The following is a 115,343-nucleotide window of genomic DNA, read 5'->3' as shown; positions in this document are numbered from 1 at the left end:
TGATAATGGCGACGGAACAGGAACACCAACTGGTTCAGGTTCCTATACCTATAGCATGAACGATGGAACGCCACAATTTGATGGAACCAACTTCCAGACGAGCAATACTTTTGAGGTGATTGACAATGGAACCAATCAGTCGATAATCTTAACGGCCCGCGATCAAAATGGTTGTGAGCAAACAGCAACGGTAAACATCAATACCCCTACCGATATAACGTTTAGCTACAATGTCAATCAAATTACATGTGATGCATCCGGCAGTGGAGTGACCCCAGGTTCAATTGACATCATCATCAATGAAGGTCCAGGGAATTACGAAGTGGAGATTCTGCCCTTGGGTTCAGAGCCTGCTCGTAGCTCCGGCGGAAGCGACAGGGTAACATGGGATATTGCAACCCCAGGGGATTACATTTTTGCGGTGACCGATATTGGCAGCGGCGGTTGTACCTACTTAACGACCACCATCAATATGCCGGAATACAACACAATTGATGCCGTGATTGCCGAGTTGGAACCCGTCACCTGCTTCAACGGTAACGATGGTGTCATCAGTTTGGACATTTCCAACTACTCTGGTGTTTACAATTATGAAGTCTTTTCAAGGGATAACGCTGGCGTTGAAACATCTACCGGTGTAACAGGGACCTTCGATACCAATGCACCTATCAATTCCCCAGAGCGTATTGAAAATGTTCCTGCGGGTAATTTGGTGGTCCGAATCGAAGCTATGGATTCGCCGTTTTGCGATGCAGTGAGCAATGTAACTACCGTACGTTCACCCGATCGTCCTCTGACCGTGGACGCGGTGCAAACTTCTCCCGTGACCTGTAACGTTCCCGGGTTTGGTGAAATTACTGCTTCGGGCGATGGAGGATGGGGCACTTACGAGTACCAGTTGGTAGCTTCGGACGGCACCATTCTGGTAGATTATCCGAATACCAACTCCGTATTTGAGAATCTTTCCACGGATACCTATACGGTAAACGTTCGGGATTTGAGAGGCTGCGAGGCTACCATGGATATTGATTTGCCTTTGCCTACGCCAATTTCCGCAGATATTCAAGTGGTAAGCCCACTTGCATGTAACAATGATAATGATGCGGTAATCGAAGCCTATAATGAAGCAGGCGGACAAGGCCCTGGCAATTACCTGTACCAGTTGAACAGAATTACGGATGGCACCAACAGTGGTTTGCAGACCACCCCAAGGTTTGCCAATTTATCTGCAGGAGAATACACCATCACCATTTTTGATGGCTGGAACTGTAGCTTTACCACTATTCCAATAGAAGTGCAAGATCCAGAGATTGTGATAGCAGAACTTGTGGAGCTGCAACCTCCAGGTTGTGGGGATTTGGGCCGTATGGAACTTACGGTGACCAACCCGGAACCAGGTGTGGATTATTTCTACCGAAGAGCGGGTACTACCGATCCTTTTATCCCCTTTGGCACAGGAATGACCAGTGTAGAGATTGCAGCCGATATTACTGTAGATCCAGGACCCTTCCAATACGATGTACAAAACTCCAATGGCTGTCCGTTTGAGAAATCCAACCAGATTTCGCTAGATCCCGCTGCACCTTTGGTGATTGCTTTGGATTTGACCAACGCCACCATTAACTGTGCTGGTGAGGCGACGGGAATCATTCGTTCCGAAGCTTTTGGAGGCATAGGCAACTATGTCTATACGCTTGTCAACTCGAATACCGTGCCGCCAACAGCAGCAACAATCGTACGTCCGGCCCAAAGCTCAGGGATTTTTAGGGAGTTGAACCCCGGTACCTATTACGTTTATGCACAAAGTGGCGGATGTGAGGCCATATCGGACCCTATTGTGATAGAGCCCAAAGACCCATTGGTATTGGATTATTTGGAAGCGGTTCCCGTGCAATGTGCCGGTGATATGAACGGACAGATTATCATTGAAGCCAGTGGTGGAACAGGGCAGATTAGATATTCGATTTCCGATACCTTAAGCGAGTTTTTTGAAGGCGACGACCCGAACAATCCGAACAGAAAAACATTTAATGATTTGGCCCCAAGAACGTATGATATTATCATTCAGGATGATTTGGGCTGTACCATTACCAGAACAGTGGAAATTACCCAACCGATGGAATTGGTAGCAGGCGTAGTGGACACCACCCCCGAAACCTGTTTGGGAGATGGGGATGGAAGCATGACCTTGGAAGTAACCGGCGGAACAGCACCCTACTATGAGTGTTAATTCTGCCGATGACGCTGATTTTGTGCAGAACGACAGCCTATTCTTCGATAATCTCCAAGGAGGTGAAACCTACGTAGTATTTGTGCGTGATGCCAATGGATGCCAAACCAATGTGGTTGCAGAAATCGGGGTTGGTGTGGATATAGTCGCTGAACCCTTCGTAGAGTACGGTTGTGAAGGGATTTTCCCAAATAGTACGGTTACGGTAAACATTGCAGATGGTTCCCAATTACCAAATCTCTTGTTTGCATTGGATGTAGAAGATATTCAACAAGCAACGGCCCAAAGAACTTTTGGGGATTTGCCAGCAGGAATGCATACGGTCTATATTTACCACGCCAACGGATGCGTCACCTTTGTCGAATTTGAAATAGAGGCCTACGAACCCTTGACTTTGGAAGCGACCAAGACGGGTCCGGATGAGATTACAGCTATAGCAACAGGAGGGTTTGGAGATTACGAATACTTCTTCCAAGGGGAATCTTTTGGAGAAGTGAATACCTTCAATGTAACCCAGGACTCTAATATCAGTATTCGGGTTCGCGACCGAAATGGATGTGAGGCCACCTTGGTTATGCCGTTCAATTTTGAAGGCATGCCCGAAATGCCAAATTTCTTCACACCCGATGGGGATAACTTGAACGACTTCTGGTATCCCGAGAACAGGGAGTACTTCCCCTTTATCGACGTAATCATTTATGATCGCTATGGTAGGGTAGTGGCCCGACTTGATCAGGTGAAGAAATGGGACGGAAACTACGATGGTAAACCATTGCCTACGGGAGATTATTGGTACGTGGTAAATGCCAACGATAGTGAGAACCAGCAATTTGTGGGACACTTTACCTTGTACCGGGAATAGGATGAAAAAGATTTTCAGTCACAAGGCCTAAATATCACCAAAATTTTTATTTTTGCAGTCCCTTTTCGGGATGTGGCCCATCGGCTACGCTCAGGATAAACTCCGTCTGGTACCCAGACTGCTTTGCAGTTGGGCGGAATTTAAAATTGGGTTTTATTTTTTGAAATTTTATCAGCATTAAGCTGATTTCGGGATGTGGCGCAGTCTGGTAGCGTACACGCATGGGGTGCGTGTGGTCGCTGGTTCGAATCCAGTCATCCCGACCAACCACCGTTTAGGTTAAAATAAAGCACTGTTAATTGTATGATTATCAGTGCTTTTTGTTTTTTATGTATCCATTTGATATCATCTGAATCCAAATTTTAGGTGTGCAATAAGGTGAGCACACCAATGCACAGATTGTTGTAGTTTTAAGTATGGGCAATTGAGGATTAAGGGCAGTCCGACCACTAACATTTGTTCAACTTAAACTATTACAACATGCGGACAGACAGTACTTTAGGAATTAATTTCTTTGTCAGGAAAAAGCGCAATGACCCGAACATGTATGATGTCTACCTGCGCATTACGGTAAAAAAATCGCGTGCAGAGGTCAGTTTAAAAAGGTGCATAAAGGTGTGCAATTGGGACAAAAAGCGCGGAAAAGCCTTTCCTAGGAACAAAACCATGGAAGATTTGAACGCCTACCTTGACACCGTATATGGTGAAATCCTCAATGTTCATAGGGACTTGCACATGGAAAGGAAATTGATAACCGCTAAATCTATCAAGGCTAGGTACGTCGGGGAGGATGAATTGAACCATACGATTCTTGAGCTTTTTGAATACCACAATAAAAACATGGTCCATGCCCTCAAGCCGGGTACCATGAAAAATTACTATTCCACCGAGAAATACTTAAAGAGCTACATTACCACAAAACTCAAAACCAACGATGTATCGTTAGGAGAATTGAAGCACAAGTTCATTTTGGACTTTGAGAACTACATCAGGACCTTTAAACCCAAGAAAAATCGAAAGACCTGCTCTAATAACGGTACAATGAAACATCTGGAGCGTTTGATGAAAGTTACTAAACTGGGTGTCCGGTTGGAATGGATGGACAAGGACCCCTTTCGAAACTTCAAGTTACGTTTCGATAAATTTGACAGAAAGTATCTTACCCAAAGGGAAATCGATTTGATTGAGGATACAACTTTTACAAGTTTGGGTAAGGAACGGGTAAAGGATGTATTTCTTTTCAGTTGTTACACCGGGCTAACCTTCATGGATATCAAATTACTGACCAGGGACAATGTAAGTAGGGGGATTGATAGTAATTATTGGATTTACACCAAAAGGATAAAGACCGATGAGCCCTTGAAGATCCCTATGTTGCCCAGAGCTGTGGAAATCATGAGGAAATATGAAGAAAGTCCAAAGAACGATATTAATTTGTTACCTGTTTATAGCAACCAAAAGACCAATGCATATTTAAAGGAAATTATCAAGGCTTGTGGCATACACAAGAATATTTCCTTCCATACGGCCAGACACACTTTTGCCACTACCGTGACCTTGTCCAACGGTGTTCCCATTGAAACCGTATCTAAAATGCTTGGGCATACCAAACTTTCTACCACGCAAATCTATGCCCGGGTTTTAGAAAACAAGATTGGGAAGGACATGCAAAATCTAATGGATAAAATGGAGCAGGTAAAAAGCAAACATGCATTTGGAGATTGAAAGGTTATTCATTTAAAGTCAATTTTAAACTGTAATGAAAATTTACCTTGAGGATAAAGAGTTGGAAAGACAAACTTATGGCATGGATTGCTTTAGCCTATTGCGTTAAATGGTGATTGGTAGACACGTGAGACTTAGGATTTGATGCAGCAATGTTGTGGGGGTTCGAGTCCCTTCGCCCGTAAGAATAGCCGAAGTTATCGCTTCGGCTTTTTTATTTCAAAAACTTGTCAAAAAAATGGACGGTTACAACATAGGTACAACATTTCCTCAATCAACATTAATAGATATTTCTTGATACAAATTAATATTCTTTGATGCTAAAACTTATTTGGATTTTATACTGAGACACTCTCTGTGTTTAGGTTATTTTCCTTAAATAAAGCTAGGTCAAGTTTTAACTGGTCTAGACCATAGCCTCGCAAACTGTAAACTTTTTTACGGCAACATTTCTTGTATTTTGAACCACCACATAGTGGACATTGCTTATTCGGTTGATGCTTGATTCCTGAAACAGTTGTTTCAAGCAAAGCAATAATATCCCCATAGTTGTTAAGGCCATATTCTTCCTGATAAAATTGGGCAATACCTTTAAAGTGATGTTCGTACTCGCCATTAGCGTACTTGTCAGTTGCCACTTTGTAGTGATAATTGGCGAAAAAGGGATATATGACTTCTCTGTAAAACTCTACAAGGACAATTCCCCGCTTTTTCATTTTTAGAAGCTTGTGGGGTATATCCAAACAGCACTCACCTTTTTTTGAAATATGGAAGTCCCAATCCCTTTCAATTATTTCTGTCTTTTCAATGACGATTGGTATGGTGTACGGGTAGTTTTTCTCATTGACTAAAATGAGTATTTCAAACTGCCCCCAGAGTTTATCATTTCTGTCAAGTACACTTATTTTACCCTCAAGAGCTAAATACCCAGTTTTAGGACTTTCAACTTCCTCAAATGCAAAGTATTTGCTTAGAAAACTTTTGATATCCTTGTCAAGTTCATTTTTGCCCATAGTTAAAATAAGGTTTGCTCTTTGAAGCTATTGGGTATAAATCCCTGCTATTTCTATTGGGGTCAGGTGTAATGTTAATGGTAAGCACTAAAACACCCATATCGTTTTGAACGGCTAGGTTATTGTCAACTAGATATCTTTCCCAATCGAAATTGTACTGATAGTATTTTCTTCCATCTTCATAATCGTGTATTTCTTTACTTCGCTGCTCAAAATACTTGTCTTTTCTCAGCTGTGTGGTTATGTTGTGTCCAACTACGATCCCACTATTTTTAGCATTACTCTGCATTTTCGGCGCAAGGCTGGTATGTAAGCTGCACGTGGTAACTTCACCTGATTCGCCAATTCCGGAATAGAACCAATCCACCTGTTTTGAATGACCTAAATCCAGCCCAGCTCTTGTGTGAATATCCTGAATACCATTTTCCTCAAAAAAGTCTTTTAGGTCATTTTTGACGAAGTAGGATATCATAGAGAAGGATTTTAGTGCATCTTCAACTGCTTTCAGTTTTTCGATATTCTTTCCGCCAAAATATACCATCAAACCATCACCTTGAATACGATGGACATAACCGCCGCAGAGATTAACCGCAAACATTGAGGCTCTGATGATACTTTCTGTAATCAATCTCACCGTTGCTTTAGTGAAATTGTTGAATAGCTTGGTACTTTTCTTTACATCTATAAAACCAGAAACAATCCAATGCTCTTCAACTAAATCGGTACCTTTTAAGTATGCAAAATCTGGATGACTTCCTAAGGGTTGGTAATCGAAAGTTTCTGGCACACCCATTCCTTTGGCAAATAATTTCATCTGGGGCGATAGTTCCCTGCCTGGAAGTTCGTTCCTTAATGATTTAAGGTATTCACGATTGCTTGCTAACGCAGACTCACTAAGCCCAAGAATTCTGTTTGATTTTGTAGGGTCGTTCTTTACTGCTTTTTTAATTACATTTTTGTAGTCTTCAAATAAGTTCATTTTATGAGGTAACTTTAATTAATATGTAGGTTAATGGTACCAATAGCAAGAATTGTATTATCAACAGGTCACAAGCCCATTTTAGTTTCTTAAATTTTGCTTTCAGGCCTTTTGAAAGCAAATAGACTTGGTTTCTCAAATCTTTTTTGTCCTCTTTTTTATCTTGCTCTTTTGATAATTCAAAAAACTCTTGAGCACTTTTTTCCGCAATGCTTTCGAAATAGTACAATGATTCTATTTCTGACTTTGATGATAAATAAGGCATACTAGCTAATGCCAAGAGTATAAGACTTCCCACGCCAAAGGCGATTATGCCAGCCAAAAAAATCAATAGCCAAATTTCCTTATCTAAAAGTTCTTGGATTTGGGTTAGCAACGTAATCGTACCACCAGTAATAAAGGTGTTGATGGCGATGTAAACTGCCGTTTTATTATTGACACTATCGTAATAGTGGTCCAATCTGGTTATAGTATATTCCAATCTTTCCTTTTCCATATAAGTTTGATTTATTAACTAGGCTGATTCCGAAGAGCCAGCCTAGTTGATTACCTGATAGCTTTTGCAATGGCCGAAACAGCCGCAACAAACGTTACCACAGTAAGAATTGTGGAAATAACTCTTGCGTTACCCCCTTTTAAATGAAGACAAGTGTCTTTTTTACAAAGGCTCAACCTGTCGTTTTGATACGAATAATTCATAATTAAAAAAATTAACTTAGCCCAAGTTCACAGCATTTGGGTTTCGCTGAAGTGCTACTTACTTTTATCAGTAACGCCTTTGAATTTTCCGCCGCTGGTTTTTACGTCCATAAATCTTCCCGAGTTGGAATCTCGTTTAACGTAAAGCCCAGTTTTCGGGTTTAGTACTTGAGAACGGTTTTTAACTGCCCCTTTTCTTGCATTGTCGCCATACGGCTTGTTCTTTGCCATAACAAATTGATTTAAAAAATTATACAAATAGTGCGTGCCACCAGTTGGTGGCTGAATATTACTTGCTCTAAAATGAAAGGAAAGTTTGTTTGCAGAAGACTTTAAAATACCGAAAAAAACGGTATATTTGTGTCGCTTAAAACAAAGTCTTTACAGATAAAATTCCAATCTTATCTTAAAGTAAATAATAGAGCTGGTATCAAATTGATATCAGCTTTTTTTATAGTGCTTTTATAAATTCCATATACTTTTTTTCTTTTACAATAGTGCTCAATATTTCATTGACCGATAGGGCATTTATCCCATTATTCTCAGCGCACTCTTTTATAATATCATTTCTTTCTACGAGAACACCATTTGTGGTTTTACAATAATAAATAGCGGCGAAATCCATAATTTGTAATCCGCCGAACTTTATACTTTCCTTGCAGCAAAACTTAAAAAATTCGCCTTCGAGCGAAAATGTATTTATTTTGCGTTCTTCAACCAACCGTTTTAAATGATTGCGTTGCAAGTAATCGTAACAAGTTGATTCCAGAGCCATTTCAGTAACATAAAATGAATCTGTTGAACTGTCTAGTATTCTTAGACTGTCCAACAGAAGCAATAATTCTATGTCGCTGAATATATACATCTAGTTTCTCATAAAATTCTTACCTCCAAATCTGGCATTAATATCTTTTATAGTCATATTCGACAATTCTGCCGCTTTCGTTGGCGACAAAAGTGACTTGCCTTCTTGATTATCCATATTCAGTCCTTTTGCCAACAGGCTAAAAAACCGTTTTGGCTTTTCAACACCATTATACTCGCCAAATGAAGTATCATCATTTTCCCGCCATTGATCATATTTTTCTTTCCAGGAGTGATAGGTGTTCCAATCAATTATTTTGAGGGTAAGCGCACGAATTATGATAGCCAAAATGGATATTCCGTATGCAGCTTTGATACTTTTTAATTCCTCAAGGGTAATTCCATTTCTTTCGTTATTAAAGTGGTCATAAAGCACGTCTTCAAAAAGAAGCATCGCACCTGCAAAATGGTCACAAAAGCGTTCGATTTTTTTATGGTCATCAATATCAAAATCAAGAATTAAATGAGCTAGTTCGTGTAATGTCGTAAAGCGCCTTCTAGCTACATCTGGATTTATTGCGTTAAGTACAATGATAGGGACTTCACCTGCCCAACCCGAGAAAGCAACAAAACTATTTGGTTTTTCAACCTCAAAGATTTTAACACCCTTATTTTCCAATAGATGAATTACATCGTAAATTGGGTTTTTTCCAAGTTTCCATTTTTTACGAATTACTTTAACTGCATCTTCAACATCGGTGGCTTTGCTTATCACAATATTCTCTACTGGATTTTTGAACTTGATTTTATCGTCCATTATATTTTCCAGTTCTATAATGTTGAAGAAATCACTTGAAATACTTTCTATGATTTCATTTTCAAAGACCTTATGCGACTCTTGTTTTTCACGATACTCAATATTGGTCATTGAAAAGGCAGACTTATCGCCTGGGCGATATTCCAAATTGGTACTTTCGGTATTTATAATATCGAAAGGCTTTAATTTTAAAACCTTAGAAAAACGTATTAAATGGTTTGTTTTCATCTCTCGTTTTCCTTCTTCAAATTTTTGGATATATGAAACTGAAAACCCCGTATAATCGGCAAATTCCTGCTGGGATAGACCTGCATTTTGCCTTAACTGTTTTATTCTTTTTCCAAGTTCCATTTTTTAGCGTGTTGGTTCAACTTTTACAAAGATACGAAATTTATTTACACACACAAAAACATAATATTTTTTATTATTGTGTGTGTTATTTGTTTATGTTATGATTTTATGAGGTTAAATGTCCCAAAAAAAGCATATATTTGGGACAAAATGAATTAAATGAAGTCGATAAAGGAGAAAATAAAGGACGAAATTAAAGCAGGGAACAGGGGTAAGATAGTGTTGCCATTAGACTTTGGAATAAAGTATGGTGTAGAAAATACCAAGAAGTCTTTATTGCGGCTTACCAATGAGGGTTTTTTGGAACGCCTTGCACGAGGTATTTATTTATATCCTGAACGAGATGAGCTTTTAGGGGTGCTTTATCCCGATATTGAAACTATAGCAGAGGAGATTGCATTGCGTGACAATGCTCGTATTATTCCAACCGGAATCCAAGCCTTAAATCTACTCGGACTCTCAACACAAGTTCCGTTGAATGCCGTTTTTCTAACTGATGGTTCGCCACGTACAATTAACATTGGTAAACGTAAAATAAAGTTTAAAAAAGCCAGCCCAAAAAATCTGGCGGCCAAGGGAAGGCTGAGTGGTCTTGCTATACAGGCATTAAAGGAAATTGGAAAAGAAAAAGTGTCGCAAGACGAAATAATTAAGATTAAGGAACAACTAAAAAAAGAAGAACCAGAAAACCTATACCACGATATGAAACTTGCGCCATCGTGGATAGCCGATATTTTTGGGGATTTACTTCAATACTACTATGAGTGATTTTATAGACCTTACCGATGAACAGAAAACAAGAATATTTACCCAGACTGGTGTAAGGGCAAATCTTCCAGCATTTGCAATAGAAAAAGATTGGTGGGTAACCGAAATGCTTGGAATAGTTTTTTCCTTGCCGTATGCAGAAGCCTTGGTGTTCAAAGGTGGCACTTCATTAAGCAAAGGCTATGATTTGATAAATCGATTTTCAGAAGACATAGACTTGGCCATAGACCGTGCTTTTTTTGATATGGATGGGGAATTGTCCCGTTCGCAAATAAAGAAACTAAGAAAGAAAAGTGCCAAGTTTATAAGCACAGAGCTACTGGCCGATATATCAAAAGCGATTGAGAAAAGTGAGTTGCCCATTTCTTCGATAGGTATTGAACCTTTTGAGGATTCTGATACAGACCCATTGCGGATTTATGTGACTTATGACCCATTGACAAAACAAAGTGATTATCTAAGACCAAGGGTACTTTTAGAAATCAGTTGTAGGTCGCTTCGTGAACCCTGTGAGAATGTCCCTATACGTTCCATAATTGATAGAGAATTTGAATCGGCGGATTTTGCAAATCCAACTTTCGATGTGCGAACTGTTGAACCGCAAAGAACATTTTTAGAAAAAATCTTCCTACTGCACGAAGAATGGCAAAAAAACAATATCAGAGTAGATAGATTAAGCAGGCATCTTTACGATTTAGAACGTTTAATGGATACTGAACACGCAATAAAGGCCTTTAAAGACAAAGAATTATTTTATCACATCGTACAGCACAGAAGCACTTTCTCACCATTAAAAGGTATAGATTACGCCAATCACAAACCAAGCTTGATTCAAATAGTCCCGCCTGATAAAGTAATTGCAGATTATGAAAATGATTATTATGTGATGCAAGAGAATATGTTTGTTGGCGAATCGAAAGCTTGGGATGTTATGCTAAAACGGCTAACACAGTTACAAAAAAGAATAAGGGGATTGGATTGGTGATTGAAGCTGATAAAGAGTTTATTCTATATATGAAGCATCGAGTTAAGCTATAAACTCTTAGACTCAAAAATTTGAGTAATAATTTGCAGGGTTTTCTTAATTAAGAATTACTTTTAAGGGAAGTCTGCCCCTCACAACATTAAAAGGCATTAATCCTATAATTTCTAATCTACTCGCAAACGATTATAAAAATAAAACCGATGATTATAAACTAATATTGGCTACGGAGCTGAATAAGTTCATTAATGCTTTGGAAAAGACTTTGGTGAAAAATGAAAATTTTGTTATCATTGAATGGAATCAGGGCTGTGTTATCGAGATTCTCAATAAACCCCAATCTGTTATTCAATAGTTTTCCTGTCTTTAGAAAAATATTCTTAATTTCTCTAATTGTTGGTAGACTTTTGTCTTCTTTTAGACTCTTTATCTTTTAAAAAATTAATGATTTCCCTTTTCTGTTTACTTAGTACTCTTTCAAAGAAATTAGTGATAGAAATATCAAAATAATCACATAGAAGAAAAAGTTTAGTCACCCCAAAGCTGGGCTTTGATTCCATACGCCCCATATTTAAGGTAACCTTGTATTTATTTGCAAATTCAATATTGACGTCTGACTGAGATAATCCCGTTGGTTTTCCTTGAGAAACACCCTTCTCCATATGAAGTTCCTTTAAAACCATTTCTATTGATGTGGTAAAATGTAAAATGTCTTTTTCCTCAATCATTACTCCAAAAGACGTTAATATTTAAATTTCCATCAACGACATTTGTGTCGTTAAAATGTTTTGAATATATTTGAGTCTCCTTTTTTGTTAAAGGACTATTTTTGCGATTCTTCGTATAGATAATATTTGAAGCTTTCGCTTAGATTCTCTCGCTAGAAAACTGGTAATTTTTGCAGAAGAGATGATAAGCAGATTGGCTCACGACCCGGGCGTGGCCTCTCTTATCTCTGCAAGGTATACCAGTACCGCTAGCGGGTAAGTTGAGTTCCACGCCCAACTTTTTCTTAGCGTTTGGTTTATTTACTCTTTTTCGATGCGTCGCTAACCTTTTTAGGTTATGGGAAACATTTGGCAACTTTTTTCTGTAGGATTCACACCTTGTTTCTGTTCCATTTTTGGAGCCTGTCACTCGGTGTTCGACATCCTCTTCAAGAAAAAGCCCAAGAATCCCGTATAACCATGGACTATCGTTATGGGTAATACGCTACTTAATTTTCGGATTACGTTACTACTTCAGACCCATAACTGACGCATACGTTTTTCGGGCAACCGGCCCAATCACGAAATCATAGTCTTGTTCCATTAGGAATCCCATTTCCAAGAGCACTTGTTTCTTGGACAGGATGGCCTATGCCCGAACCTAAATGCCCTAAGGTAAGTTACGACATTGTCGGGACTTCTGGGGCAGTGCAAACAAAAAACCTCCGGACAGGGTAGCAATTGTCCAGAGGCACGATTCAATTAACACTAACGGTTAAAATCAAACGACTCAAAATTATGAAGATAAAATGGATAAATGCGAACAGATTTTCCCTGTTCCTGATCATTAACATGCTGCTGGTCCTTTGGCCATCAAAAACCTTGGATGCCGCAATGGCCCCACCTCCCCAAGCGACCATTACTGGTACCGTCACCGACACTGACGGAATACCTCTCGTCGGGGTAAGCATCCAAGTGGAGGGCACCCAAAGGGGCACTATCACCGATTTAGATGGATCCTTTACGATTCAAGCCAATACCAACGATACCTTGTACTTTTCAATCATTGGTTTTGAGCCCAAGTTTGTTGGGATTAAGGGGAGGTATGAGGTCAACGTCCAAATGGAGGAGGATGTCACCCAATTGGGGGAAGTCGTGCTCAATGCAGGCTACTACACCGTATCCGAAAAGGAACGTACGGGAAACATAGCCACCATCAAGGCCGAGACCATGGAGAAACAGCCCGTAGGCAATCCTTTGGCTGCAATGCAGGGTCAGCTTTCCGGGGTCAACATCGTCCAAAACACCGGGGTTCCCGGTGGGGGATTCGAGGTCGAGGTACGAGGTAGAAACTTCATTAACGGTGTCAGCGACCCACTCTACATTATCGATGGGGTACCCTTTGGCTCCCAGTCCTTGGGTTCCGGTAGCGTTTCGGGTGGGATTCTGGGCGGCAATATCAGCCCGCTCAATGCCATCGACCCTACGACCATTGAGAGTATAGAGGTATTGAAGGATGCCGATGCCACGGCCATCTACGGTTCTAGGGGTGCCAATGGGGTAGTACTGATCACCACGAAGCGTGGAAAAGAGGGCAGGACAACCTTCAGTGCCAACCTCAGTACCACCTTGGGCCAGGTTTCCAATTTCTTGGAACTGATGAACACCCAACAATATTTGGAAATCCGAAGGGAAGGGATTGTCAATGACGGTTTCGGGGACTTTTTGAACGACCCCAATTTTGATCTGTTCTTTCCCGATCTCAAAAGTTGGGACAATTCCCGCTATACGGATTGGCAAAAGGTGCTCATTGGCGGTACGTCCTATCGCAACAATGCCCAGCTTTCGGTATCAGGGGGCAATGAACGGACCAATTTTTTGATCAGTGGTAGCTACCTAAAGGAAACCACGGTATTCCCCGGGGACAGCAACTATAAAAAGGCGACGGTACAGAGCAAGGTAAACCACCGCTCTGAGAACGATCGTTTCCAGATCGATCTGTCCACCATCTATTCCAATGAACGAAACCAATTGCCACAGCGAGATTTCACCGGGCTTGCCTATACCTTGGAGCCCAATGCCCCCGAAATCTATGACGAGGAAGGACGGTTGAACTGGGAAAACAACACCTGGAACAACCCCTTTGCCGCTCTGGAAGAGAACTATGTCTCCAAGGTAAACACCCTTATCGCCAATGCCTTGGTCTCCTATGAGCTATTGCCCAACTTAGAAGTAAGGACCAGTCTGGGCTACAATACCTATCGCTTGGATTCCTACCGGACCCTGCCCAGCAGTGCACGTAACCCGAGCTTGGGACTGACCCCCGAAAACTATTCCTCCATCACCACCAACGTTTCCCAACGGGACTCCTGGATCGTGGAGCCCCAATTACAGTGGAAACAAAAGTGGGGCAGGACAGCCTTGGATGTATTGGTGGGCACCACCTTCCAACAGCAGACCACCGAGGGTTTTGTGCAACGGGGCAGAGGTTTTCCCAATGAGGATCTGATCTTTAACCTATCCGCTGCCGAGACCTTGGAAGTGCTGACGGATACGGAAAGCGAGTACAACTACAATGCGGTATTCGGTCGGGTGAACCTCAATGTGAAGGACCGTTATATTCTCAATCTGACCGGTCGTAGGGACGGTTCCTCCCGTTTTGGTCCCGGCCGGCAGTTTGGGAACTTTGGGGCCGTGGGCCTGGCCTGGCTCTTTAGTGAAGAATCCCTTTTTGGGGACAATTCGATATTGAGCTTTGGAAAATTAAGGGGCAGTTATGGAACCACGGGCAGTGACAATATCGGTGATTACCGATTCTTGGATACCTATAGCGTTACGGGATTTGACTATGATGGAATTTCCATATTGGAGCCCACGGGCATCTTTAATCTACTTTTTGGATGGGAATCCAACCGTAAGCTAGAAGCAGCTTTGGAGCTGGGTTTTTTCAATGACCGCATATTGCTAAACACCTCATGGTACCGAAATCGCAGTTCCGATCAATTGGTCGGTATCCCCTTGGCGGCCACCACCGGCTTTTCCGAATTGACCGGCAACTTTGATGCCACCGTGGAGAATTCCGGGGTAGAGGTGGACCTTCGTACCATTAATCTTAGAAATGGCAAATTAAAGTGGTCCACGAGGGTTAATCTTACGGTGCCAAAGAACAAACTGTTGCGCTTTGACGGTCTGGAATCCTCTCCCTTTGCCAATCGCTATGAAATCGGCAAGCCACTGACCATTGTCAAGCTCTACAACGCCCTTGGTGTGGACCCAGAGACGGGTCTCTATACCTTTGAGGACTATAATGGGGATGGGAACATCAGTAGTCTGGAGGACCGACAGTTTATCGAGGACAGGGCCCCGCGCTTCTATGGCGGGTTGGGCAATACCCTTACCTATGGCAAACTATCATTGGACGTATTCTTCCAGTTCAAAAAGCAGAAAGCTTTTGACCAATTGGCCTTTGGGGCCACCCCGGGCTTTCGGGGGAACGCCCCGGTCGAACTCTTGGACCGTTGGCAAGAAGAAGGGGATTTGGCGCCCATTCAAAGAGCCTCTGGGGGACTCGCCCCAGATGTGGACCGTGGGACCTTCCAGCAATTGAGCAATACCGCCTTTTCCGATGCCTCCTTTGTCCGATTACGGAACATTTCCTTGAACTATGGGCTGGGCCGGTTGGATAATGGCATGCAGGTAAATGTATACCTACAGGGACAGAACCTATGGACCTGGACCAAGTATCGGGGACCTGACCCTGAACAACCTTCCAATAGTAGATTGCCACAATTGCGACAGATCACCCTTGGACTACAAGTAGACTTTTAACCATAAAAAAATTAGATATGATACAAGCACTAAACAAAACCAGGAGCGTAGGGGACCATGGTCTTCCAGCGCTCCTAAAACATCTCAACCTTCAAATCCTGCCATTGCTCATGTTTTTGGTCATGGTAGGCTGTACGGACTTTGTGGAAGTGGAGCCGCCCAAGGACACCCTGGTCGCGGAGACGGTATTCGATGAAGCCTCCACGGTACGCTCCGCCATGGCAAACTTATTTTTCGGGATGCGGGAACAAGGTATGGTATCGGGCAGCTTTGGCCTGACCACGGCTTTGGGCATCTATGCGGACGAACTGGATTATTATGGATTCGAAGTGCAGAACACCGAATTCTACCAACACAACCTCTTGGCCGGTAATGAATTGGTACGGCAATGGTGGGCCAACGGCTATGAACTTATTTACGGAGCCAATGATATCATTCGAGGTGTGGAAGAATCAGAGGCCCTGAGCGAAGATGAAAAGGCCCTGTTTACCGGCCAGGCCTTGTTTGTCCGTTCCTATATACACAGTCTCTTGGCGCAGTTGTTCGGTGATGTCCCGTATATCACCACGGTGGACTATCAGGTGAACAATACCGTATCACGCACCCCGGAGGCCGCAGTTTTTCAAGCCATCATTACCGATTTGGAACGGTCCGTGGCCCTATTGGAAGGTATGGAAAATCCATCACCAGAACGCACCTTGCCCGACCAGTATGCAGCCAAGGCCTTATTGGCCCGGATGTACCTGTATGTAGAGGATTGGGCGAATGCTGAAGCCATGGCCTCCGAACTGATAGGCGCCTTTGATTTGGAAGATAATGTGGACCAAGTGTTTCTAAAGGATTCTGGCGAGACCATCTGGCAATTGAAACCGGGCGAGGCCCCAAGGAATACCCAAGAGGCAAACCGATTGATCATACAGGCGGTTCCCGGCCAGACCTATGCACTAACCGAATCATTCTTGGACAGTTTTGAGGAGGGCGATCTACGGGAAGCTTCTTGGACAGAAAGCATATCCAATGCCGACAATACACAGACCCTGTTCTACGCCCATAAATACAAGGCCGATTTTTCCCAGACGGAGTCCGTGGAATATTCAATCGTACTCCGTTTGGCGGAACAGTACCTGATCCGGGCCGAAGCGAGAGCACAATTGGGCAATCTCTCCGATGCAGCAAGCGATCTGAATGAGCTCCGTAATCGGGCAGGTTTGCCCAATATCCCCATAGGAACACAAGGGGAACTATTGGAATCGGTATTGCAGGAACGGCGGATGGAACTGTTCACAGAGCGGGGGCATCGTTGGTTCGACCTGAAACGCTTTGGAGAGGCCAGTGCCGTATTGGAAGGTATCAAGCCAGGATGGCAGGATACCGACCTGTTGTTGCCCGTTCCGGAGACCGAAATCGAGATCAACCCCAATCTATTGCCGCAGAACGCTGGCTACTGATAATTATGAACAATATGGGATGTCTGGGCATTTAATTGGAAGCCTTGGTATCCTTAATAAAAATGAAATCAATGAAAAAAATCGTATCGATACTATGGCTTTTTATGGCCGTTGGGGTATTTTCCCAAACACTGAAAACCAACCCCATATACGAGGATGAAGCGGCAGCTTCCTCAATGGGGTCAACGTTTCTGACCTCCTTCATGCAGGAGGGGGAGCTCTATCTCAATATTCCGCGGGAGGTGCTGGAGCGTCCTATGCTCTTTATCCGCTATGACTACAGAAAAGTATATAAATATATGCAGGTGCTTTGGTCACTGGAGGGGGACAAGGTGCTATTAAAACACCCTAGGGTAAGGTCCACGGCAGGAATAATTTTACCTGTAAGGCACCACAAGGCCTTAAAGGATAATGTCTTGGCCATGTTTCCCTTGGAAAAAGATATGGGCGAACAAGGGGAACTGTGCATCAATGTCACTTCCTTGGTAATGGACAATGTCATCGAATGGACCAAGGGCTTTACGGAAACCTTGGTGCCACAGTTGAGCCTCTTACAGGGCTCGAAGGATTTTCACAACGAGGTGGTCATCAAGACCCGACGTGGCTTGATGTTCGAGGGCTCGAAAGTTTCTTTTCCGGTGTTCTTTGGATTGGCGGCCCTTCCCGAGAAACTGATGAAAGGTAGGGACTATGATTACCGCATGGGATTCGTTAACGAGGACCGATATGGAATCGATCACGGTGAACCGAAGAACAGTATAGCTAATATTGCCCGCTGGCGATTGGAGAAAAAGGACAAGGACCGAAAACTGAGCGTGCCCGTTAAACCGATCACTTTTGTTATACCTCCAGATGTTCCCGAACAGTGGAGACCTTATGTGAAGGCAGGTATCGAAGAGTGGCTGCCTGCCTTTGAGGCTGCAGGGTTCAAGAATGCCATAGTGGTAAAGGAAACGGATAGCCTGTCGGAATGGGAGGCCCATAGCATCCATACCTCTTACGTGGACTGGGGCGATTCCAAATACTTGCGCGGCTTTGAAGAGTCTGGAGGGACCGCTCCAGAAATAATCGATGAAAGGACCGGTGAAATCCTCAAATGCGACATTTATCTGGGAGCTTCGGTCGAAAATGTTACGGACCGTTATTTTATCCGTTGCGCACCCTTGGACAAACGGGCCCAGTCGTTGCCTTTTCCCCAAGAACTCACGGGAAGGCTTTTTCAACGGATTGCCGCCCATGAAGCGGGACATGCCTTTGGGCTGATGGACAGTAATTATGGGGAGTTCGCCTATCCCGTCGAAAAGATGTCCGATATCCAATGGCTGAAGACCATGGGCCACACCCCAAGTATGATGAGCTATTCCCGGGAAAATAATATTGCCCAGCCAGAGGACAGTGTGCCCCCTGAATTGTTAATGCAAAAAGTGGGCCCGATGGACCGTCACCAGATTGAGTGGGGCTACACCGAATTTCCGGAGGAAATGTCAGAGCAGCAGGAGGAGGAAGCCCTAGAGCGTATTATAGGGGTGCAGGATTCAATTCCCTGGTTTAGGTTCAACCAAAGCCAAGTGGAGGTTTTCGGGCCCGCAACGGCAGATGAAGTGGTGGATACCAATGATCCGGTCGAAAGCACCAAGTTGGCACTGAAGAACTTGGAACGTGTCATCCAACTGATGCCGGCCGCCGTTAAGGACCAAAAGGATACTAGAAGATTGGAAAATCTATATGGAAGATTACTGGAACAGTGGAAAGACCATATGCTCCATGTGACCTCTTTGCTAGGTGGGTACGATATTCGGTACAAGCCGATAAACACCCCTGGCAAGATGTTCACGCCAATCCCTTTGGCCATGCAGGAGGAGGCCATGGACTTTTTGCATGCCAATGCCCTAAATCCACCAGGGTGGTTGGTTGCCCCCGAGTTCCTTCCCAAACTGGGGTATTCCACCTTTCCGGACAAAATGGTCGAATTCCAACAGCGATCGGTGGACGAACTATTACGCCCCCGACGCTTGAAGCGCTTTGAATATATGGAAACGCTGGAAGGCTTTGAAGGTACATTTGAATGGTATCTATCGGAATTGCAAGAGGGATTGTTCGGGGAACTGTACGAAGGTTCCCCCAAAGTAGGACGGATACGGCAAGAAATCCAATCCTATTATATCGACAGGGCCATTATGGCGGTACAACAAAAAGCCCAATATACCTATGCAGAAATGAAAGCTTATGATTATACCGCTTACTCCAAAGGGTTGTTGATGGAGCAGTTGGTGAAATTACGGGAGGATATCAAGAGCAAGTTGAAAAAGGAAAAGGACAGTGATGCCAAGGGGCATTGGGAGCACTGTTTGGCCCGATTGGATTTGTTGTAACTATATCATTGGACAAGTAAGCAAAGGAAATAATACAAGCGATAACCACAAAAAGGGGATGGTTGTTTTCACCATCTAAAAAGTAATTTTTTGTTTTCATTTATTTTTTGAATTAGTCAAAAAGGTGCCCTGTGAGGGGCACCTTTTCTACTACGAGTGACAAGGAACTATGGGTTCCTGCCCAATGGTGTGGACAGGGAAGGTTCGGCATATAATTGATTGCCGAAGTAGGTACAATTGATATCACCGTTAGGTTCACAGTCGTCCCCGATGGTCACTTCCATGACCCCGCTTGACGTTTGATAGTACGCCACCTGACTGACCGTATTGCTCTCCGTGGCAAAGGCCAGACCGACCGCTAACAGAATGGCAAAGGCCGGTAAAACGAGTTTTAAAAATCTAGTTTTCATAGTATTAAGAATTAGATATTAATGCCTACTCTTTTTCTAAGGTTTTCGGCTTCCCCTTTCACTGCACAGTATTTTTAGAGGCTGATATTTTTGAGGTTTTCCAATAGTACGATTCCAATCAATGCCAGGACGATCCAAAAGGCATTGAACACGAGGTGGGTTTCCCAGCCCATGGAGGATATGACGCCTCCGCAGGAGCAGGGGATATGGTCACTGAACCGAAGCATCCAATCGATATAGCTCGTAAAAAGGGTCATTAGGACAAGGGACCCGTAGAGGGCAACCAGCCGATATACTTTGGTCAGTAGCAGAATGGCGAGAACAATCTCAAGGAGTGGAACCATCCAGGCAATCCACTCCGTGAAGGGACCCAAGACTTCTGAACGACTCATTTGGAACTTAAAGTCAGATAGTCCCATGAGTTTACTGCTTGCTGTATACAGGAAAAGTATGCTATAGAGATAACAAATGGTTTCCACTATGGCCCAACGTTTAATTATGAGTATGCCCGTTTTCATTGTAAGGGTTTGATTTACAATGATAAAACTAAGGGACTCTAGCGATCTCTAAGGGATTATTTAGGCTCTGGGAAGGATTTTTTGGAGCGTTTCCGCAGTTGGGAGGGCGTATAACCATACCTTTTTTTGAATTCCCGGGTAAAGTGGTTCCCCTTTTTGAAACCTACGGTCCTGGCTATGGCAAGGATGGTCTTGTTAGAGTGCTCTATCAGGATATGGGCCTTTCGGAGCCGTTCATGTTTTTGATATTGAAAGGCCGTCATGCCGAAAAGCTCCTTGAATCCCTTTTTGAATTTGTACTCGTTGGTATTGCAAATATGGGCCAGCTCTCTGATTGATGGTAGTGGCATATCCAGATTGTCCATGATATAACGTTTGGCCTTCCTCAGGTTCTCCATATCCATGGCGTGAAGGATATGGGTCTCCGTTTTTTCTGGTCGGGGCAATAGCCCATGGGTCTGTAATTGTTTCTTCAGTTTCTTCTGAAGGAACCCTTGATCCGTTCCATCGTATTTGACCAGTTCAAAACAGGTCACCATAAAAGTTCCTTTTTTCTCCCGGTGTTCCGGGAAATAAATCACATGACAATGGGCAGGGAGGAGGAGTCCTGATTGTTCGGAAAATGACAACTCTAAGGTCAGCTCCCATATTTTGTTTTTGGGGGCTGCTTTCAACAATTTTTTCCAGCCCCTTTGGGATCTCTTCTCCAATAATTGTGCAAATTGGCGACCGTTCAAGGTCCCTTCTTTGAAGTTCAACAGCGTCTCTACCTTTGGGTTGGTCCTCAGTATCTGGCCTTTGTAATCCAGTTCAAAGTACAATTGAACGACCATTTCATAGGAATTGGGCAGTTTGATAAAGCCTTGGTGCAGAAAGGCGTCCCTGAGTTCCTCGGTAGTGGAGTTGACCAAAAAGGTCAGGGCCTCCAGTGCATCGTTTTGATCTGTTCGTTCGATTTGGTAAGAGAAGTTCCCGTTGGCGATATGCACCAATTGGTTGTAGATATGCTCCAAACGCTTCTTGTTTTCCAGATTGTCCATAATTGTCCCCGTGTTTTAGATTTATAACCCATTGGAAACGGGATACAACACCTATCTTGGGCGCGATAGGTACAAGCGGGCCGTTTCCATGTTGGGGAACATTTTGATGGGCGCCGAACGCATTCGGTTCGAAATGTACTTGGAGAATACCCGCTCCAAGGGCGTGGCAGCAACCAGTACCAGTTCCTCGACCAGTTCGGCACCTTCTCCAGATAAAAAGTGCCAGGCTTCCTTCTCGATATGCCTGACCCCATTGATGTTGCAAAGGATGCGATAGGGTTTTCCCTGTTGCAGGACCATGCGACGTGCCACCGTCTTTTTGGCTCCCGAAAGGTCAATGGAAATTCCCTCTTTCCAAATAAAAAAGAGGATTTCATCTTCCAACCACATGGTGGCCAATTCGGTTTCCACAATTCTTTTCATCCTTCGCGATTTCAAAAAGGGCGGTTAAAATAAAAAATTTTTGAAAATATTTTTAACAAGAAAAATCTGCTTTTTTAACAAAAAGGGCTCTAAAACGTAAAAAAACTTATCTGTAAGGGATTTTTTTGGCTCCAGCATGTCCTTGATGCACAAAACATTATGGATTTTATTTAGTTTGAAACCGTGCGATTTGATACCAATTCGTTCAGCAATTCAAATTTGTACAATTGATTTGGTACAAAAAGGACGGATTCAAAGGAGATCAGCAGAGAAGTTCCCTGAATACGAATTTGATGTAAAGTGCCTCCCCTTGCTGATATGTTAGAGGAAGGGTACAGAATACGTTTTTGGAGACTACTAAAGATTACCTATAATGAAATATCAAAAACTGCTATCGGAATTTGAGGGCCAGTTGGAGGCCTTGGAAAGTGGGAACGGCGATATCCTCTACAAAGCGGAGAGGGGCATAGCATTGGTGGAGAGGTGCATCCGCAAACTGCAAAAACAGATCGTCGGACAGGATTTTGAGACGCAGGCTGACGAAATCTATTTTTTCAAACATGTCAAGCCCCAAATCTTTAGCAAGCTCATTTATTACATCAGGCTCTTCAGTATTGAGAGCAAACGCCCACGGGGAAAGGATGTGGCCCAGGTCAAATATCTACAACAACAGATCGATAAGCTGCAGACCTTCTTTAATGAAAATCTTGAGTTCTATAACTATTACCGGCGTGGGGCCATGTCGATGGACGAGCAGTATTTTGTCAGGGGTAACCGGGACCTACGTATGCCCTTGGAATCCTTTCACTTTTTGATCGATGACCAGTTCTCCACCTGTCAGGACGGCACGGTGGCCACCATCATGGCCTATGACATGCTCATCGTGTACCTGAGAAAGGAAGTGGACGACCTCAATAACAATATGGAACCTACAAAGAACACAGCAATGGAAAAACCATCAAAACTTTTTTGGACGGGGAGCAAGACCGATCTCATCGAGCTCCTTTATGCCCTGCATACCAGTAAATCTATCAACGGCGGTACCGTGGACATCAAGGAAATGGCCTCCCATTTTGAGTATTTCTACAATGTCGACCTAGGGAATTACTACCACACTTTTATCGATATCCGTTCCCGAAAGAGCAGCAGGACCCGGTTCTTGGACCGGCTCATTGAGATGCTCAACAAGCGGATGGAATCCCTGGAAGAATAGCGCCTGAATTTTTCCCAAGTTGGTACCAACTTGGGAATTTTGGTTTTCGAGGGTTTTGGCACCCCTTTTTTGCGATTTTCAAGCTTTTTTGGACCTCCCAAAAATCCAAATGGCCCTAAATCGATATAAATTTTTAGGATAAAAAATCTTTCCCAAGTTGGTACCAACTTGGGAATTTCTTTCAAAAACCTTTTTCAGTTTTGTGGTCGAACCCGGATAGGGAACCCCGGAGGTAACAGCTCCGATACCTATCCAAAAACCACAAGCATATGGCGGCAACGATTATTACCACGGAAGACCTCATGGAGTTCAAAGAGGAACTCTTGGAGGAGTTCAAGAAATTGATGGTGGAACACACCCATCCACAACCCAAAAACTGGCTACGATCAAGCGATATCCGAAAGCGATTCGAGATAAGTCCCAGTACCCTGCACAGTCTGCGCAACAGGAACATTATTCCCAGCTACAAAGTAGGGGGACTTGTTTTTTACGACGCAGAGGAAATCGACCAGATCATCCTGGACAACAAGGTGGAACCCTTGGACGGTACGGTATGAACTATATCAAGCACCTTAATGCGGCCTTGGTGGAAATTTACGGGGATGAGCGTTTGTGTCCTGGCCATATCAGTTTGTACCTGGCCCTGTTCTTTTATTGGAATTTATACCGGTTTCCAGGGGAATTTCCGGTCAATCGCAAGGAATTGATGAAGATGGCCAAGATCGGTTCCAAGTCCACTTATCATCGCCTTTTGAAACAGTTGGATACGATGGGCTATATCGACTATTCCCCTTCAAATAGTCCTGCACGTTCGAGTAAGGTGGCACTGTCCCAAAATTGGGACAGGAGCGGTACGGTCATGGAACGGGGCCGTTCCATTTTTAGGACCTACTGTCCCACCAGTGTACCGGACCCCTTATTTAAGAAAACAAAACAAAACAATAAACGCTCTTTGGGAGCACAGCCCAGAAGCCAATTGGAAGTCCTCAATTTTTTTAGGGAGAGCGGATATGACAAAGAAGAGGCCCAACGGTTCTTCAACCATTACCAGGCCATTGGATGGAAGATAGGAGGCAAGATCCCTATTGTGGATTGGAAGGCAGCGGCGCAAAATTGGATACTCAAGGCCGATGAAATAAAAAAAGCAAATCACTCATCAATGGTACAGTCAAGAAACCGGGACCATTTGATGGTCGAAACACAAAAGGACTATGGGCAACCCCTCTAAGATAACGGAAAGCGGCGTGGTCTATTCCCTGGGAGAATTCGACGGGAAGCAGGTCGAATATGATTTTTCCAAGATGCTGACCTATATGGATGCCAAAGGAAAAATGCTGTTCGGAAGAAATTTTAGGCTCTATCCCGAGGACCATGAAGTCCTGTTGAAGCTGTGCAATTATATGGTCCGTGATCATACCAGTTGTCAAGAACTGGGCATTGATCCCGATAAGGGGATTTTGCTCTCCGGGCCTGTAGGCTGTGGCAAGACCACATTGATGAAACTGATTAGGCATATCACACCTCACTATCGTCCCTATGAGATCATACCGGCAAGGAACATTGTCTTTGGGTTCAACCATGTCGGCCATCGCATTATCGAAGACTATGGCAATGGCCGGTATTTCTGTTTTGATGACATCGGGGTGGAACAAATGGGGCGACATTTCGGGAAGGATTGCAATGTCATCGGGGAAATCTTGCTGTCCCGTCATGAACTGTTTTTGGCATCTGGCCTCCGTACCCACGCCACCACGAATCTCAATGCCGAGGAGCTGGAGGAACGCTATGGCAAGCGTGTCCGGAGCCGTATGAGGGAACTGTTCAACTTGGTGGCCTTTGACCAAAATGCCCAGGACAAACGGGGAACAAAAAATACTGACAAAAAATAAAATCAAAAATCGACAATCATGAGAATAGCAACGATGAACATCCAGAACCTTTTTCACAGAGATCTCTCCTTTTTACGGCAAAATGCTTCCAAGAACCTTCAGGATTGGATGGAGGAATTTCAGACCCTGTTGAAAAACCCCAACAAACGGCACCAGGAATTGGGACGCATGCGGGAACTGGCCTTTTTGATGGGCTTCAGTCCACAAGCCACCGAACCCTTTTTGACCCTGCGAAGGAAAGGGGGACACCTATATGTAAAGCCATTGGGCGGGGAGCGTCAGACCAAGGCCACGGAACGGGTCGGTTGGAACGGTTGGGTGGAGCTCAGAAGTTATCCCTTGGATGAAAAACACCGAAGTGCCAAAGTGGAGTGCATCTCGAAAGCTAATCCGGATATTTTGATATTGCAGGAGGTGGAGGACAGACCGTCCTTGTCGGATTTCAACAAGGATTATCTGGGGCCAAAATTGGGCGGTGCCTTTGAGCAATGGCTGTTCACGGAAGGGAATGATAATAGGGGACTGGGCCATGCCATCCTGACCAGGAATGGATATCGTATCGTTGGGTTCCAGCCCCATGCCCATGAACGGGACCAAGAGGGCAATGACCTTTTTGAAATGGACTGCCCGGAATATACCGTTATGACCCCGACCGGGGACGAGCTGACCATCATCAGTACACGATGCTCGGAGGATAGCAAAGGTGTGGATTACAGTGCGAAGCGGAAAGAACAGGCCAAGCGCCTTGATTCTTACTACAATCGTTTATTCGCTCAGGGCAATGATAGGATCGTGATATGCGGAACCTTAGGTGAGGTTTCGTATGGAAATAGCTTAAGGCCGTTATTGTCAGACAGGAAGGTTAGGGACATTATCGAGCATTCAGCCTTTGAAGTAACCGGTAATAAGGACTCAAATAGAATTTCCAACAATGAACCACACTCGCGCTGGTTGGCCAAGCATGACTATCTACTGAGCTCTTCATTGTTGTATGACAGCATAAGCAGATGCGGGGTTCACTTTCCAAGGGTAGAACAGAAAGCCCGTATTTCAAAGTTGGCCCCTTTCAAGATCAATGTAATGGATAAACCCATATTAGCACCTCCTCTGTTATGGGGTGACTATGAAGTGTAATGAACTAAATAGAAATATTTGAAGAGTCAACTTTCTTGTTTTGTTTACCATCTTCCTTTAGAATTTAAGCTGGCCACCTAGATATTATAATTTATACATGTGTACATGTTATCCCTGAATTGTGAAAGGGTCATATGGCACTATTTTCCATACAAAGGCGAACAATTGATAAATTTGAACGAGGTTTATATGTCCAGTTTTTTAACTAAAAAACTGGACAAAGACTATCGAAACTTATGTTGCTTTAGATAGTTATAATAGGCACCATGTTTTTAATTTCCTGGTATAGGGAATCAAAAAGGTCTATTATCTATCTCCAGAAAATAATATCCACAAATACCCTAACACGTAAAAGGAGATCATAATGATCAAAATGATTAGCATAAGGTGGACATCCTTTTGCATTTTAGATTGACTTGTGGACTGTTATTGTTGAAGATATAGGCTTTCCTTTGCCAATTGTACCATTGTTGAATCCTTATGCTGTTCATCGAAAAATCTCCTTCTTTTGCCGTTCTCTGCGAAATTTTCTGTTTTGCTCATTTAACCTCCAGTATTTTCACTCGATTTTGAAATGTAATCATATCCTGCTGTAACGTTTGGATATTTTCAGAGTAAGATTAAGGGTGTTTTGTAAAGATTTCGATTAGTTCAAGGACATATTTAAGATCTGACAATGTCGATTGGATTTATTTCTATTGGCCTTTAGATTCCTTTTTCTCCAAGGGCTGAAGCTTTAATTCTTTTAATTGAGCTATAAGCCCCTCGACTTTTTTGGTTTTGGCCGATACTATGTCTTTGTAAATCGAATATGGCTCTATTCCCAAAGTTCCCAGCACATCAGTAAAATTTTCTGCGTTTGTTATTTTTTCGACACCGTCGAATGATTTAACGTCATTGTCAATACGGGCAATTAGACGCTTATATTTTCCCGATCTATCCGAATTATAACTATCTGAGCCAATACCTTTGTTTAAATCCCTGTATAGTTTTAACCCTCTTTTGTCAGTCATATCGGCACATAGCTGGTTGATAAGAACATCGGAACTTTCCTTTACACTGTAATAGCAATCCTTTGCAGCGTCCCCTTTTTTAACGAACATTATTTCTGAAACCGTTTTCACATGGCTCAAGTAAGCTACTAGGCCTAATTTTTTCGATTCTGGTAATGTTAGATTTGGCTTCCAATCTTGTCCCATTGAAATACTGGTAGCCAACAAAAGCATGAGTAAAATTAAATTTTTCATTTTGGATGTTTTTGGTTGGACAAAGGGGGAGTTTTTAAATATACCCAATACCGCTTTAATTCCTTTGCACCAAAACCTTAAAAAATCTGGGGTTTTCCTCCAAATGTTGATAATTCCGTTAAGAACCCCCGTCCAGTTGGTCAAATGGGAGCCATATTACGATATACCTTATTGGCTTTAAATGGTTTATAGTTATGGAAGAATTGGATAGGGCAAAGTTGAAGGATAGGATTATAGGTTTTCTTATAGAAAATTATACCAGTGCATGGGGTATTGATTCTCTTTTCATAAATCTTAAAAAACCTACGAATAGCAAAGCACATTTAATAGAGATTATCGGTGAAATGATTGACCAAGCAGGTAAGTATTTTAACTTTAGGGGAAATCCTACTTTTGGCTATACCCTAAGCGTGAATGATTTTACAAAGGAATTCCTTGAACAAGGTGGTTTTGTAGCCGAATATAAAAAACAACTTGAGGCAGCCCAAAAGCTTAATGAGGCCGCTAAACGTGAAGAATCCTTGAAAGAACTACAGGAGATTGAATTGAAGCAAAAGATTAGTTACAATACACCTTCCATATTGATCTCATCTTTCAGTTTTACCGTTGCCTTGATTTCATTGATTGTCACGTGCCGTGATTCCAAACAAGAATTAAACGAGGAACGGTTAAAGGTGATAGAGGGCCGTTTGGATTCCTTGGAGACGTCGACCGCTAAAAAGGTTGATTCTGTAACAATCAAGAAGGACATGGTAAAATGAAACAGAACATTTATATAAAGGCCATGGAGATTGGTTTTTCTAAGATTGGGGGAATCAGTTACTTAGATTTAAAAAGGCAGATAGAAATTGAAATGGGAAGTTCCATGGGCAGAAACACAGAGGCAGCCTTTGTTAAATGGATCGCGGAAGCTTTTGAACCTGTTGTGGGTTTTCCAAGAGGGCTACCCAATTTTATATTAGGCGTTGCAAATTATGTAATGCATGGTAAATCGGATTCCGCTTCAAGGACTCATTATGATAGATTTTAAAATACAATCTGGGTTATAAAGGGGGCAACAGTAAAACAGTACCTAGATTATCAGGAGCTTGTTGAATCTCGCGAAGCTGCAACAAAGGCCAAAAAGCAGTCCAACGTTTCAATCGGTATAGCCATATTCGCACTGATTGTTAGCTCTATATTGGGATTGGCTTCATTATATAGTACACAAGATGTCAATGTAATCGAGGACAAAACCAAAGTGGAACGGTTGGAAAAGGAGAACCAGCGTTTAAACGAAGATCTTTACAAGGCCGAAATGATGCTGGATGCTTATAAATCGGACACAACAATAAATAAAAACAATTTCAATGAAAACAAAGGCACAAATTAATTTTGAAGAAAAACGAAAGGATTACACTGATCGGGAACTTATGATGGAACTCCTATATTCCAATTGGAAGGTTCAAAACGCTACTGAAAGAACGAGAGGTAATACATCTACATTGGTTTGGTTCGTAGTCATTGGAATCATACTATCCTTTATTTCAGGCTTGGTAGGTGCTGCCGCCGTCCTTTAGGATTTGATCAATTCCCACCCATCCCTGGGCAACATTTCGAACTGTTCGACCTTCATCAGCTTTAGAATGTACCCTGAAGGGTAGCGGTGGCATAAAAATATACAGTCATCGTTGGCCTCAAGGTAGAATCCTTCCATGCTAATGGGGCGCTGTTCCACCTTCATTTGTTCCAAGGCGATTTCATACCGGTTCGCCCCGATTTCTCGCATCAAAATTTTGATGGCCTTTTTGTCCGAATTCCTGTACTTGATATGCTTCATTGGATATAATCCCAAAATTGGGATTTATTCCAATACATAATCAATTGTGTTGATAAGTTAAAACAGACTCCCCTGTTGGTTGAGTTCCGGATAATCCTTCTTTTCAATGGCCAGCTTATTGTTGGTGTCGATCCCTCTTTTGTACAAATCGCGTGAGACCGTATAGGCTTCGATTTCTTTGGTGGTAAATGCGGATTTCATAAGTTCCTTGATACCTGGTTCATGCAGATCGGGGAGGAGCCAATCCTCTTCCCAGTGTTGGTCCAAGATCAACGGCTGCCTTTTCTTTTGGTTGTGTATCTGCTCAAACTGTTCATTGGCCGGCATGGTAATAATGGTACAGCTATAGAGATCGTCATCCAGCTCGGAGTAGAGACCGGCAAAGGCGAAAAGCGAATCATCCTTGTAGTGGCAGAAGTAGGGATAGGACACTTTGTTTACATGATGCGGTTCATAGAAACCATCGGCTACGATGAGACATCGCTTGTCATGGATGGAGTGCTTGTAGGTATTGCTGGAAAAAACCGTTTCACTTTTGGCGTTGAGGGTATTGTACCTTTTATGGAATGCGTCTGGGTCATCCATCCCAAAGGGAGGAATATAGCCCCACATGGCTGGAAGCAGTTCATCGGGATATTCCATGGGAACTATATATAAGTTACCATGGGTAAAGCCGTTCATATGATAGTAAGGGGTATACTCCAGTTCGATTTGCAGTCTCGCCCTGAACCTTTCTTCGACTTCTTCCTTGGTCTTCCGCAATGTGGTGGAGTAGCAGATGACATAAAGATAAATTATTTGGCCACATGTAGTTTTTAAGGGCGGCGAAATTTAAACTGAAAAGAGATCTTACTAAAAATCGGCTCATCCCAAAGCATTTAGTATCCTTTGGATTTTATGCTTTGTTCCGAAATTGGTTCACTTCATTTATAATGAAGTTTATCCATGCGGACAAAAGCTGTCTCAATATTTTGGTCATGGCCAATAACAGTTCAGTCATCATAGAAGGATTTAATAAGTGATTGTAATAGAGCAAGGGCAATAGCGGACTGACTTTCCGTTCTTTTTGTATAATTAGCTTCCACATTATTTGAGATAAATCCGGTTTCCAAGAGGAGGGAGGGGCAGTGCCCATGGGTGTCCCGTAGCACTTGGAAGTTGGCATATTTGATACCCCTGTCATAAATTCCCAATCGTTGCTGTAACTGGTCGGCCAAATTGGCGGCCATAACTGTGGTTTTCGGATTGCCCTGCCCATGGAACAAAAAGATTTCAAAGCCTTGGGCTTTCTCATTCGGGGCTTGGTTGCAATGGAGGGACACAAAGGCATCCGCTCCAAGCGCCTTGGCCAGCCGTGCCCGAGTACCCAAGGAGACCAAGGTGTCGGTATAACGGGTAAGGTAGATTTCCAAACTATCTTGGAATAGAGTTCGATTCAATTGTAGGCACTTCTTGGCGATTGCCAAGATCACATCCTTTTCCAGAATCCCATTAGTGCCAATGGCCCCAGAGTCTGGACCTCCATGACCCGGGTCGATAATTACGACTGGCTTTTGAGCCATCAGATTTAAACAGCAAACCAACATTGTTAGGGTGCACAGGTACATTTTCATTTTGGAAAACTTTTGTTGAACAATTTCCAGCGATACGATGATTTTGGTGCCAATACTTCAATAATTAACAGCTTCAAGTGTTAAAAAATGTGATTTTTAAAGCCTTTTCTTCATATCACTGGAAATTCCACATCGTAAATCCTTTTGGGCGCTTAAACAAGTTCCAAGGTAATTTCAATCAATCATAATGAACAGGTCTCGTTTCCAACATATTGGATTGGACCTATCAAAAAACGAACGGTCATGAAAAACTTTAAAAAATCAGTAGCACTTGTTATTGGACTCCTAGTCTCCCAGGCCAGCTATCCCCAAATCGGGGGAATCGAGGATTCCGTTGCGGACATCTCGGATACCATTCGGGCCATTTTCCCCATCATCCTAGGTGTCATCTTCCTAATCGGCTTTCTTTTCAATGCAGGCCATTTTTTTGGGGAGAACGCCGACCTCAAAAAAGGAATCACCCGCGTTCTGGTCTTTGTGCTTATTGCCGGGGCGGTCGTTGGGATCTTTACCTATCTCATTGGTATTGTCGTCTAAGGCGCACGCAACATTTTTAGTGAACAACAAGATGATATGAAACAGTATAGTGTTTATCGAAACATCCGTGTCCGTGCCTTGATCTTTGGATTGCCCGTGGCTTTTTTTGCCCTCCAGATGATGGCCGTTGTGGGCTCCCTCATAGCGGTCATCTTCTCCTTTAATTTAATCCTCCTTATTGCAGTGGGCCTTGGCAATACAGTGCTCTATGGCATATTGCTCAAATTGGTCCAAGAACCAAGACTGCTCCAAATAGGGGTACGGTTCCCACATAGTATCACCAACAAAAAAATAACCTCCTATGAACACTGAAGTGAACTTTCATGAAAGCTATCCGATTGTGGATGTCGATCAGAACAGGATATTGGCCAACAACGGGAACATCGCCTATGCCTACAGGGTGGAACTGTCCGAGATTTACTCCCTCTCGGAGGCGGATTTCGAGGAGTTGCATGGCCATTGGTTCCAGGCATTGAAATCCCTCCCCATTGGCACCTTGGTCCACAAGCAGGATATCTATCGAAAAACATCCTTTGATGCCAGCCAATTGCCCAAGGTTTCCTTTTTGGCTAAGGCCACAAGGGACCATTTTAAAGGCAGGGAGCACCTTTCCCATGAATCCCTGATCTTTTTTATCTGGCCCAAAAACAGGGCCATCAATAGCTCCGCGCTGATCAATCCCTTTGCCAAAGTATCCAAAAAGTTACCGCAGACCCTTGGGGACCAAGCGGAAGAGTTTGGCAAAACGGTCAGGGATACCGTTGGATATCTCAATAATTCATCAAAACTCAAACTGTTGGCGTTCAACCAGGCCGCTATGATCCAATATACGGATACCTATTTCAATGGATTCAATGAAGGATACGATACGGACATGGTATTGGAAAAGGACAAGGTCAAGGTCGGCGAGCATCGGTTTGGGGCCATGGCCGTGAACAATGAGGGCTGCTTTGGTGATAGCGTTCAGACCAGCCGGCCCAACGAACAATATACCGCAGATGGATTCTTGTTCCACCAAGGTTTTATCGATGGGTTCGGTCTTACCTTTCCCGGGAATCATATCGTCAACCAATTCATCCATTTGGATGATCGGCACAAATGGCGCAAATTGCTTGAAAAGCGATTGGAGGAACTCTCCAAGAGCAGCAATTTCGGCTCCCGGAACAAACTGCTGTTCGATAGGGTATCGGATACCCTTTCCAGGCTCAACCAAGATGATTCGTCATTGATCATCAGGGGCCAATTAAACGTGCTTTGCTGGGCAAAGAGTGAAAAGAATTTGGATCAATCGTTATCGGAACTCACCGCCCGTTTCAAGGAACTGGATATTAAACCCTACTGTCCGGTGGGCAAGTCACGTATCCATTATGTGCTCAACAGCTATCCCTTGTTTTCCAGTAATTTTGGCGATACCGACCTTTATGTCACCGACCTAAAACATGCACTCTGCCTATGGATCAATTCCACGAATTATCGTTCGGATAAAAAGGGAATCATTTTCAATGACCGTCTGGAAAACATACCAGTGGTCAAGGATGTATGGGACGAGAGAAAACATCGTATCAAGGCCCGGAACTTTGCCATATTCGCTCCAACGGGAGAGGGCAAGTCCTTTTTGGCCAACAACATCCTACGGCAGTATTTTGAGCAGGACGTACGCCTAGTGATCATCGACCTAGGGGGTAGTTACGCCAAGTTTGCTCAATTATATCCGGAAGAACACATCATCCTGAAATACGAACCCGGTAAAAACCTTGGTATCAACCCCTTCTATAAAACCCCAGGCGACGGTGTCGCCGCAGAGTGGTTAGAGGACCTGACCAACTTCTTGATAGAACTATATGCTACAGACGATACTATAGGCAAGGCACACCAGGTCGCCCTGAAGAAAATCCTTCGTTCCTATTATGAAACAATCAAGGAAGGGCATTCGCTCGAAGGACTGTATGCCTTCATCCAAGAACACCAAAATACGTTATTGGAAACCTTGGGTATTGACCCCGGCTATTTCAACCTGACCAATTTTTTGCACATCCTCTCCGAGTATGTGGGCGATGGTATTTACAGTTTTCTTTTTAAGGTCAGGGAGGACCAATCCCATCGGTTGGAGGACAAGCGACTGATCATATTCGAGCTGGACGAGGTCAGGGACAACCGTGAGGTCCTGTCCGTGATGCTCAAACTCATCAAGTCTGCCATCCAACGGACCATATGGAAAAACCGAAGCGAGCGGGGTATCATCCTCTTCGATGAATTTGCCAAACAGCTCAAGTTCCCCAATGTTCTGGAGAGCGTGGAGTTTTACTATCAGGCCATCAGAAAGCAGAACGGGGCCATTGGCATTGTACTGCAGTCCATCAACCAATTGCCAGAGAACCATACCTCGGCCACCATCTTGGAGAACACCCAGGTCATCTATAGCCTGCGGAACGAAAAGGGATATGATGCGCTAGGGAAACGCCTCAATCTAAGCATCCATGACCTGAACCAGCTCCGGTCAATCAAGAGCGATTTGAAGGGCGAACGCAAGTACACTGAAATCTTTATCAAGATAGGATCCGAAAGTAATATCTACCGTCTGGAAGTGCCCCCAGAGGCCTATGCAGCCTATCTTACCGACGGTACTGAAAATCAGGCCATCATGGAGCTTTACGAAAAGACCCAAGATATGGAATTGGCCATCCAAACATTCGTCCATCAGAAAACACTGCAACATGAAAATAACTAAAAGCCAATCAATCCGGAATAGGTGCCGCTCTTTGGTATTAGGGCTTGCCTTTATCTTATTTCTGCCTGCAGGCGCTGCCTGCCAGGGGATGCCGGTGTACGATAATACCAACTTTATATCCTTGGCCAAACAGCTGGTCGAATCCGCAAAGCAGACCGCGGAATTATTAAAGATGGTAGAGCAGCTCAATGCGGTGCGGGAAAAGATAGAAAAGGTAAACAATGCGGTGAGGCAGTACCAAGCGGTCCGGGACATCACCCGCAACAACGAACGACTTTTTGAGATGGTCCGGGACGATTTGAGAGAAGTCTTGAATTCACCCTATATCCATGGCGATGAAATCGAGACCATATCCAATGCCTTCAACGGAATCATGGAACATTCCCTGGACCAATTGGATTTTATGGGGCAGGTGCTCAGCAATGATTTTTTGAATATGACAGACGCAGAAAGGCTGGCGATATTGGAGGCCCAACGGGAGGAATCCCAAAAAATATTGGCCGATATCAAGCACCGGAAAAAGCGGTACGACATGGTCATCTCCTTTCGGAAGATGCAAGCAATAATCAAGGATAGAAAGCCCAACTTTTAAAACTAGAACGATATGGGACTTGAATATGTGGATGCGGTCTTTCAGACCATCAAGGACAGCAGTTTTGCCACCTATACGATTGGTGGGATGAAGGCCTTGGCCATACTATTCTTTTTGGTCAATATCATCAAAAAGTATTATGAGGGCGGCGCAACACAAACAGGACTCACTTGGGGACTTACGCCCAGTGATCTGATACGGAATTTTGCGGTGGTATTGGTCGTATTGTTCTCAACAGAGGTGCTGGGCGCCTTTGACACCATTTTGGTGGCCATTGAGAGCCAATATAGGGATACGGCACCCGAACTATTGCCACTAGGACTTCAGGAAGTAGAAGTTGAGGAAGAAGCAGGTCTGTTGGATGCAGCCACCAAGGCCATGGGCCTATTGTACGAATGGCTGGCCACCCCGTTTATGGGGCTAAGGACCTTGGCCTGGGCGGGGAGTCTGGTGCTTTGGGTACTGGATTTGTTCATCTATCCGCTTTTTTTGGCCGAACGCTATTTTATCCTTGGGGTAATGCAGGGATTTTTCCCTTTGGTCATTAGCATGGCGGTCTTCGAAAGGTTCAGGGAAATAGGCTATCGCTTCTTCCGCTTGTATGCAGCGGTATATATGATCGTCCCGGCCTTCTTTTTGGTCAATGTCTTTGTCAATGCCCTCTATCAAGAAATCACGGATAATTTTTGGCCCAATCTCTTTGGAACGGACTTTGGCAGCGAGCTGTTCGCCCCCTTGATCGAGCTTGCGGGGATAGGGTTTATCGTACTGCTGAAGTTCAAGCTCTATAAGCGGGCGACGACTTTTACGTTTCGGCTTTTTGCAGGGGGGGCTTAAACCATATTCACTTTGAAAACAAACCGTTATGAAAAAAGTATATAAAAACATCACTGATGTCCTTCGTTTGAACCGTTTTATTGTTCTGGCGGTGGTCGTTCTCTGTCTATTAACAAGCGGCCTTTCGATGGGACTGCTGTACCACTATCAGGAGAAATTATTGAACGCTGCCTTTGCCATAGGTGCCGATGGCACGATAGTGCCATTGGAACTGGTAGGCCAAGAAAAGAAACGGGAGGTGGAGGCTTTGGCCCATATTGATCTGTTCCACCGGCTTTTTTATGGTATTGATGATAGCAATTACCACGACCATTTGGATAAGGCCTTGTGGCTAGGGGATGCTTCGGTGGATGCCATTTACCGTCAAAAAAAATCGGATGGGGTCTACAACCGACTGTTACAGTTTTCGTTGCGGCAACAGGTTGTACAGGTGGACATTGAACTGGACTTGGACAAGGAGCCTTATCGTTTTAGGGCGAGGACCATATTTGAGGTCCATCGGGGAGCGGTCATGGACCGCTACCAATTGGTTACCTCAGGCGAACTCATTGTAGTGGAACGTAATTTTCCAAACAATCCGCATGGATTGTTGATTACCGACTTTTTTGAAGATTCCCTCCGTCAACTTGAACCAGAAAACAATTAATGTCATGATGAAACTGGATAGAAACAAATTGTTGTTTATAGGTCTGCTTGTTAGCATTTGTGGGTTTATTATGCTCTATGCATTGCAGCTGGAGGAACCTTCAAAAGATGACGAGATAAGACAAACAAAGGTGCCGGAACTGGTAGAGGAACCAGAAGAGTTCAGCTCAAAGCTAGAGGCCGTTGACGCCATCAAGGACGAACGCGAACGGACAAAGCCCAGTCTGTACGGGGAAGAGTATATCGATTCCACCGGGGCATATGACCCGGAATTACAGGAGAAACAGCGCCAGCGTATCGTGGACAGCATCTATAGGGAGGGGCGTATTGATTATGGGGCGGGCACTTACCGTAAGCCAAAATCAAGGACCCAACCAATAGTGGATATCCAAACGGAAAACTCCGACCCAAAGCCAGAACCAAAACCCATCGACTTTTCCAAGGCCCATACCGCTTTTTTTGGCTCCAGACCAATACAAAAAGATAGTGTACATCCTCCCGTTGCTATTAGGGCCATAGTTAACGGTGAGCAACGGGTACGGGCCAAAAACCGTCTGGAACTGCGGCTTAATGAGGACATGGATATCAATGGCAGATATTTTACACGAAACACCCTGCTCTATGGATTTGTTTCGTTTCGGGCCAATAGGGTCTTTCTGTCCATTGACCATATTGGCCAGCATCCTGTCCGTTTAAAGGCCTACGATACCATGGACGGGGGAGAGGGCATCTATGTGGAGAACAGTTATCGCGAAGAAGCAACACGAGAGGTGCTGGACGATGCCGTTCAGGATATCAGCCTTCCTGGTATGCCTCAATTGGGAGGCATCAAACAGGTGTTCCGACGCTCCAATCGTACCGTGCGGGTGACCGTTCATGATGGCTATCAACTCATACTCAAATCAGAAAATCAAACCCTATGAAAATATATCCATATTTACCGATACTTTTTTTCTCACTTGCTACGCTCTATGGCCAAACGGACACTTTATATGTCAACGATACCCATGTGTTGCCCCTGATATTCCCAAAGCCGATATCACGAGCTGTCACCGGGCATTCCAATTATACGCTGGGATATAATCAAGAAACTCCAGAAAGGGTAGGGCTTTTGCAAGGTAATCAGGGTGATGACAGCAATCTGCTAGTGGTGACCGAGGATGGGCTGGCCTATTCCTATTATCTGGTATATCGTAAACCATTGGAGGAAAAACATCGGTTTGTCAATAAGAGCGAGGCTATTGGCAATGTCCTGCCCGAAAAGCGTAAGGATGAAATGGCCCAAAAGAAAAGAAGAAGATTCCAAACAGTTACACTAGCGGACAGTCTTCAGTATAGCAAGGCCAGCCGCTATTTTATGGAACGAAATACCACCGTGTTCAAGGCCAAACGTAAAGATGGCATGGTTCTTCGACTTCGTGATGTGGCCTATTTTGGCAGGGAAACCTATATCGTCCTTGAGATAGAAAATAAGTCCGATATCGATTTTGAGGTGGATTTTGTCCAGCTGTTTAAGGTGCATGGGAATCCAAGAAAGAAATCCTCCTATCAGAAACTTTCCCTGGAACCACTTTACGGTTATAAAAAGCCTTCCATCGTCAAGGTAGGCCATGTGGAGCGTTTTGTATATGTGGTACCCAAGTTTACTTTGATTGGTAGGGAGCGTCTAATGATAGAGCTACAGGAAAAAAGTGGCAGTCGCAAACTGCTGCTAAAGGGTAAAAGGTACCATGGGCGTGCTAAGGGCTCTAATATTAAATGGCAAAGCAAGGGACCAAATAGGATATTTGAACCGAAGGTTTTTACTCGTCATTAAACCCTTGGATATGGGTTTTCCAAAGCACTTTTTGGGGGTTGTGATTCGATTTTTTACATTATTAAACTCCCGTACTGCTTAAGTTAGCGCCTTATGTGATAGGGTTGTTTCCGATAAAATAGGTCTACAACCCTAGGAGGGGCCAGGTTGAAAAAGGTATGGCCTTTTCACTGAGACTTTTTCAAGTAGAAACTCTGTTTAATTTAGCGCTACTTTCTCCCCATCGGCCAATACCTTGCACTGATTCAAAAGCCCATGGTACTTTAGATATTCGGTAAGCATGGCCCTATTCTCCCTGCATGGACTTACCGCCTCCATATGGGTTATCCAAATGGATGCCTTAGAAGCATGTTCACAAAGAGCCTTGATATCTTTTCCGGTCATGGTAACGGGGTCTCCTATGGCGAAGGTAGCCGCACCCCCTGCCACAATGATGTGTTGGGGGCGGTGTTCGGTTATAGCTTTCTTAACCTCAGGGCACCATATGGTATCCCCTGCGATATAGAGTTTAAGATTATGGTGCTCAAGTATGATTCCATTCACTTGGCCCATATGTTTCCCTATGTCACCAGTACCATGCTGTCCGTTGGTCAGGTGGAGTTGGATATCATCCAGGACCATTTGATCATTGAGCGTAATAATCTTTTGAAAGCCATAAGAAGCTATGGTTTTTGCCAAAGGTTCAGGGCATATGATTGTGGTTGTCTTCTCGATTAAACGAATGGCTGCCTCATCCCAGTGGTCCGGATGCAGATGCGAAACAAAGACGGCATCAATGCATTTCAGTTTTTTTCTAAGTTTCTCTTCAGAGAAGGGCAAGGGGACCAATGGATTTTCACGTTGATCATTGGTAAAGGGAAAAGGACCGACCGCTCCTTTTTCTCCCAGCATGGGGTCGATCAGTATGTTGGTTTTTCCGACTGCAATCTGGATGGTGGCATTGCGCCATAACTGTATGTGCATAGGATAGGGTTTAATCATTTTATTCATTAAAGTCCGCCTCAGCTCCATTAGTATCTAAGGGACGTCATCTTTATTTTGGTAAACCTAGCTGAGTCTTTATAAATGAGCAAGAAGGTTACTTTTAGGTAACTTTGTTTTATGGATAAACCAGCGATGGACTACAAGGATTTTGAGAATTGTGGATTAAAGAAGGCATTGACCATGCTTTCGGGAAAATGGAAACCCATGATCTTGCATTATTTGTTCCACTATGGGGAATTCAGGTTCAACGACCTCTGGCGATCGATGCCTAGAGTTTCTAAAAAAGTACTTGCAGACCATTTACGGCAAATGGAGTCCAAGGGCATCATCAAAAGACGTGAAACAAACGGCTTTCCACCCGAGGTGAATTATGCCCTCACGGAAAAGGGTAAGTCTTTGGGGCCTATCCTCGCCGCGTTGGAGAAGTTCGGGAATAACTGACCTTTTTTGCTTAGGATTGTTGTTTGGTTTTGGTCTGTTCTATGATTACCCGATTACCTTTAGATGTGGGCTCTGAGATTACAATAAATTCCAAATTTGTGCTGCCCTCGTTTCGAATTTGGTGGATAACTTGGCTTCCGATATGTATCCCTTCCCGTTCGCCAATATGCAGAGTTGTATTGTCCAACTCAAAAACTGCACTACCCCTTAGAATATAAAAGAATTGCTGAGCTTTGTTATGGTAATGCTTCACCTCAGAAGTATTGGGAGGCATGGACTCTTCTATGATACTCAATCGGTCATTTTTCAATAGATGCCAACCATGGCAATTTTCTCCCCAAATGTAGTGTTCCGAGTTTGCACGTTTTTTTTTCATGGTCATTCCTATATCAAGGTTGGTTTCGATGATTGGTTACGGCCAATTTTATCATTTGATTTAATAAAACATACTGCACTTTACCGATTCCTCAAAATATTGTTTGATCGTTATTCCAAATGGTTTAGAAATAAAATTCAGGCCACTCAAACATAAGGAATTAAAAATTGTGATGATTTAACGAAGGGATGTCTATGTTAAAATTGTATATTACTATAAATTTATTGTTATGTCAGTCAGGTATTTAGCTATTCTTCTGATGCTTTTTTTCTGTTTAGGATGCAGTGATGATGATGTGGTGACCAATGTAACGCTAATAGGTTCTTGGGAGTTGGTTTCGTACTTCAATGAAAGTACGGGAGAAAATATAAATACCCCTAACAGGGGAGATGTTATCCGAATCACGTTTAAGGAAGATGAATTTGATGGTTCAACGGCACGGAACACTTTTTTCGGGGAGTATGCTTCGGGTACAGGTAGTTTGACATTTCTTTCGCTGAATGGAACCGAAGTAGCCGAAAGTGAGTGGGGGATGCGTTTTTATCAGACCATCGCTTCGACCTATGACTCGAGTCGGGAAGCATTTATAATGAATTATGCAATAGATGGGAATATATTAAACATAGGATATGAAACATCAAAAGTCATGAAGTTCAAGGCTATAAGATTGAGCAGGTAGTTTACAGAAGTTTTTCAGCACCAACACATAAGGTTAATTTCACCTTCCTTTACTATTTTTAGGGGCTCTAATCAACAAAAAGACATCTTCTTTTTTAGGTATCATAAAAATGAGATTCACGAGTAAGATGTTCATCTTCAAACCGTTTTACTGGTCAAGTATATAAGGTTATTTTTGATTGGTATGTCTTATTCTATCCGCAATGGCTTCAATACCTTCACGTTCACCAGTTTCTATATATCTTGCTGCGATGGTATTACAAGAACTACACCAGCCCTTTAGAATGACATCGTTTAAGTCGTTGATATAGCTTTTGTAATTAACCAGACGTTTGTCTTTTGACCCACAGTTACAAAAAATGCTGTTTACGCATAGTTCAATCGCTTTTTTGTACGAGGACCCGAGCATCAATTGCAATTGGAGTGGACCTATTTCGACTTCATCTGCATGAATTATGTGCTCAGTTCGCTTTTTTACCATCTCTGAATATATTTTGGGGTGTTTCTAACATCGCCACCACAAACGAGTCGCAATTTAAATGGACCGATTGTTCCATGTACATGATTTTTAAATTGTAATTTCTGCTATAAATTCCAAGGTGAAAACTTCCTCTATTTGGAGTTCTTTGTTATTCTGCAATATCCCTGTTGGAATATAATAAAAAAGATCGCAGGGGATATTTTTTCGTTGAGCAGAAATATCCAAGGTAACAACATCAGTTTCGTTCAGTTTAATGATATATTGAAAAGTAGACTCATTCGGGATATACAGCTTGATTGTATTGTCGAACTTCCTGATATCGGAATCTTGAACTGCAAATTCATTGGGCGGATTGTATCTGTAGCCCAATCCTTTTAGGAGTATTATTTCGTTCGGGTCAATGGTTCCGTTCCCAATTAGATTATCTCCATTTTGATCGATCAGTCTGACATACAACGAAGGGAAGCCAGGATCAAAAAGCGCGCAGTCTATACCGCCATCATTTTCGGAGCAATTAGACAACATAAAAGCCATTATAATCAAAGGCACAATTTTTTTCATTGATCATTTGGATTGGGTTCGTGCTCGATTCAATGAATCAAAACTAATTCAAGTAAAAATAGGCTAACTAAGGCAATCCATACAAATTACTTGGCACACAGCTATTTAAAAAAAAGACTTCGCTTCGCTTACTATACGGTCAAAAAACCTAGTTGCATGAGCCCATTGTATAGTCCTTGATGCCATTACACTCGGCTGTTGATGGGTTTTCGTAAGTAACACCATTGCACCCACAAACGGGGTTGATTTCAAAAGTTACTGCACAATTTTCTTTTTTCTCTTCACGGCACTCATCCTTGCTGCAGCTTAAAATGGATAGGCATATCCATAAAAGAACCAGCAAGTATAGTATTATTTTCCAGTGATATGTTTTCAATATGTTTTCGTCTATTATCACATTAGTTTTTTTGCCCACTTGTTTAAAGTTATCAATTATCCTTCATCGAAATGACTGTAATCCTTTCTTTTTCGACCAGATAATAGATGGTAATGTTTTTGTGTATTACAGCGCGTCGTAAGGATTTAAGTTTATGTGATTTTGGATAAAGCGTTGGGAAATGAAACACGGTTTTCTCAAATTGCTTTAAAAGTTTCTCAAACCAGACTGGGTCATCCTTTTTGCCGAACTTGCGATTAAGGTGTGATTTGATTTCCAATGCGTTGGAAACGGACTTTTTTGTCCAGGTGACTTCACAAATATTACCCATTGGCAATCTCCTTCCAAAACTCTTTTGAGTTCATTGTCTGTCCTTGTTCAAGGTCTCTTATGCCAGAGAGAATGTTTACCCGATCACTTTCTGTAATTTCATCCCACCAGTCACCAGACTTTCCTTCACTGGAAAGTTTTATAGAATGTAATAGCGCAATAATTGAATCATCGTTGAGGGATTCTATCCAAATTACCAGTTCTTTTTTTGTGGATTTTGAAGCTGACCTATTCATCAAAGAGTCATATTTAAAATGAAATTACAAAAATCGAAATAGTTAGGATAATCTGGTAAATACTCACCTACTGGAGTATCTAAATCCAATAGACCTTTATCGACCAATTGAAGGGCCGCCACGGCTGTCATTGTTTTTGTTATTGAGGCAATATTGAATAATGTATTGACAGTATTTTTTTCTTCATACTCTATACTTGAATACCCATAAGCCTTTTTAAATAGAACGTTATCCCCCTTTGCAAGTAAGACCACGCCAGAAAACTCAGGATAGGATAACTCTCTAAGATAATCGATGATATCAGCAAGTTTTTCCTCTTCATTCTGCGCAAAAAACATGTTGATTGAAAGAAATAGTGATATAATGGTCAGGATAAGACGCCTCGAATCATCATTTTTTACACTTATGCCATATTCAATCATACTTCCAATATACGCAGTATTAAACAATTGAGTTAAAACAAGAATTAAGAAATCAGTTATTATGAATTTTGGCAATCTGTGTGGTGATTTTAGGCAGTCGTGTTTTCCAATAAGTTATTTGCCCTTCAATCAATTAGCTTTATTTCTTTAACTGCTCCAATCGGTTGATGGCATTCTGATTTTGTGGATTCAACTCCAAAGACCTTTCAAAGCTTTCAATTGCCTTTTTGTCATTTCCCATAAATAGATAGCCCTCAGCCAAACTATCATAAAGATTGGCGGAATTGGGATAGAGTTTTGTCCCCAAAAGAAAAACCTTTATGCCTTGATCGGATGTTTTTGGATTGAAAACAAGTTGTAGGCCGAGCGTGTTCAAATTGCCTTCGGGAATTTTGAACGAAGGATGGTTTTTTAGGATAGAGTCGTGGAGTTGAACCAAGTTTTTGTAATTCTTTTTTGAGGCCAGCTCATGGAAATCCTGAAAGGTGTACGCCTCTTTTTCTGGCCGCTTGATTTGTAGCGTTATCAAGCCATCCGCAGCTCCATTGTACTGCGGATCGTTATCGATGTACTGTAAGGCATTCTTATCCCCTTTTAAAGTAGCTTCCAAGAATTGCAGTGTGTACCTAGCGACCCATTTGTAAGATTCCATTATTTCTGGATCGCTTTTATCCTGCCTCTTGTCCCTCTCGGCAAAAAGAACGCCCAGCGTACTAAAATGGGTATGGCTCAGGTTGTGGAACTTTAACCGATACACTTTGCTTTTTGTTATGCTATCGTACAATTTGAATTCGGTGTTCAGCGCAGCGTCAATCTTGTCTTCTTTCAGGACAATTTCAGGAATGTCCTTTTGAGCCATGTGCATATAGGGGACATCCATTTTAAAGGCATCGAAAAACGGTGACTGGGTAAGTAGTCCATACTGGTATCTTTCAGTACCGTCCAAACTGACAACGGCCTTTACCTTGTCATTACGTGTCTGCACCAGGATATTGGACAGGCCGCCAAAGCTAAAACCCATAATAGCAATATCATCATCCGCAACAGGATACTTACTTATCTCCTTGATCAAATACTCCACATCTCTGGCTTGGGTCTCCATTTCTTTAGCATTGTTATTACTGAACCAACGGGTTTCAGTTCCCCTGCTTGGACTGGATATCACCACAAAACCATGGCTTGCCAAGTATTCGCAAAGCGCAAAGTTTTCAATGGAGGAAGCTTGGAAACTGGGTGCATAAATGATTACCGGAAATTTTCCCTTTGCAGATCTCGCACCACCGTATGCTGTCGTGGTTTCCAAAAGGTGTTTTTGGTTGGCGGGGGTATTGGCATAATAGAACCAATTAAGTATTTGATCATTGGGCAGGTGTTCCCACTCCTCTTCTTCTTTTAGAACTTCAAAGTAATCTAAAACTGTCAGTGGCTCTCTGTTAACCATTTCCTGTTCAGAAGGATACCATATGCTTACGGGAATTGGTCTTGGGAACTTATTGTTGGTATAGTCAAAGATTCTGCTATAAGTTCGTGTGCTGTCAGTGGCTGTATAGTGTCGAAATCCAACCTTGTATGCTCCATTTTCAAGGTTAATTTCCTTGAGCGAAGTTTGTGCGGCAATTAGGTTACCTGAGAAAAATATTAAAATCTGAAGAATTGTCAATCTCATGATGTTCAATTTGTGCTAACCGCCTATGATTGGTATGCTTTTAACGTTATTCTTTAGTTTGCACTTAATTGCGTAAATAAGGGTTATACTTATCTGTTCTTTTGGTTGCCTCAGGTCCTCTTAATCTACTAAATATTTAATGAATCCATTTCCTAGGGCTGTACAATGGTAATAGGCAAGGTCACCCGTATCACTTACCCTGCCCTCGGAAGGGTTATACACCAAGTCCATGCTGAGTGGTTGTCCGGGATTTCCGGACAACCATTTTTTCATCCAGTTCACCTTCTTTAAAAATGTTTCTTATTTGCTCCGAAATTGTACGTTTGTTTTTTTTAAATAGTTAACCCATTTGCGCCTGTGTCAACCAAACGGTACCTTGCTCAAATTGAACGTTTATTTGAGTGGAACCATCATTAGCTTGGTAAATCTCTATTTGCTTATCCGTATTCATATAGTTAAGAACTGATATCTTCGGTTTGAAATTATTTTTGTTTATACACTTTCAGTCGCAAGTTATCGTTTTATTGAACTTTAAAATTTTTTAATATGTGCTTTCAATATTCTCTTTAATTCATTGATGGATTTTTCTTTCTCGGAATTAAAGCCAAAATAAACCAATGCAATTCCAAAAGCGAGCATTATTAGCGGGATTATTGCCACGGCAGGATTTGCCTCATGTGATATTATTGCATAAATAGAACCTAACAAAGCCAACGAAACCCCACCTAGCCAAACAACCATAAAGGCTATCACGAAGCCATGCAGTTGAAACTTGGCCCTAACTATTGTTCCGCTCATACTTTCACTCACGGTTCCTTTAATTTGTGGAAGAAATGAATTTTTATAGTTGATGGCCCTTTGTATCTCAAATTGTCCATTTGCAAAATATCCTTCAAATGGCTTTTCAATCTTTGTTTTTGAAAATCTGAGTTCTATTCCTCTTTTTGATCCGATATTATTCATTAGGATACTTTCAACTTCTTCCTTTGAAAATGAAGTTAATAGTTCAATGTCTACGGAAGGGATTAATCTCATAACATATTCAATTGCCTGGTGGTTATCGTTTATTTGAACTGTGAATGTACATTCAATTACTTTCTGTAAGTCTTTTAATTGCCATATTCAACACTGAATCTTCCCCAGTCAAAATATCCTCAATTGTTTTTGGAGCCAAGATATCAGGTTGGATTCCGTAACCAACAAACTCACGCCCATCTGGATAAGTGTCTCTTTTGGTACAGATACGGGCTTTTCCACCGCCAGGCAATCGTAGTATCATAGGTTGTCCCGTACTTCCATAGGTGAAATCTCCCATGGTCGTGAAATGGTCAATCGGGTCGGCAGCAACTAGAAAATCCTCTGCTGCCGACCCAGTATTATTTCCAATGAGCACTACGGTAGGCAATTTGATTACCTGGTTGTTGCTGGGGGCAATGGTATCGGGTCCGCTTTCAAACCAATAATCATCATTATAGGAAGCCAAAACTTCTCGGTCCCATGAACCCAAGTTGTCCGAATCTCCATCAATAAAGGCGCCCCAGGCCTTGTAGGCAGGTTTGTGCTCCCTGGTTTTCCATTTAGAAGTGATGATGGGCCGGTCTGTTAGGTGTTTTAAAATATTGTAACCATTCCAAGAGCTCCCACCTCCATTTTTTCTAAGGTCTATGATCAATGCTCTTGAAGACTGAATACTATCAAGGTAGCCTTCAAACTCTTCTACAATTTGGCTGTTGCCAAAAGAGTTGAGAGAAACATATGCTATATCACCAATCTTTCTAAAAGAAGAAAGTTCCCAGGGCTCATTTTTAATGATCCATTCTGTATCGGAAGGATTGCGACTAAGTGAAAGCTGCCTCAATTGATTTTCTGGAGTAAGTATTTCTATTCTAACGGAATCTGTTCGCATGCCCTTCAGAACTTCATGGGCTTCGATGTTTCGGCGGATATGTTCAGTGGAAGAACTGATGTATGGCCTGATTTGCTTTTCAATAAATTTTTCAACAGTAAGTCCGTCTACTTTTATCAGTTTTGACCCCAATGGAATTTTTTTCTCAAATTGTATGTCGGTGTTAGTGATAAATAGAGCATCGTCAATGGGAGAAATCGTTACAGCAGGGAACCCAAACTCCGATTCTAGTTCACTTGGAATAAAGATGTTCGTATGCCCATCATTGAGCAAAGCACAAACTTCTTGGAGAATCCGGTAATATTCCAAATTAGAAGAGGCATTCCGAACCTTGGGAAGATAGTCGATCAATACTTGCTCCCAATTAAGATTGGGCACTTGATCAAAAAAGGCGAAATTGTATTTTACTTCTGTCCAAAAATTGATGAAACCGAACAATCGTTCATCTTCGGTCAAGGACTTACCATTCAATGGTCTATAAATCTGGTTCTTTTCAGAAACAAAAACATCTACCAAGTAGTCCAATACTTTGACCATATCTTTATTGGCGGAGTTGACTTCCTTTAGTTGTTCTTCACTAAATTCAAAAGTGCCTGACGAGACAAAAGTCAAGGGCTTTCGTAGCTGAACTATTTTTTTATTGGATAGGAAGGTGGCATTTAAACTTGTGGGATGTTCAGGTTCCAATTTCAAATAGAAGGTACCCAATTTTCCATGATTCATTCCAGTGTACCGGTCAATGTGTTCCCTGAATTCTGGCCATTGGGAATTTGCTTCGTCCTTGTTCTTGAGTTCATACAAGAAAAGGGAGACTCCATTTCTGGAATTGACCCACATAAATGCTCCTTGAGGTCTTACCAGAGTATCATTGCCTATGACCAAAGGATGGTTTTCATTGTGTTGGAATCCAATGCTTTTAAGTTTGGTTTCAAGACTTTCAATAACTTTGACAATATCCCTTTCATCCATCTCCACCAAAAAAGACATCAAATCGTCACCAGAACTCATTTCTTCAAAAATGTCCTTTGGATGATCAATCGTTCCCTTTTGGGAACAAGAGGTTAAAAAGGACATAGTCATTATAACTAAAAAAAAATCAAGGAGTTTTTTAGCTTTCATTTTAGGGATGCCAGATTAGGTTTCACGTTGAACATTCGGGGGAATTTTCTAATATAAGAATTTTCGTTCACAATGATTTATCAATCGTTTATTTGAACTTAGATATGGCTATGTAAAATTAGTTATTAATAGGCATGGTCCACTGTACCATGTCACCATATTCTCTTCTCAATGTAAAGTGAAATACGTCGTTGGGAAACACATTATTCTCGTAATCATAGATATGAAGCTCCAAATGGCCAGAATCGTTGAGTGAGCCAACCTCAAGGCCTCTTTGATTGAGAAAAGAAACGATTTCCTCAGGAATTTCCAATTGCCCAAAAGGCATATCTATGGTATTTTGGGATGCATTTCTATAAATCATCCGAAAAACTTGGTTGCTCCCAGGATCTGGATGAGAAATTTCCATGTTGAGCTCTGAAAAATCATATTCCCCGGTTATTGCTATTTCCGTATCGTTTTGTTGTACCGTGAGATTGGGTATAGTAAGGTCGGGGGTTCCCCTTTGTTCAAATCGCAGTGTATTCCCATTGGAAAGTTCCAAACCTATGCTCTTTACCATTATTGGGTATTCGGGTAAGTCAGGATAACTTGCTGTAAAACCCGAAATTGCCGTTTCAATGTCGTTCAGAAAGACAGACCTGAACATATCTTCACGGTATTCATCTTCGTTGGCAAAACCAAAAAGACCGATAGTAGCCCTTTCGACTTCCATTGGTAACTCCACTGTAAGAACATCCTCGACCTCAGGGCTGGACATTTCATCAAACTGTATGGTCTGATCAAAAAAATCTTTGATAGAGAGGTATCGATAATTGTTAAGAATTTCTTCATTGCTTTGATCAAAGTAGTACAAAAATATATCCGAGCTAAGCCCAGGATCATAGTTGACACCAAGAACAGGGAAAGCGGAATTGGCAAAGCTGTAGTTTCTGCCAAGCGATTTAAATAGGCCTGAATTGATGGTGCCCTCCACCGTGATATCAAAATTGGAACTTTTGTTGGTGGCGATTAAATCCACACCCAAAGCATTTGCTACCTGTGGAGTATCCATCAATTCGGTACCTGGTTCCACATGGCCGTACATCCTTGCTGTATGAAAGGTTGAATTCGTGCCCAAAACATATTGGGTAACAATGATGTTCTCCTCTATAAAATTGTCCTCAGCGTGAAAGAAAATAGGGTCTTCATACGTTACAATTTTCTTGAAGGCCACCAATTCCCCTGTACTTTGCAAGTTGATGGCCAGGTATGAATCAGTCGATGCACTGGAAAGCCCTCCAAAGGATCGAAAGAGCAACTTTTTTATTTCAAATTCCTCGTTTTTTACACTTTCCTTGCCGGATGCCTCAGACTTGACTGTTAGTTTTGTGTTGCCATTGGGATAATCAAACGGGTTTATTTCAAATTCAAAATCCTTATCATTGGTTGAAATCAGCTCGACATCATTTATCAAAACCTTAGTATTTGATTGATTCTCAACACCAGTGATGGATACTCTAAGCTTCGTTCTTTTTTCAATCAAATCATTAAATTCGGATATGGATATTTCCGGCGATCTTTCTTCGCTTTGGTTTGGCCCATTGATTTCATTATCAGAGCTATCCTTTGAGCAATTGATACAACTTATAACCAGAAATAAAAAAAAGGCCTTTTTGACCATATTAAGTAAAGTGTTTGTGTTTAACATGTAGATCTTAAGAAATCAACTGCATTATCCCTTGTTCCTTAAGGCGAAAAATACTTTTCAATAACTCCCAATTGCAGCTAATCGATATGTGATTATCTAATATTAGTATAGATAATAAGAGTGTGAAGAGGGTTAAAATGATATTTTTTCATTGACTTGTTTTGGTTAGTTATTATTATGTACGTCATAAATGTAGGAAATTTCCATTAATCAAAAATCGGGTTTTCGGTGAAAGGGGAGTAAAACAGTCAATCGGGTTTGATTTTCTTCTTGTGATTTTTGCAATAAGCTTTACCCAAAGCCTGTTTCTTGTCCCAAAACAAAATTCCACACTCAACACACTTTCTTCTGCCTTGGTACGCCAAATATTTATAGAGGGTCTTTTTAGAACCAACATCAATGAGTTTCATGATCTCCTCAATGCTCAGTTTGTTGTCCCTATAGTATCTTTCCGCCAATATAGCCTTGTTCAATGCTTGTTTACTAAGACCAGGTTTCCGACCAATTTTCAATCCACGTCTTCTTGAGCTTTCCATTCCTGCCCGTGTGCGTTCAATAATGATGTCCCTTTCCAATTGGGCAACCGATGCAAATAAGTTGAAGATAAACCTGCCGTGTGGGGAAGTGGTATCAATGAAACTTTCCTGAATGCTTTTGAAGTGGATTCCCTTCTTTTCAAAATCTTCGATGAGCTTGGTCAGATGTGATAGGCTTCTGGCAATTCTGTCCAATTTCCAAACCACAAGAGTATCACCTTCACGCAAAATGGATAAAAGTTCATCAAGACCCTTTCTTTCCGCTTTTGCTCCAGATGAAATATCGGCATAAATGTTCTTGGGTTTGATTCCTTCTTTCAAAAAGGCATCCACCTGCAAATCGTGTTTCTGTGATTTTGTGCTCACTCTTGCATAACCGAACTTCATCTTAGGGATAAAAAAGGGTATATAAGGTAAACTATTTAAGTGTACCGAAAAAGTAAACTCTTTATAATCAATGGATTCGTTTCACACTGAAAGTTCAATAAAACGGTGGCTTAAGAAAACATAGATAGTTTCAAGATTATCGTAAGCTTACTTTTACAAGAAGTAAAGCTTATTGGGGTTTATTGCTATTGAAACAAACCCTTTACCTCCAAATGTATGCGTTGAAAATTGGCGGCAATTTCAGGGCTGTTTGAAGGATATGTGGACTTTGGCAAATTCCGCTCGACCTTGGGCACCGGAAACCGTATCTTTCTGTCCTTCCCATCCGAAAAGGCGATGAATTCCCCTTGTCGCAATCGAAAGAACTCCTCGGACCGCACCTTGCCTACTTCCCGTTCAATGTTGGTGATCCGGGTGTCTGACGCCATAAAATCCGCTTTCTTGCTCACGCTTCGTATGGGCTTTTTGACCAGTTCAAAAAAACGTTCATAATAGTAGGCGGTATCCGGGTCATTAGCCTTCCCAAAAAACTGATAGGAGAGGTTGGAGAGGATGGCCCTACTGGCCTTATCGCCGTACATCATATCGTTCTGGGCCTTGTCCTGCATCACGTAGACTGTGGTGATATCGTAGCTACGAAGGGTGGCCGGGATCCGGTGCATGTTGAGCAGGCGAATGGTCGGGGCCTCTTCCATCAATACGAAGGACGAATGTTGCCCCCGAAGGCTCATCTGTTTGATAACGGTATGGAGAATGGTGGCAATGATGGGGGAGTAGGCCGTTTCAAATTTGGGATGGTTGACTATGGATAGGACAGCAGGGTTTTTGGGGTTATTGATATCCAGATTTACTTCATCGGCGGATAGGGCCATGAATATTCGTTGGGTCGATATCTTTTTTAAGGCATTGGCCAGGGTAGAGAGCACGCCGGCGGTCTGTCGTTCGGAGGCTCTTCCTGCGATAAAGGCGTCGGCCATGGCCTTGGCCACCAGGTCTTGGCTCAGCCATTGGATGAGATGTTCGGGCTCCAAGGTTTGGTACACTGCGATAAGGTGGGGGAGGGTACAGTGTTTGGGATGATGGGTTCGGAGCATCCAGATCAATCCGCCCAGCAAACCTTCGACGGCATCGTTGAAGAACTTGGAGGAACCTTGGGCAACGGACTCCCGTTGTTCGAGGAGGTTTTCCAGTAGGACACGGGAGACCTCATTCACGCTTTCCTCATCGGGCAGGTATCGGGGCGCTATGGGGTTCACCCGTTTATGGATGGTATCAAAGGACACGATATGAAAAGGAATGCCTAGGTTTTTGAACAACGGATAGGCCAGCTCGGTGATCTCAAAATGTTTGTAATCGTGGATGACCCCACAGAACCCATGTTTCTGAAAATGCTGCAATAAGGCATAGACCACGGATTCGGTTTTCCCACTTCCCGCTGAACCTATAATGGAAATCCCCCGTCGAATGTTTTTAAGGGTCAGGGAAACCGCTGCGCAGTGGCAATCTCGCTCGGTATTTCGGGGGTATGGTGGCTTCGTCCTCACGTATATAAAACATCAATCCGATAAGTATATTTAGGAACAGCGAAGGGAGCAAGGCATACAATAGTAAGGGTACTATAATTCCCCATCCCAAGAAATAAACAACTAAGGCCCCTTCCAATAGAAACAACCCCAGTACTATCAGAACACCCCATCGTTGGACATACTGGAACAGCAGCATGCCCAATCCCAAAGGAAGGTATAGTAACCACCAATGGTCGGTGAAAAAGGAAGCAACAGTTATCAAGTATTCCATATCATCTGAGGATTAAATTTCAATGGAACTGGCCTTTCGGGCTACTGATGCGGCCTTTTGCAATCGGGCGATGGTCTTCCGGGCGATGGCCACCTTACTGGTCGGAATGTTGGGCAGGGGTACTTTGGCCCCTGTCTTGGACAGCAATTTGAGGGCCATGGCCCTTTTGGAGGCGGGCAGTCCCATGATTTTGGAGAAATAGGCCTTTGGGTCTTTGTCCAGGGTCTTCCGGGCATTATAGGATTCCACATAGTTGCGGTTGTATTTAAACATCCGGTCAAAGGTTTTTTCGGCCTTCTCAAAAAACTCATCCCTACGGAACCCCCGTTTCACGGTCTGCCCATGGAGTTTGGCCTCCGATTCCCGATAGCTGCTCCCTGGTGAGAGACTGTATTTGTTGGTGATATCCTTGCGGCTCATCACGATATGCACATGAGTTTGGGAACCCGGTTTTTGCATTCCCTCTTCGATGGGTTTCCCATCCAATTTATGGGGCATCTGTTTGTAAAGCCGGTCAATGTCCCGTTGGATGTGTTTTGGATTCCCTTGAAGCGCCCCTCGGTTGACCTTGGCCAGGTCGTTCTGGAGTTTGGCAATCTGTGCGCGATAGGGGCGGTTTTCCCGGATTTCGCGGTCCCTTCCGGAATAGGTGCGTTCTCTTTCGATCTTGGCAAAATACTTGAGCTGTTCCACTTTGACCGGTTCTTTACGATAGAAGGAAGCCGCATAATCCTTCATGACCTCCCGGACATAGGCTTTGAGCTTTTCGGGGTCATTTTGGATGGCGGCCAGTTCCCGTTGACTGGGATTGATGGTCAGGGAGTAGAACTTGGGCTCGCTTTGTTTGAGGCGGTCGGTATTGTTATCGATTTCCTTGACCACGGTCTTGGGGTCGATATGGTCTTGTTGCTGGTTAAAAAAAGGTTCCTGCTGTTCGGGGGTGAGTGCCTTGTTTTCCTTTTCCAGATAGTCCACAAAATCTGCTGCACTTTGGGAAAAGGTTTCCCCGAGATGTTGTCGTGTAATAGTGATGTACATGGCTATGGTATTTTAAAATGTTCTTGAAAGGCGTTCCATTCGGAAAGGGTCATCTCCAATTGGAGGCGGGGAGCACCGAGTGCCGGGCGTATGACCTTGACCCGATTAAGGAGCTGCTCGTTGATCATTGTTTTAAGCTGGGCCAGTTCCTGTTCCAGCAGTTGGCGCTGTTTGCGTTCTTCGAGCAGGGCAAATTCGGTATCGAGGTCCATGCCTTGGACTTCGGGAATGATTAATTCAGCTTTAGGGATATCGCCATGCTTTTGGGTTGAGGAGGTTGGTCCTCCTTCAAAGAGCAGTTCCATCATCGCCTTGGTGGGCATGACACCGTGTTTTTCTAGGTCCTTGATGATGGCGATGGTGGCATTGTTGCGTTTGGCGGTAAAGTCGCGGAACTTTTGGAGGAAATCCATAATTAGGCCCATACGCTTTCCGAGGTTTTCGTGAGGGGAGATTTCATTGTACCTAAAGAAATCTAGCATCCCAGCAAGGGCTAGGGTATGGGTCTTGTAGTACATGCGCGAAAAGGACTGGAACCTTTTGGCGGTGTCCTTTTTGAAGCGTATGTTGCGAAAACTTTCAGTTCCCATGGTAGTTTTTGATTTGGATTTGCCGCAAATCCGTGCCTGTTTATAGGGGTTTCGGGGGCATTTGCCGCAAATCGGGGCCTCTAAAGCCCTTTGTTTAAAAGCTTTTTGAATAATAAACCGCTGTTTTACAGTGGGTTATTTTAAAATCAATGTATGCAACACCGGCTCGCCGTGTTGCCCTCTTGCTCTTCATTATTGTGCGCAGCACAAAATGCATCGCCCATTCAAGGTATTGCGCATAGGCTGTTGAACGAAAAAGGGACAGAATTTTAAGAAGATGCAGCAGGTGGAATTATGGAGTTTGCAGCAAATGGTTGAATTGGGTAGATTTCTTTTAAGATGCTTTGGGTTAAATCGTTATGCTGCCCGTCCCTCCACCTTATTAGGACTAGTGGAAAGACGATGTATAAAGTACTAAAAATGATTTGCAGTTAAACGCCAATAGCCTCAATTCTAGGAACTAAAAAAAAGCCACCCCGATGGGATGGCTCACAATTGATAAGGTATATCAAATGGCTGTCTGTTATGGATAACTCACAGCATACCATTATCCGCAAAACTGAAGTAGTCCCCATTGGGTACGATAATGACGTGATCGAGCACTTTGATATCGAAGAGTTCAGCAGCCCGTTTGATTTTTTGGGTCAGCTGTTTATCGGGCTGGCTGGGTTTTAGGTTGCCCGAGGGGTGGTTATGGGCAAGGATAATGGCAACGCTCAAGGTCTTGAGCACCACGGCAAATAGGATGCGGAGGTCCACCACGGTACCCGTGATGCTCCCATCCGAGACTTGATAGGTACCCTTGACCCGATTGGAGTTGTTGAGCAAAAGGATTTTAAAGGATTCCTTGAGGGCCAGGGTATCGGCATCCCAATTGTGGTGCAAAAGTGCGGCCACATCCCGGGAAGAGGTCAATTGTGGAGCTTCTGAAATTCGGGCATGCTCCTTGTAGCTGATTTTTATTTCGTTAACTTTAGCTGTCATTTTTCTTGAAATTGGATTTAAGAGTTAGGAAAAATGAAAGAGGGGATGTTCCAGAGGGTTATTTGGGCATCCCCTCGACCATTTTAATATTCGGAGGGCAATAGGAGGGTATTGTCCACAAAAAAGGAGTCGGATTTGTTCCAAGGGAAAATCCGTGAAATGGTATTGCTGTTTGGCAAGTACGGTACCATTGCCATCGGTGTAGGTGATTGCGGCATCATAGCCGTGGGTTTCCACTTCTGATGGGGTATAGCGTTTAAAGTCAATGGTGATAAATCGGCTTTTGTCCCTTAGGCTCTTGCCCATCACAGAGGCATCTGTCAGCAGCCAAAAGGCATTGGCGGTCTGGGCGAGGTATTGGATGCCCTCGGTGTACCGTGTTCGGCAGAGGGGAAGGGTAAAAATCTGTTGTGAGCCGCAAAACTGACTTAGCTCTTTTTCGAGGTGTTGGATGTTTGTTTCCATGGGAATTGAATTTGAATTGAACAAAAAAGAAAATGAAGGGATGCCCTAAGGGCACCCCTTGGGTGCTATGCATCCTTTTTGGTGGATGCCCTTTTAGCGCTTTTGGACTTAGGGGTCTTTGGTTCGCTGTCCTCTTGGGCAGGTTTGGAGCCCAATAGCAGCACTTCATCGGCCTCGATTTCCGTCACGTAGCGCTGGTTGCCGTCCTCGGTGGTATAGGAACGGGTCTTTATTTTTCCTTGTACGCCGATCTCACTGCCCTTGGCGGTGTACTTTTCGAGGATATCGGCGGTCTTGCCCCAGGCCACGACCTGGTGCCAGTCCGTGTTCTGGATCTTTTCACCTTGGCTGTTGGTGTAGTACTCATTGGTGGCCATGGGAAAACGGGCCACTTTGCGTCCTCCATCGAGGAGGGTGATCTTGGGGTCTTCCCCCACATTTCCGATTAATTGCACATGATTTCTGAAATTGCTCATGATTGAAAGGATTTATGCCCAAAGCGGGCGGTTAAAAAATAATTGAACTTATCTGTGAAATACCGAACCACATTCCCAGCAGCATCAATAGAAAAGCCGAAGGCAGTTGATTTACTTATGGTATCTGGAGCGTCTTCCTTTTTTTGATGGTTTCGTCCTGCTTCCGATAAATGGGATGTGTACGATTTCATGTCTTGTGGTATTTGATTTACTTCCAGTAGCGCCATCGCTGTCACCTTTTTTGATGCTAACTGGTGTACAACATCCCTTGCTGTGGGAGCCGTATAAAAAAGAAACCCCTCAAGGGAGGGGTCTGGCTTTATGCCGGCTACAGGAAGGGATGTTGTTGTTTTGCCGACCAAAAAAGGAGTGACGGCAGGCTTAGCAGGGAATATCAATTACAAAATTGGAGAAGTTCATATGACCATGGAAGCGGTAAGGAACAAAAGATAAGGGTTGATTGTGAATCTTAAGGATGAATTCTGCTGTAGGTTCACTGTTGATAGTGTGCTCTATGTGGATGAGCTGGGTGGTTGGACCACCAAAAACGGAAAAGTTGAGCCATCTAATATTTGGATGTATTTATAGAAAATTCAGGTTTTTGTGTCATATTGTAGGATGCTCAATTTTATCCGGCGAAGGTGGTATACTATGTCCGGCGTTTCGATTATGCACAATGATATAGAAGTTTTTCGTTATACTACTATGAAAAGAATATTGTATATAATTGGAATTGATCGAAAAATGGTGCAAATCATATTGATTGCATTGGTGATGTCAAACTGTTCTTCGGATGGGTCGTCCGGTGAAAGGGGACAATCCCAAGAAGCACCAATGGATAACAGTGCAAACCTTCGTTCTGTGGGGGATTCGTCACAAGATCTATTGGACGATGGAGACTTTGACCGCTTATATGTGGAGCTATTTTATATCGAGGGGCTCCAGCCCAGTTCGGAAACCATAGCAGGTTTTAAAACTTTTCTGGAAAATCGTTTGAACAAACCAGCGGGCATTGCCATCGAATTGTTCCCTTTGTCCTCCCCAGGACAGGCCAGCTACACCATTTCCGATGTGCGGGATATTGAGGATGATATCAGAACGGCCTATAATGAAAGCTCGATTTTAAAGGTGTTCGGGATTTTCCTGGACGGGGAGTATGCTGAAAATACGGATGAAGGTTCGGTATTGGGTGTGGCCTATAGAAATACCTCTTTTGTACTTTTCTCGGATACGATTCGTGAGTTCAGTGGGCAACCCTTATCACCCAGTACTACGGTTTTGGAACGTACGGTGCTCGACCATGAGTTTGGGCACCTGATGGGCCTGGTCAATGCAGGAACTCCTTTGCAGAGCGAACATCAGGATACGGAACATGGCCGGCATTGTACCACAGAGAATTGTCTGATGTACTGGACGGCGGAAACCGGTGAGGGCCTTGTCAATATGATCAGTGGCGGGAGTATTCCGGAGCTTGACCAGGCTTGCCTGCAAGATTTGCGCGCCCATGGTGGGAAATAGTGCAAAAAATATAAGCCCCTTGGTTGTAAAGGGGCTTTATTGATTCAAAATTCAAGGGGGATTCCGTATTGTCCTATAATGACGATGTTCCGGTTACGGTGACATTGGCACTCAATTGCAGTGCAGAGGTCACTTGGAGGGCCCCAAGATCCAGTCCTGTGGTGGATTCCACTTCCAAGGTGGAATTGAAATAGAATTGGTTGCCATCCTGAGTGTAGGACACAAAGATCAGCTCGTATTCACCAGTTTTCAGAAAGTTAAGACTGTAGGAATTGTTGATGCCTCCCACTTCGGCACTGGTAACGGCATTGGCAAATCGGATATTGCTCTCGCCCTGTCCCTGGGTTTCAACTTCTGCATTGTACGTACCCTTTTCATAGGCATATACTACGATTTTGTCCGATGTGTTCTCCGCATCGTTGACAGTACCCTTGATTTCACCTGTAGCCTCTTTATTTACCGTTCGTAGGCCAGCACTGAGTTCAGAAGCGGTCACAAAGTTGAAGTCACTTTCCAAAGTTCCCTGTTCTTCCTTAACGGTCTTTCTCAGGTCAAAATCAATGATGATTTCATTGGTATTGGTTGCAAATACTTCAAAACCATCGGTAATGTCAATGGATTGCGAAGTGGATTCGATCTTGTCCTTCGTTCCATCGGCCATTTCCACGTAACATCCGGGAGCATTGCCGTCCATGTCGGTATCATAGTCCAATACCAATTCGATATTGCTATAGGAACCGGCTTCCATTTGGAGGTTGCCCAAGGTCTTGGTCTGTCCGTTTACCAATGCGGAAAGATCGAATGTGGTCTTGTTGAAGCCCTCTAAAGAGGTGCCATCCACTTTAACATCGGAAACTGTAACGAAGACAGCATCGATTTCGGCATTGTCCACGGGCGCATCCGTGATTTTGTAGGTTGTACTGTAGGTTTCACTTTCTGGATTTCCATTTTCATTATCCTTACTACAAGAGAACATCATGATTGCTATTCCCATTGTAATACCAACATTCTTCAAAAAAGGTTTCATAAAAAATTTAGGTTTAAATATTTATTTATTAGATGTATTTGTAGGTATAACATTTTCAGCTGAAAAAACCCTACTTTATAGCTTCTAGAATTATATACGGAACTTTGGCCGATTTGGATTGGAATAGTTTTAATAAAGGATGAAGATATCCAAACCCTTAAACAAAATACGCCCAAAGGAATTAAGGTGATTCTTCGCTTTGCTATACCCAACTGCTATTGGAGATGCTTAGGGAATTTACGGTTTGGCCCAATTCCAATACCGAATGTAAACGTGCTATTTTAATTGATACTCCTTATATTGAACAGGTAAAGCATTGATCTTTTGTATGATGGTTTCAATCATAGGAAAGATGCCTTTATTGTTTAATCGTTTCATATACCTATACCGTTGATTGACATATAAAGAAAAAGTAGAACAGCTAGTTTTACCAAAGCCATTGAAGAGAACAGACTAGAACTTTAAAAGCTGTTATAAACACAATGATGGAAGAGCATAACAATGTAAGTGGGTGTTTCCGAATTATTGCCGGATTGAACGATGATTGTACCTCCTCCAAAAAACGCATTTAGCACGAATCAGTTGACTTTTATACCATCAATGTATTTTGAAGAAGACCTGCACAGTCATGTTCACTTCGTAAACAACCACCTCTTTCCAAAGGCCGAAATTCCGGAAAACAATATACTCAACATCTGATTGCACCTATGGAACGGATGTCAATTGAGTCGTATAGTATTATTTTAGATAGCATATAGCTAATAGGACAAACTTGTAGTTAAAGTTCAATTGAAAGAAGTGTTTTTCAAACTTATTTAAGTATTTGCTTAAATAATTATATATTTATGGCAAATTCTTCCTATGAAACTCGAAGTTAGCTGTACCAGAGCAGAAGCAGACCATCAACAAATCATTCGTTGTAAAGAAAGTCTGAACAGCAATACTGATTCCATAGAGGACATAAGTAGATTGATGGCACTTGCAGGTAATGAAGTTCGTTTCAAAATATTGTTCTTATTGCAAAAGGAGTTTGAGTTATGCCCCTGTGACTTTGCAGATATTTTGGAAATGAGTGTTCCCGCTGTTTCACAACATTTACGTAAAATGAAGGATGCTAAGATCATTGGTGCACGCAGGGAGGGCCAGACCATATTTTATCACATTTCAAAGAAGAATGAATCATTTTTTGCCGCCATTTTAACCAATGTACAATCCAAAAGAAAAATTGCATAAAATGAAAAAGACGAGAATCCCCAACCAAGGTATTTTTGCTGGCCTTTTCTCGGCGATTGTGGCCTCTCTATGTTGTATCACCCCAGTATTGGCATTGTTTTCGGGCGCCACAGGTATAGCTGCGACCTTTTCTTGGATAGAGCCGTACAGGCCAATTTTAATAGGCCTGACCTTTTCAATCCTTGGATTTGCCTGGTACAGGCTAACAAAACCACTCCCACAAAATAGTAATTGTGTTTGTGGGGATGACAAACCTAAATTCATCCAATCCAAAACATTTCTATTTTTGGTGACCATTTTTGCTGGTTTCATGTTGGCTTTTCCATATTACTCACATTTATTTTATCCCAATTCAAATATTGAGAAACAGGTCTTTTATGTATCCGAAAGAAATGTAGGTGAGTTGAACTATTCAATCCAGGGGATGACCTGTGCAGGTTGTGAAGCCCATATCGAACACGAAGTCAATCAATTGGAGGGTATTTTGGAAGTTAATGCGGACTATGGTACATCCAGGACTTTTGTAAAGTATGACAAGGGTACGGTAACGCCAGACGAAATAAAGACCGCCATTGGTAAGACAGGTTACAAAATCATGGAGTAATTGAGGTGGTATTAAAATCTACTGTTACCTGTCCGCACTGTGGTCACCAAAAAGAGAAAGAAATGCCGGCGAAGGCCTGCCAATTCTTTTACGACTGTGAAAATTGTAATAAAGTACTAAAACCCAAAGAGAGGGATTGTTGTGTTTTTTGTTCCTATGGTACAGTTGCGTGTCCACCCGTCCAATCGGGTATTGGTTGCTGTAATTGATAATACACTGTCACAAATCCGATCAGTCTACAACTCCTTTAGGTCATTTTTCTATCTGTCCCAATACACCAAAAAATTGACCAGTTTCAAAGAACATACCCCTTCTTGATAAACAAACCCCAAACGCGTCATTGCTGATACATAAGGTATGTAAGTCACATCCATTTTATGATTAAAATGTTATGTCAACATGTAGGTAGGTGATTAGGGCATTTTTATATTTTTCATGTTACAGTTTCTAAACCTTTACAATGCGCATGTACCATTATTGACTTGAATGTCCTAAACCACTATTACCAATGAATACTGGTATACTAACATCCTGAAACAAATGCACCATTATCACGGAAAATATTTTTTAGTTCTTACCGAAGTCCTACCATATCCGCACCTTTTTTTAGCTTTTGAACCCCAAAAGATTTCTTAGGTCATGCGTTTAAGACTGTTTTCAGCGCGTTCTCCATCCAGGATAGCACGTGTATAAACGGGAGCTAAAGCATCTTTTCCTTGGCCATATTGAGTCAATAATGAAAACAAAAAGTTAATGAAACGCCCATGTACTCCCATTTTAGATGAATACTCGATTTTGTTTTCAAAGTCAAATCGAGATAAAAGTCAAATACTGATGGGTTACCGAGTTAATGAAGGAAATGAGCTTGGTTCGTCGGTCGAATACTCCCCCCTTAAGGTCAACGAACGGGTCACTTTTGAACAATTTTTAAAGGAAATCAAATGAAATCAGAAAATATGTAACCAACTGATTTCCTTATAATTTTACTTATTTTGGGTTGTTTCAAAACCCATTTCGTCGGGATGATATGATGGACGCATCAAGATGGCCCATGTCACAATTTAATCTGAAAAGTCATGTAAAAAGTCCTTGGTTCGGCAGGAATGATTCCAGGACCCGGATAACCTGTGGCCCTCCTAGTAAAATAGGAACTATTCAATAGATTATTCACTCCTGTTTCTATTTTGAACCTATCAAAGACATAGGAAAGCGATAGGTCCATGATATCATAAGCTGGAATTGTACCTTCAATCCCCCTCTGATTATCGTAGACATCACGGGGTGCATTGGTCGCATCGGTAAATTGTTCCGACAGGTACGTATATTGTATGCTTCCCAAGAAATTGCCATATCCAACATTGAACCCTGTTTTAAGATTTACCTCGGGTATAAATTCCACTTGGTTACCATCGACGTTATTTTCTTCGAAAGAAATATATTCAGAACCGGTAAGGGCCAAGTTTACAAAATAATTGAACTTCAAATTGTCATTTCGACTAAATAATAGCGGTTTCAAATTTACATCGGCAAAAGATTCGAGGCCATATAAAAAAGCGGTCCCTATATTCCCCCTAAATCGAACGACACGTCCAGTTTCCACGGTTTCACCATTAGCATTGACCTGGGTTTCGTTACGAAGCACTTCACCCAATCGGTCATCGTATAGCAGCCCGAAGACACTTAAATCATATTTCAGGTATTTTTTCCATCGCCCCCTGGTCCCCAGGTCGGCCGTAAATCCATTTTCATCGGAAATATTTTCGTCCACCTGAAAGGTAGGGTTGACCACTCGGATATCATTAAAGGTAACCGATCTATAGTTCTGTGAAAAATTGGCATAGAGTTCACTATTTGCCCCAAGCTCATAGCTGAGGCCTGCACCTAATAGCAAAAAACTACGTTCGAAAATCCTATCTTCTGGTACATCTTCATTGAGAAGTGGATTTCCTGCTAAATCCAAAACAATATTCTTATAGCTACCTTTTCCCTGTGTTTTGATATATTCATACCGAAATCCTGGGGTTACAGATAACCTATCGGAAATGGTAAAAATATTCTCACCAAAAATTGCAAGGTTAAGATTAGGGAATTCATACTGTGATTGTCTTTCATAATTTGGATATTGATCGTCGGCAAAACTAAAGTCGGGGCTATCAGAAGCACTTCCAGGCCCTTGCTTTTGTTTATTGGAAGACTGATAATATTTGATACCCAACAATACCGCATTATCCTTACCTCCCATTTTGTAACGTGTCAGTAAACGACCTTCTGCTCCCCAATTGGAAAAATTGTCCTGTAACAGTTCTCGTGGTTCACTTGGATCATCCTGTTGTGATACGCGATTGGTCCTAAAGCCCAAAGCACTGCGTGAAGCATCCAAGGTAAAAAGGTTTAGGCTAAAATCCGTGTTTTTGGAAAATTGATGATCCAAACGAAGGGAAAACAACTTCCAATCCACCTGGAACCAATTCCGCTCTCTATTGCTGAATGATGGATCCTCCAAAAATTGGGAATCGGTCAATCCTCCAGGCTGTTTGGTCAAATAATTAAAAAATGTGGTTTCAAGTGCCAAGCTGGTCCTCTCGGTAATTTTATAGGAAAAGTGTCCATGAAAGTTCCTACTGTTAAAAACCATATTGGGCCGAAAACCATCACCTTCCTTATAGTTAAGGTACGTATAGTAGCTAAAGTCCCCCACCGTACCGCTCAAACTGTTAAAGCTGGTATAAAGATTATATGAGCCCAGTGTCTGTCTTGAAATTAGTTCTATTTCTTTGGAAGGATTGGGCCTTTTAAACTTAAAATTGACCAATCCCCCAAACTGTGGTCCATATTGTAAAGAGGCTGCTCCCCGTACTACTTGGATTTCCCTTAATGCTTCGGCAGGTGGGGTATAATAGCTTTCGGGGTATCCAAGTGCATCGGCACTGATATCATACCCGTTCTGTCTGACATTGAAATTTGCAGTTCTATTGGGGTCCAAACCTCTACCTCCAATGTTCAATTGCAGCCCGGCATCACCATTTTCATAAATGTTCAACCCTACTACTTGACCGTATATTTGTCTGGGATTATTGGCCGCTAGATTGGCAGTAAGGTTATCGACCAGAACCACTTCACTTTTCTTAGCAGCATAAATAGCCGTTCCCTCCACTTTTTTTAAGGATTGTAGCTTAAATATTTGTTCCCGTTGGTTGGTCAAAACCACCTCAGACAAAGCTTCTCCCAAAGGTTCCATCGAAATATGGATTTCCATATCCGATTTTACCTCAAGATTACGTCTGTGCAGTTTCAATCCATATGCAAAAGCTATTAAGGAATACGAGCCTATTGGAACATCCTTAAATTCAAAATACCCGGTCTCCGAAGTCAAGACCGTTCGTTGAAGTTCCGATAAATATATTTCGGCTTCCGAAACAGGTAAGTTTTCAGAATCGGTAACCTTCCCTGAAATAACCACTTGCCCCCAACTGTGAATAGCAAATAAAAACAAAACGACCGTACTTCTAAATACCTTTGATTTCATCATTAAATGGTAATATCCATGTTTTGTGTTCCCATACATCCTTCTCTTTGGTCAAATCAACTTTTGGATCGATAAAAGGTTGACTAAGGCGTCCGTTCAGCGTAACCCACGATTCCACGTAGACCCCGATATTTCGATGCCCGTCCTTTTCAAAATGATTCTTTAGGTAATGTGCATATTGAACGATAAAATCCGGTTGGAATGCCATTTGCTTTTCCTGGAAGGGGGTCAAAAAATCACTGTTGTCGACGTAAAACCATTTCTGGGTCGCTTTGTCCACAATCTTGAACTGGGCATAGCCGGACTTCTCCATAAGCATTACCCGCCATGAAAACCTATAACCTTCTTCCGTCCAGAACAATTCGCCCGGATACAAAAGATATCGCCATGGAAACAATAGTTGAAACATGAAAAATATAGTGACCGCACTATATTTTATCCCTGTCATAAGTCCTGTTTTATCAACAAAGGCTTTTCCGTTATCGAACTTATTTTTGGTAATCCCCATGATTCTTGATAAGATGGTCAAAACCCTATGGTGAAGCCTGGCATCAAAAAATATGAGTGCGGATACGATCATGATATATGGGAACATTCCAATGGGAAATAGAACCCGCGTCAGTACATGAAAAAAAATCACCAAGAAAAAGCCAATATATCTGGTTCTTTTATATAGAAGAAGAAAAGGTATCGTCAAATCATAAAGTGCACCTCCCCAACTAAATCCATATTGGACCCACTCCTTGGACAACCAATCCCCGATTAGGGGCAGATCGAACTTGGAGGGCAACCAGATCTTGAGCGGCATGGCCTCCATCAACCAATCCGAATTGAGTTTGGCCAATCCCGCATAGATATAAACCATGCCCAAAAGAAGTTTGATACTGTCTACCGTCCATTTTGGTATCAATTGATAGGTTTGGACATATCCCTTTTTGGCATCTACTGAAAAATATACATTGGCCGGTAGAAACAACATTAAAAAAGACAGTATGCTAATAAAGTAATAATGATTCAAATAGGTGGTTTTGTCCATCAGTTCAATATAGGTAAAGGACAAAAAAAACAGTATTATGGATATTCTATAGCTATACCCCAAGGCAATTCCTATGGCCGAAAAAGCACAGAGCACAAATATGAAATAGGTTACCACTCCCAAAGGCTTTACCCATTCAAAGCCATAATATGAGAAATGAAATTGGGGCTCCAGATATAATTTTTCAATCCAACCGTTGGCCCAAAAACGGAGAATCCCAACAAACATCATAATTCCAAAGCAAATACGAAAGACCGCCAAAGGGGCGGCCTCCGTATTTTCTTTGAGATATGTTCTTGGAATCAGCTTCATTTAATCACCGTCGGCATCAACATAATCGATACTGATGCTCATAGCCGACACCATATCAACTTTGAAGTAAGGCACAATGCGCTGCACCTCATCATAGGCAAGCAACATGTTCGTGGGAGGTGAATTTTGTTCTATTTCATCCCTAAAGCTACCCAAATCCTGTACCATCCCCCTGGCGAGATCAAATTGGGCATTAATCAATTGTGATAAATCATCACCGTTCTTCAAGGTGTTCAAATCGTCCAAATAGGATGCAAGGCTCTCCCCAGAGGTATTGGAACCATAATGCTTTCCATTGAAAAAATCCTGAACAGCATCCATCCCGGCCAAAAACATGGATTTGCCAAGTTCCGGTCTGTAATATACCTCCAGGGTAGCAGGTTGCGGTGTACCGGAAAACACACCCAACGGGATACCCATCTTTCCTGCCCTTAAGAACTTTTCGTAATAAAAGATATAATCGTTCACAAAACGGTCCGCCGAAGCCGTGGCGGACGACCCATCGTTTTCCACGAAGGTATTGCGATAGCCATCCTCCCATCCGGAAACCACAGTATCGGTCAAGGAAAGCATATCGACCAAAATGGCTTCGATCAAATCCATGGTATTGTCTGCTTCGGTACCCTCGGCCCATCTTGCAACCAATTCCTCATCCGTGCCTTCCAAGCCGTTCAAAAGGTAATCCAGAGCCGGAAAGCCCTTGGCATCCCTATTTGAGGACAAAGAGAAGTCATAGCTTCCTGAATCGATGAAAGAGGCAATCAAGGTGGTATCGGTAGGAAAAGTGTTCATATTCGAACGATAGCCATTAGCTTCCGCAGGACCAATCTCGAACATGGCAGCACCCTGCCAAGATATATAAGCATCTGCCCAAGCTTGCCTGAAGATGACGAGATTATCCACGTTTTTGACAGCAACAAATGCATCAAAAGCTGTTTTCAAATCCAATAGATCACTTTGTAGTTCCTTGTAGGAAGGAACGATAATATTATCCGTCCAATTGATCAACATGGCCTTTCTATCGAAGGTAAGTTCAGCTCCCTGATCAATACCCATATCATCTGAAGGAACATCCGAGCTATCGGAAGAGCAGGCACAAACCAACCAAGTTAACGTTAGGACAAAATACCATTTTTTACCCATATCATGTAGTTATTTTTAATTATTCCAATTAAATATTGGACGAAGATAGTCAATGAACCGGAATTTCACCAATATCCACCGTCGTCCAACATTTCCAATACATGTTAATCGGCCGCCTGTTCCAATGTGAATTCAAACCTTTCGGCAATCGATATGGAAAGAGTATCCAGGGTTTCCGGCGTCACGTCCCATAATCCGTTAGCTCCGTCATCAAGAAGATCCTCAAGCAAGGCATCCACTTCGGCTTTATTGAAATAGGGTTCGTTTGAGTTGGGAACTCGAGTAAACTGTAGACTGTAAACAAAGCCATATCCTTCGGACAGGTCATGAAATGCAGCACCGTAGTCAGGGGTTTCCTGTTCCAGGGCATTTTTCCCCTGTTGTAGGTAATACACGGCCCTGATCCCGATAATTTCGGAAATGAGTTGGCGAAGGACCTGGGCCTGATCATCCCTTACTTCGTAATCCTTTGCCACTATGGCCGCACGGCCCAACTTGAACGCTTGATAGATCTCATCCGCAATTCCTGCAAAATCATCATCGCTTTCTACACGTCCAATATATTTGTTCAGAAAATTATCGTCCTCCCCTATCGTGGGCAGTGGATCGGCCAGATTTTGTGATGTACCAAAAGCATAACCATATGCCTCATCCCAATAGTGTTCCATGGTGGTATAGTTACTCCCATCTTCCAAGATCTCATCATCATTGTCCGACTTTTGGTTCCCTGCATCCAAATACCCATCACTGATATAGTTGTTCAAAATTTGGTCGACCATCAAGGCCCCGATCAATGATTTATTGAACAATTGATTCATCTCCAATCCTTTTCCCGTAACGTATCTGGTGGAAGAACCATCAGCAATTTGCCCGGCTACCCCTGCAGAGGCCGCCGTATTCCAGTTAGGGTACACTTCATCGACCTGGACCTGAATCCAATTTTCGAAATCCGCCCTGATCAAAGCCTGATCGGTTGCATTGTTGGAGTAGAAATCAAATGATGCAGCGGTTTTACCCTTGAGGTTTTTGTTGGAAGCGTTCAGGTCGGCATTTGTAAAGTCGGCCCCTGCCTCTTCATGGGCATACATGCTATTGAGGATTTCAGCCGTTGTGGTCTCATCCATTAGCTTGGCAATGATTTCCTCGGACATCAAAATTCGGGTTGTCTGTCCCCCAAAATAAACGGAACTTTCACCATTTCGATCAAAAACGTAGGTCTCAGGATTGTCGATGGCTATTATTGGATCCACCTCATTGGAACTGTCGTTGGAGCAGGAACTTAATACGGTAAGAATCATAACAGCCCCCATTATTTGTCTTGAAATCATTTTTATTTAGATTTAATATTAATAATTTTAACAAATATATTTTCCGTTTCCCAATATCCCAAATTTATTTAGACTTATTACAAATAGATTGGTGAAGATAGAGTTTTTTGTATCTTCATTCCTTTTACCTCCTTCCGTTAAACCAAACAGTATAAAACCAGAGAATCCGGGCGAATAAATATTTAACTTTAAACAAATATTTGCTTAAGAGACGATATAAGTACACGGAATTGTAAATAGTATTTGAGATCAAACAAGTGGAGATGGGTGCCGATATGCAAGAGGGATGCAGCAAGATGGACATCAGCTAGATCAGGTTATACAACTGGAAAAAGAAATATGGCGGGCTGGGTGTCTCCCAACTTCGGAGTTTGAAGAACTTGGAGGAGGAGATTGCACAGTTGAAGAAGCTGGTCACCGACCTGAGCAAGGGCAATCAGATTCTGTAGGAGGTGCTTAAAAAAGGTTCTGAGGCTGTCTTGAAAGCGTGGGAAGCCATATAAGATAAGGATGGAGTACAATATTTCCATCCAGCGTTTTTGCTAGCTGGTATTGCTGGACAAGAACGTTTTCTATTTCAGGATCGAGGGCCGTAGTGATGAACTGTTGCGGATGAAAATAAGCGAGACTGCCGCCGTCAGGACACGATAAGACTTTTGGCGCATCAATATCCTTTTAAAAACGGAGGGTTTCATACGCAACCACAAACACATGTACCGGGTTTATTTTCAGTAATGGTTGAACTTGAAGAGCAAGCGGCCCAAAACGGCACGGTTCTGCGGCACACAGCCCACCCGCCGAGGGTACGGTTTTAGTCTTAACGAATTTTGGGGAATGGATTTTGTCCCTGACCAGTTGTGAAGCGAGAGCTGTTCAAGTCTTTAACTGTAGTGGATAATATAGCCGTGAGGTTTTGGCAATCCATGCGGGAAAATCATCAAGGGAAGTGATGTCGTCTAGGTATACAGATAATGGAAGCCATTACTTTTGGGAACGAAGTACTACCAAGACGTGTCAAAGTGGTTAATGGAAGTGAGTTCATTAGCAAGATGTTGGGCAAATTGGCCTATGAAAGCCATATAGAACTGTAAATCTTCAACTAAAAGTGGACTGAACTTGGTCTAAAGATAACAAAACCGTAAATTGATAAAGAAAAGAACGATGCTCAAAAGAAGGAAAGAGCATCAAATTCAAAAGTTGAAACTATGACTTAACTTTGGACCGGGCCAGTCCTAATTCGTTTGAAGACGTATAATAGATTGGTTTTCATTGAACAATTTTAAAAGGATAACTAAGAACATTCAGTTTGCTTGATAATGCAAGGTTTATGCCGATTGGATGTAATGCGTGTGAATAATTTTGATTAGCTTGATTGGACTTTCATTTCCAAAATCTCCAAAAACAAAGGCTTTTGTTTCATTTTATATTTTTTTCAATCTGTCATTTTTGAAGTAAATGCGCGAAATGGAACTGAAATTTTGATACAACCAAAAGTCGCCATAAATATAAACTCTAGCCTGTTAACAGTTATTTTTTCATTAATGCTAATTTTATTCCAAGAGCTACAAAAATTCCGCCAGTTATTTTGTCCAACCACATTTTTATTTTGTAATTTTTTCTTATTCGGTCAGATAGTTTTGAAGCAAATAAAGCTAAAATGAAACACCAAATTGTTCCTGTAAGTAAAAATGTAATTCCAAGGATTAAAAATGGAAGTGAACTTTGCACATAATTTGGGTCAATAAATTGTGGTAAAAATGCAAGAAAAAATATTGCTACTTTAGGATTCAGAATATTGGTTAGAACTCCGGATAAGTAAATTTTTCTATAATTCACTATTTCACTTTCAGTACTCAATTCAAATTTTCCATCTGGTTTTTTAAATATCGTTTTAAGTCCTAAAAATATCAAATAAACTGCTCCCAAATATTTTACTATTACAAAAGCTGTTGCAGATTTAGCAAGTATGATCGATAATCCTAAAGTTGCAAAAATGATATGAAAAATTGCTCCAGTCGATATTCCCAATACAGATAAAATACCAGCCTTTTTTCCTTGAGCAATGCTTCTTCCAAGAATATACATTGTATCAGCTCCCGGTGTTAAATTCATTATTAATCCCGCTATTAAAAAAGCCTCAAAGTTTATTATTCCGAACATAATTTTCTTAGTTTGGTTTAATTGTTGCCAATGACCCGCTAAACGTAGTTCCGGGATTTTTATGGAAATATAGCGAAATCGTGTTACAATGTTGAAAGAAGGGTGCTTCCGGTTTGTCTTGTTACATTGTTTGCCAAGAAGGTCGCGTAGCTGCCGTATCTTGTCGTTTTAGAGGTATGGGGAATAAAAATTTCGTGGCCATATCACTTTTAGCCACTGTTGGCGCACCTCGGGGTTTTGTTTAATTGCTCCAAACTTGGTTTTCCCTCGATAGGTAGGTAAGGGCTATAATTTGGTTTAGTGGGTCGTTGGAGTACATTTCTTTTAGGGTGGAAGTGCGCAGCACGTAGCAACAAAAGTAAGCTTTAGCCAAAAGTGCTCCAACGTGTTTGTACATGGCTCGTTTCGTTTAAGTTAGCGGTTAATTTTAAGTTGGGCATAAGTCAGATTTTAAAATTTCCATATTTACTCTTCTGTTATCAATATAGGCAAATTTAAAAAATTGGGGACATTCCAAATACGCCTAAACATCGATTAAGAAACTGATTAGCTATGAGCTATATATTTTGTCGCCCGTAGTGTTTAATTCAAATGGTTTATTAAATATCGGTTTCCTTTTTATTTTTAGGGAAGGCTTCAGTTCAAAGGGAAATCATCAAATATGGTCACAGGTTTCGTGTCGAAAATCGATTTAGGAAAGAACGCTTCACGATTGGGTTTCGATATAGATTTGGTATTGATTTCCCATTTCAAGGGCAACGGCTTAATGTTGGAGAATATTATGGAATGCTCAATTCTGAGATGGTCTCGGAAACGGAAAAGGGATTAAAAACTGAATACGAAAGTCGATGGACAGTTGGAGTCGGAAGAAGAATAACGGCCAACACTAAGTTGCAGCTGAAAATACATTACCGCAAGAAGCTGATTGGGGGCACCGTCGAACAGTGAACTCTTTGTTTTGTTGGAAATCCACAGCAATTTGTAAACAGCCTAATAATTTAATTGCTTGTTGGTTATAAGTATCAATTATATTCATTCTGAACCTTAAATACCAACAAGACACAAACCCAGTAGCGATAAAACAAAGGCCGCAGGCATAGCATTAACTTATGTTACCTGGAGCGTCTTCCTTTTTTTGATGATTTTGTGCTACTTCCGATATATGGGACGTGTATGATTTTATGGTTTATGATATATGAGTTACTTCGAGAATATCAAGGGTACTATGGTATTTCCAGGAATTTAAAATCGATTAAGAAATAGCATCAATTTCAATGACAAAATCCTTGTCAGGTTTCCTCACCTTTTTCATGTTAACCAACCAATCGTTATCAGTATCCCTGTACCCAAGGCATAGGGCGACCATACTCTTTAAGTTTTTGAGATTTAAGCCCAAAGCCTTGTCCAATGTACTATTGTCAAAGTTTTCTATGGGCGCAGCGTCAACCTTGAGCAAAGCAGCTGTTTCCATGCAAAACCCCAAGGATATATATGCTTGCCTGGCGGCATGGTTAAAGTTGATTTCCGAACTTCTTCGTGTGTACAGATAAGTAATACGATCCATATATCCTTTAAGTAATTTATGGTCGTCTCCCCTAGCTTCTTTTATTCTTTTGTAGACTTCATTGATTCGTTCCTTGGTATAATCGTCCCAAACTGCAAAAATCAATAGGTGTGAACAATCTGAAACTTGGATTTGATTACGGAATATTGGGAGTATTTTGGTTTTAAGATTCTTATCCGATATCAAAACAACATGGAATGGCTGTAGACCAGATGATGTAGGTGCCAGATTTGCTGCTTTTAAGATGATGTCCAACTTGGATTTTTCCAAACTTTTACCCTTTCTGAACTTTTTTGTCGCGTAACGCCATTCCAACGCTTTGAGAATATCCATAGAATTAAATGTTTTGTTTTCTGTGACCTATTTAAAAGAGTATCACATTATTTTCTTTGAAAACATGGATTTACAATATTAAACAATCACTGGGTCATAGAAATATTAAAGATTTTAGGAGTTGATAAAATGGATATAAAGGAAAGTGTAATTTCAAAAGCGGACAAATATCGCTTGGTTATGGTAAATTATCAATTTCAGGTCAACCATTCAAAAGTCCGAAAGCATTTCGACCTTTATGATCTTCCTCGTCAAGGCCATTCTGCGTGTCCAGATTTAGCTAGGTTAACCATTTGAGAGATAGCTAACCCTATGAATCCTCCGTAACAATGAATAAAACCGCAAGAATCGGGTTTGATATATTCTTGACTGTCATGAATATTGTATTTGAAACACCAAAGAATCGAAATGCAGTTTGATTTTAATAAAACCGAAAGAGAAAAAATACTAGAGCGGGTTTTTGAAAAGCTAGAGAACTTCTATAGTGATACCAAAAGCCTAAAAACCAATCCTGATCTCAATATTGATGCCATAAGAGGATTATTGTTACAAGAAGAATTGGAGTTTGGCACTCAACCTGAAAAGGCGATTGATCATGTAATCAATGGCCTTGAAACCTATGCGGTGCATACACCGCATCCCAAATACTTTGGTTTGTTTAATCCACGATCTAACTTTGCGGGCATTTTAGCCGATTTAATTACGGCAACCTATAATCCTCAACTTGCGGGTTGGAGCCATGCACCTTTTGCCGTTGAAGTAGAGGATTTACTGATAAGGGAGTTTTCTGACAAATTTGGGTACAAGAAGGAACAGACCGATGGGGTTTTCACATCCGGTGGTGCCGAGGCAAACCTTACGGCATTACTTTGTGCATTGAATCATAGATACCCCAACATAACCGAAGAGGGTTTAATTGGAATGGATAAAAAACCGGTCATCTTTTGTTCGAAAGAGGCTCATCATTCTATTCAAAAGGCGGTCAAGATTGTAGGTTTGGGGACTAAACTGATAAAATCGATTCCGATTACGGGCGAATCAAAACTGGACACGATTCTATTGGAACAGGAGTTGAAAAAGCTTGATTACGAGGTATATGCACCACTTATGGTCATTGGGACTGCCGGAACAACCGGGACTGGCACCATTGACAATCTACATAAGCTCAGCGACATTTGCCAAAGGTATGATATATGGTTCCATGTGGATGCCGCCTATGGAGGTGGGGCCGTACTAAGTTCGGAATTAAAACCGTATTTAGGCGGTATAGAAAAGTCTGATTCGATAACTTTTGATGCCCACAAATGGATGTCGGTGCCCATGGGGACAAGTATTTTTTTAACACAGCACGATGATATCCTTGAAAATACTTTTGGGATTTCAACACCATACATGCCAAAAGATGACGATGGGCTAAAGGTCGCCCAACCCTTTACACGTTCCATTCAATGGTCAAGAAGATTTATAGGATTAAAGGTTTATCTGTCCCTGCTGCTATATGGTTGGAAAGGTTATGAGCAAATCATCAATCATCAGGCTGAGATGGGTAGATACCTCAAAAGGCGATTGAGAGAGGAAGGGTGGAGCATCATGAACGACACCGTTTTACCAGTGGTCTGCTTCACAAGAGAAGAATTTGTAAATGATATGCATATCACCCAGTATATCATGGACAATATTCTTAAAAACGGTACATCTTGGTTATCGCTCTATCCCATTGATGGGATTCCAACATTTAGAGCTTGTATTACCAACTACAACACAACCGAGGTTGAAATAGAGGAATTAATAGAGGAGTTAAATCGGGAAGCCGCTTCTTATAGGATTACTGTAAATCAGGTATAATAAAGATCAAGGGCTACAACGTTTTTGAGACCACATCTCTCACGTGAATGACTTAAAACGCCAGTGCTCCAGAAAGATTGAATTGGAAAAAGATTAATATGAATAACCCAAATGAGTGGTAATTATGCGTTTCCCAATCATAAATAATAGAATGTAAATTACTCATATAATGATAATCAAAAGTGAATTAGCAAGAGACTTCAATACAATCCATGAGATTATAAATGATGCTTCTTTGGCTTATAAGGGTATTATACCTCAGGATAGATGGACGGAACCTTATATGTCAAAGGAAGAATTGGAATCCCAATTTTCCGATGGAATTGAATTTTGGAACTATGTAGAGAACAATATCATATTGGGCGTGATGGGCATCCAGTTTAAAGACAATGTAACCTTAATTCGACATGCCTATGTCAGAACAAAAGAAAGGCAAAAGGGCATAGGTGGCAAACTATTGAACCATTTACAAGAACTATCTGATAAGCCCGTGCTGATTGGTACTTGGAAAGATGCTACTTGGGCTATCTCATTTTACGAAAAACATGGATTTAGTGTCGTAGGAACAGATGAAAAGGATTATTTGCTGAACACCTATTGGTCTGTTCCTGAAAGGCAAATCGAGACATCGGTAGTCCTGGCAAATGATAAATGGCTTAAAAACGACCAACTGCTTATATTTAGGGGAAAGGATATTTAGTCAATGGCACTTAATTCGATACTATGAATCATTTTATATTATGGAAGGATATGCGTCTTTTCCATGGAAGCCATTCGCGTTCGGTGGTTGAACACAGCCATCCAATGATACAATTGGTCATTGCGGTCGAGGGCTTATTTCGATCAAAGGGCAAAAACGGGGAATGGGTATCACAAAAAGGGTTGCTCATCGCACCAAATCAAATCCATGAGTGTGACGCAAATCAAGTGGAAATATTAAGCCTGGAAATCGATCCGCACTCCAATTTGGGTGAATGGATAAATGGCAATCAGTTAAAGAATAAACATGTCATTGAATATCACTCAGAGCATTTCCCAAACTTGGATATAGAAAAAATTCTAGAATACATTGATATTGAAGATTGGGCTGGAATTCGGCAAGATATCTACAAAACTTTTGATTTTAAAGGTATCATCGAAAACAATACCATGGAGCCTCGTATTCAAGAAGTCGTGGATTTTATCAAAGGAAATATCGAACAAGAAATTACCACACAACAACTCATGAAGGTGGCTCACTTGAGTGAAAGTCGATTGATTCATCTATTCAAAGAAATCAAAGGTTTACCTATCCGAAATTTCATCCTATGGTATAGGCTACAGATCGTATTGGAGTTGATTTTGAACGGCGAATCCCTAACTACTGCTGCCTATGAGGCTGGCTTTAGCGATCAAGCACATTTAACTCGAACGTTTACGAAAATGATTGGCGTACCACCTTCGTTGCTGACTAAGAACAGCAAATTCATTCAAGTTTCATTTCCTGAGTGATTCTAGCTTTGCAAAAACGACAATGTTGTGAGTAAAACAAAAAAAATATGGGTAGTCATATTCGTGTCCTTGATAGTGATTGCTTCCAGTGCAACGGTTATTTTCAGTACGTCGACGAACGCGAATCGAACTACCTATCAACTTCCAAATACCGAAATAGATAGCAAACCTTGGAAGGAAATAATGAATTCCGATGCTTTGATCGATCAATTTAAAATCTTAAATACGGGTTCTGTGAAAGTTCCACTGGATGGAATGTTGAACACGGACAAGCTGGAGAACGATCATTCATTGAAAGAACATTCATGGGTAGATGTTTATGTCTTCATGTTCCACCACCAAGAAAAGGGGTGGTATATCATCGACACGGGATTGGACAGTACATTTCAAGACAATGGAAATATAAAGGGCTTGTTGGCCAGTAACTATATCCTAGTATCAAAACAAAGGAAGGGTCAAAATATAGCCTCCCAATTACGAAGTGAAGGAAAAAGGATTAATGGAATATTTTTCACCCATCTGCATGGAGATCATACGGCTGGCTTGCCCGAACTTGATTCCTCACTTCCGAAATATGTGGGAAAAGATGAAAGGGTTTTAGACATTCCGTTGCTGTATCATCACAAGCACTTTACTAATGCGTCAGAACTAAACGAATTGGATTGGTCAAAAGGGGTCACCAAACCTCCGTTCGAAAACGTAATGGATTTTTTTGGGGATGGGTCACTATTGGGAATCCATACACCTGGCCATTCAAAGGGCCATCTGTCGTATCTGCTGATGTCACAGGAGGGTCCAATACTTTTAACAGGCGATGCCAGCCACACCAGATATGGATTTGAAAATAGCATAGAGCCAGGTTGGGTCGACAACCGAAAAGCTGCTGAAAACAGTTTAAGTCAACTTATCAAATTCAACCAGATGTTCCCCAATTTGAACATCATTTATGGGCATGAACAATAATCTTATTCTTGGCTATTTGATGATATTTGTTTGAATGAAAATATATTGGAACACGTGGAAATAACCTTGAATACAGAGCGATTGGAAATCAGGCCAATTCATATTATGGATGCAGGCTTCATCCATAAATTGGTAAACACTGAAGGATGGAAAAGATTCATTGGTGAACGTAATATTAATAATGTTACAGACGCCATGGATTTCATTACCAATATATCAGAAGACCCTAATCGTTCATACCATGTTTTTGAATTGAAGAAATCCCGAGTGTCCTTAGGCATCATCACTTTTCTAAAAAGAAAGGACGAAAAGTATCCAGACTTTGGTTTTGCTATGCTCCCAGAATTTCAAAAAAAGGGATATGCAAGTGAGGCCTGTGAGGCCTTCCTAGAAAAAATTAAGCCCTTTCAAATGTATGAAAACATCATTGCCATTGTGAAACCCGCTAATGAGAGGTCAATTCATCTTTTGAACAAACTAGGTTTTTCCTTTGTAAGGAACCATAATAAAAACGGAGAGTTACTAGCATACTATAGATTAAAGGAAATAAGTGAAACCAATGAAAATAATTAAAGGAAAGGAGTGATTAAGTCTTATCAACAATTATATCACTATTAAAAAAATTAGGATGGGATATTTTTAGTACCCGTAGGTGAAAATCAACTGATTTTTGAATAGGGAACTCTAAAAAGGAAAATTTGAGAAATGAATTTACCAAAGATACCTTTGCATCGATTTTATCGGATCCAATGAGGTTAATTTTGGATATTGCAGGGACAAGACGAAGGGCCTTTTAAATAAGTGCATTGTATGTTCTTGGTCTTGATTTGCCAATCCTATTATCCTTATGCCAGCAATTCCGCAAGAAACGGTTGGTCCATGTCGGTTGCTATCAATAATTTTAAAATAAAGTAAGTTCAAAATGGAGGAAAAAAGGCATATGGATTACAAAAGAATCGAACAGGCCATTGGTTATATCCGAGCACACTTTAAAGAGCAACCTAGTTTAGATGAAGTTGCTGGGCAAGTTCATTTAAGTTCATTTCACTTTCAACGGATATTCAAAGAATGGGCGGGAATCAGCCCCAAAAAGTTTCTTCAATTTTTGAACATCTCCTATGCCAAGAAAATCCTAAAGAATAGTGACGTATCCATTGCACAGGCCACATATGAAACTGGGTTGTCCAGTACAGGCAGGTTATATGATCTTTTTATCAATATTGAAGCGATGACTCCAGGGGATTATAAGAATGGAGGAGAGTCACTTCTTATAGATTATAGTTTTGCCGGAACCCCCTTTGGTGAAGTATTGATTGGGTCCACTACAAAAGGAGTATGTTATATATCATTTATCCAATCCCAAGATGTGGATTTACACGGATTAAAGCAAGAGTTTCCCAAAGCCACATTCAGGGAAAATCAGAATGAGTTCCATAAAAATGCACTTTTGATCTTTTCACTCAACTGGAATGAGTTAAGTGAAGTCAAACTGCATTTAAAAGGTACGCCTTTCCAATTAAAAGTATGGGAAACACTGATAAAAATTCCAGAGGGCAGCCTTACAACTTATGGTCATATTGCTTCCATGGTCGGAAAACCTAAAGCCTCAAGAGTTGTAGGCTCTGCGATTGGCAATAACCCTATTGCGTTCTTGATACCATGTCATAGGGCAATCAAATCAACAGGTGAATTCGGGGAATACAAATGGGGAAGTGATAAGAAAACAGCCTTAATCGGTTGGGAGGCGGCACAAAAAATTAGTTGGAGTAAATAGCAATCGCCTGCGGCGGAACAATGAGTGCTTTACACAATAGGAAAGTATGGAGTCCGGCACATTAAGATAGTTGTTTGGTATTCTGGTGTGGCTGTCCTTTTGTTGATATAGTTTGATAGACCAATCAACATTCAAAAATAAATACTTATAGCTGAGCAACTTAATAAAAGATAAAGTACGTTTTATAATATATAGGAATTATAATAAACCCTTTTTCAAATGGATGCTTTTACCAATCAGTTAATCGGTAGTAATTCTGTTATTAGCTGTCATTTATATTATTGGTCTGAAAATGAAATTTTACAAAAAAGCTCTGAAGCAAGGAATCGTGCAGAAGCTCCTTTTTTAGTGCCAATGTACAAATATGGTTTTCAGTTGAGGTGGTTACCCCTGAATTGGAAATGGATTTATGCAATCATTTGTCCTAAGTGCCCGCATGCACGATCATGGATTAGTTAGGTATATCTTCAGGAACGAAATGAGATTAACAAATTTAGTGATTTACTTAATCATCAGTATAGGGCTGACCAGTTGTAAACCGAATGAAATGAAAATTAGAATGGAACAAGAAGAAAATCAAATTGTTCAAATTTGCCAGGAATTTGCAAAAAAAGCAGACCAATTGGAAGTAAAGGGATGTAACGACCTTGACTATAAAGAAAATGGTTTCATTGAAGATTTTAACAAGTTATTCAGTCAATATTGTTACGGGAAACAGAACCGAACGCATTCTGGGTTAAATTTTAGACAACCTCCTCGGTATTCAAATGTGGCCTATGCCAAAAGAGAGATTATTGAAAAAAAATCAAAAACCCGTTATCAAGTAACTTTTGAAAAGGAGCCTAAAATAGGCAGTATTCGATTTATTATTGACAAGAAACATGGAAGTTGGAAAATAATTCGATTCGAAACATTCCTTGGAGTTGCAAATCAAAGAAAAACCGAAGCCGAAGAAATTTGGAGAAAGCATAGATTATAAAACCTCCGAACAACAGGTATAGCTTTAGATAATTGCTTGCCTGTATAACCGGCAGACAGGTTCCCGCTTATCTTTCGGCACGCTTAGGACATCGCTTATTAAAATTCACTAGGGTTTACGGTCTTGTCCGTACTGACTATTGCGTGCAAACCAGCTCAATTGCTCATAGGCACTGTTTCAAAAAACAAGTTTAAATTGGGAACATAATGGTGGCACAAGGCATTCAGTTACACTGGAAAGTTTGAGTGTAATCGAAGAAATCATGCCACCAATGAAACAAAAGAAAAAACCCATCATAATGATACCCAAAAGTTGTCAGGGTTTTTAAGGGAGTGTAACTTTTGAAATCAAATATGAAGTCATCGTAATAGGAAGGGCAAACGGGATTTACGTACCACCCAAAGTAAAACACCGATTTAGGCCTGAACAAGCAGTAAATTTAAAATTTATGGTGATCTTGGAACCTCAAAGCAGTGGAGACAGTTTTGACGAATATAAGCACTGGACTAAATAGGCCCTGTACATTGTTCTAATTCTAGTAAATATAAATTGTATGTGTAAATATTATTGTACTTGTTTAATGTTGTTTTTTGCATCGTTCCTTTTTGGTCAGCAGGCAAAAACCTATATAAAGGCCGGGATTTTTTATGATAGTGAACAAAACAAACTACTTAAGAATAGGATGATTGTTGTGGAAAATGGCACTATCACGGGAATCCTGGACACCAGCGTGAACCATATGACGGATGGCAACTTGATAGACCTTACTGGATATACCGTTTTGCCAGGATTGATAGATGCCCATACCCACGTGCTTTTCTCTCAAGCTGCAGATAGGGATTTTGCGGAACATTCCATGGTTACCCTGACCACCGAAAATAGTGCCTTGAGAGTACTTCGAGGGTCCAAGAGGGCCAAATCTTATCTCGACGTGGGAATAACCAGTATAAAGGATTTAGGCAATTCCGGGCTATTCTTGGACGTGGCCTTAAGGAATGCCATCGATGAAGGGACCATCATTGGACCCCGCATTTTCGCATCGGGGCCCATTCTGTCGGCTCCTGGTGGTCAGATTTATGGGGTGGTCCCAAAACATCAAGATCTGATTTCTGAAGAGTATCGCATCGTTCGGGGTGTGGAAGATGCGGAATTGGCCGTTCAGGAGCATGTGAATCAAGGGGTCGACCTGATCAAAATTTGCGCTGATAATTTACCGAACAAAACCGTTCTTTCTTTGGAGGAGATGCAGGCCATTGTGAAGACGGCACATGCGTATGGCCTGAAAGTGACCGCGCACTCCGTTACCGATATATCGGCAAGGCAAGCGATTCATGCCGGAGTTGACGGGATTGAACACGGATTTAATGTTTCTGATTCCACATTGACCATGATGGCGGAAAACGATGTTTTTCTTGTACCTACTGAAAACAGTAGCGATTATATGGAGTTGTACAGTAAACTGGCCGGATATGGCCAAGATGATGACCAATGGATAGAACGGTACAGTACAGCAATGAGTGAAAGATTGCAAAAAGCACTTAAAATTGGGGTTACCATTATTGCCGGGTCGGACAATTACACGGAAATAAATGTGCCTAGAGGTGTCTCATCCAGGGATATGTTCAAGGCCTATTATGAATCAGGTATGGCACCCATGGACATCCTAAGGGCAGCTACCTATCTTTCTGCCAAACAGCTCGGAAAAGAGGGCAAGCTTGGAGTGCTCAAGAAAGGTGCAAAAGCTGATATCATTGCAGTCAAAGGAGACATCGGGACAAAGTTTTATGAAAGTATGGAAAATGTAGTTTTTGTCATGAAGGATGGTCAGGTCTTTACTTCTGTGGAATAAGACATACGCAACAGGTGGCTGCATTGCCAGTATTTAATTCTAGGGTAGGTAAGGAAATATTTTAGGCGTGGGAATTGGGTTTTGTTAGGTGCTTTTTTGGATTTCGATGGTAGTCTTCAACATTTGGTTCAAACGTTCGATATCTTCTTTTTTTGCGATTAGTTCTCCCAAGGTAGCCTCAAAGGTGTTCGTTTCGGTCAATTTCGGAAAGGAAAGTTTTCCTTTTGAAATGGAGTATTGAATCATGACATTGAAGTAATTAAGGAGTAAGATCAAGTATTGGATACCATCACCCTTGACTTTCCTGAAGCCAATTCGCTTTGCCGTCCTTTCGTTGATGATATAACTGGTTCCATGGATTACCAGTGAATTGTTCTCCTGAGTCTCATAGGTGGCAATCAAATCTAAAAGTCCTTGTACATATTGTTGCAGGATAAAGACTGTCCGTTGTTTTCCATTTTTTTGGCGATTTATAACAAAAACGTAGTCCAATAGCGTACCTCCATGCACTTTTAGCGTGCCATCCTTGGGGGGTTCGGAAATAAACAGTAATGAATGATAGTTCAGCTTCCCACTTTTTTTCAGCGAAGGAACATCAAAAAATGGAGCAATAACGGACAACACAATGGGAATGACAACCATGATAAGCAGGTAAAATCCTGTTAACCAAGAAATCAAAGAGAAAAGCAAGACAACGACAAAAGCAGCAGCTCCAATAAGTGCTTGAATTCGGTCCTGTTCCTTTTTGGTTTTGATATAAAAGTTATGCTGCAATTCTATCCTAGTTTGTGTTCGTAATCAGCGAAGGAGTCAAAAATAAAATACAGTGTTTAGAAGGGCAACAGGATTAGCCGATAATAACTGAATCTATTACTATGGTAGATTCACATATGAACTTTACCTTTTCTAAGGAGGGTGAATTTTCTCCAGAGATATTGCTTTCGGTGTCCGGTATTTTTATCCGACTTCCATAGAATTCGGATATCATTTGTATGGATTTTCCAGATTCTACTTGACCTGAATGTCGTTTTTAAAATTTTTGATGCCTTTTGAACTGGTTTTGAACATTTTTATGAAGGAGGGTTTCTCTTGATTCTCAATCTATAAAAAAATGTGCAATAGGATGTGTAGGATTATAAAAATCAGTTCTAGTTATATATTGGCAATAACATACATAAATATAGATGGTTCAGTGATTCTTTTTTGTAAATAAGGAGATACATCCAGTAAAAAATACCAATGCATATAAAAGAACATGATTTCTGAAATTGCTCATGATTGAAAGGATTTATGCCCAAAGCGGGCGGTTAAAAAATAATTGAACTCGTTATTGAAAAACCGAACCACATCCCCAGCAGCATTAAAAGAAAGGCCGAAGGCAGATGATTTACTTATGGTATCTGGAGCGTCTTCCTTTTTTTGATGGTTTTGTGCTGCTTCCGATAGATGGGATGTGTACGATTTCATGTTTTGTGGTATTTGATTTACTTCCAGTAGCGCCATCGCTGTCACCTTTTTTTGATGCTAAATGGGGTACAGCATCCCTTGCTGTGGGAGCCGTATAAAAAAGAAACCCCTCGGAAGGGAGGGGTCTGGCTTTATGCCGGCTACAGGAAGGGATGTTGTTGTTTTGCCACCCAAAAAAGGAGGGACGGCGGGCTTAGCAGGGAATATCAAATAAGAAACTGGAGAAGTTCATAGTTCCGTGGAAGCGGCACGGAACAAAGGATTTCGAAGAAGAAATTTATTTTAAGGTATTCTTGTAGGAAGGTACTGGTGTGGATGAGCTGGATTGTCGAGACCACCAAAAACGGAAAAGTTGAGCCATCTAATACTTGGCTTTAGTTATTTGAAATCCAGGTTTTAGTGTCATGCTGTAGGATGCTCAATTTTATCCGGCTAAGGTGGTATGCTATGTCCGGCGTTTTCATAACAATGGCAGTTGCACTTAATTTTATTTACAAAACAATGCCAGTTAAGCTTGCAAATCTAGCATATGTTGCTATCGTTTTTTGGATTGGGGTAATTGTCCGATTGGTCTTCGGTGGTATTGTCCAGACAGGCAAAATCCTTTTCCAATAAAAGTGATAGCTGTTTTCCGCTGGGCAACACCGAGGTGCTGCTGTAGCCTACCCTGTCCGATTTTGCCCATGTAGATAGCTCTCTGTCATCCAGGTAAAGCGTAATGGTGTCTTGAATATAGGTGGCCTCTAGAAGGTCGACCTTGGTTTTTTTTGCTCGTAGGACATAGGTAAATGTGGATGTTCCAAATTCAGTTGATTCTTTGAAAACCCCTGTTTTGCAAAAGGTTTCTACTTCAGTCTTGGTCAACCTATACCGTATTGAATTTCCTTTTATCCTAATCTTCATACGTTTCTTTTCTTTTTGGTATCGTTTAGATTGTAATTGATTGTAACACGCGTTCCTTGGCCGAGACTGGAGTTGATGAACAATCTGCCATTGATATAACTGATGCGTTCCTTCATAAAAAATACGCCCATCCCACCCTCACTGCTGTTTTTTGGAGGGCGATCCAAAATAGTTGGATCAAAACCTTTGCCGTCATCATCTATGACCACGCTCAACACATTGTCTGTAAGGTTTATGGAGACCAAAATATAATTGGCGTCCGCATATTTAATGGCATTGTTTACGGCTTCTTGGGTAACTCTATAAATATTTGTTTCTGCCAACGAATCAAAACGGATGTTTTGTTCCGCTTTGTTCTCGAACAATATGCTCTTTCCGGTTAATTTACTCAATTCCGAAGTCATTTTTTGCAATGCTGGAAAAATACCGTGGTCACCCAGTTCTGGAGGGGTAAGATTAAAGGTGGCTGTACGAACCCCTTTGATCAAATCAGAAGTAAGCTCTTTTAGATAGGCTATTTTTTCTTTAGTGCGCTCCTTTTGATCCAAGTTGATGGATTCGATATTGAACCGCAGTGCAGTGAGCATTTGCCCAATGCCATCATGAATGTCCTTGGCGATCCGTTTTCGTTCCTCTTCTTGTCCTTCCACGATAAGGCTGGCCTGTAATTGCTTCTGGCGCATGCGGTCCTCGTAATTTTGAAGCGTGAGCTGTTCCACCTTTTCTTGATTGTTCTTGCGCTCCGTAATATCGGAACACAGCAATAGCACACTTTGCTTTAGACTTGTTTGGTGCATCGGGATAATGGACATGTCCAACCACAATTTGTTGCCCGCTTTGGTCTTTATTTCAATTTCCTCCGTTCTGATGCTCTTTCTTGGTTTCGTCAAAATCTCACCGAGATATTGCCTTTGTCCCTCATCGGTGGTCAATATTTCGGAAAGATGTGTGTTTGGGGGAATGTTGGATTCATTTAAAAGTGTCAGGAATTTTTTACTGATGAAAACGACAGTACCATCACTGCGGGCACTGGTAAAGAGAGCGGCATTGTCAATAACAAAGTTCAGTTCTTTCAGCTCTTGGAGCGATCGTTCCTTTTCTTCAAATATTTTTTTGATTTCCTTGGTGTTTTCCTCCGATTGCAACTGGCTTTTAACCAGATTGCGTATGGTTTCCTTGATTTGTATCGACAACGGCCTGAAGATGAACAGGACCTCCAAAACCAATATCAATAGGGAAAAACACAACAACAGGTACTCTTTGACCTTTAGTTTTTGCAACCTTTCTTTACTGATGGCGTCATATGCATTGACCATCGCGTCCATTTTTTCTAAAAAGGGACCTTCATTAGCCAATAGAATATCCAAAGCTTGTCCAGAAGTATCTTTTTGAGAAAGTATGGTTTTTATAGCGTCGACCATGGCACTGTGATGTATGGAGATCTCATCAAAATGTTCTAGAATGGACACATTATTCTCTTTGGGAAGTCCAATGCTGTCGTTCCCCATTTGGAGCCCTAGGTGGGATGTTCTCCAGATGTAGAGCGTATGGGCCAATTCCTTTAAAAGCTCTTGTTGCTCGCTTTCCCCCAGATTTGCTTGGTTGAGCAATAAAGCCTCCTTAACCAATTTTTGGCTATAGGCCCGTTGCCTGCCCGCCACATTGATCACCCTGGAATCGTCCAGCTGTGAGTTGAGGTGATTTTGAATCAATATTTGGGCTATGATAATGGTGAGGGCAATGGCGGAAAGTGCCAACAAGTACCACTTTCGAATCCTCAAGAAGGTGGAGACGTCCAAGGTTAGTTGTGGGTTGTTCATATGGGGCGTTTTTGCCATGATATGCAATTATTCAGAGATGGCCTTGGTAACCAATTCCAATCCCCGATTGGAGAAGGAAAGACCCAATGCTGCCTTGTGACCTTTGGGAGACATTTTCTTCCAAGTTTTCTGTGTTATGGAAATTACCTTGTCGTCATTATGTTTATGTATGAAGGGGTCATAATAATACATCAAAAAAACCAAACATATTACATCTTCCAGGGTTTGGGTGTCCTCATCTTTTTTCAATTGTTTTTTGAGCAATAAAAACTGCACCCTTTCCACCGTGCCATCATCATAACCTACCTCTTTAAGAATGGCACCCGCTTTCTGGGCATGGAATTTCTTGAGTTCCTGTCTCCATTTCAAATATCCCACTCTATTCATTTCATAGGATTCACGGGGTATTTCCCAACGACAAATATGTTGGCAACGTACCGTTAGCTGCAAAGCTTCTGAAGCTTCTGGCTCAAATGCGTTCAGAATATGCGTCATGCGTTGTGCGTACAAAAGTTCTTTGGGATACTCCCTTCCCTCAAAAACCTCCTTGTTGGGGTCTTCTGCATTTGCTTCGTCGAACCGTTTGAATGCCTCCATCAATTTTTCGGAAGTGCCCATATACCATTGGTTTTTTTAAAACTATTCAGAAAAACCAATATACACAAAGCCATCTTCCAATTTTATGGGAAATGTGGCGATAGCCGGCAAATCCCCGTTCAAGTTTTCCCCGGTTTCAAGAGAAAACGTTTTTTTGTGCATTGGGCAAGCGACTTTGGCAATGCCTTCGGCGTCGCCTATCATACCCCTGGACAAAACCATTTCCATTTTGTGCGGGCAAAGGTTTTGACAGGCATACCATTGTTGTTTGCGTTTGTAGTTAAAAATTGCAATCTGTCGGTTTTTATATTTGATGCAGGCGCCTCCATTTTCCGGAATGTCCTTTTCCAAACAGGCCTTGAACCAAGTTGTGACTTGATCTGTTGAAACTGGGTTGTAATTATGTGATAAAGTATTCATGTCTTATAGTTTAACTAGTCCATGGTTCTGGCATTTTTTGTTCTCTCATAGGGATAAATGCCAAACTATCGTCCCTATCATCAGAATTCACGAAATGCTTGAATCTTTTTCCGATTTCTTCGTTTTCAACAGCTTGTTTCCATTCGCATTCATATTTGTCCACAAGGTCCTGCATATCGGCTTCCAGTTCTTGGGCGATGTTCAAACTATCATCCACCACCACTCGTTTAAGCTGTTCGATGCCACCTTCGAGCTTCTCCAACCAAGCAGCTGTCCGCATCAATGGGGCTGCAGTTCGTATGTAGTACATTAAAAACCGGTCCAAGTATTTGATCACCGTTTCATTGTCTATTTGTTCTGCCAGTAACTGTGCATGTTTGGGTGTTGCTCCACCATTTCCGCATACGTAGAGGTTCCATCCACCTTCCACGGCTATCACACCAAAATCTTTTCCTCTTGCTTCTGCACATTCCCTGATACAGCCGGATACACCTCCTTTCAATTTATGTGGAGACCGCAGCCCCTTGTACCGTTCTTCCAATGCAATGGCAAAACTCACACTCTCGTCCATACCGTACCGGCACCATGTTGAGCCTACGCAGCTTTTCACTGTTCTCAAGGCTTTGCCATAGGCATGTCCGCTTTCAAACCCGGCCGCGATCAACTTTTTCCAGATGGCCGGCAAATCGTTCAATTGAGCACCAAAGAGGTCGATACGTTGTCCTCCGGTAATTTTGGTATATAGATCATACTCCCTAGCAATTTCACCCAGAACGATCAACTTTTCGGGGGTAATTTCACCACCGGGCACTCTCGGCACCACGGAATAGGTGCCATTCCTTTGGATATTGGCCAAAAAGCGATCATTGGAATCTTGAATGACATCTTCCTTGTTGGCCGTGTCATTATAGATGGAGGCAAAAATCGAAGCCAATACCGGCTTACAAACCTCACACCCATCCCCCTTACCGCACTTGTCAAGAGCTTCATTGTAGGTGGTGATGCCCTTTACTTTTATAATTCCATACAATTCCTGTCTGGTGTATTCAAAATGTTCGCATACAATGTCCTTCACTTCTTTCCCCATGGATTTTAAGGTCTCATTGACAAGCTCCACAACCATCGGTTTACATCCCCCGCAACCTGTGGTTGCCTTGGTGCAGCTAACAATATCTTTTAGGGAATCTGATTCACCATCCAAAAGTGATGAGCATATTCTTCCTTTGGAAATGCTTTCGCACGAGCATATTTGTGCGGTATCAGGAAGGTCCATGGCACTACCAAAGGCGGAACCCCCTTCGCCACGGGTTCCAACGATTAGTTCTTCCGCATTGTCCGGCAATGCCATACCGTTCAAATACATTTGGTGCAAAATGTTGTAATCTGCCGCATCTCCGACAAGGATTCCGCCCAAAAGCGTTTTGCCATCGTGGCTTACATTGATGCGCTTATAGAGATGTTTGGTTTTATCTTCAAAAATAATGGACAAGCCTTTTTCTGCCGGCATATATGGTGTGCCAAAACTGGCCACATCAACGCCCATTAACTTCAGCTTGGTGGACATATCGATATCTTGGGGCATAACAACGTCTTGAGATTCCAAAATTTGGTTGACTGCCACCTCGGCCATTTCATATCCTGGTGCGACAAGGCCATAGATCATTTGATTGTAGAGGGCCACTTCGCCTATGGCATAAATGTCCTTTTCGGAAGTCTGCATCTTATTGTTCACTACAATACCTCCACGATTGCCCATTTCAAGCCCACAGGTTTTGCCCAGTTCGTCTCTTGGCCGGATTCCTGCGGAAACAATGAGCATATCCACTTCGAGGCAATCATCTTCTCCGAACTCTATACCCTCAATCACCTTGTCCCCCATTATTTGATTCGCAGCTTTGCTCAGATGAATGTGCATTCCCATAGACTCCAATTCAAGCCGTAGCACATTGCTGCTTCTTGTATCCAATTGGCGAGGCATTAGTTTTGGGGCAAACTCCACAACATGGGGTTCCAGCCCCATATCCAAGACAGCTTTGCCAGCTTCCAGCCCCAAGAGTCCTCCACCCAAAATGGCAGCTCTTCCATGTGGTTTTATGGTCTTTATTTGTGAAGCATAGGACATCATTCCTTCCAAATCCTCAATGGTACGGTACACAAAAACACCTTCTTTCTCTACGCCACGGATGGGGGGCACAAAAGGAACCGAACCGGTTGCCAGCACCAAATAATCATAGGCATAGGTCTGTCCTGATGCCGTATGGATTGCCTTTTCATCCTTTTTTATATCGGTAACCCGTTGTCCTGTAATGAGTTCAATGCCATTATCTTGATACCAAGAAAGCGGGGCCAGCTCCAATGCCTTGGCATTTTGACTCTCAAAATACTCACTGAGGTGTACTCTGTCATACGCAGGGCGAGGCTCTTCACCGAAGACCAACAGTTTATATTTTGAACTTGCGGGTTGGGCAATAAATTTTTCACAAAACTTATACCCAACCATTCCGTTACCTACAACAATCACTGTTTTCATATCATGAAATTTTCAAAGACGATTCAAAACTAAGTATTATTACGTATTATATAAGTGATTATTTCAAAAAAAATACGTATTCTTGTTGCGGGATTCGTAAAAATCAAAACATATTATAGGGATGCAGCAACACATAAATAAAGCAAAAGTCACTTTGGTGGGCGCGGGACCTGGTGCCTCAGACCTCATTACAGTAAGAGGTTTCAAGGTTTTGCGACAAGCGGACGTAGTTTTGTACGATGCGCTTGTGGACAAATCTCTTTTAAACGAGTTAGATGATCACATTCATAAAATATACGTAGGAAAACGATGTGGCAAACACAGTCTTGTGCAGGAGGATATCAATAAATTGATTGTGGAAAGTGCCCTTGGATACGGACATGTGGTCAGATTGAAAGGAGGAGATCCCTTTGTCTTTGGAAGGGGTGCAGAAGAAATTGAATATATAGAATCGTTTGGCATTCCGGTCGAAGTAGTTCCAGGTCTTTCTAGCGCGATTGCCGTTCCGGCAGGCCAAGGCATCCCGTTGACCAAAAGAGGGGTCAGCAACAGTTTTTGGGTGGTTACGGCCACCACTGAGCAGGGAGGGTTTTCCAAGGATTTCCAATATGCCGCGCAATCTACCACAACTATGGTCATCCTAATGGGAATACGCAAGTTGAGTGCTCTATCCCGCGCGGTTCGCAAGCACAGGGGAGGGGACACGCCCGTGGCCATTATACAAAATGGGACTTTGACATCTGAAGCTTGCAGCACGGGTGTGTTAAATAACGTAGAAGCACTGTCTACCCAAGTGGACACCAATCAACCCGGTATTATAATAATAGGCAATGTAGTTGCCGAACATCCTGCATTTTTTGAAGAAACCATCCAGCGTGTTATAAGTATGGAGCTTTGATAAATGTCTTAGATAAGTATCAACAAGACAAGAAGTGACTGGATGGAAAATATCAAATCAACAATTTAAGTATTGTAATTTTTGAAAAAACACAAATTAAACCACTTAGCTTAGAAGACTGTGTAAAAATACGTACAAAAACGGATTGTAAATCATTAAAATAAGTATAAATACTTAATTTTGATGATGTAATCAAGAAAACTACGTATTATGAAAGCTACAAAATTAAACTTACTACAATTTAGAAGTGTCCCCATTAGAACCTTTTGGATTTCAGCCATAGCCTTTTTCATATGCTTTTTCGCATGGTTCGGGATTGTACCGTTTATGCCCGACGTGGTAAAGGACCTTGGCCTTACCCCCGCACAAAAATGGAACTCCATCATCCTTGCGGTTACGGGAACGGTGTTTGCTCGATTGTTAATAGGAAAGCTTTGTGATAAATATGGCCCCAGATTGTGCTATACATGGTTGCTGATAATAGGTGCCATACCGGTTATTTTGATAGGTTTGGTACAAACTCCTTTTCAGTTTCTTCTCTGCAGGTTCTTTATCGGATTTATAGGGGCTTCCTTTGTAATTACCCAATTCCATACCTCCATTATGTTTGCGCCCAACATCGTGGGCACGGCAAATGCCACATCCGCAGGGTGGGGCAATCTGGGGGGCGGCGCCAACAGATTGGGGATGCCATTGATTGCCGCAGCCGTGGTAAGTTTTGGGGTTGCCGACGAGATTGCATGGCGCTATTCCATGATAATCGCAGGAATCGTGTGCTTTTCAATGGGGTTGGTATACTACTTTTTTACCCAAGACACCCCGGTAGGCAATTTTTCCGAATTACGGAAAACAGGAAATATGCCAGTTTTAAAAAAGGACAAGGTTTCCTTTTTAAGCACCCTTAAAGATTATCGTGTTTGGATATTGTTCCTGGTATATGCAGCATGTTTTGGCATGGAACTCACAGTTTATGGCACCATGGACGATTATTTGCAAAACACATTTGGACTTGAGCGTATTACCGCAGGAAATATTGTGTTGTCTTTTGCGCTGATGAATATTTTTGCGCGAACGCTAGGTGGTTTTTTTGGTGACCGATTTGGAAAACTTAAAGGCCTTCGAGGACGAGTACTCTTTCTTACCTTCATATTAATGGCCGAAGGCATTATGCTCTCTGTTTTTTCAATGTCCACTAGCTTGATAGTTGGAATTATATTTTTGGTTGCATTTAGTCTTTCTGTTCAAATGGCCGAAGGTGCCACATTTTCCGTGGTGCCCTTTATAAACAAAAATGCGATAGGTTCCATTTCCGGGATTGTAGGTGCTGGAGGCAATGTAGGGGCGTTTTTGGCCGCTCTCTTGTTAAAATCCAAATCTGCAATGGCCGAAAGCACTGCCCTAAAAGCCAATGCTTCTTTGGGTGAAGAGGCCGCAAAAGCCGCACAGGCCGCAGCCGCATCAGAAGCGGTGTCGAGCGGATACTTTGTCATTGGAATATTTGTGATTGTTGCTGCAGTAAGTGCCCTTGCCATAAAATTCTCTACCGCAGACGAACAAGCTGTACTTGAAGAAATGGAAGAGAAAGGAGCTTTGGCAACTGTAAAGGCATAGTGTATCACCACTAAAAAAGCGATTTGTCAACCTATCTCATAAAGTACACTATGAATACAATTAAAAAGAACGCCCTACTTATCCCGATTGTCCTTTTGTTGAGCCAATTTTCAATGGCACAATTCACCCTCGATGGGCAATTCAGGCCCAGGACGGAGTTTAGAAACGGATACGGGAGTTTAATTCCAAAGGATGCCGACCCCGGTTTTGCAACTGCTACACGTGCCAGATTGAATGCTGGGTATCAAACAACGAATTATTCATTTTATTTGAGTCTTCAGGATGTTATGGTCTGGGGAGAAAACCGCCAGTTGCGACCGGATGATGAAAACAACTCCTTTGCCATTTTTGAAGCCTGGGCCAAGCTAGATCTTGGTTCCGGATGGTCCACAAAGTTGGGGAGACAAGTTCTTTCTTATGACGATCAGCGTATTTTGGGAGGAGTGGATTGGACACAACAGGGACGCAACCACGATGCTGCCATGGTAAAGTACGCGAAAAACAACTTTATTCTTGATTTTGCCTTTGCGTATAATCAAGATTTTGACAACCCAACCGGATATCAATCTATAGGTAATGCCTACAACACCACAGGTTTTTTCAGTTACAAGACCATGCAAATGCTTTATTTAAAACAAAAATGGGAGGGTTTAGCTGCCAGTTTGGTTCTGATGAACAATGGTTTTCAAAATTTTGATGAGAATGATGAAGCCAATGGAATAAGCAATCTCCAGATCTTAGGTACGCACATTACCTATGGAAAAGGAAGCTTTGGCCTATCTGGGAACGCGTTTGTGCAATTAGGCGAGAGACAAAGGGATTTGGATGTGAAGGATGCCTATTTGCTGGGCCTTGATTTCACCTATAAAGTTTCCAATAAAGTGGGTTTAGCAGCTGGCTTCGAAATCATAAGCGGAAATGATGCTTCCACGGCAGGTGAGACCGGAGCTTTTTTCCCATTGTTCGGAACCAACCACAAATTCAATGGCCTCATGGATTATTTCTATGTTGGCAACCATGCCAACAGCATAGGAATTTTTGACCTTCACGCCAGTGCAAATTTTAAACTTGGCGAAAAATCAATCTTGATGGCAAAAATCTGGAATTTTAAAGGAGATAAAGATTTGCCCAGTGGGGAAAATGCACTTGGTACCGAGGTGGATTTGGTGTTCACGCAAAAATTCAAGGGATATAGCTTAAAATTTGGATACTCCCATTTATTTCCTACGGATGGTATGTACGAATTGAAAGGTGTGTCCGAGGCAGATGCCGCCGGCACACAAAACTGGGCCTGGGCCATGTTGATAGTCAAACCTAAAATTTACACAACGATTAAAAAAGATTGAACTTTTGAGTTAGTTGGTGCCGAGAGCTGTTCCCTATTAAATCGGGGCAGCTCTTTTTTATATCCTTATATTTCAACAAATCAATTATTTTTGTGCTATGCAAAATTCTGAAGTTCAAGATGCCATAACCATCGTTTTGGCCGATGACCATTCATTGGTTCGAGACGGTATCCGGGCCCTTTTGGAGGAGGAACCAGATTTGGATGTGATAGGAGAGGTTTCCAATGGATGGGAAGCCCTTAAAATGGTGGGTGACAAATCCCCGGACATTCTGATCATCGATATCCGAATGCCAGAATTGGGAGGAATTGAAACTGTGGAAAAACTCAATGCCAAAGATAGTTCAAACACCAAATGCATCATTCTTTCGATGCACGATTCAGAAGAATATATTCTCAAATCTGTTCAAGCAGGAGCCAACGGATATTTATTGAAGGATACCGGAAAATCGGAATTTGTCAAGGCCATACATATGGTGCACGAAGGAGGCAAATATTTTAGCGGCGATATTTCCAATGTGTTGGTGAACAACCTGTTCAGTTCCGACAAAAAAGCCAAAACATCCACCAAAGAAAAAAAGAACAATCCTTTTGAGCTAACCAACAAAGAGCTACGGGTATTGGAACTTATTTTGGCAGGTTATACCAATAAAGAAATTTCAGAAAAGCTCGAGAATAGTAAACGGACCATTGAGACCCATCGTTTCAACCTAATGAAAAAGATGGATGTTAAAAACCTGATAGACCTTTCCAAAAAAGCCAACAAGTACAATCTGGTTTAGGTTTTGATTTTTCATCAATTTGCTGCAATTATTGTCATTCTCTCGATCTAGAGCATCATTTTTATGATATTTTTACTACGTATTTATACGTATTTTTTTAATTTTCAGCATTGATAATCCCATGTAACGGCGATGCAAGAAAAACAGGCTTTTAATACAATATGTTCCTACTGTGGAGTGGGCTGTGGCATTACGGTGAAGAAAGATGCAAAAGGAGTCCTGTCCGTTACAGGTGATGAAGAATATCCTGTAAACAAAGGAATGCTTTGTTCAAAAGGAAAGAATTTGAACTATGTGGCACAGGACACCAGTGATAGAATTTTGCATCCTGAAATGAGGTGGAGCCGCAATCACCCAAGGCAGCGAGTTTCTTGGGATGTCGCTTTAAAAAGAGCCGCTGCGGTTTTTAAGAGCATAATGGAGCGTCATGGTCCCGATAGTGTGGGACTCTATGTGTCGGGACAGTGCCTTACCGAGGAATATTACTTGGCCAACAAACTGACGAAGGGTTTTTTGGGAACCAACAATATTGACACCAATTCCCGGCTCTGTATGAGCTCTGCGGTGGTAGGTTACAAAAAAACGGTGGGCAACGACGCCGTTCCCATTGCTTATGCCGATATTGAGTTGGCAGACTGCTTTTTGATAGCCGGCGCAAATCCAGCCTGGTGCCATCCAATATTGTTCCGTAGAATAGAAAAGCACAAGGAAGAAAACCCGAACGTGAAAATCATAGTGGTCGACCCAAGAAAAACCCAGACTTGCGCTTTGGCCGACCTGCACCTGCAAATAATGCCGGGGACCGATGTCATTCTTTTCAATGCGATGGCCCGCTGGCTGATCGAAAAGAAAAAAATAAACAAGTCATTTATCCAAAAACACACTTCAAATTTTGAAGCTTGCAAGCAAAAGGCCTTTGAACTTAGCATTCGCAAAGCGGCGGAAAAATGTGGTGTCATAGCTGATGAAATACGCGAAGCGGCCAAAATGATCGCAGATGCCAAAGGATTTATCAGTATGTGGACCATGGGATTGAACCAAAGTGTTATCGGGGTCGACAAGAATGTTTCTTTGTTGAACCTTTCCTTGTTGACAGGTCAAATAGGGAAACCTGGTTCAGGCCCTTTTTCGCTAACAGGTCAACCCAATGCCATGGGTGGTAGGGAGGTTGGCGGTATGGCCAGTTTGTTGGCCGCCCATCGGGATTTGGGAAACCCGAGGCACCGTGAAGAAGTTCAGCAGTTTTGGGGAGGAAAGGAGATTAAAGGAGAGCCCGGGCTCACGGCAACTGAAATGTTCGATGCATTGGAATCGGGCAAAATGAAGGCCGTTTGGATAATTTGCACCAACCCCGTGGTAAGCATGCCCAATGCCAAGAAAATTGAAAAAGCACTCCAAAATGCCAATTTTGTAATTGTACAGGACATTTCCCATAATTCCGAGACCACAAAATATGCCGACTTGGTATTGCCAGCAGCAGGATGGTTGGAAAAAGAAGGAACCATGACCAATTCAGAAAGGCGTATCAGTTATTTGCCCAAAGTGATAGAAGCTCCTGGGGAAACATTGCCCGATGCGGAAATTCTCTGGAGGTTTGCACAGGAAATGGGATATGGCGGTTTTGACTACAACAATGTCTCTGAAGTTTATGATGAATACTGTTTGATGACCAAAGGTTCCAATATTGACATCTCGGGATTGTCCCACGACCGTTTAAAAAAAGAAGGAAGTTTTCAATGGCCAGTGCCTACTCCAGAGCACAAAGGAACACCACGTCTTTTTCAGGATCAAAAATACTTTACGGCCAACGGCAAGGTACATTTTAATGCACCCCGTAACCTATACAACAAGTCAGAAGTCGCCACGGCCGAATTTCCATTGGTGCTCAACACAGGAAGGGTCAGAGACCAATGGCACACCCGAACAAAAACGGGAAAAGTAAAACGATTATTGACCCACATCCCAACCCCTTTCCTTGAAATGAACAAAGTGGATGCCTATCTGCGCAATCTCAAGGAGGGTGATATTGCAGTGGTTAAGAGTAGGAGGGGCAATGTTAGGGTCAAGGTAAAGATTAACTATGATATTCGTGAAAGGGTTGTTTTTCTACCTATGCACTGGGGCAAAATGTTGAACAATGACTTTAGCAGGGCCAACAACCTTACCAATGATATTGTGGATCCCATATCCAAAGAACCGGATTTTAAGTATTGTGCCGTTCAGGTGGAAAAATATCGTAAGCCCAAGCAGAAAATCATTGTCATCGGGGCTGGGGCAGCAGCTTACCGTTTTATCCAGACCTATCGAGAAAAGAACAAAACAGATGAAATCCATGTGTTTTCCAAGGAGAAACATCCTTTTTACAACCGTGTTTTGTTACCGGAGTATGTGAACGAAGAGTTATCGTGGGAAGCCCTTCAAAAATTGAAGCAAGGAGAACTGGAAAAGCTCAAGGTGGCATTATACCCCAACAATGGAATCAAAGACATCAATGCCAAAGAAAAAGTGGTAACCGATGATTTGGGAAGCACACACAATTACGATCTTTTGGTAATGGCCACGGGGAGTCGCGCTTTTGTGCCAAATGAAGTGCGTATGGAATTGCCAGGAAGATTTACGATGCGGGAGCGGGGGGATGCAGACCGACTCAAAGAATATCTTTCAGAAACAAAGCTTCCCCCAAGTGAACAACATGTCGTGATTGTTGGAGGTGGCTTGCTGGGCCTTGAACTGGCAGCAGCTCTTAAAAAAATCAACATCAATATCAGCATAATACAACGTGCCCCCAGGTTAATGGAGCGCCAGTTGGACCCAGTTGCCAGTACATTATTGGCCGAAGATGTTTCAGAAAGGGGAATTCAATTATTTTTTGATAATGAGGTAAGCACCATTTTTGAGGAAGAGGAATCCCAATATACTTTGATGGTCAATCTAAAAACAGGCCGGACCCTACGTTGTAATGCCATTGTTTATGCCATCGGAACCAGACCCAACATATCTTTGGCAACAAGTGCCGGGTTGGAGACCCGAAGAGGGGTCTTGGTGGACTCTTATCTCAAAACTAGCGACCCGTCCATCTTTGCATTGGGAGAGATTGCCGAGTTCGAAAATGCACTCTACGGCATTACCTCGGCTGCGGAACAACAGGCCGATGTGGCAGCAAATTACATTCTGGGGGATTTAGGGAGCATTTATGGAGGTTCCGTATTGATGAATATTTTGAAGTTTGAAAACCTTGACCTCTGCAGTATTGGAATGGTCAATGCCCCAAAGAACGACCCCACATATGAGGAGATTTTATTGATGGATGTGAGTAAGCGGTTCTACAAAAAGTGTATTGTCAAAGATGATACTTTGAAAGGAGCTATTTTGATGGGTGACAAAAATGAGTTCGCTGAGTTTAAGCGACTCATTGAAGAAGAGATAGAACTCTCAGAAAAAAGAGAGGAATTGCTACGGGGAACATCAACAATGGAACCGCTCAAAGGGAGTTTGGTTTGTTCTTGCAGTCAAGTGGGGGATGGGAACATAAAGGATGCCATAGCGGGGGGATGTACTGATTTTTCACAACTATGTTCTCAGACCGGGGCCGGATTGGGCTGCGGAAGTTGTAAGCCCGAGGTGCAGGCCATATTAAACGCACAATTGAAAACAATATCGGTTTAAATGACGAATGACGATTTGCACAGGATATTGATAAGTGGGGGCATCACCTCTCCGGGCGAGCTTAAGGACATTGTTGCCATGCTTGAGGCGGCGGGGCTATCGGAAGTTTTTTTTGGATCAAGGCAGGACTTGCTCTTTCCGCTTGACAATAAGCATAAGGGGCAGTTGGAAAAAACATCAAAATATAAAACCGATATTGTTGCAGACAGATCTTATCAAAACATTGTTTGTTCTTATGTATCGGCAGATATTTTTGATGGAACCCATTGGCTCAAAGGTTCCACATACCTGTACCTCGTGGAGCAGTTTGATTTTATGCCAAGATTGAAAATCAATATTACCGATCCAAAACAACGCTTGGTGCCAATTTTTAGTGGAAACCTCAATTTTGTGGCGTCCGAAGATGAAGATTACTGGTATTTAAACATACTATTGCCCCATTGGAAGAAAAGTGCCTATTACCCCGTATTGATTTACAGTTGGGACATTGTTTCGGTGTGCAGGGCCATTGAAGAAGTATATCATACCATTGACAACGTAGACCAGCTCTTTACCCTATTGAATCAGAAACTGCAGACACACAATAACAAGACCATAAAGAAAGAACTCCAAATTCCATTTGTTACTTTTCCATACTATGAAGGGATGAACCGGATGGGCTTAGATCAATACTGGTTGGGACTTTATTGGCGCAATAATCGTTATAATCTTCAATTCTTAAAGGAGTTTTGTGGATTCTGTTTGGACAACAGTATTGGGAAAATATGCATCACACCATGGAAATCTTTTATTGTAAAGGGGATTTCCAAGGAAAGTCGACCTGAGTTGGAAAGGTTTCTCGGTCAAAAGGGAATCAATGTACGGCATTCCCAATTGGAAATGAACTGGCACTTGCCCGTGGACGATAAAGAAGCCTTGGCACTCAAACAATATTTGGTCAACAATTTGGATCAGAATGATATCAGCACTTACGGACTCACCTTTGGAATTAGTAAAGACGTAGGTAAAAAATCCCATTTTTCATCAATAGTCATTGAGAAGAATCCCTCCACTCAAATAGGATTGGATTTTGAAGTAAAACCTACCTATAATGTGTGTTATTTTAAAGACTTTGACCCCAACACGAGGCAGTATCTAATCTATGCACAAGATGTGGATAAAGTGGAATTGCCAAATCTCGTGATTGAATTGAGCAAAGCATATTTTAAACAACTTGGGCAAAAGAAGACACCAATAAAAAAGCAGAATGCAAAGGAACGGGAATCCAAGAAGGTCTATCAATGCCAAAAATGTTTGACGGTGTATGATGATAAAGTGGGGGATATAAAATTTGGTATAGAGCCCAACACAAGATTTAAGGATCTACCCGAGAATTACACGTGTTCCGTGTGTGGTTCGGATAAGAAGTTTTTTGAATCAGTATCCTTGGTACTTTACTATTAAATACGAGTCCTTTTCTTTGCCCTAGTCCCAGTTTTATTTTATTTCAATAGAAGTATCTCTAAAATTTCGATACTACCTCTCTACGGTTGCAAAAGACGGTCCAGGATATTTTTGAACCACTAAGAAACACATTTCAGACATTGCTATAAAAGGGTTCGCAATAAATATTACTATGCTCACTTTCTTCCGACGAGGTGGTAAACTATGTCCGTCCTTTCGATATAGATACCCCAATCTTTAGTGCAGGTTTTTTAATAAACAATGGATTCATCGAGTTTTTTTATGAATTCCCCTTTTGTCAATCAAATAATTCTTAAAGCTCCTTTAAACTGTATTTTTATTTTCTCAGTATCAAAATCTAATACTTTCCTTTCAATATGCTCATATCATCATACAATTTCTTGTCAATGACCTTGGCATAGATTTGGGTCGTCTTCAAGGATTGGTGCCCGAGCATCTTGCTGACCGATTCAATGGAAATGCCGTTAGATAAAGTCACTGTGGTGGCAAAGGTGTGACGTGCCAGATGAAAGGTCAATTTCTTTTTGATTCCGCAAGCGGAAGCAATTTCCTTTAGGTATTTGTTTGTCTTTTGGTTGCTGATCACCCGTAGTAGCGTTGCGGTAATCAATTTCTGCGAATGGTCTCTATACTTGTGCAGTATTTTTTCAGCAATGGGCAGCAATGGCACGCTGCTCAACGAATCTGTGTTGGCCCTTTTGATCTTGATCCACCGTTTACCCTCTATACCATTCACTATATGACTGTTTGAAAGTTTTTTGACGTCCACATAGGCCAACCCGATAAAGCAACAAAAAACAAAAATGTCCCTTACCTGCTCTAAGCTTCTTGACTCGAGTTGCAAATCGATCAGGGACCTGAGTTCTGCTTCGGTAAGAACGTCCCTTTCCACTTTTTTCCATTCGGCCTTCCAGGAATGGAAAGGATCTTTTTTCACCCAATTGTTGGCAAAGGCCATCCGCATGATTTTTTTGAAGTTGACCACATATTTGGTGACCGTGTTTTGGTTGCCGATTTTTTGGGTCTTTAGGTAGTGGTGAAATCCATTGACGAAGTTTAAATCCACCTCCATTACGTATAGGTCAGACACTTTATATTCCTTTTGGATAAAGCCGGCAAGATGATTCATGGTACGTACATGCCTACGGTACGCTCCATAGGAATAATCGGATCCAATCAACTCTTTGATCTGGGCGTTGTGTTCTTCATAAATGGCAAGGAGGGTTTTGTGGACATTTCCTTTGTCCAGTAGTTTGTTTTTGATGGTCTCGGCATTGAACGGTTTCTTTTTGACGACCAGCTTTGAATGGATCTCATAAGCTTTGGATTCCAACTGATCCATATAGTGATTCAGCTCTTTGACCTCCTTGCTCGAGCCTTTTATCCTTCCTTTGTTGGAACACCATTTTTCGGGACTTGTTTTTCGTTTGATACTGAGCTCTGCCCTTTGACCGTTCACGGTAATTCTTAGATAGATGCCGGCTTTTCCGGTTTTGTCCAATTGAGCCTTTCTTAGATAGTGGATTAAAGAGAATGTTTTTGTTTCCATTTGTCATCGATTTACTGATTCAATTTTGTTCCGGAACATTTGAAAAAAAATGTTCGGAGCGTTTTTAACATTGATCAGGTGCCATTTTTGCGGATTCTAAAACCGTTCACCGAATCGTTCACCGCGATATATGGTACAATTTGATATCAAATGAAATCAATAAAAACAAAAAAGTCTGTAAATCTTTGATTTACAGACTTTTTGAATATTTTTGAAAGCTCAAAAGTGACCGGATGGTCGGGACCACCAAAAAACGGAAAAGTTGAGCCACCTAATATTTGGCTGTAGTTATTTGAAATTCGGTTTTTTGTGTCATGCTGTAGGATGCTCAAATTTTATCCGGCGAAGGTAGTTCAGTTTACCCGGCTGATTCAATTTGATTTATTTTTGGGTAATATTGTTTTGACATTATACAACCTAATTTGCAACAAATGTTACCTCACTTTTTTTTGTTTTAACAAAATCATTCCTCAACTTCATTTTCTATTAACTAAATGTGTAAATCTTCGACTAAAAGTGGACTGAATTTGGTCTAAAGAACGGTGATCGCATTTCCTGCCTGCCGACCCTGCTCGGAAACCTTGAAAATCAAAAAAAGCACGAGTACCTTTATCGGGTATTCAATGAAGGCCAAGGACCTGTCCTTGCCATTTGAAAAGACCAATGGAAGGCGGTAACATATCTCAAAAAGCCCCTTGAACTGTACAATATAGTTGAAGATACTGGGGAAACAGGACAATCTGGAGAAGGTCATGCCCGAATTGGCCAAAGAGATGAACGAAATCATGAAGAAGGCCCGGACCGATGATGTAAATTTTTTATTGAACTATCATCCTAGAATAAAAAAAGAATGGAGAAAAAATGAAAAAAACACTATCCCTGCTCATTGGCATCGCTCTTTTTGGATGTGCCGAAAAGAAGAATGCGGCGGAAGCCGACCAAAAGCACTATAACATTCTGTGGATCGTGGCCGATGATCTCGGTACGGACCTGGGATGCTATGGAAATAACATTATCCATACCCCGAACCTTGACCAATTGGCCTCGGAATCGGTGCTGTATACCAATTTGAACACGGTGACCGCGGTCTGCTCTCCCAGTCGATCTTCATTGATAACGGGCATGTATCCCGTCACCTTGGGGGTGCACGAACACCGTACCCAGTACAAGAAAGAGCTTCCCCAGGGAATTGAGCCCGTCACCGAATATTTCAAGGAAGCAGGTTATTTTGTGACCAACGGTAAGGGCAACCCCACGGATAAGGGGGGCAAGACCGATTACAATTTTGAATACAAGGCATCGGATTTATATCAAGCCGGACATTGGAGCAAACGGGCCGAAGGGCAGCCTTTCTTTTCACAAATACAGATTTTCTATCCCCACAGGCCTTTTCACAATGATTCTCTGAACCCTATCGATCACGATAGCGTGGTATTGCCACCCTATTATCCTGACCACGAACTGTTGCGAAAGGATTGGGCCCTGTATCTTGAAACCATTCAATTGGTGGACCAAAAGATGGGTGAGATTATGGACCATTTGAAAGAGGAGGGCATATTGGAAAATACCGTGGTCTTCTTTTTTGGTGACCAGGGCAGACCCCACGTTCGGGCAAAACAATTTTTGTACAGTGCGGGTACGAACACGCCCTTGATGGTACGTTGGCCCGATGGAAAAGGGGCGGGCAAGATGGACGATAGATTGGTGAGCAATCTCGATATCCCAGTGGCCAGTATGAATTTGGCCGGTATCCAAATACCCGATCATATCCAGGGAAGAGATTTTTTGGGTGATCATAAAAGGGAATACGTGTTTACAATGCGGGATAGGCGCGATGAAACAGTGGATCGCATAAGAGCCGTGAGGAACCAGAAGTTCAAGTACATTAAGAACTATTATCCAGAGCGTCCCTACATGCAGCCCAATGTATACAAGGACAATCGCTATCCCGCTAGGCCATTGATGCGCCTTTTGTATGAACAAGGAAAACTGAACGATGTCCAATCACGATTTGTATCGGATTATCGACCCGAGGAAGAACTCTATGACCTGGAAAATGATCCACATGAGATTAATAATTTGGCCAGCAATCCCCAATACATGGAAACATTGGAAACCCTCAGGGCGGTCTTGGAAAAATGGGTGGCCGAAAATAATAAAGGCACCTATCCCGAAGATCAAAGGGAAATCGACCATGCCTACCAATTGATGATGGGGCGTCGATCAAAGATGCTGAAGGATCGACACTATGATGAGAATGTGACCGATCAACAAATGGTGGACTATTGGATGAAACGATATCAACTGGAGTAAATGAAAACACCACTTTTTTTCATCCTTGTTTTCTTGTGGATTACAAGTTGCAAGCACAACCAAAAAGAAGAAGCCGGTAAAGTCAAGGACCGTCCCAATGTCCTGTTGATTATTGCCGACGACCTTGGTTACACCGACTTAGGTACTTTTGGCAGTTCATTCTATGATACCCCAAATCTGGATGCCTTGGCGCAAAATGCCGTAAAATTCACCAATGGTTATGCCAATTGTCCCGTATGCTCGCCTTCAAGGGCGGCCATACAGACTGGAAAATTCCCGGTCAGGACAGGTGTAACCGATTGGATAAAGGGACGTAAGGCCTTTCAGGGTACCACACCGAACGACCGCTGGATTGTTCCCGACACGGACTTTGAAATGAAATTGGAGGAAAGCACAATAGCCGAAAACCTGAAAAAGGGAGGTTATTCCACGGCCTTTATTGGAAAATGGCATTTGGGGGAGCAAGAGGAGTTTTGGCCCGAACATCAAGGATATGACATCAATGTGGCGGGTTGGAGTATGGGTAGACCCAATACGGGAAAAGATATCAACGGATATTTTTCGCCCTTTGGCAACCCTAGGTTGAAGGACGGGCCGGAAGGGGAATACCTTACCGATAGGTTGACCGCGGAAACGATGGCCATCCTGGATACGGATGAATTCCAAGGGAACCCTTTCTTTGTATGTCTTTCCTACTATTCGGTCCACGGGCCGCTGATGGCCAAGGATAAGGACATTGCAACCTATGAGGTCAAACGGGCCGATGAACATATTGATGAGCGGACAGAGTTTCTTGATGATCTACCTTGGATGGAAGCCGCCACGGGAAATCCAAAGGGGTATAAGGAGCGCGTGGTACAGGGGCACCCCACCTATGCGGCAATGGTACATTCCTTGGATGAGAACATAGGAAAGGTCATCCAACATTTAAAAGAAATAGGGCAATATGACAACACGTTGATCCTGTTCATTTCGGATAACGGAGGTTTGTCCACCAAAGAGGGATCTCCAACCTCAAACCTGCCCTTGGCCAAGGGCAAGGGTTGGATGTACGAGGGTGGTATCCGTGTACCGTTGCTCATAAAGGCACCGGGGCAACAAAAAGGTAAGGTTTTGAACGAGCCCGTTACCGGGGCGGACTTTTATCCGACCATCTTGGATTATGCGCAACTGGATATCCCCAATCCATCGGAAATCGACGGTAAAAGCCTCAAGGCTTCCCTTGACCTGGGCGAGGAGATTAGGGAGCGACCTCTTTTTTGGCACTATCCCCATTATGGTAACCAAGGGGGCAATCCCTCCAGTGCGGTACGACTTGGCGATTTTAAGCTGATACATGATCTGGAACTGGATTCCTATGAATTGTTCAATCTGGCCGAGGACATAGGGGAGACACGGAACCTAGCTGAAATGTACCCTAAAAAAACAGCTACGTTAAAAGAACTTTTGCACGAATGGCTCGAAAAAAATTATCACAGCACATTGCTGGCCAATCCCGAATGGACCAAAGTTGACCTGAAACTGAACACAACGAGATGAAACGCAATACAACATTAGGGGTTTTCTGTTGCTGCATGATAATACTCTTGCTTTCATACAAGGCCAGAATGGGCGAACTCAGCACCAAAAATACAGGCAAACCAACGAACTTCATGTTGATCAATGTGGAGCATCTGGGTTGGATGGACGGAGCCCTATGGCACGACCGCTTATCAGACCACCAATATTTCACGTTTGTCATCCGTGGCAATCACCTTTTATTTTTCAAATAACTTTCTGGTTTTGTGCTTTGTGAACTGTACTGTAGGTGACATGGATTGGGATATCAGACATTTCCTGTGGGCACAGAAAATAGGTTCTATTCAAAATTCTACCATAAAATAAGGGTGTGCTCCTTGCTCATTGAAATTCTTCAAATTGGGAATTATTATATTGGTTTAAAAGGAAGAAAAAGTATTGATATCAACTGGTAAAATGTTGAACAATGTTTAAGAGACATCTGAATTTAAAACTCTTTTTTACCAAATTCACTATCAATGAACCTTGATCTGTTCTTTCCGTTTCTAAAGGTATACGAAAGATTCAGAATTATCATGTCCACTTCATAGATATAGTTGGTGGTGGTAAAGAACTCACCTAGTCTAAAAGTAGTGATGCTTTGTTCATTGGTGTCCATTAGTCCGAGGTCTATATTTTGCCATTGTAATGTGGCAATGAGGCGATTATCCAAAAAAGATTTTCTAAAGGTCAGGTTAGGGGAATAGAAGCGGGAATCCTCTCCCTGGGCAGTATTTCTATCCGAAATATAGTTGAAGGTGAACTGAAGTGATGCAGATTCCGAAAAGTCAAAGGTACTGTTGGCATTGATGGAATACACAAAGGTTTCGGAATCCACAGACCTTCCATCAAAAGTGCCATCTATCTCGTATGTAAAGAGATTCGTTCCGATAAAGTTGGACCAGTTTTTGGAGGGCTTGAACTGTGCTCCCAGTTCGAGCCCCAAAGAGCGTGCCTTTCCGACATTACTGTAAATACGGTTCAGAATAGTATCATTGTATACCGTGTTGACCCGATTGACCAGATTTTTTACATTCTGAACATAGGCCGTGGCATAGATGGAGTTGTCCCCTTTAAAATTTTTGGTCACTCCCAGTTCGAACAGGTCGATGAATTCAGGTTTCAAAGTTGGGTCCCCTTGCTCCAAGGTCTCTGAGTGTTCACGCTCCGGAAAGGGGTTCATTTTAAAGGTTGTGGTTCGCTCTACCCTTTTGCTGTACGCGGCCTTCAGTTTTGTATTGTCCTTAAAGGTGTATTGTAAGGATGCCGAAGGGAAGAGTTTCACATAGTCATATGCATAGGTCGTATCAATCGTATTTGTCTTGTCCCTAAGATCAAAATCCCTGTTCATTGCTTCGATCCGAGTACCTGCGGAGTACTCCCATTTACCTTTATTGCCAGTCAATTGCACATACCCGGAATGGAGTTTTCTGTTCAGGTCCACCTCACTCGAAAATTCGGGGACCAGCTCAAGCTCTCCGGTGTCATTGTTTCTCCGTTCATAGACAAAATCACCGGTATGGTCCAACAATCGGAACTGGTACCCTGTTTCCAATTGCCCAAATGAAAAGGGAGTCCACCTATAATCCAGCTGGAACCGAATTCCGTGTAAAGGGTTGTCGTTCGTATTGAATTCATCCTGCAAGACGGTCGAGGTATCGGGGAAACCGAGGTTACGGTTGGTCGTTGGGCCTCCCAAAAGGGTGTACTCGTACAATAATGAGGTTGAAAGTTCTGAGCTGTCATTGAAGGTATGGGTATAATCCAAACTTCCCAGTACAAAATCCCCTTTTCTGATTCTTAGGTTCTCATTGAAATATTGTGTGGTATAAACCCTCTCTCCGCCCATCCCGGGTGTGATGGCATGGTTGTCAAAATAGAGGATGTCCGCGGTTCGGTCCTTACTACGTTTCCCGGCATAAAAGCCAATGGAATAGGTGTTGGTGGTATCCGGAGTATAGTCCAAGGTCAACCTACCACTATAATTGACTTCGTCGAAGCTTCTCTCCCCGGTCGAGGGAAATCGGGTCAAGGTATCGTTGATAATGGTATATACATCACCTTCACGTCTTCCTCCAAGATCGTTACGTTGGTAGTTGGCCCCAAGGGAAATGTTCCAGTTCCCTTTGATAATATTGTAAGTGGCATCCACTCCATAGCGTTGATGCGCCTCTGCATTGTCATATCTTTCAATGGATGGAAAACCTCCCTTTACATTGACCTGGGCAAAGGCACCATCAACTGCACCTTTTTTGGTGATAATATTTAGAATTCCGGCCTTGCCCTCAGGATCATATTTGGCCGAGGGTGCAGTAATCAATTCGACCCTGTCCACGGAATTGGCAGGAAGCTGGTTGAGCAATGTAGCGGCACTGCCCTGAACCGGGTTGCCATTGAGCAGGACCACAAAACCACTGCTTCCCCTTACTTGGATATCTCCCAATCCATCAACGGTCACCGAAGGGATGTTCCGTATGACATCTGTGGCATTGCCACCTTGACTGTTCTGAAAATCTGTGGCATTAAAGATCTTTCGGTCAATTTTATTGATAACGGTGGCCCTATCGGCTTGGACGGTAACTTCGTCCAACCGGTTCTCACCAATGGACAGTGGTATGGTATCCAAATCCAGATTCCTGTTCGTAACCTCGATATCGGAGATGGTACTGGTCCTATACCCGATGAAGGACACCTCCAAATAATACATTCCCTTTTTGGTCCCCTCAATGGTAAAGTTTCCTTCCCCATCGGTAATCACCCCTTTGACCAATTGTTGCGTTTCCTGGTCAAAAAAAGCAACGGTGGCGTATTCCAAAGGGGATTGATTTGATGCATCAACAACTTTTCCTGTTATCTGGGCAAAGGATGAAGTTATGCTAAAGAACAAAATGAATGAAAGCGTTGGTTTTAACAACATAGGTACGGGCTTATTTTTGCAAAAAGCCAAAGTTAGCGGGCAGCACTAAGGGATTTTGGTACTTTTGAAAAAAGGATGGTATATGTCAAGTTTTGTTTTTTTTAAACTGGAGAGGTGTCATCCCTACGAAGCGCTTAAAGTACTTTACAAAGTGTGAAGCATCGTTAAAGTTGGATGCAAAGGCAATCTCGGTTACGGATAGGTCGGTGTAGATAAGTTGTCGTTTTGCCTCCTGGACAATGTGTTGAGCAATTACTTGTGAAGCGGTCTTTCCAAGCTCACTGCGACACTTGGCGTTCAAGTTCTGGGAAGAAGTATGCAAAAGTCGCGCATAATGTGCCACATCATTTTTTGGACTAGCCTTCAACAATTGCTTGAAACGGAACACGATGTTGTTTTCAGAGGAATTTCTTTTGGGAGCATAGTGCAACAATTTGGCCAACAGCGCTTTCAAGATTCCTTCAATTGCAATGGTTTGTTCTGTTATCTGTTCTTTTAGGAGATCGGATGCTATCTGGAACAATGTGTCCAGGGAAGGGTCAGCCGAAAGGGGGAATGCTTTCTGCATTTCAAGTAGCTGGAATTGGGCATTGATATGTTTGTCCAAGGTGTTTTCCAAGAACTTCTCCTTTATGATTACCACATAACCAACAGGAGTACTATCAATTTGCCAATGGTGCACTTCATCCTTTTTTATGACAAAGGCAATGGGAGGGTTGATCTCATATTTTTCCTGATCTATAAAATGGAATCCCGAACCTTCACTAAAATAAACCAATTCCAAATACTTGTTGTGACGATGGGGTTGGGTATATCGCTTGGTAATGTCAAAAGGCTCGATTTTAATATCGAGCCGATATGACATCTTGTTGTTAATGGAAATAGTGAAACTCATTGAACAATGATTTGATAAAATACTGTAAATGTTATAGGCGCTCTACCAAAATCAAATTTAAGTAGATATTCGTTGCATACTGGAATCATAAATAGCTGGTAAAGCTTTAGAAAACCCAATTTTTGATTCTTTTGGGAATCAAAAAATGCCGGCTACAGACATTTTTATTTTAGATTTTAGGATTGATGGAATAAGGTCAACTGGGGAACCCTTTTATAGGGCTTAAGTTTAAAGTACATTGGTTTTGCCCGGTATTGGGATGGGATAATGTCCTTCGCTATCAGGCTTTGTGGGTGTTGGGGAATCCCATTTCAACTCCTCTGGCATTAGCTGTAGGTTAGAGGCCAAGGCCTCCTCCCAATGGATTACCTTTCCGCTATATGTGGCCATTCTACCCATTATGGCGCTCATCGTGCTTTTGGCACTCATCTCCGCATCATTGATGAGGCCTTTGTTCCTAATGGAAGCAAAAAGTCGGTCATGTTCTACCTGATACGGGTTATGTCCTTCGGGATTCGCTATGGAATGCAGTTCATTTCCCGAGATGTCGTATATTTTAGCGATACCTGCATCGCTTGTGTTTACAAAGCCCTTTGTGCCTTGGAACGCCTCACCCACTTTGTACATAGTTCCAGGCTGATGGCGGCATTGGCTTGAAATGACGGCTCCGCTGGGATAGGAGAATTCAACAAAGTGATGGTCAAAAATTTCCCCATGGTCCGGACCGGTCCGTACCATTCTACCGCCCATTCCCTGGGCGGATTCCGGGTACTCCCCGATGAACCAATTGGCCACATCAATATTATGGATATGCTGTTCCAGAATATGGTCTCCACAGATCCAGTTGAAATAGTACCAGTTTCGCATTTGATATTCCAGTTCTGACTGCCCTGGTTTTCGTGGACGTACCCAAACACCAGCACTGTTCCAATAAATTTGCCCAGAAACTATTTTTCCTAAATCACCCTTTTCAATGTGTTCAAATGTCTTGATATAATTTTCTTGATAATGACGCTGAAGTCCTACCACAACGTTCAATTTTTTGTGATCAGCAAGCTTTGCAATCTCAAGTACTTTTCGAATACCGGGGGCATCGGTGGCCACCGGTTTCTCCATGAAGACATGTTTGTCATTTTCTATGGCATAGGCGAAATGGTAGGGCCTGAATCCGGGGGGTGTGGACAGAATTACAACATCGGCCAAATCAATAGCTTTTTTAAATCCATCAAAGCCGACAAACTTATGCTTATCCTTTACGTTCATCTTTCCAGTATCCTTGTATTTTTCATACAGGTTGCCATAACTGGAGTTCAATTGGTCCTCGAAGATATCGGCCATGGCCACAAGTTCCAAGTGGTCATCCGCTTGAAGTGCTTGGTTGGCTGCTCCAGTTCCGCGACCTCCACAGCCCACCAGTGCAATTTTCAATTTTTTTTCGTTAAAAACATTCATCATGGCATTGGTGTTTAATGAGGGTAGTATGAATGCCCCCGAAGCTAAGGAAGTGTTCTTGATGAATTCCCTTCGAGATTTGGACTTTGCATTGTTAGTATTCATATTGTTTGCGATTAATGTCAGTATTGATCTTTTATCCAGTAGTATTCATATGCACTCTTTCTGGGGGTGGAATAGGGTCTCACTATCCTAAAACCCACGAACGCTGCATCGGTAAACCACCATTTGCTGCGGGGAAACTGTGGGTCCCGTTGTTTCCAAACTGGGTTGGATGGCAATCTGGAGGCACTCCGCAGTTGTTGTGCCCCATCCCTAAAAGATCCACCTCGAATTGCAATCGGATATTCTTTTGTGGGTGGTTCAAAGGGCAAGTTGGAATTCGTATATCCACTTTCATTGTATTGGTCCAAGGTCCACTCCGCTACATTGCCGTACATGTCGCATAGCCCCCAAGGATTTGGCTTTTTGGTACCGACTGTATGGTATTTCCCATCACTATTTTTGTCGAACCAAGCATATTGCTCCAAGTCGGCAGGATTGGTCCCGAAGTGATAGGGGCCATTGTTCCCCGCCCTAGCGGCATATTCCCATTCGGCTTCCGTTGGTAATCGATAATAGTGCCCTGTGATGGACGATAGCCATTCACAAAAGGCGGAAGCCGCCCTTTGGGTGATATTTACCGCCGGATATTTGTCTTCCCTGCCCATTCCCAAGCTCATGTCGACATAAGGAATCGTGGCACCGGATACAGCATCGGTGTCCCGCTGGACTTCGCTTGCTTTCTGTTCATTATCTAGATTGTCTATGGCCCTTTCCACAAAAAGGTTATAGAGATCCCAGGTTATTTCAAATTTCGACATCCAAAACCCCTCAACCTTAACTTCACGGACAGGGCCTTCATCCAAATTTCTTTCAGACTCGGTTGCAGGGCTGCCCATTAAAAATGACCCTGAAGGTATTGCAATCATCTCCACGGTAGCACGAGTACCTGGCAGGTATTCTTTGTAATCCGATTTATCCTGACCAAAACCAATCGCGATGCCACCAAGAATAAAGTAGGCAGTTTTTACAACTTTGATCTGTGACCCCATGGTAAACATTAAAAGGAGTCAATTGTTTTATAGGCATCAATCACTGCCTGCTCCCCATCCTTTCCCGGTCTTGAATTACCGTGCTCCATACCCACAATGCCTTCAAAGCCCTTGGAGTGTATATGTTGGAAGACATTTTTATAATTAATTTCTCCAGTGGTGGGTTCATTTCGACCAGGGTTGTCGCCAACTTGGAAGTAGGCGATTTCGTCCCATGATGCGTCGATATTGGGAATTAGGTTTCCTTCCTGGATCTGTTGATGGTAAATGTCAAAAAGTATCTTGCAGGAGGGGCTATCCACAGCTTTACAAATTTCAAAAGCTTGTGGGCTGTCCGTTAAAAATAAACCTGGGTGATTGTAAAAATTAAGGGGTTCCAATACCATGGTCAATCCATGTGGCTCCAATAGCGCACTGGCTTGTTTGAGCGATTCCACCACATGGGCCGTTTGATACCCTTTGCTAAGCCGAAGGTCCACATGACCCGGTACCACGGTCATCCATTTGGCATTGACCCGTTTGGCCACTTCGATGGATTCTTCGATCTCTTTCAAGAACTTTTTACGGAGCGAAACGTCTCCATTCGTAAGGTTGGGTTTGGTCCATGAAATTTCGTGGGCCACAAAAACGCCCATCACCAAACCCCGCTTTTCCATGGTACTTGCCATTTGGGCCTGTAATGCTATGGTACGACCTTTCATAGCGTTGTCTTCGAATGCCGTAAAGCCCATGTCCGCCATAAAGTTCAATTGATCGATGGGGTCTTCTCCGGCCGAAGCTTTGAACATTCCCAAATGCGGGGCATATTTAAGATTGAATTGGGTAGATATGTTTGGTACAACGTAATCTTGTTTTTCATTTTGGGCGTACAGTCCTGACAATCCCAGTCCTATGGCTCCTGAGAGCATTACATTGTCCTTTACAAAATTTCTTCTATTCATTTTACTTATATTTTGTGCAACGATTTTGGTTGTCAAGCCTTCTTTAGGCGGGGTTAAGTATCAAAAAGAGTTGCTATCACTATGTTATTGCGTGCTCAAAACAGATTTATTGTCAGTTGTCAACTGGACTAACGGCAAAAATTCAGACTTTATCACAATGAATGGATATGTTCAGCAAACCTATCGGATTGATTTCGATATCATAAATTTTCAACGATGTATTGATGCATCATAATTCAATCATTTACAGCGGTTCATTTTTTAATCTTCCCTATACACAGGATCGTTAAATTCACATTTTCTAAAGTTAAATTTTAATGTATAGAATCACGAACAGGTTTTCCAATTTTTAAGTGGTGCTCTTTCTTCTTTATTATATTTCCAATGGTACATACGATTTACGGTTACTTGTATATAGTTATTAATATTTATGCTGTGTTAATATCGATCTACAATCATTTTTTTGGAAATCGCAACATTATTTATAGTACCATTGATATAGTACAGACCAGATGGTAGGTTTTGGGTGTCGATTTTCAATTTGTTTCCTTCGTTGGTTATTCTAGAATTGATTTTCACACCCTTTTGGTCGTATATGGACAAATTAAAACTACTCGAACCGTTTATATTCAAGTATACATGGTTTTCTTTTGTTGGATTAGGATATAATACCAATGGTTCATAAATATCTTTAGTGTTTTCTGTATCCATCCCTTGTGGTAATTGATTGATGTTAAAAGTCAAATTGGTTGGATCGTTAATCATATTAGCCTTCCACGATTGCCAATGACTCAATGACGTTCCTCCACCCCCAAAGACAATGGTGTTTTCTGTTCCGTCATCATTTATAATTTCAACTTGTTTGTTGATTTTAGCACTTAACGGGACACCAAATACGAAACCGTTCCAGTTTTTTTCATCAAATATTGACCTAAGGGCCCAAAAGGATTTTTTTGTTTTCGGGTCTTTCCACATATTGGTGGTTCCATCTGCGTCATCTCCAACAAAAATGATATTTTTAAAATTAGTTGAAACGCCCCCATTGTAAGTTGAATTGCTGAACAGCGAGTCCACATGTTTAAGTTTAAAATCGTATGAAATTGTTGTTCCGCTGGAGGTAACACTTCCATTGTATAGCAGTGTTTTCCATTCTGATGTGGTCAAGGGTATCGAAGTGAAATTCATATTGCCTTTGAACAGTTTGAATGCAAATGCAAAATCGGCACACTTTTGGTTGTCTGATAGTTCCTTTAAAAAGTTCTGATCACCGGATAATGTTTGATCATAATCCTTTACTTTCCAATGAATATTTTGAAATTTCGCACCAAATCCACCGCCATGCAAGGTAACTGCCTTCGTCCGCAGCCAATTCTTTCCACCACTAAGATTGCTCCCATTAAAATCATGGGCGTTGATGCTGTCTATAATGGTCAAAGCAAGTGTCAACATTTCTCGTCCTTCGGTTTCATGCTCTCCTATCATTATACCCCTTACTTTGTCCTGAACCCCCAAGGTCTTTACCCTCTTGATAACTTCAATCATATCGTTGGCATAGTCCACTGCACCACTCCCTGATATTGTTTTTGAAGCATCGGGTGTAACGCGGGCATGCAACATCCATTTATCTATTGGGGAATCTTTAATGAATTGGGCCACGGAATCATATTGTGCAGCTTTCCATTGCAATACACAACTGGAAGTTGGACTTAGGTTTTGGCACGAGGTGCCATCTGTATCCTTAATTAGTTTTGAAGCGGGTGTCAGATCGATTGAAGAATAGTTGGCCCCAATGGAATCCAATATGATGTTTGAGGACCAACTGTTCGTTTGTCCAGTGGGAACATAGGGAGCCTTACTCCATATTACATCTCTCTTCGGTAATTTTGGTTTCCATCGTACACCATGCATATTGTCGAAATCTACTTGGGCCATTCCGCTTAGAGGAGCGAATAACAAAAGGATAAATGAGCAAATTAGATAATGCTTTGCTTTCATGATTACTGGTTTTATCTGGATATTTTAACGTCCCCAAGATAGCACTGGATTGAGTTTTGTACGAGTAAATATGTTTTAATCAATGGGTTGATTTGTCGCAGGTCCCATTAATATCTCGGCCAAAAGAAAATTTACAAAATGGGGTCTCTTGCATTAATTCCTAAACGTGTCCAAAATAGTTTTTAAACCGATTAATGGTCCGGGAGGCCCCATGCATATTATTTTCTCTTGTGATTCACTACGGATTACTGGATTTTCGACCTCTTTTGGTTGAAAAAGTAAATGCTCTTCCTTGGGATGGGTCAATTTTTATGGTAGTAGTCTGTTACTTATTTAGGTACTGATTGTGCTCCATTGGATTAGCTAATGAAAAACAGCTTTGCATAACATATATATTGGATTCCTATGGGTTGCATCATAGGGTGAAGCATAAATTTATTTATAGCACAAAGACTGAAATATTTTGAACAAAAGGACACCCTTTTTACAACAATTGTATCCTTATATGGTGTGTGACAAAAGGTATCTTAGCACGGTTTAAAATTTTATTATGAAAGCACACCATCTTTTATTGGTTCTGGTCATTGGCCTACAACACTTGTCGTTAACCTCACAAATTTCACAGGCTTGGGAAGATCCCCAATTAAATGGTATCAATAGGCTTCCTGCCAGATCAAGCTCCCATTCATTTGAATCTGTTGCGCTGGCCAAGATGGGAAAATCGTCAAATTCCAAAAGATATCAATCCTTAAATGGGGACTGGAAATTTCAATGGCACCCAACACTAGAAGGGGCTCCAAGTGATTTCTTTTCTCCTGATTACGACGATTCCAACTGGAATTGCCTTCCCGTTCCTGCCAATTGGGAGTTGCATGGTTATGGCACCGCGATTTACACGAACATTAAATATCCTTTTGAACCAATAGACCCTCCCTATATTCCATCCAATGATAATCCAACTGGATTATACCGTACTTCTTTTGAAGTTCCCAAGGATTGGGATAATAACCAGATCACCTTGACTTTTGGAGGAGTAAGTTCGGCTTATTATGTATGGATAAACGGAGAGTTTTTGGGTTACAGTGAGGATAGTGCTCTTCCAACACATTTTGACATCACTGCCCATTTAAAGGAAGGTAGGAATGAATTGGCTGTAAAAGTCCTTCGCTACAGTGATGGAGTTTATCTGGAAGACCAAGACCATTGGAGATTGAGTGGTATCCATCGGGATGTATACTTAAGTGCTGCACCTAAAGTCCAACTTTACGATTTTTTTGTAAGAACCGATTTGGATGATACCTATCAAAATGCTGAATTACAGATTCGTCCTAAAATTAAGATTTTCGATCACCTTGGAATCGATGGGGAAAAACTTGAAGTGCAGTTGTACGATAGTGAGGATAATGCTGTTTTTGAAGCTCCCTTGACCCTATCAGTAGATGCGATTTACAATGAAAAATATGAACAGAGGGGCAAGCCAGACTTCCCTTTGATCAAAGCAATGGTCGAAAATCCGAAAAAATGGAGTGCCGAGCACCCAAATCTCTATACCTTGGTTTTCAGCCTGAAAGATAAAAATAATGGTTTATTGGAGGCTCGAAGTACCAAAATTGGGTTTCGGGAGATAGCGATCAATGATGGAGAATTACTTGTCAATGGGGAGTCCGTGCTTATCTATGGGGTTAACCGGCATGACCACAGCCCTTTAAAAGGAAAGGTGGTTTCCGAAGAATTGATGCTTCAGGACATTTTGATGATGAAAAAGTATAACATCAATGCAGTTCGAACTTCGCATTATCCAAATAGCGAACGTTTTTATGAATTGTGTGATGAATATGGCATTTATGTGATGGACGAGGCCAATTTGGAAACACATGGTATTGGAGGACAATTATCAAACGATACTTCGTGGTCAACGGCTTTTCTGGAAAGGGCGGTTCGTATGGTAGAACGCGATAAGAATCATCCCTCGATTATTATCTGGTCCTTGGGCAATGAATCAGGGTCGGGTTTTAACCATAGCACCATGGCCAATTGGATACGTGCATATGATCCCACGAGGCCCATACATTATGAAGGGGCACAGACGACTGGGGGAAAGCGTAAAATTGAAGATGAAATCATAAAAGACCCAGCTTATGTTGATATGGTAAGTAGAATGTACAGCCCTATAGAGTATATGGTGAAAATGGCAAACTTCGAAGGAGAAAACCGACCTGTACTCTGGTGTGAATATGCCCATTCGATGGGCAACTCCACTGGAAACCTTTACCAGTTTTGGGATGCCATTAGGGACAACAAGCGATTAATAGGCGGCTTTATTTGGGATTGGGTAGACCAAGGTCTCTTACAGACAACTGTTTCTGGGGAGAAATATTATGCATACGGTGGTGATATGGGAGACACCAAAATCAATGCTAGTAATTTCTGCATAAATGGAATTGTTGATCCCGAACGTAATCCAAAGCCAGCCCTCTGGGAGGTTAAAAAAGTATACCAGCGTGTTCTTTTTGAGGCTGAAGATGTGGTCCGGGGCCAAATCAAAATTCGCAATAGCCATCATTTCACAAACCTAAATGAGTTTGCGTTCACTTGGGAACTGCAAGAGGATGGGGTAACTATTCAAAGGGGTGATTTTGATGAAGTCAATGTTGACCCCAAGGCAAGTACGACACTTGACATACCGTTCAAAAAACCTAATTTAACTCCTGGAGCCGAGTATTTCCTCACTGTTTCGGCGGTTTTGAAGGAAGACACCAAATGGGCAAGGAAAGGACATGAGATTGCATTTGAACAGTTCTTGCTTCCTTATGCGGAACCATTGCTTAATAAAGGTTTAAAAGATGCAGAAAGGTTA

Annotated in this window: 105 protein-coding genes and 1 tRNA gene (2 of these 106 only partly in view); 49 read left to right on the top strand and 57 right to left on the bottom strand. The window is 42.1% G+C overall.

Annotation, left to right across the window (positions count from 1 at the left end; all coding sequences use genetic code 11):
* Together ABNE31_RS14885 and ABNE31_RS14880 are read left to right on the top strand one after the other, a co-directional pair.
* Nucleotides 1-2,230, top strand: the end of a protein-coding gene (locus tag ABNE31_RS14885; RefSeq protein WP_349351702.1) for a SprB repeat-containing protein. Its footprint begins 5,213 nt before the window's first position; only the last 2,230 of its 7,443 coding nucleotides appear in the window; its start codon lies beyond the left edge, outside the window; the stop codon is at nt 2,228-2,230.
* Entirely contained in the window at nt 2,220-3,092 is an 873-nt protein-coding gene (locus ABNE31_RS14880) for a T9SS type B sorting domain-containing protein (RefSeq protein ID WP_349351701.1), read from the top strand. Before ABNE31_RS14885 ends, ABNE31_RS14880 begins: the two co-directional genes overlap by 11 nt.
* A gap of 46 nt (nt 3,093-3,138) precedes the next feature.
* Here ABNE31_RS14880 and ABNE31_RS14875 read toward each other — a convergent pair whose 3' ends face one another.
* Nucleotides 3,139-3,315, bottom strand: coding sequence for a hypothetical protein (locus ABNE31_RS14875; RefSeq protein ID WP_349351700.1), 177 nt, complete (start codon nt 3,313-3,315; stop codon nt 3,139-3,141).
* Between ABNE31_RS14875 and ABNE31_RS14870 the strand changes: the two genes are divergently transcribed.
* Nucleotides 3,282-3,358: transfer RNA gene (locus ABNE31_RS14870), tRNA-Pro, on the top strand. The two genes, ABNE31_RS14875 and ABNE31_RS14870, sit on opposite strands and share 34 nt — an antisense overlap.
* Nucleotides 3,359-3,572: 214 nt before the next feature.
* The gene (locus ABNE31_RS14865) at nt 3,573-4,817 is read left to right on the top strand and encodes a site-specific integrase (protein ID WP_293284701.1); all 1,245 of its coding nucleotides are present in this window, start codon (nt 3,573-3,575) and stop codon (nt 4,815-4,817) included.
* 338 nt (nt 4,818-5,155) lie between these two features.
* On the opposite strand, the gene ABNE31_RS14860 is transcribed toward ABNE31_RS14865, so the two are convergent.
* The 5 genes from ABNE31_RS14860 to ABNE31_RS14840 all read right to left on the bottom strand — a co-directional run bounded on the left by ABNE31_RS14860 (nt 5,156) and on the right by ABNE31_RS14840 (nt 9,480).
* On the bottom strand, nt 5,156-5,830 hold the full coding sequence (locus ABNE31_RS14860; protein ID WP_349351699.1) for a hypothetical protein: 675 nt from the start codon (nt 5,828-5,830) through the stop codon (nt 5,156-5,158).
* Nucleotides 5,817-6,809 (bottom strand): hypothetical protein, encoded by a 993-nt coding sequence (locus tag ABNE31_RS14855; RefSeq protein ID WP_293284707.1) that lies wholly within the window; start codon nt 6,807-6,809, stop codon nt 5,817-5,819. The genes ABNE31_RS14860 and ABNE31_RS14855 overlap by 14 nt, the downstream gene beginning before the upstream one ends.
* Nucleotide 6,810: 1 nt before the next feature.
* Nucleotides 6,811-7,305, bottom strand: coding sequence for a Pycsar system effector family protein (locus ABNE31_RS14850; protein WP_349351698.1), 495 nt, complete (start codon nt 7,303-7,305; stop codon nt 6,811-6,813).
* Between the two features lie 257 nt (nt 7,306-7,562).
* A complete protein-coding gene (locus tag ABNE31_RS14845) occupies nt 7,563-7,739 on the bottom strand; it encodes a hypothetical protein (protein WP_205334768.1) in 177 nt (58 codons plus the stop codon).
* Nucleotides 7,740-8,373: 634 nt separating this feature from the next.
* On the bottom strand, nt 8,374-9,480 hold the full coding sequence (locus ABNE31_RS14840) for an XRE family transcriptional regulator (RefSeq protein ID WP_293284715.1): 1,107 nt from the start codon (nt 9,478-9,480) through the stop codon (nt 8,374-8,376).
* A gap of 159 nt (nt 9,481-9,639) precedes the next feature.
* Between ABNE31_RS14840 and ABNE31_RS14835 the strand changes: the two genes are divergently transcribed.
* Together ABNE31_RS14835 and ABNE31_RS14830 are read left to right on the top strand one after the other, a co-directional pair.
* On the top strand, nt 9,640-10,248 hold the full coding sequence (locus ABNE31_RS14835; RefSeq protein WP_293284717.1) for a DUF6088 family protein: 609 nt from the start codon (nt 9,640-9,642) through the stop codon (nt 10,246-10,248).
* On the top strand, nt 10,241-11,233 hold the full coding sequence (locus ABNE31_RS14830; RefSeq protein WP_349351697.1) for a nucleotidyl transferase AbiEii/AbiGii toxin family protein: 993 nt from the start codon (nt 10,241-10,243) through the stop codon (nt 11,231-11,233). The genes ABNE31_RS14835 and ABNE31_RS14830 overlap by 8 nt, the downstream gene beginning before the upstream one ends.
* 386 nt (nt 11,234-11,619) lie before the next feature.
* On the opposite strand, the gene ABNE31_RS14825 is transcribed toward ABNE31_RS14830, so the two are convergent.
* Nucleotides 11,620-11,958 (bottom strand): hypothetical protein, encoded by a 339-nt coding sequence (locus ABNE31_RS14825; protein WP_349351696.1) that lies wholly within the window; start codon nt 11,956-11,958, stop codon nt 11,620-11,622.
* A gap of 777 nt (nt 11,959-12,735) precedes the next feature.
* Between ABNE31_RS14825 and ABNE31_RS14820 the strand changes: the two genes are divergently transcribed.
* The 3 genes from ABNE31_RS14820 to ABNE31_RS14810 all read left to right on the top strand — a co-directional run bounded on the left by ABNE31_RS14820 (nt 12,736) and on the right by ABNE31_RS14810 (nt 19,585).
* A complete protein-coding gene (locus ABNE31_RS14820; RefSeq protein ID WP_349351695.1) occupies nt 12,736-15,765 on the top strand; it encodes a SusC/RagA family TonB-linked outer membrane protein in 3,030 nt (1,009 codons plus the stop codon).
* 17 nt (nt 15,766-15,782) lie between these two features.
* On the top strand, nt 15,783-17,213 hold the full coding sequence (locus tag ABNE31_RS14815) for a RagB/SusD family nutrient uptake outer membrane protein (protein ID WP_349351694.1): 1,431 nt from the start codon (nt 15,783-15,785) through the stop codon (nt 17,211-17,213).
* Between the two features lie 71 nt (nt 17,214-17,284).
* On the top strand, nt 17,285-19,585 hold the full coding sequence (locus ABNE31_RS14810) for a zinc-dependent metalloprotease (protein WP_349351693.1): 2,301 nt from the start codon (nt 17,285-17,287) through the stop codon (nt 19,583-19,585).
* Nucleotides 19,586-19,752: 167 nt separating this feature from the next.
* On the opposite strand, the gene ABNE31_RS14805 is transcribed toward ABNE31_RS14810, so the two are convergent.
* From ABNE31_RS14805 to ABNE31_RS14790, 4 genes are all read right to left on the bottom strand, one after another.
* Nucleotides 19,753-19,995: a DUF6520 family protein gene (locus ABNE31_RS14805; RefSeq protein WP_349351692.1), complete on the bottom strand. Its 243-nt coding sequence runs from the start codon at nt 19,993-19,995 to the stop codon at nt 19,753-19,755.
* 74 nt (nt 19,996-20,069) lie between these two features.
* Nucleotides 20,070-20,513, bottom strand: coding sequence for a MauE/DoxX family redox-associated membrane protein (locus ABNE31_RS14800; RefSeq protein WP_349351691.1), 444 nt, complete (start codon nt 20,511-20,513; stop codon nt 20,070-20,072).
* A 56-nt stretch (nt 20,514-20,569) separates the two neighbouring features.
* Nucleotides 20,570-21,553, bottom strand: a complete 984-nt coding sequence (locus tag ABNE31_RS14795; protein ID WP_349351690.1) for an AraC family transcriptional regulator — start codon at nt 21,551-21,553, stop codon at nt 20,570-20,572.
* Between the two features lie 51 nt (nt 21,554-21,604).
* The gene (locus tag ABNE31_RS14790) at nt 21,605-21,976 is read right to left on the bottom strand and encodes a hypothetical protein (RefSeq protein ID WP_349351689.1); all 372 of its coding nucleotides are present in this window, start codon (nt 21,974-21,976) and stop codon (nt 21,605-21,607) included.
* Between the two features lie 373 nt (nt 21,977-22,349).
* Here ABNE31_RS14790 and ABNE31_RS14785 point away from each other — a divergent pair, with 373 nt between their 5' ends.
* The 5 genes from ABNE31_RS14785 (at nt 22,350) to ABNE31_RS14765 (ending at nt 26,212) form a co-directional block, all read left to right on the top strand.
* Nucleotides 22,350-23,189 (top strand): RteC domain-containing protein, encoded by an 840-nt coding sequence (locus tag ABNE31_RS14785; protein ID WP_349351688.1) that lies wholly within the window; start codon nt 22,350-22,352, stop codon nt 23,187-23,189.
* 269 nt (nt 23,190-23,458) lie between these two features.
* Nucleotides 23,459-23,746, top strand: coding sequence for a helix-turn-helix domain-containing protein (locus ABNE31_RS14780; RefSeq protein ID WP_349351687.1), 288 nt, complete (start codon nt 23,459-23,461; stop codon nt 23,744-23,746).
* Complete coding sequence (locus tag ABNE31_RS14775; protein WP_349351686.1) at nt 23,743-24,417, top strand: hypothetical protein; 675 nt, start codon at nt 23,743-23,745, stop codon at nt 24,415-24,417. The genes ABNE31_RS14780 and ABNE31_RS14775 overlap by 4 nt, the downstream gene beginning before the upstream one ends.
* Nucleotides 24,401-25,078 (top strand): ATPase, encoded by a 678-nt coding sequence (locus ABNE31_RS14770; protein ID WP_349351685.1) that lies wholly within the window; start codon nt 24,401-24,403, stop codon nt 25,076-25,078. The genes ABNE31_RS14775 and ABNE31_RS14770 overlap by 17 nt, the downstream gene beginning before the upstream one ends.
* 18 nt (nt 25,079-25,096) lie before the next feature.
* The gene (locus ABNE31_RS14765; RefSeq protein WP_349351684.1) at nt 25,097-26,212 is read left to right on the top strand and encodes a hypothetical protein; all 1,116 of its coding nucleotides are present in this window, start codon (nt 25,097-25,099) and stop codon (nt 26,210-26,212) included.
* A gap of 695 nt (nt 26,213-26,907) precedes the next feature.
* Here the strand turns inward: ABNE31_RS14765 and ABNE31_RS14760 are convergent.
* The gene (locus ABNE31_RS14760) at nt 26,908-27,459 is read right to left on the bottom strand and encodes a hypothetical protein (protein ID WP_349351683.1); all 552 of its coding nucleotides are present in this window, start codon (nt 27,457-27,459) and stop codon (nt 26,908-26,910) included.
* A gap of 194 nt (nt 27,460-27,653) precedes the next feature.
* Here ABNE31_RS14760 and ABNE31_RS14755 point away from each other — a divergent pair, with 194 nt between their 5' ends.
* From ABNE31_RS14755 to ABNE31_RS14740, 4 genes are all read left to right on the top strand, one after another.
* Nucleotides 27,654-28,220, top strand: a complete 567-nt coding sequence (locus tag ABNE31_RS14755) for a hypothetical protein (protein WP_349351682.1) — start codon at nt 27,654-27,656, stop codon at nt 28,218-28,220.
* Nucleotides 28,217-28,489, top strand: a complete 273-nt coding sequence (locus tag ABNE31_RS14750; protein WP_349351681.1) for a hypothetical protein — start codon at nt 28,217-28,219, stop codon at nt 28,487-28,489. The genes ABNE31_RS14755 and ABNE31_RS14750 overlap by 4 nt, the downstream gene beginning before the upstream one ends.
* Before the next feature lie 156 nt (nt 28,490-28,645).
* The gene (locus ABNE31_RS14745) at nt 28,646-28,831 is read left to right on the top strand and encodes a hypothetical protein (RefSeq protein ID WP_349351680.1); all 186 of its coding nucleotides are present in this window, start codon (nt 28,646-28,648) and stop codon (nt 28,829-28,831) included.
* Entirely contained in the window at nt 28,809-29,018 is a 210-nt protein-coding gene (locus ABNE31_RS14740) for a hypothetical protein (protein ID WP_349351679.1), read from the top strand. The genes ABNE31_RS14745 and ABNE31_RS14740 overlap by 23 nt, the downstream gene beginning before the upstream one ends.
* On the opposite strand, the gene ABNE31_RS14735 is transcribed toward ABNE31_RS14740, so the two are convergent.
* From ABNE31_RS14735 to ABNE31_RS14725, 3 genes are all read right to left on the bottom strand, one after another.
* Complete coding sequence (locus ABNE31_RS14735) at nt 29,015-29,278, bottom strand: hypothetical protein (protein ID WP_349351678.1); 264 nt, start codon at nt 29,276-29,278, stop codon at nt 29,015-29,017. The two genes, ABNE31_RS14740 and ABNE31_RS14735, sit on opposite strands and share 4 nt — an antisense overlap.
* 57 nt (nt 29,279-29,335) lie before the next feature.
* Nucleotides 29,336-30,058: an SOS response-associated peptidase gene (locus ABNE31_RS14730; protein WP_349353055.1), complete on the bottom strand. Its 723-nt coding sequence runs from the start codon at nt 30,056-30,058 to the stop codon at nt 29,336-29,338.
* A 212-nt stretch (nt 30,059-30,270) separates the two neighbouring features.
* A complete protein-coding gene (locus tag ABNE31_RS14725) occupies nt 30,271-30,840 on the bottom strand; it encodes an N-acetylmuramoyl-L-alanine amidase (RefSeq protein ID WP_349351677.1) in 570 nt (189 codons plus the stop codon).
* Nucleotides 30,841-31,134: 294 nt separating this feature from the next.
* Here ABNE31_RS14725 and ABNE31_RS14720 point away from each other — a divergent pair, with 294 nt between their 5' ends.
* Genes ABNE31_RS14720 through ABNE31_RS14685 form a run of 8 tightly spaced genes read left to right on the top strand, consistent with a single transcriptional unit; the run spans nt 31,135 to nt 38,046 of the window.
* Entirely contained in the window at nt 31,135-31,428 is a 294-nt protein-coding gene (locus ABNE31_RS14720; RefSeq protein ID WP_338193699.1) for a hypothetical protein, read from the top strand.
* Nucleotides 31,429-31,464: 36 nt separating this feature from the next.
* Nucleotides 31,465-31,740, top strand: a complete 276-nt coding sequence (locus ABNE31_RS14715) for a hypothetical protein (RefSeq protein ID WP_293294593.1) — start codon at nt 31,465-31,467, stop codon at nt 31,738-31,740.
* Entirely contained in the window at nt 31,730-34,156 is a 2,427-nt protein-coding gene (locus tag ABNE31_RS14710; RefSeq protein ID WP_349351676.1) for a TraG family conjugative transposon ATPase, read from the top strand. The genes ABNE31_RS14715 and ABNE31_RS14710 overlap by 11 nt, the downstream gene beginning before the upstream one ends.
* Complete coding sequence (locus tag ABNE31_RS14705) at nt 34,143-34,748, top strand: conjugal transfer protein (protein ID WP_349351675.1); 606 nt, start codon at nt 34,143-34,145, stop codon at nt 34,746-34,748. Before ABNE31_RS14710 ends, ABNE31_RS14705 begins: the two co-directional genes overlap by 14 nt.
* A gap of 12 nt (nt 34,749-34,760) precedes the next feature.
* Nucleotides 34,761-35,585, top strand: a complete 825-nt coding sequence (locus ABNE31_RS14700; protein ID WP_349351674.1) for a hypothetical protein — start codon at nt 34,761-34,763, stop codon at nt 35,583-35,585.
* 28 nt (nt 35,586-35,613) lie between these two features.
* Entirely contained in the window at nt 35,614-36,231 is a 618-nt protein-coding gene (locus ABNE31_RS14695; protein WP_349351673.1) for a conjugal transfer protein TraK, read from the top strand.
* Between the two features lie 4 nt (nt 36,232-36,235).
* Entirely contained in the window at nt 36,236-37,153 is a 918-nt protein-coding gene (gene traM / locus ABNE31_RS14690) for a conjugative transposon protein TraM (protein ID WP_349351672.1), read from the top strand.
* Nucleotides 37,150-38,046: a DUF4138 domain-containing protein gene (locus ABNE31_RS14685; RefSeq protein WP_349351671.1), complete on the top strand. Its 897-nt coding sequence runs from the start codon at nt 37,150-37,152 to the stop codon at nt 38,044-38,046. The genes traM and ABNE31_RS14685 overlap by 4 nt, the downstream gene beginning before the upstream one ends.
* 198 nt (nt 38,047-38,244) lie before the next feature.
* Here the strand turns inward: ABNE31_RS14685 and ABNE31_RS14680 are convergent, their stop codons facing one another.
* Nucleotides 38,245-39,009, bottom strand: coding sequence for an MBL fold metallo-hydrolase (locus tag ABNE31_RS14680; protein ID WP_349351670.1), 765 nt, complete (start codon nt 39,007-39,009; stop codon nt 38,245-38,247).
* A 138-nt stretch (nt 39,010-39,147) separates the two neighbouring features.
* Here ABNE31_RS14680 and ABNE31_RS14675 point away from each other — a divergent pair, with 138 nt between their 5' ends.
* Nucleotides 39,148-39,471, top strand: coding sequence for a helix-turn-helix domain-containing protein (locus tag ABNE31_RS14675; RefSeq protein ID WP_349351669.1), 324 nt, complete (start codon nt 39,148-39,150; stop codon nt 39,469-39,471).
* Nucleotides 39,472-39,481: 10 nt separating this feature from the next.
* On the opposite strand, the gene ABNE31_RS14670 is transcribed toward ABNE31_RS14675, so the two are convergent.
* Nucleotides 39,482-39,847, bottom strand: coding sequence for a cupin domain-containing protein (locus ABNE31_RS14670; RefSeq protein ID WP_349351668.1), 366 nt, complete (start codon nt 39,845-39,847; stop codon nt 39,482-39,484).
* A gap of 229 nt (nt 39,848-40,076) precedes the next feature.
* Here ABNE31_RS14670 and ABNE31_RS14665 point away from each other — a divergent pair, with 229 nt between their 5' ends.
* Nucleotides 40,077-40,526 (top strand): hypothetical protein, encoded by a 450-nt coding sequence (locus ABNE31_RS14665; protein ID WP_349351667.1) that lies wholly within the window; start codon nt 40,077-40,079, stop codon nt 40,524-40,526.
* 567 nt (nt 40,527-41,093) lie between these two features.
* On the opposite strand, the gene ABNE31_RS14660 is transcribed toward ABNE31_RS14665, so the two are convergent.
* From ABNE31_RS14660 to ABNE31_RS14580, 17 genes are all read right to left on the bottom strand, one after another.
* Entirely contained in the window at nt 41,094-41,567 is a 474-nt protein-coding gene (locus tag ABNE31_RS14660) for a hypothetical protein (protein ID WP_349351666.1), read from the bottom strand.
* A gap of 699 nt (nt 41,568-42,266) precedes the next feature.
* On the bottom strand, nt 42,267-42,509 hold the full coding sequence (locus ABNE31_RS14655; protein WP_349351665.1) for a hypothetical protein: 243 nt from the start codon (nt 42,507-42,509) through the stop codon (nt 42,267-42,269).
* Nucleotides 42,509-43,006 carry a serine hydrolase gene (locus ABNE31_RS14650; protein ID WP_349351664.1) on the bottom strand — a complete coding sequence of 166 codons (498 nt, stop codon included), beginning with the start codon at nt 43,004-43,006 and terminating at the stop codon, nt 42,509-42,511. The genes ABNE31_RS14655 and ABNE31_RS14650 overlap by 1 nt, the downstream gene beginning before the upstream one ends.
* A gap of 64 nt (nt 43,007-43,070) precedes the next feature.
* Entirely contained in the window at nt 43,071-44,597 is a 1,527-nt protein-coding gene (locus ABNE31_RS14645; RefSeq protein WP_349351663.1) for a dienelactone hydrolase family protein, read from the bottom strand.
* 120 nt (nt 44,598-44,717) lie between these two features.
* Nucleotides 44,718-44,870 (bottom strand): hypothetical protein, encoded by a 153-nt coding sequence (locus ABNE31_RS14640; RefSeq protein ID WP_349351662.1) that lies wholly within the window; start codon nt 44,868-44,870, stop codon nt 44,718-44,720.
* 258 nt (nt 44,871-45,128) lie between these two features.
* Complete coding sequence (locus ABNE31_RS14635; protein ID WP_349351661.1) at nt 45,129-45,632, bottom strand: hypothetical protein; 504 nt, start codon at nt 45,630-45,632, stop codon at nt 45,129-45,131.
* Between the two features lie 52 nt (nt 45,633-45,684).
* Complete coding sequence (locus ABNE31_RS14630) at nt 45,685-47,577, bottom strand: S41 family peptidase (protein ID WP_349351660.1); 1,893 nt, start codon at nt 47,575-47,577, stop codon at nt 45,685-45,687.
* Between the two features lie 163 nt (nt 47,578-47,740).
* Entirely contained in the window at nt 47,741-49,078 is a 1,338-nt protein-coding gene (locus tag ABNE31_RS14625) for a hypothetical protein (protein ID WP_349351659.1), read from the bottom strand.
* A gap of 482 nt (nt 49,079-49,560) precedes the next feature.
* Complete coding sequence (locus tag ABNE31_RS14620; protein WP_349351658.1) at nt 49,561-50,235, bottom strand: recombinase family protein; 675 nt, start codon at nt 50,233-50,235, stop codon at nt 49,561-49,563.
* A gap of 185 nt (nt 50,236-50,420) precedes the next feature.
* Entirely contained in the window at nt 50,421-51,779 is a 1,359-nt protein-coding gene (locus ABNE31_RS14615) for a type IV secretion system DNA-binding domain-containing protein (RefSeq protein ID WP_349351657.1), read from the bottom strand.
* Nucleotides 51,706-52,032: a hypothetical protein gene (locus tag ABNE31_RS14610; protein ID WP_349351656.1), complete on the bottom strand. Its 327-nt coding sequence runs from the start codon at nt 52,030-52,032 to the stop codon at nt 51,706-51,708. The genes ABNE31_RS14615 and ABNE31_RS14610 overlap by 74 nt, the downstream gene beginning before the upstream one ends.
* Nucleotides 52,033-52,044: 12 nt before the next feature.
* Nucleotides 52,045-53,070, bottom strand: coding sequence for a MobB family relaxase (gene mobB / locus ABNE31_RS14605; protein ID WP_349351655.1), 1,026 nt, complete (start codon nt 53,068-53,070; stop codon nt 52,045-52,047).
* A 2-nt stretch (nt 53,071-53,072) separates the two neighbouring features.
* The gene (locus ABNE31_RS14600; RefSeq protein ID WP_349351654.1) at nt 53,073-53,660 is read right to left on the bottom strand and encodes a BfmA/BtgA family mobilization protein; all 588 of its coding nucleotides are present in this window, start codon (nt 53,658-53,660) and stop codon (nt 53,073-53,075) included.
* A gap of 534 nt (nt 53,661-54,194) precedes the next feature.
* A complete protein-coding gene (locus ABNE31_RS14595) occupies nt 54,195-54,644 on the bottom strand; it encodes a JAB domain-containing protein (protein WP_349351653.1) in 450 nt (149 codons plus the stop codon).
* A gap of 24 nt (nt 54,645-54,668) precedes the next feature.
* Complete coding sequence (locus tag ABNE31_RS14590) at nt 54,669-55,109, bottom strand: DUF6876 family protein (protein WP_349351652.1); 441 nt, start codon at nt 55,107-55,109, stop codon at nt 54,669-54,671.
* 65 nt (nt 55,110-55,174) lie between these two features.
* Nucleotides 55,175-55,585, bottom strand: coding sequence for a single-stranded DNA-binding protein (gene ssb, locus ABNE31_RS14585; RefSeq protein WP_349351651.1), 411 nt, complete (start codon nt 55,583-55,585; stop codon nt 55,175-55,177).
* A complete protein-coding gene (locus ABNE31_RS14580) occupies nt 55,582-55,812 on the bottom strand; it encodes a hypothetical protein (protein ID WP_349351650.1) in 231 nt (76 codons plus the stop codon). The genes ssb and ABNE31_RS14580 overlap by 4 nt, the downstream gene beginning before the upstream one ends.
* 478 nt (nt 55,813-56,290) lie before the next feature.
* Between ABNE31_RS14580 and ABNE31_RS14575 the strand changes: the two genes are divergently transcribed.
* Entirely contained in the window at nt 56,291-57,103 is an 813-nt protein-coding gene (locus tag ABNE31_RS14575; protein ID WP_349351649.1) for a membrane metalloprotease, read from the top strand.
* 73 nt (nt 57,104-57,176) lie between these two features.
* Here ABNE31_RS14575 and ABNE31_RS14570 read toward each other — a convergent pair whose 3' ends face one another.
* A complete protein-coding gene (locus tag ABNE31_RS14570) occupies nt 57,177-58,130 on the bottom strand; it encodes a DUF4382 domain-containing protein (RefSeq protein WP_349351648.1) in 954 nt (317 codons plus the stop codon).
* A gap of 861 nt (nt 58,131-58,991) precedes the next feature.
* On the opposite strand from ABNE31_RS14570, the gene ABNE31_RS14565 reads away from it, so the two are divergent.
* From ABNE31_RS14565 to ABNE31_RS14555, 3 genes are read left to right on the top strand one after another with little or no spacing between them, the layout of a single operon-like run.
* Nucleotides 58,992-59,363, top strand: coding sequence for a metalloregulator ArsR/SmtB family transcription factor (locus tag ABNE31_RS14565; RefSeq protein ID WP_349351647.1), 372 nt, complete (start codon nt 58,992-58,994; stop codon nt 59,361-59,363).
* Between the two features lies 1 nt (nt 59,364).
* Nucleotides 59,365-59,967: a mercuric transport protein MerTP gene (merTP, locus tag ABNE31_RS14560; RefSeq protein ID WP_349351646.1), complete on the top strand. Its 603-nt coding sequence runs from the start codon at nt 59,365-59,367 to the stop codon at nt 59,965-59,967.
* Nucleotides 59,967-60,176, top strand: a complete 210-nt coding sequence (locus ABNE31_RS14555) for a GDCCVxC domain-containing (seleno)protein (protein WP_349353054.1) — start codon at nt 59,967-59,969, stop codon at nt 60,174-60,176. The genes merTP and ABNE31_RS14555 overlap by 1 nt, the downstream gene beginning before the upstream one ends.
* Before the next feature lie 845 nt (nt 60,177-61,021).
* Here the strand turns inward: ABNE31_RS14555 and ABNE31_RS14550 are convergent.
* The 7 genes from ABNE31_RS14550 to ABNE31_RS14520 all read right to left on the bottom strand — a co-directional run bounded on the left by ABNE31_RS14550 (nt 61,022) and on the right by ABNE31_RS14520 (nt 71,369).
* Complete coding sequence (locus ABNE31_RS14550) at nt 61,022-63,496, bottom strand: TonB-dependent receptor (protein WP_349351645.1); 2,475 nt, start codon at nt 63,494-63,496, stop codon at nt 61,022-61,024.
* Entirely contained in the window at nt 63,474-64,841 is a 1,368-nt protein-coding gene (locus ABNE31_RS14545; RefSeq protein ID WP_349351644.1) for an HTTM domain-containing protein, read from the bottom strand. Before ABNE31_RS14545 ends, ABNE31_RS14550 begins: the two co-directional genes overlap by 23 nt.
* The gene (locus ABNE31_RS14540) at nt 64,842-65,984 is read right to left on the bottom strand and encodes an imelysin family protein (RefSeq protein WP_349351643.1); all 1,143 of its coding nucleotides are present in this window, start codon (nt 65,982-65,984) and stop codon (nt 64,842-64,844) included. It abuts the gene before it with no gap.
* Nucleotides 65,985-66,088: 104 nt separating this feature from the next.
* Nucleotides 66,089-67,312 carry a DUF4856 domain-containing protein gene (locus ABNE31_RS14535; protein ID WP_349351642.1) on the bottom strand — a complete coding sequence of 408 codons (1,224 nt, stop codon included), beginning with the start codon at nt 67,310-67,312 and terminating at the stop codon, nt 66,089-66,091.
* Between the two features lie 1,527 nt (nt 67,313-68,839).
* Nucleotides 68,840-69,472 (bottom strand): LysE family translocator, encoded by a 633-nt coding sequence (locus tag ABNE31_RS14530; RefSeq protein WP_349351641.1) that lies wholly within the window; start codon nt 69,470-69,472, stop codon nt 68,840-68,842.
* A 241-nt stretch (nt 69,473-69,713) separates the two neighbouring features.
* Entirely contained in the window at nt 69,714-69,869 is a 156-nt protein-coding gene (locus ABNE31_RS14525; RefSeq protein ID WP_349351640.1) for a hypothetical protein, read from the bottom strand.
* A gap of 855 nt (nt 69,870-70,724) precedes the next feature.
* Complete coding sequence (locus tag ABNE31_RS14520) at nt 70,725-71,369, bottom strand: nitroreductase family protein (RefSeq protein ID WP_349351639.1); 645 nt, start codon at nt 71,367-71,369, stop codon at nt 70,725-70,727.
* Nucleotides 71,370-71,777: 408 nt separating this feature from the next.
* On the opposite strand from ABNE31_RS14520, the gene ABNE31_RS14515 reads away from it, so the two are divergent.
* The 8 genes from ABNE31_RS14515 to ABNE31_RS14480 all read left to right on the top strand — a co-directional run bounded on the left by ABNE31_RS14515 (nt 71,778) and on the right by ABNE31_RS14480 (nt 80,270).
* Nucleotides 71,778-73,214 (top strand): aminotransferase class V-fold PLP-dependent enzyme, encoded by a 1,437-nt coding sequence (locus tag ABNE31_RS14515; protein ID WP_349351638.1) that lies wholly within the window; start codon nt 71,778-71,780, stop codon nt 73,212-73,214.
* Nucleotides 73,215-73,383: 169 nt separating this feature from the next.
* Entirely contained in the window at nt 73,384-73,914 is a 531-nt protein-coding gene (locus tag ABNE31_RS14510) for a GNAT family N-acetyltransferase (protein ID WP_349351637.1), read from the top strand.
* Nucleotides 73,915-73,937: 23 nt separating this feature from the next.
* The gene (locus ABNE31_RS14505) at nt 73,938-74,705 is read left to right on the top strand and encodes an AraC family transcriptional regulator (RefSeq protein ID WP_349351636.1); all 768 of its coding nucleotides are present in this window, start codon (nt 73,938-73,940) and stop codon (nt 74,703-74,705) included.
* 27 nt (nt 74,706-74,732) lie between these two features.
* Nucleotides 74,733-75,668 carry an MBL fold metallo-hydrolase gene (locus ABNE31_RS14500; protein ID WP_349351635.1) on the top strand — a complete coding sequence of 312 codons (936 nt, stop codon included), beginning with the start codon at nt 74,733-74,735 and terminating at the stop codon, nt 75,666-75,668.
* Nucleotides 75,669-75,722: 54 nt separating this feature from the next.
* The gene (locus ABNE31_RS14495; RefSeq protein WP_349351634.1) at nt 75,723-76,241 is read left to right on the top strand and encodes a GNAT family N-acetyltransferase; all 519 of its coding nucleotides are present in this window, start codon (nt 75,723-75,725) and stop codon (nt 76,239-76,241) included.
* A 367-nt stretch (nt 76,242-76,608) separates the two neighbouring features.
* Nucleotides 76,609-77,442 (top strand): methylated-DNA--[protein]-cysteine S-methyltransferase, encoded by an 834-nt coding sequence (locus ABNE31_RS14490; protein ID WP_349351633.1) that lies wholly within the window; start codon nt 76,609-76,611, stop codon nt 77,440-77,442.
* Nucleotides 77,443-77,989: 547 nt separating this feature from the next.
* The gene (locus tag ABNE31_RS14485; protein WP_349351632.1) at nt 77,990-78,421 is read left to right on the top strand and encodes a hypothetical protein; all 432 of its coding nucleotides are present in this window, start codon (nt 77,990-77,992) and stop codon (nt 78,419-78,421) included.
* Nucleotides 78,422-79,103: 682 nt separating this feature from the next.
* A complete protein-coding gene (locus tag ABNE31_RS14480) occupies nt 79,104-80,270 on the top strand; it encodes an amidohydrolase family protein (RefSeq protein WP_349351631.1) in 1,167 nt (388 codons plus the stop codon).
* 84 nt (nt 80,271-80,354) lie between these two features.
* Here ABNE31_RS14480 and ABNE31_RS14475 read toward each other — a convergent pair whose 3' ends face one another.
* From ABNE31_RS14475 to nirB, 7 genes are all read right to left on the bottom strand, one after another.
* Nucleotides 80,355-81,044, bottom strand: coding sequence for a hypothetical protein (locus ABNE31_RS14475; protein ID WP_349351630.1), 690 nt, complete (start codon nt 81,042-81,044; stop codon nt 80,355-80,357).
* A gap of 498 nt (nt 81,045-81,542) precedes the next feature.
* Complete coding sequence (locus ABNE31_RS14470; protein WP_349351629.1) at nt 81,543-81,737, bottom strand: hypothetical protein; 195 nt, start codon at nt 81,735-81,737, stop codon at nt 81,543-81,545.
* A gap of 522 nt (nt 81,738-82,259) precedes the next feature.
* Nucleotides 82,260-82,640: a hypothetical protein gene (locus ABNE31_RS14465; protein ID WP_349351628.1), complete on the bottom strand. Its 381-nt coding sequence runs from the start codon at nt 82,638-82,640 to the stop codon at nt 82,260-82,262.
* Entirely contained in the window at nt 82,637-84,460 is a 1,824-nt protein-coding gene (locus ABNE31_RS14460) for a type IV pili methyl-accepting chemotaxis transducer N-terminal domain-containing protein (RefSeq protein ID WP_349351627.1), read from the bottom strand. Before ABNE31_RS14460 ends, ABNE31_RS14465 begins: the two co-directional genes overlap by 4 nt.
* Before the next feature lie 27 nt (nt 84,461-84,487).
* On the bottom strand, nt 84,488-85,078 hold the full coding sequence (locus ABNE31_RS14455; protein ID WP_349351626.1) for a DUF4202 domain-containing protein: 591 nt from the start codon (nt 85,076-85,078) through the stop codon (nt 84,488-84,490).
* Between the two features lie 21 nt (nt 85,079-85,099).
* Complete coding sequence (gene nirD / locus ABNE31_RS14450) at nt 85,100-85,477, bottom strand: nitrite reductase small subunit NirD (RefSeq protein WP_349351625.1); 378 nt, start codon at nt 85,475-85,477, stop codon at nt 85,100-85,102.
* Between the two features lie 10 nt (nt 85,478-85,487).
* Nucleotides 85,488-88,007, bottom strand: a complete 2,520-nt coding sequence (gene nirB, locus ABNE31_RS14445) for a nitrite reductase large subunit NirB (protein WP_349351624.1) — start codon at nt 88,005-88,007, stop codon at nt 85,488-85,490.
* Between the two features lie 121 nt (nt 88,008-88,128).
* Here nirB and cobA point away from each other — a divergent pair, with 121 nt between their 5' ends.
* The 6 genes from cobA (at nt 88,129) to ABNE31_RS14415 (ending at nt 97,752) form a co-directional block, all read left to right on the top strand.
* On the top strand, nt 88,129-88,905 hold the full coding sequence (gene cobA, locus ABNE31_RS14440) for a uroporphyrinogen-III C-methyltransferase (RefSeq protein WP_349351623.1): 777 nt from the start codon (nt 88,129-88,131) through the stop codon (nt 88,903-88,905).
* Nucleotides 88,906-89,115: 210 nt separating this feature from the next.
* Entirely contained in the window at nt 89,116-90,516 is a 1,401-nt protein-coding gene (locus ABNE31_RS14435) for an MFS transporter (protein WP_349351622.1), read from the top strand.
* 50 nt (nt 90,517-90,566) lie between these two features.
* Nucleotides 90,567-91,862, top strand: a complete 1,296-nt coding sequence (locus ABNE31_RS14430; protein WP_349351621.1) for an alginate export family protein — start codon at nt 90,567-90,569, stop codon at nt 91,860-91,862.
* Nucleotides 91,863-91,959: 97 nt separating this feature from the next.
* Entirely contained in the window at nt 91,960-92,643 is a 684-nt protein-coding gene (locus ABNE31_RS14425) for a response regulator transcription factor (protein WP_349351620.1), read from the top strand.
* Between the two features lie 132 nt (nt 92,644-92,775).
* Nucleotides 92,776-96,309 (top strand): molybdopterin-dependent oxidoreductase, encoded by a 3,534-nt coding sequence (locus tag ABNE31_RS14420; protein ID WP_349351619.1) that lies wholly within the window; start codon nt 92,776-92,778, stop codon nt 96,307-96,309.
* Nucleotides 96,310-97,752, top strand: a complete 1,443-nt coding sequence (locus tag ABNE31_RS14415) for a rubredoxin (protein ID WP_349351618.1) — start codon at nt 96,310-96,312, stop codon at nt 97,750-97,752.
* Between the two features lie 358 nt (nt 97,753-98,110).
* Here ABNE31_RS14415 and ABNE31_RS14410 read toward each other — a convergent pair whose 3' ends face one another.
* Nucleotides 98,111-99,322 carry a site-specific integrase gene (locus tag ABNE31_RS14410; protein ID WP_349351617.1) on the bottom strand — a complete coding sequence of 404 codons (1,212 nt, stop codon included), beginning with the start codon at nt 99,320-99,322 and terminating at the stop codon, nt 98,111-98,113.
* 532 nt (nt 99,323-99,854) lie between these two features.
* Complete coding sequence (locus tag ABNE31_RS14405) at nt 99,855-100,109, bottom strand: hypothetical protein (protein ID WP_349351616.1); 255 nt, start codon at nt 100,107-100,109, stop codon at nt 99,855-99,857.
* Nucleotides 100,110-100,183: 74 nt separating this feature from the next.
* On the opposite strand from ABNE31_RS14405, the gene ABNE31_RS14400 reads away from it, so the two are divergent.
* Together ABNE31_RS14400 and ABNE31_RS14395 are read left to right on the top strand one after the other, a co-directional pair.
* Complete coding sequence (locus ABNE31_RS14400; protein ID WP_349351615.1) at nt 100,184-101,635, top strand: sulfatase; 1,452 nt, start codon at nt 100,184-100,186, stop codon at nt 101,633-101,635.
* Nucleotides 101,636-103,174 (top strand): sulfatase, encoded by a 1,539-nt coding sequence (locus tag ABNE31_RS14395; protein ID WP_349351614.1) that lies wholly within the window; start codon nt 101,636-101,638, stop codon nt 103,172-103,174.
* A gap of 466 nt (nt 103,175-103,640) precedes the next feature.
* On the opposite strand, the gene ABNE31_RS14390 is transcribed toward ABNE31_RS14395, so the two are convergent.
* The 6 genes from ABNE31_RS14390 to ABNE31_RS14365 form a co-directional block, all read right to left on the bottom strand.
* Nucleotides 103,641-106,109, bottom strand: a complete 2,469-nt coding sequence (locus ABNE31_RS14390) for a TonB-dependent receptor (protein ID WP_349351613.1) — start codon at nt 106,107-106,109, stop codon at nt 103,641-103,643.
* A gap of 85 nt (nt 106,110-106,194) precedes the next feature.
* Entirely contained in the window at nt 106,195-107,004 is an 810-nt protein-coding gene (locus ABNE31_RS14385; protein WP_349351612.1) for a helix-turn-helix transcriptional regulator, read from the bottom strand.
* A gap of 228 nt (nt 107,005-107,232) precedes the next feature.
* Nucleotides 107,233-108,561: a Gfo/Idh/MocA family oxidoreductase gene (locus tag ABNE31_RS14380; RefSeq protein ID WP_349351611.1), complete on the bottom strand. Its 1,329-nt coding sequence runs from the start codon at nt 108,559-108,561 to the stop codon at nt 107,233-107,235.
* A 17-nt stretch (nt 108,562-108,578) separates the two neighbouring features.
* Nucleotides 108,579-109,550, bottom strand: coding sequence for a formylglycine-generating enzyme family protein (locus ABNE31_RS14375; protein ID WP_349351610.1), 972 nt, complete (start codon nt 109,548-109,550; stop codon nt 108,579-108,581).
* 8 nt (nt 109,551-109,558) lie between these two features.
* Nucleotides 109,559-110,491, bottom strand: coding sequence for a TIM barrel protein (locus ABNE31_RS14370; RefSeq protein WP_349351609.1), 933 nt, complete (start codon nt 110,489-110,491; stop codon nt 109,559-109,561).
* A 438-nt stretch (nt 110,492-110,929) separates the two neighbouring features.
* Complete coding sequence (locus tag ABNE31_RS14365; protein WP_349351608.1) at nt 110,930-112,486, bottom strand: T9SS type A sorting domain-containing protein; 1,557 nt, start codon at nt 112,484-112,486, stop codon at nt 110,930-110,932.
* 550 nt (nt 112,487-113,036) lie between these two features.
* On the opposite strand from ABNE31_RS14365, the gene ABNE31_RS14360 reads away from it, so the two are divergent.
* A protein-coding gene (locus ABNE31_RS14360) for a glycoside hydrolase family 2 TIM barrel-domain containing protein (protein ID WP_349351607.1) crosses the window boundary here: on the top strand, nt 113,037-115,343 show its 5' portion. Its footprint extends 885 nt past the window's final position; 2,307 of the gene's 3,192 nt are visible here — the first part of the coding sequence; the start codon lies at nt 113,037-113,039; its stop codon lies off the right edge, out of view.

The organism is Flagellimonas sp. MMG031 (assembly GCF_040112705.1).
Lineage (GTDB): Bacteria > Bacteroidota > Bacteroidia > Flavobacteriales > Flavobacteriaceae > Flagellimonas.
Note: the sequence above shows the minus strand (reverse complement) of the source record. Positions and strands in the feature narration are given on the sequence as shown.

Coding starts and splice junctions, on each gene's coding strand:
- ABNE31_RS14880 (WP_349351701.1), top strand. CDS start 2,220: ATGAGTGTTAATTCTGCCGATGACGCTGATTTTGTGCAGAACGACAGC.
- ABNE31_RS14875 (WP_349351700.1), bottom strand. CDS start 3,315: ATGCGTGTACGCTACCAGACTGCGCCACATCCCGAAATCAGCTTAATG.
- ABNE31_RS14865 (WP_293284701.1), top strand. CDS start 3,573: ATGCGGACAGACAGTACTTTAGGAATTAATTTCTTTGTCAGGAAAAAG.
- ABNE31_RS14860 (WP_349351699.1), bottom strand. CDS start 5,830: ATGGGCAAAAATGAACTTGACAAGGATATCAAAAGTTTTCTAAGCAAA.
- ABNE31_RS14855 (WP_293284707.1), bottom strand. CDS start 6,809: ATGAACTTATTTGAAGACTACAAAAATGTAATTAAAAAAGCAGTAAAG.
- ABNE31_RS14850 (WP_349351698.1), bottom strand. CDS start 7,305: ATGGAAAAGGAAAGATTGGAATATACTATAACCAGATTGGACCACTAT.
- ABNE31_RS14845 (WP_205334768.1), bottom strand. CDS start 7,739: ATGGCAAAGAACAAGCCGTATGGCGACAATGCAAGAAAAGGGGCAGTT.
- ABNE31_RS14840 (WP_293284715.1), bottom strand. CDS start 9,480: ATGGAACTTGGAAAAAGAATAAAACAGTTAAGGCAAAATGCAGGTCTA.
- ABNE31_RS14835 (WP_293284717.1), top strand. CDS start 9,640: ATGAAGTCGATAAAGGAGAAAATAAAGGACGAAATTAAAGCAGGGAAC.
- ABNE31_RS14830 (WP_349351697.1), top strand. CDS start 10,241: ATGAGTGATTTTATAGACCTTACCGATGAACAGAAAACAAGAATATTT.
- ABNE31_RS14825 (WP_349351696.1), bottom strand. CDS start 11,958: ATGATTGAGGAAAAAGACATTTTACATTTTACCACATCAATAGAAATG.
- ABNE31_RS14820 (WP_349351695.1), top strand. CDS start 12,736: ATGAAGATAAAATGGATAAATGCGAACAGATTTTCCCTGTTCCTGATC.
- ABNE31_RS14815 (WP_349351694.1), top strand. CDS start 15,783: ATGATACAAGCACTAAACAAAACCAGGAGCGTAGGGGACCATGGTCTT.
- ABNE31_RS14810 (WP_349351693.1), top strand. CDS start 17,285: ATGAAAAAAATCGTATCGATACTATGGCTTTTTATGGCCGTTGGGGTA.
- ABNE31_RS14805 (WP_349351692.1), bottom strand. CDS start 19,995: ATGAAAACTAGATTTTTAAAACTCGTTTTACCGGCCTTTGCCATTCTG.
- ABNE31_RS14800 (WP_349351691.1), bottom strand. CDS start 20,513: ATGAAAACGGGCATACTCATAATTAAACGTTGGGCCATAGTGGAAACC.
- ABNE31_RS14795 (WP_349351690.1), bottom strand. CDS start 21,553: ATGGACAATCTGGAAAACAAGAAGCGTTTGGAGCATATCTACAACCAA.
- ABNE31_RS14790 (WP_349351689.1), bottom strand. CDS start 21,976: ATGAAAAGAATTGTGGAAACCGAATTGGCCACCATGTGGTTGGAAGAT.
- ABNE31_RS14785 (WP_349351688.1), top strand. CDS start 22,350: ATGAAATATCAAAAACTGCTATCGGAATTTGAGGGCCAGTTGGAGGCC.
- ABNE31_RS14780 (WP_349351687.1), top strand. CDS start 23,459: ATGGCGGCAACGATTATTACCACGGAAGACCTCATGGAGTTCAAAGAG.
- ABNE31_RS14775 (WP_349351686.1), top strand. CDS start 23,743: ATGAACTATATCAAGCACCTTAATGCGGCCTTGGTGGAAATTTACGGG.
- ABNE31_RS14770 (WP_349351685.1), top strand. CDS start 24,401: ATGGGCAACCCCTCTAAGATAACGGAAAGCGGCGTGGTCTATTCCCTG.
- ABNE31_RS14765 (WP_349351684.1), top strand. CDS start 25,097: ATGAGAATAGCAACGATGAACATCCAGAACCTTTTTCACAGAGATCTC.
- ABNE31_RS14760 (WP_349351683.1), bottom strand. CDS start 27,459: ATGAAAAATTTAATTTTACTCATGCTTTTGTTGGCTACCAGTATTTCA.
- ABNE31_RS14755 (WP_349351682.1), top strand. CDS start 27,654: ATGGAAGAATTGGATAGGGCAAAGTTGAAGGATAGGATTATAGGTTTT.
- ABNE31_RS14750 (WP_349351681.1), top strand. CDS start 28,217: ATGAAACAGAACATTTATATAAAGGCCATGGAGATTGGTTTTTCTAAG.
- ABNE31_RS14740 (WP_349351679.1), top strand. CDS start 28,809: ATGAAAACAAAGGCACAAATTAATTTTGAAGAAAAACGAAAGGATTAC.
- ABNE31_RS14735 (WP_349351678.1), bottom strand. CDS start 29,278: ATGAAGCATATCAAGTACAGGAATTCGGACAAAAAGGCCATCAAAATT.
- ABNE31_RS14725 (WP_349351677.1), bottom strand. CDS start 30,840: ATGGCTCAAAAGCCAGTCGTAATTATCGACCCGGGTCATGGAGGTCCA.
- ABNE31_RS14720 (WP_338193699.1), top strand. CDS start 31,135: ATGAAAAACTTTAAAAAATCAGTAGCACTTGTTATTGGACTCCTAGTC.
- ABNE31_RS14715 (WP_293294593.1), top strand. CDS start 31,465: ATGAAACAGTATAGTGTTTATCGAAACATCCGTGTCCGTGCCTTGATC.
- ABNE31_RS14710 (WP_349351676.1), top strand. CDS start 31,730: ATGAACACTGAAGTGAACTTTCATGAAAGCTATCCGATTGTGGATGTC.
- ABNE31_RS14705 (WP_349351675.1), top strand. CDS start 34,143: ATGAAAATAACTAAAAGCCAATCAATCCGGAATAGGTGCCGCTCTTTG.
- ABNE31_RS14700 (WP_349351674.1), top strand. CDS start 34,761: ATGGGACTTGAATATGTGGATGCGGTCTTTCAGACCATCAAGGACAGC.
- ABNE31_RS14695 (WP_349351673.1), top strand. CDS start 35,614: ATGAAAAAAGTATATAAAAACATCACTGATGTCCTTCGTTTGAACCGT.
- traM (WP_349351672.1), top strand. CDS start 36,236: ATGATGAAACTGGATAGAAACAAATTGTTGTTTATAGGTCTGCTTGTT.
- ABNE31_RS14685 (WP_349351671.1), top strand. CDS start 37,150: ATGAAAATATATCCATATTTACCGATACTTTTTTTCTCACTTGCTACG.
- ABNE31_RS14680 (WP_349351670.1), bottom strand. CDS start 39,009: ATGCACATACAGTTATGGCGCAATGCCACCATCCAGATTGCAGTCGGA.
- ABNE31_RS14675 (WP_349351669.1), top strand. CDS start 39,148: ATGGATAAACCAGCGATGGACTACAAGGATTTTGAGAATTGTGGATTA.
- ABNE31_RS14670 (WP_349351668.1), bottom strand. CDS start 39,847: ATGAAAAAAAAACGTGCAAACTCGGAACACTACATTTGGGGAGAAAAT.
- ABNE31_RS14665 (WP_349351667.1), top strand. CDS start 40,077: ATGTCAGTCAGGTATTTAGCTATTCTTCTGATGCTTTTTTTCTGTTTA.
- ABNE31_RS14660 (WP_349351666.1), bottom strand. CDS start 41,567: ATGAAAAAAATTGTGCCTTTGATTATAATGGCTTTTATGTTGTCTAAT.
- ABNE31_RS14655 (WP_349351665.1), bottom strand. CDS start 42,509: ATGAATAGGTCAGCTTCAAAATCCACAAAAAAAGAACTGGTAATTTGG.
- ABNE31_RS14645 (WP_349351663.1), bottom strand. CDS start 44,597: ATGAGATTGACAATTCTTCAGATTTTAATATTTTTCTCAGGTAACCTA.
- ABNE31_RS14640 (WP_349351662.1), bottom strand. CDS start 44,870: ATGAAAAAATGGTTGTCCGGAAATCCCGGACAACCACTCAGCATGGAC.
- ABNE31_RS14635 (WP_349351661.1), bottom strand. CDS start 45,632: ATGAGATTAATCCCTTCCGTAGACATTGAACTATTAACTTCATTTTCA.
- ABNE31_RS14630 (WP_349351660.1), bottom strand. CDS start 47,577: ATGTCCTTTTTAACCTCTTGTTCCCAAAAGGGAACGATTGATCATCCA.
- ABNE31_RS14620 (WP_349351658.1), bottom strand. CDS start 50,235: ATGAAGTTCGGTTATGCAAGAGTGAGCACAAAATCACAGAAACACGAT.
- ABNE31_RS14610 (WP_349351656.1), bottom strand. CDS start 52,032: ATGGAATACTTGATAACTGTTGCTTCCTTTTTCACCGACCATTGGTGG.
- mobB (WP_349351655.1), bottom strand. CDS start 53,070: ATGTACATCACTATTACACGACAACATCTCGGGGAAACCTTTTCCCAA.
- ABNE31_RS14600 (WP_349351654.1), bottom strand. CDS start 53,660: ATGGGAACTGAAAGTTTTCGCAACATACGCTTCAAAAAGGACACCGCC.
- ABNE31_RS14595 (WP_349351653.1), bottom strand. CDS start 54,644: ATGACAGCTAAAGTTAACGAAATAAAAATCAGCTACAAGGAGCATGCC.
- ABNE31_RS14590 (WP_349351652.1), bottom strand. CDS start 55,109: ATGGAAACAAACATCCAACACCTCGAAAAAGAGCTAAGTCAGTTTTGC.
- ssb (WP_349351651.1), bottom strand. CDS start 55,585: ATGAGCAATTTCAGAAATCATGTGCAATTAATCGGAAATGTGGGGGAA.
- ABNE31_RS14580 (WP_349351650.1), bottom strand. CDS start 55,812: ATGGCGCTACTGGAAGTAAATCAAATACCACAAGACATGAAATCGTAC.
- ABNE31_RS14575 (WP_349351649.1), top strand. CDS start 56,291: ATGAAAAGAATATTGTATATAATTGGAATTGATCGAAAAATGGTGCAA.
- ABNE31_RS14570 (WP_349351648.1), bottom strand. CDS start 58,130: ATGAAACCTTTTTTGAAGAATGTTGGTATTACAATGGGAATAGCAATC.
- ABNE31_RS14565 (WP_349351647.1), top strand. CDS start 58,992: ATGAAACTCGAAGTTAGCTGTACCAGAGCAGAAGCAGACCATCAACAA.
- merTP (WP_349351646.1), top strand. CDS start 59,365: ATGAAAAAGACGAGAATCCCCAACCAAGGTATTTTTGCTGGCCTTTTC.
- ABNE31_RS14550 (WP_349351645.1), bottom strand. CDS start 63,496: ATGATGAAATCAAAGGTATTTAGAAGTACGGTCGTTTTGTTTTTATTT.
- ABNE31_RS14545 (WP_349351644.1), bottom strand. CDS start 64,841: ATGAAGCTGATTCCAAGAACATATCTCAAAGAAAATACGGAGGCCGCC.
- ABNE31_RS14540 (WP_349351643.1), bottom strand. CDS start 65,984: ATGGGTAAAAAATGGTATTTTGTCCTAACGTTAACTTGGTTGGTTTGT.
- ABNE31_RS14535 (WP_349351642.1), bottom strand. CDS start 67,312: ATGATTTCAAGACAAATAATGGGGGCTGTTATGATTCTTACCGTATTA.
- ABNE31_RS14530 (WP_349351641.1), bottom strand. CDS start 69,472: ATGTTCGGAATAATAAACTTTGAGGCTTTTTTAATAGCGGGATTAATA.
- ABNE31_RS14525 (WP_349351640.1), bottom strand. CDS start 69,869: ATGTACAAACACGTTGGAGCACTTTTGGCTAAAGCTTACTTTTGTTGC.
- ABNE31_RS14520 (WP_349351639.1), bottom strand. CDS start 71,369: ATGGATATTCTCAAAGCGTTGGAATGGCGTTACGCGACAAAAAAGTTC.
- ABNE31_RS14515 (WP_349351638.1), top strand. CDS start 71,778: ATGCAGTTTGATTTTAATAAAACCGAAAGAGAAAAAATACTAGAGCGG.
- ABNE31_RS14510 (WP_349351637.1), top strand. CDS start 73,384: ATGATAATCAAAAGTGAATTAGCAAGAGACTTCAATACAATCCATGAG.
- ABNE31_RS14505 (WP_349351636.1), top strand. CDS start 73,938: ATGAATCATTTTATATTATGGAAGGATATGCGTCTTTTCCATGGAAGC.
- ABNE31_RS14490 (WP_349351633.1), top strand. CDS start 76,609: ATGGATTACAAAAGAATCGAACAGGCCATTGGTTATATCCGAGCACAC.
- ABNE31_RS14485 (WP_349351632.1), top strand. CDS start 77,990: ATGAAAATTAGAATGGAACAAGAAGAAAATCAAATTGTTCAAATTTGC.
- ABNE31_RS14480 (WP_349351631.1), top strand. CDS start 79,104: ATGATTGTTGTGGAAAATGGCACTATCACGGGAATCCTGGACACCAGC.
- ABNE31_RS14470 (WP_349351629.1), bottom strand. CDS start 81,737: ATGAAATCGTACACATCCCATCTATCGGAAGCAGCACAAAACCATCAA.
- ABNE31_RS14465 (WP_349351628.1), bottom strand. CDS start 82,640: ATGAAGATTAGGATAAAAGGAAATTCAATACGGTATAGGTTGACCAAG.
- ABNE31_RS14460 (WP_349351627.1), bottom strand. CDS start 84,460: ATGAACAACCCACAACTAACCTTGGACGTCTCCACCTTCTTGAGGATT.
- ABNE31_RS14455 (WP_349351626.1), bottom strand. CDS start 85,078: ATGGGCACTTCCGAAAAATTGATGGAGGCATTCAAACGGTTCGACGAA.
- nirD (WP_349351625.1), bottom strand. CDS start 85,477: ATGAATACTTTATCACATAATTACAACCCAGTTTCAACAGATCAAGTC.
- nirB (WP_349351624.1), bottom strand. CDS start 88,007: ATGAAAACAGTGATTGTTGTAGGTAACGGAATGGTTGGGTATAAGTTT.
- cobA (WP_349351623.1), top strand. CDS start 88,129: ATGCAGCAACACATAAATAAAGCAAAAGTCACTTTGGTGGGCGCGGGA.
- ABNE31_RS14435 (WP_349351622.1), top strand. CDS start 89,116: ATGAAAGCTACAAAATTAAACTTACTACAATTTAGAAGTGTCCCCATT.
- ABNE31_RS14430 (WP_349351621.1), top strand. CDS start 90,567: ATGAATACAATTAAAAAGAACGCCCTACTTATCCCGATTGTCCTTTTG.
- ABNE31_RS14425 (WP_349351620.1), top strand. CDS start 91,960: ATGCAAAATTCTGAAGTTCAAGATGCCATAACCATCGTTTTGGCCGAT.
- ABNE31_RS14420 (WP_349351619.1), top strand. CDS start 92,776: ATGCAAGAAAAACAGGCTTTTAATACAATATGTTCCTACTGTGGAGTG.
- ABNE31_RS14415 (WP_349351618.1), top strand. CDS start 96,310: ATGACGAATGACGATTTGCACAGGATATTGATAAGTGGGGGCATCACC.
- ABNE31_RS14410 (WP_349351617.1), bottom strand. CDS start 99,322: ATGGAAACAAAAACATTCTCTTTAATCCACTATCTAAGAAAGGCTCAA.
- ABNE31_RS14405 (WP_349351616.1), bottom strand. CDS start 100,109: ATGATTTCGTTCATCTCTTTGGCCAATTCGGGCATGACCTTCTCCAGA.
- ABNE31_RS14400 (WP_349351615.1), top strand. CDS start 100,184: ATGAAAAAAACACTATCCCTGCTCATTGGCATCGCTCTTTTTGGATGT.
- ABNE31_RS14395 (WP_349351614.1), top strand. CDS start 101,636: ATGAAAACACCACTTTTTTTCATCCTTGTTTTCTTGTGGATTACAAGT.
- ABNE31_RS14390 (WP_349351613.1), bottom strand. CDS start 106,109: ATGTTGTTAAAACCAACGCTTTCATTCATTTTGTTCTTTAGCATAACT.
- ABNE31_RS14385 (WP_349351612.1), bottom strand. CDS start 107,004: ATGAGTTTCACTATTTCCATTAACAACAAGATGTCATATCGGCTCGAT.
- ABNE31_RS14380 (WP_349351611.1), bottom strand. CDS start 108,561: ATGAATACTAACAATGCAAAGTCCAAATCTCGAAGGGAATTCATCAAG.
- ABNE31_RS14375 (WP_349351610.1), bottom strand. CDS start 109,550: ATGGGGTCACAGATCAAAGTTGTAAAAACTGCCTACTTTATTCTTGGT.
- ABNE31_RS14370 (WP_349351609.1), bottom strand. CDS start 110,491: ATGAATAGAAGAAATTTTGTAAAGGACAATGTAATGCTCTCAGGAGCC.
- ABNE31_RS14365 (WP_349351608.1), bottom strand. CDS start 112,486: ATGAAAGCAAAGCATTATCTAATTTGCTCATTTATCCTTTTGTTATTC.